Annotated in this window: 104 protein-coding genes (1 of these 104 running past the window's edge); 53 read left to right on the plus strand and 51 right to left on the minus strand. The window is 61.3% G+C overall.

Going from position 1 to position 114704, the window contains the following annotated elements; all coding sequences use genetic code 11:
* Positions 1–223: 223 nt before the first annotated feature.
* Positions 224–640, plus strand: coding sequence for a GNAT family N-acetyltransferase (locus HX898_RS14805; protein ID WP_138330373.1), 417 nt, complete (start codon positions 224–226; stop codon positions 638–640).
* Between the two features lie 105 nt (positions 641–745).
* Here HX898_RS14805 and HX898_RS14810 read toward each other — a convergent pair whose 3' ends face one another.
* A complete protein-coding gene (locus HX898_RS14810; protein WP_138330372.1) occupies positions 746–1309 on the minus strand; it encodes an N-acetyltransferase in 564 nt (187 codons plus the stop codon).
* A 265-nt stretch (positions 1310–1574) separates the two neighbouring features.
* On the opposite strand from HX898_RS14810, the gene HX898_RS14815 reads away from it, so the two are divergent.
* Complete coding sequence (locus HX898_RS14815; RefSeq protein WP_171598457.1) at positions 1575–2585, plus strand: glutathione S-transferase family protein; 1011 nt, start codon at positions 1575–1577, stop codon at positions 2583–2585.
* 23 nt (positions 2586–2608) lie between these two features.
* On the opposite strand, the gene HX898_RS14820 is transcribed toward HX898_RS14815, so the two are convergent.
* A complete protein-coding gene (locus HX898_RS14820; RefSeq protein ID WP_138330370.1) occupies positions 2609–3088 on the minus strand; it encodes an NUDIX domain-containing protein in 480 nt (159 codons plus the stop codon).
* A 70-nt stretch (positions 3089–3158) separates the two neighbouring features.
* Between HX898_RS14820 and HX898_RS14825 the strand changes: the two genes are divergently transcribed.
* The 4 genes from HX898_RS14825 to HX898_RS14840 all read left to right on the plus strand — a co-directional run bounded on the left by HX898_RS14825 (position 3159) and on the right by HX898_RS14840 (position 6331).
* Complete coding sequence (locus HX898_RS14825; RefSeq protein ID WP_064651966.1) at positions 3159–4067, plus strand: metallophosphoesterase; 909 nt, start codon at positions 3159–3161, stop codon at positions 4065–4067.
* Positions 4068–4226: 159 nt separating this feature from the next.
* Positions 4227–4787 (plus strand): hypothetical protein, encoded by a 561-nt coding sequence (locus tag HX898_RS14830; RefSeq protein ID WP_011652984.1) that lies wholly within the window; start codon positions 4227–4229, stop codon positions 4785–4787.
* A gap of 186 nt (positions 4788–4973) precedes the next feature.
* Complete coding sequence (locus tag HX898_RS14835; protein ID WP_180194977.1) at positions 4974–5483, plus strand: RNA polymerase sigma factor; 510 nt, start codon at positions 4974–4976, stop codon at positions 5481–5483.
* 2 nt (positions 5484–5485) lie between these two features.
* Entirely contained in the window at positions 5486–6331 is an 846-nt protein-coding gene (locus HX898_RS14840; RefSeq protein WP_180194978.1) for an anti-sigma factor, read from the plus strand.
* Positions 6332–6385: 54 nt separating this feature from the next.
* Here the strand turns inward: HX898_RS14840 and HX898_RS14845 are convergent, their stop codons facing one another.
* Positions 6386–7363, minus strand: a complete 978-nt coding sequence (locus tag HX898_RS14845) for an NADPH:quinone oxidoreductase family protein (protein ID WP_180194979.1) — start codon at positions 7361–7363, stop codon at positions 6386–6388.
* 5 nt (positions 7364–7368) lie between these two features.
* On the opposite strand from HX898_RS14845, the gene HX898_RS14850 reads away from it, so the two are divergent.
* Positions 7369–7878 (plus strand): helix-turn-helix domain-containing protein, encoded by a 510-nt coding sequence (locus tag HX898_RS14850; protein ID WP_180194980.1) that lies wholly within the window; start codon positions 7369–7371, stop codon positions 7876–7878.
* A gap of 91 nt (positions 7879–7969) precedes the next feature.
* Here HX898_RS14850 and leuA read toward each other — a convergent pair whose 3' ends face one another.
* The 3 genes from leuA to HX898_RS14865 form a co-directional block, all read right to left on the minus strand.
* Positions 7970–9721, minus strand: a complete 1752-nt coding sequence (gene leuA, locus HX898_RS14855; RefSeq protein WP_138330366.1) for a 2-isopropylmalate synthase — start codon at positions 9719–9721, stop codon at positions 7970–7972.
* 429 nt (positions 9722–10150) lie between these two features.
* On the minus strand, positions 10151–11380 hold the full coding sequence (locus HX898_RS14860) for a benzoate/H(+) symporter BenE family transporter (protein ID WP_180194981.1): 1230 nt from the start codon (positions 11378–11380) through the stop codon (positions 10151–10153).
* Positions 11381–11589: 209 nt separating this feature from the next.
* Positions 11590–12174: an ATP-dependent Clp protease proteolytic subunit gene (locus tag HX898_RS14865; protein ID WP_003561390.1), complete on the minus strand. Its 585-nt coding sequence runs from the start codon at positions 12172–12174 to the stop codon at positions 11590–11592.
* 331 nt (positions 12175–12505) lie between these two features.
* On the opposite strand from HX898_RS14865, the gene HX898_RS14870 reads away from it, so the two are divergent.
* Positions 12506–13267 (plus strand): DUF2076 domain-containing protein, encoded by a 762-nt coding sequence (locus tag HX898_RS14870; RefSeq protein ID WP_180194982.1) that lies wholly within the window; start codon positions 12506–12508, stop codon positions 13265–13267.
* A gap of 124 nt (positions 13268–13391) precedes the next feature.
* Here HX898_RS14870 and queF read toward each other — a convergent pair whose 3' ends face one another.
* The 6 genes from queF to HX898_RS14900 all read right to left on the minus strand — a co-directional run bounded on the left by queF (position 13392) and on the right by HX898_RS14900 (position 20693).
* The gene (gene queF / locus HX898_RS14875) at positions 13392–13856 is read right to left on the minus strand and encodes a preQ(1) synthase (RefSeq protein WP_180194983.1); all 465 of its coding nucleotides are present in this window, start codon (positions 13854–13856) and stop codon (positions 13392–13394) included.
* Positions 13856–14770, minus strand: coding sequence for a CDF family cation efflux transporter EmfA (emfA, locus tag HX898_RS14880; RefSeq protein WP_180194984.1), 915 nt, complete (start codon positions 14768–14770; stop codon positions 13856–13858). The genes queF and emfA overlap by 1 nt, the downstream gene beginning before the upstream one ends.
* 154 nt (positions 14771–14924) lie before the next feature.
* Positions 14925–15596, minus strand: a complete 672-nt coding sequence (locus tag HX898_RS14885; protein WP_025395495.1) for a DUF2161 family putative PD-(D/E)XK-type phosphodiesterase — start codon at positions 15594–15596, stop codon at positions 14925–14927.
* A 15-nt stretch (positions 15597–15611) separates the two neighbouring features.
* The gene (locus tag HX898_RS14890; RefSeq protein ID WP_003541831.1) at positions 15612–15851 is read right to left on the minus strand and encodes a hypothetical protein; all 240 of its coding nucleotides are present in this window, start codon (positions 15849–15851) and stop codon (positions 15612–15614) included.
* Positions 15852–15978: 127 nt separating this feature from the next.
* Positions 15979–18168, minus strand: coding sequence for an anthranilate synthase (locus HX898_RS14895; protein ID WP_180194985.1), 2190 nt, complete (start codon positions 18166–18168; stop codon positions 15979–15981).
* Positions 18169–18434: 266 nt separating this feature from the next.
* The gene (locus tag HX898_RS14900) at positions 18435–20693 is read right to left on the minus strand and encodes a TonB-dependent hemoglobin/transferrin/lactoferrin family receptor (RefSeq protein WP_180194986.1); all 2259 of its coding nucleotides are present in this window, start codon (positions 20691–20693) and stop codon (positions 18435–18437) included.
* Positions 20694–20772: 79 nt separating this feature from the next.
* On the opposite strand from HX898_RS14900, the gene HX898_RS14905 reads away from it, so the two are divergent.
* Both HX898_RS14905 and HX898_RS14910 read left to right on the plus strand, forming a co-directional pair.
* Positions 20773–21915, plus strand: coding sequence for an extensin family protein (locus tag HX898_RS14905; RefSeq protein ID WP_246697919.1), 1143 nt, complete (start codon positions 20773–20775; stop codon positions 21913–21915).
* Between the two features lie 87 nt (positions 21916–22002).
* Positions 22003–22230: a hypothetical protein gene (locus HX898_RS14910; RefSeq protein ID WP_180194988.1), complete on the plus strand. Its 228-nt coding sequence runs from the start codon at positions 22003–22005 to the stop codon at positions 22228–22230.
* Here HX898_RS14910 and HX898_RS14915 read toward each other — a convergent pair.
* Positions 22209–23888 carry a formate--tetrahydrofolate ligase gene (locus HX898_RS14915; protein WP_138386904.1) on the minus strand — a complete coding sequence of 560 codons (1680 nt, stop codon included), beginning with the start codon at positions 23886–23888 and terminating at the stop codon, positions 22209–22211. The genes HX898_RS14910 and HX898_RS14915 overlap by 22 nt on opposite strands.
* A 258-nt stretch (positions 23889–24146) precedes the next feature.
* Here HX898_RS14915 and HX898_RS14920 point away from each other — a divergent pair, with 258 nt between their 5' ends.
* Positions 24147–24677, plus strand: a complete 531-nt coding sequence (locus tag HX898_RS14920) for a TIGR00645 family protein (protein WP_138386903.1) — start codon at positions 24147–24149, stop codon at positions 24675–24677.
* A gap of 83 nt (positions 24678–24760) precedes the next feature.
* On the opposite strand, the gene HX898_RS14925 is transcribed toward HX898_RS14920, so the two are convergent.
* The gene (locus tag HX898_RS14925) at positions 24761–26443 is read right to left on the minus strand and encodes a hypothetical protein (protein ID WP_180194989.1); all 1683 of its coding nucleotides are present in this window, start codon (positions 26441–26443) and stop codon (positions 24761–24763) included.
* Positions 26444–26931: 488 nt separating this feature from the next.
* Between HX898_RS14925 and HX898_RS14930 the strand changes: the two genes are divergently transcribed.
* Together HX898_RS14930 and HX898_RS14935 are read left to right on the plus strand one after the other, a co-directional pair.
* Entirely contained in the window at positions 26932–27657 is a 726-nt protein-coding gene (locus tag HX898_RS14930; RefSeq protein ID WP_138330685.1) for a helix-turn-helix transcriptional regulator, read from the plus strand.
* 46 nt (positions 27658–27703) lie between these two features.
* On the plus strand, positions 27704–28165 hold the full coding sequence (locus tag HX898_RS14935; protein ID WP_180194990.1) for a PAS domain-containing protein: 462 nt from the start codon (positions 27704–27706) through the stop codon (positions 28163–28165).
* Positions 28166–28176: 11 nt separating this feature from the next.
* Here HX898_RS14935 and HX898_RS14940 read toward each other — a convergent pair whose 3' ends face one another.
* The 3 genes from HX898_RS14940 to HX898_RS14950 all read right to left on the minus strand — a co-directional run bounded on the left by HX898_RS14940 (position 28177) and on the right by HX898_RS14950 (position 31210).
* Positions 28177–29307: a DUF2333 family protein gene (locus tag HX898_RS14940; protein ID WP_138330354.1), complete on the minus strand. Its 1131-nt coding sequence runs from the start codon at positions 29305–29307 to the stop codon at positions 28177–28179.
* 151 nt (positions 29308–29458) lie between these two features.
* Positions 29459–30532, minus strand: coding sequence for a hypothetical protein (locus tag HX898_RS14945; RefSeq protein WP_138386900.1), 1074 nt, complete (start codon positions 30530–30532; stop codon positions 29459–29461).
* 75 nt (positions 30533–30607) lie between these two features.
* The gene (locus HX898_RS14950; RefSeq protein WP_062944413.1) at positions 30608–31210 is read right to left on the minus strand and encodes a thymidine kinase; all 603 of its coding nucleotides are present in this window, start codon (positions 31208–31210) and stop codon (positions 30608–30610) included.
* A gap of 236 nt (positions 31211–31446) precedes the next feature.
* Between HX898_RS14950 and HX898_RS14955 the strand changes: the two genes are divergently transcribed.
* From HX898_RS14955 to HX898_RS14975, 5 genes are all read left to right on the plus strand, one after another.
* A complete protein-coding gene (locus HX898_RS14955) occupies positions 31447–32403 on the plus strand; it encodes a choline ABC transporter substrate-binding protein (RefSeq protein ID WP_129419670.1) in 957 nt (318 codons plus the stop codon).
* Between the two features lie 69 nt (positions 32404–32472).
* Positions 32473–33318 carry a choline ABC transporter permease subunit gene (gene choW, locus HX898_RS14960; RefSeq protein WP_025395508.1) on the plus strand — a complete coding sequence of 282 codons (846 nt, stop codon included), beginning with the start codon at positions 32473–32475 and terminating at the stop codon, positions 33316–33318.
* Complete coding sequence (choV, locus tag HX898_RS14965; RefSeq protein ID WP_020051154.1) at positions 33315–34367, plus strand: choline ABC transporter ATP-binding protein; 1053 nt, start codon at positions 33315–33317, stop codon at positions 34365–34367. Before choW ends, choV begins: the two co-directional genes overlap by 4 nt.
* A gap of 31 nt (positions 34368–34398) precedes the next feature.
* Positions 34399–35148: a pyridoxamine 5'-phosphate oxidase family protein gene (locus tag HX898_RS14970; RefSeq protein WP_180194991.1), complete on the plus strand. Its 750-nt coding sequence runs from the start codon at positions 34399–34401 to the stop codon at positions 35146–35148.
* A 115-nt stretch (positions 35149–35263) separates the two neighbouring features.
* Positions 35264–35581 (plus strand): metalloregulator ArsR/SmtB family transcription factor, encoded by a 318-nt coding sequence (locus HX898_RS14975; RefSeq protein WP_003561417.1) that lies wholly within the window; start codon positions 35264–35266, stop codon positions 35579–35581.
* Between the two features lie 335 nt (positions 35582–35916).
* Here HX898_RS14975 and HX898_RS14980 read toward each other — a convergent pair whose 3' ends face one another.
* On the minus strand, positions 35917–37890 hold the full coding sequence (locus HX898_RS14980) for a PhoX family phosphatase (RefSeq protein ID WP_180194992.1): 1974 nt from the start codon (positions 37888–37890) through the stop codon (positions 35917–35919).
* Between the two features lie 292 nt (positions 37891–38182).
* On the opposite strand from HX898_RS14980, the gene HX898_RS14985 reads away from it, so the two are divergent.
* Complete coding sequence (locus HX898_RS14985; RefSeq protein WP_018243099.1) at positions 38183–39508, plus strand: aspartate aminotransferase family protein; 1326 nt, start codon at positions 38183–38185, stop codon at positions 39506–39508.
* Positions 39509–39591: 83 nt separating this feature from the next.
* Here HX898_RS14985 and HX898_RS14990 read toward each other — a convergent pair whose 3' ends face one another.
* Positions 39592–40506: an HD-GYP domain-containing protein gene (locus HX898_RS14990; RefSeq protein ID WP_180194993.1), complete on the minus strand. Its 915-nt coding sequence runs from the start codon at positions 40504–40506 to the stop codon at positions 39592–39594.
* Between the two features lie 480 nt (positions 40507–40986).
* Here HX898_RS14990 and HX898_RS14995 point away from each other — a divergent pair, with 480 nt between their 5' ends.
* The 3 genes from HX898_RS14995 (at position 40987) to HX898_RS15005 (ending at position 44165) form a co-directional block, all read left to right on the plus strand.
* Positions 40987–42090, plus strand: coding sequence for a branched-chain amino acid ABC transporter substrate-binding protein (locus tag HX898_RS14995; RefSeq protein ID WP_180194994.1), 1104 nt, complete (start codon positions 40987–40989; stop codon positions 42088–42090).
* A gap of 118 nt (positions 42091–42208) precedes the next feature.
* Positions 42209–43906 (plus strand): adenine deaminase, encoded by a 1698-nt coding sequence (gene ade / locus HX898_RS15000; RefSeq protein ID WP_180194995.1) that lies wholly within the window; start codon positions 42209–42211, stop codon positions 43904–43906.
* A gap of 58 nt (positions 43907–43964) precedes the next feature.
* Positions 43965–44165, plus strand: a complete 201-nt coding sequence (locus HX898_RS15005; protein WP_180194996.1) for a hypothetical protein — start codon at positions 43965–43967, stop codon at positions 44163–44165.
* A 254-nt stretch (positions 44166–44419) separates the two neighbouring features.
* On the opposite strand, the gene HX898_RS15010 is transcribed toward HX898_RS15005, so the two are convergent.
* Positions 44420–46066 carry an alpha-glucosidase family protein gene (locus HX898_RS15010; RefSeq protein WP_138330343.1) on the minus strand — a complete coding sequence of 549 codons (1647 nt, stop codon included), beginning with the start codon at positions 46064–46066 and terminating at the stop codon, positions 44420–44422.
* A 286-nt stretch (positions 46067–46352) separates the two neighbouring features.
* Between HX898_RS15010 and HX898_RS15015 the strand changes: the two genes are divergently transcribed.
* The 6 genes from HX898_RS15015 (at position 46353) to HX898_RS15040 (ending at position 52859) form a co-directional block, all read left to right on the plus strand.
* Positions 46353–47933 carry a peptide ABC transporter substrate-binding protein gene (locus HX898_RS15015; protein WP_011653015.1) on the plus strand — a complete coding sequence of 527 codons (1581 nt, stop codon included), beginning with the start codon at positions 46353–46355 and terminating at the stop codon, positions 47931–47933.
* 48 nt (positions 47934–47981) lie between these two features.
* Entirely contained in the window at positions 47982–48905 is a 924-nt protein-coding gene (locus tag HX898_RS15020) for an ABC transporter permease subunit (protein WP_003541883.1), read from the plus strand.
* On the plus strand, positions 48902–49819 hold the full coding sequence (locus HX898_RS15025; protein WP_018495229.1) for an ABC transporter permease subunit: 918 nt from the start codon (positions 48902–48904) through the stop codon (positions 49817–49819). Before HX898_RS15020 ends, HX898_RS15025 begins: the two co-directional genes overlap by 4 nt.
* 2 nt (positions 49820–49821) lie before the next feature.
* Positions 49822–50829, plus strand: coding sequence for an ABC transporter ATP-binding protein (locus tag HX898_RS15030; RefSeq protein WP_138386889.1), 1008 nt, complete (start codon positions 49822–49824; stop codon positions 50827–50829).
* Positions 50822–51808 carry an oligopeptide/dipeptide ABC transporter ATP-binding protein gene (locus HX898_RS15035; RefSeq protein ID WP_077978952.1) on the plus strand — a complete coding sequence of 329 codons (987 nt, stop codon included), beginning with the start codon at positions 50822–50824 and terminating at the stop codon, positions 51806–51808. The genes HX898_RS15030 and HX898_RS15035 overlap by 8 nt, the downstream gene beginning before the upstream one ends.
* A gap of 130 nt (positions 51809–51938) precedes the next feature.
* The gene (locus HX898_RS15040; protein ID WP_138386888.1) at positions 51939–52859 is read left to right on the plus strand and encodes a sugar kinase; all 921 of its coding nucleotides are present in this window, start codon (positions 51939–51941) and stop codon (positions 52857–52859) included.
* A 116-nt stretch (positions 52860–52975) separates the two neighbouring features.
* Here HX898_RS15040 and gstI read toward each other — a convergent pair whose 3' ends face one another.
* Both gstI and HX898_RS15050 read right to left on the minus strand, forming a co-directional pair.
* Positions 52976–53167 (minus strand): glutamine synthetase translation inhibitor GstI, encoded by a 192-nt coding sequence (gene gstI, locus HX898_RS15045; RefSeq protein WP_180194997.1) that lies wholly within the window; start codon positions 53165–53167, stop codon positions 52976–52978.
* Between the two features lie 189 nt (positions 53168–53356).
* Positions 53357–53575 carry a hypothetical protein gene (locus HX898_RS15050; protein ID WP_180194998.1) on the minus strand — a complete coding sequence of 73 codons (219 nt, stop codon included), beginning with the start codon at positions 53573–53575 and terminating at the stop codon, positions 53357–53359.
* 24 nt (positions 53576–53599) lie between these two features.
* Between HX898_RS15050 and HX898_RS15055 the strand changes: the two genes are divergently transcribed.
* Both HX898_RS15055 and HX898_RS15060 read left to right on the plus strand, forming a co-directional pair.
* Positions 53600–54640, plus strand: a complete 1041-nt coding sequence (locus HX898_RS15055) for a glutamine synthetase beta-grasp domain-containing protein (protein WP_003541898.1) — start codon at positions 53600–53602, stop codon at positions 54638–54640.
* Positions 54641–54888: 248 nt separating this feature from the next.
* Positions 54889–56070 (plus strand): glycosyltransferase family 1 protein, encoded by a 1182-nt coding sequence (locus HX898_RS15060; RefSeq protein ID WP_180194999.1) that lies wholly within the window; start codon positions 54889–54891, stop codon positions 56068–56070.
* Between the two features lie 6 nt (positions 56071–56076).
* Here the strand turns inward: HX898_RS15060 and HX898_RS15065 are convergent, their stop codons facing one another.
* A complete protein-coding gene (locus tag HX898_RS15065) occupies positions 56077–57090 on the minus strand; it encodes an alpha/beta hydrolase (protein ID WP_180195000.1) in 1014 nt (337 codons plus the stop codon).
* A 162-nt stretch (positions 57091–57252) separates the two neighbouring features.
* Here HX898_RS15065 and HX898_RS15070 point away from each other — a divergent pair, with 162 nt between their 5' ends.
* Positions 57253–57690 carry a MarR family transcriptional regulator gene (locus tag HX898_RS15070; protein ID WP_180195001.1) on the plus strand — a complete coding sequence of 146 codons (438 nt, stop codon included), beginning with the start codon at positions 57253–57255 and terminating at the stop codon, positions 57688–57690.
* Positions 57691–57806: 116 nt separating this feature from the next.
* On the opposite strand, the gene der is transcribed toward HX898_RS15070, so the two are convergent.
* From der to HX898_RS15085, 3 genes are all read right to left on the minus strand, one after another.
* Positions 57807–59228: a ribosome biogenesis GTPase Der gene (gene der, locus HX898_RS15075; RefSeq protein ID WP_180195002.1), complete on the minus strand. Its 1422-nt coding sequence runs from the start codon at positions 59226–59228 to the stop codon at positions 57807–57809.
* A gap of 18 nt (positions 59229–59246) precedes the next feature.
* Positions 59247–59930, minus strand: a complete 684-nt coding sequence (locus tag HX898_RS15080) for a tetratricopeptide repeat protein (RefSeq protein ID WP_168314171.1) — start codon at positions 59928–59930, stop codon at positions 59247–59249.
* 206 nt (positions 59931–60136) lie between these two features.
* Complete coding sequence (locus HX898_RS15085; protein WP_180195003.1) at positions 60137–60721, minus strand: NnrU family protein; 585 nt, start codon at positions 60719–60721, stop codon at positions 60137–60139.
* A gap of 121 nt (positions 60722–60842) precedes the next feature.
* Here HX898_RS15085 and HX898_RS15090 point away from each other — a divergent pair, with 121 nt between their 5' ends.
* Entirely contained in the window at positions 60843–61829 is a 987-nt protein-coding gene (locus HX898_RS15090; RefSeq protein WP_180195004.1) for a polysaccharide deacetylase, read from the plus strand.
* A gap of 209 nt (positions 61830–62038) precedes the next feature.
* Here the strand turns inward: HX898_RS15090 and sbmA are convergent, their stop codons facing one another.
* On the minus strand, positions 62039–63304 hold the full coding sequence (gene sbmA, locus HX898_RS15095; protein WP_180195005.1) for a peptide antibiotic transporter SbmA: 1266 nt from the start codon (positions 63302–63304) through the stop codon (positions 62039–62041).
* A gap of 124 nt (positions 63305–63428) precedes the next feature.
* Positions 63429–64613 (minus strand): YbfB/YjiJ family MFS transporter, encoded by a 1185-nt coding sequence (locus HX898_RS15100; protein ID WP_180195006.1) that lies wholly within the window; start codon positions 64611–64613, stop codon positions 63429–63431.
* A 166-nt stretch (positions 64614–64779) separates the two neighbouring features.
* On the opposite strand from HX898_RS15100, the gene HX898_RS15105 reads away from it, so the two are divergent.
* The gene (locus tag HX898_RS15105; protein ID WP_180195007.1) at positions 64780–65355 is read left to right on the plus strand and encodes a PadR family transcriptional regulator; all 576 of its coding nucleotides are present in this window, start codon (positions 64780–64782) and stop codon (positions 65353–65355) included.
* 267 nt (positions 65356–65622) lie between these two features.
* Here the strand turns inward: HX898_RS15105 and map are convergent, their stop codons facing one another.
* The 6 genes from map to glpK all read right to left on the minus strand — a co-directional run bounded on the left by map (position 65623) and on the right by glpK (position 71817).
* Positions 65623–66381, minus strand: coding sequence for a type I methionyl aminopeptidase (gene map, locus HX898_RS15110; RefSeq protein WP_128402039.1), 759 nt, complete (start codon positions 66379–66381; stop codon positions 65623–65625).
* A gap of 259 nt (positions 66382–66640) precedes the next feature.
* Positions 66641–67702: an LLM class flavin-dependent oxidoreductase gene (locus HX898_RS15115; protein ID WP_064652287.1), complete on the minus strand. Its 1062-nt coding sequence runs from the start codon at positions 67700–67702 to the stop codon at positions 66641–66643.
* A gap of 248 nt (positions 67703–67950) precedes the next feature.
* Entirely contained in the window at positions 67951–68418 is a 468-nt protein-coding gene (locus HX898_RS15120) for an SRPBCC family protein (RefSeq protein WP_180195008.1), read from the minus strand.
* A 100-nt stretch (positions 68419–68518) separates the two neighbouring features.
* Entirely contained in the window at positions 68519–69778 is a 1260-nt protein-coding gene (locus HX898_RS15125) for an RNA polymerase sigma factor (protein ID WP_180195009.1), read from the minus strand.
* Positions 69775–70149, minus strand: a complete 375-nt coding sequence (locus tag HX898_RS15130) for a YciI family protein (RefSeq protein WP_003561490.1) — start codon at positions 70147–70149, stop codon at positions 69775–69777. The genes HX898_RS15125 and HX898_RS15130 overlap by 4 nt, the downstream gene beginning before the upstream one ends.
* A gap of 174 nt (positions 70150–70323) precedes the next feature.
* Entirely contained in the window at positions 70324–71817 is a 1494-nt protein-coding gene (glpK, locus tag HX898_RS15135; RefSeq protein WP_180195010.1) for a glycerol kinase GlpK, read from the minus strand.
* A gap of 156 nt (positions 71818–71973) precedes the next feature.
* On the opposite strand from glpK, the gene HX898_RS15140 reads away from it, so the two are divergent.
* The 4 genes from HX898_RS15140 to xdhC all read left to right on the plus strand — a co-directional run bounded on the left by HX898_RS15140 (position 71974) and on the right by xdhC (position 77874).
* Positions 71974–72750 (plus strand): 3-hydroxybutyrate dehydrogenase, encoded by a 777-nt coding sequence (locus tag HX898_RS15140; RefSeq protein WP_180195011.1) that lies wholly within the window; start codon positions 71974–71976, stop codon positions 72748–72750.
* 27 nt (positions 72751–72777) lie between these two features.
* Positions 72778–74244, plus strand: coding sequence for a xanthine dehydrogenase small subunit (gene xdhA, locus HX898_RS15145; RefSeq protein WP_180195012.1), 1467 nt, complete (start codon positions 72778–72780; stop codon positions 74242–74244).
* A 181-nt stretch (positions 74245–74425) separates the two neighbouring features.
* Positions 74426–76765: a xanthine dehydrogenase molybdopterin binding subunit gene (gene xdhB, locus HX898_RS15150; protein WP_180195013.1), complete on the plus strand. Its 2340-nt coding sequence runs from the start codon at positions 74426–74428 to the stop codon at positions 76763–76765.
* A gap of 293 nt (positions 76766–77058) precedes the next feature.
* A complete protein-coding gene (gene xdhC / locus HX898_RS15155; protein ID WP_180195014.1) occupies positions 77059–77874 on the plus strand; it encodes a xanthine dehydrogenase accessory protein XdhC in 816 nt (271 codons plus the stop codon).
* On the opposite strand, the gene HX898_RS15160 is transcribed toward xdhC, so the two are convergent.
* Complete coding sequence (locus tag HX898_RS15160; RefSeq protein ID WP_012758544.1) at positions 77850–78041, minus strand: hypothetical protein; 192 nt, start codon at positions 78039–78041, stop codon at positions 77850–77852. The two genes, xdhC and HX898_RS15160, sit on opposite strands and share 25 nt — an antisense overlap.
* 101 nt (positions 78042–78142) lie before the next feature.
* On the opposite strand from HX898_RS15160, the gene gcvA reads away from it, so the two are divergent.
* Positions 78143–79039, plus strand: coding sequence for a transcriptional regulator GcvA (gcvA, locus tag HX898_RS15165; RefSeq protein ID WP_011653043.1), 897 nt, complete (start codon positions 78143–78145; stop codon positions 79037–79039).
* Between the two features lie 88 nt (positions 79040–79127).
* Here the strand turns inward: gcvA and HX898_RS15170 are convergent, their stop codons facing one another.
* Positions 79128–79460 carry a hypothetical protein gene (locus HX898_RS15170; protein ID WP_138330318.1) on the minus strand — a complete coding sequence of 111 codons (333 nt, stop codon included), beginning with the start codon at positions 79458–79460 and terminating at the stop codon, positions 79128–79130.
* A 163-nt stretch (positions 79461–79623) separates the two neighbouring features.
* A complete protein-coding gene (locus tag HX898_RS15175; protein ID WP_180195015.1) occupies positions 79624–80310 on the minus strand; it encodes a Type 1 glutamine amidotransferase-like domain-containing protein in 687 nt (228 codons plus the stop codon).
* A gap of 113 nt (positions 80311–80423) precedes the next feature.
* Here HX898_RS15175 and puuD point away from each other — a divergent pair, with 113 nt between their 5' ends.
* The 6 genes from puuD to HX898_RS15205 all read left to right on the plus strand — a co-directional run bounded on the left by puuD (position 80424) and on the right by HX898_RS15205 (position 87926).
* Complete coding sequence (gene puuD, locus HX898_RS15180) at positions 80424–81662, plus strand: urate hydroxylase PuuD (protein ID WP_180195016.1); 1239 nt, start codon at positions 80424–80426, stop codon at positions 81660–81662.
* Positions 81659–82969: a guanine deaminase gene (guaD, locus tag HX898_RS15185; RefSeq protein WP_180195017.1), complete on the plus strand. Its 1311-nt coding sequence runs from the start codon at positions 81659–81661 to the stop codon at positions 82967–82969. Before puuD ends, guaD begins: the two co-directional genes overlap by 4 nt.
* 121 nt (positions 82970–83090) lie before the next feature.
* Entirely contained in the window at positions 83091–84233 is a 1143-nt protein-coding gene (locus HX898_RS15190; RefSeq protein ID WP_180195018.1) for an alpha-hydroxy acid oxidase, read from the plus strand.
* Positions 84234–84362: 129 nt separating this feature from the next.
* Positions 84363–85520, plus strand: a complete 1158-nt coding sequence (locus HX898_RS15195; protein WP_138386860.1) for a PspA/IM30 family protein — start codon at positions 84363–84365, stop codon at positions 85518–85520.
* A gap of 4 nt (positions 85521–85524) precedes the next feature.
* Entirely contained in the window at positions 85525–86172 is a 648-nt protein-coding gene (locus HX898_RS15200) for an OB-fold-containig protein (RefSeq protein ID WP_138330312.1), read from the plus strand.
* Positions 86169–87926, plus strand: a complete 1758-nt coding sequence (locus HX898_RS15205; RefSeq protein ID WP_138330311.1) for a flotillin domain-containing protein — start codon at positions 86169–86171, stop codon at positions 87924–87926. Before HX898_RS15200 ends, HX898_RS15205 begins: the two co-directional genes overlap by 4 nt.
* Before the next feature lie 76 nt (positions 87927–88002).
* Here the strand turns inward: HX898_RS15205 and HX898_RS15210 are convergent, their stop codons facing one another.
* The 8 genes from HX898_RS15210 to HX898_RS15245 all read right to left on the minus strand — a co-directional run bounded on the left by HX898_RS15210 (position 88003) and on the right by HX898_RS15245 (position 93502).
* Positions 88003–88743, minus strand: coding sequence for a metallophosphoesterase family protein (locus tag HX898_RS15210; protein WP_138330310.1), 741 nt, complete (start codon positions 88741–88743; stop codon positions 88003–88005).
* Positions 88744–88746: 3 nt separating this feature from the next.
* The gene (uraH, locus tag HX898_RS15215) at positions 88747–89103 is read right to left on the minus strand and encodes a hydroxyisourate hydrolase (protein ID WP_003541961.1); all 357 of its coding nucleotides are present in this window, start codon (positions 89101–89103) and stop codon (positions 88747–88749) included.
* Positions 89100–89621, minus strand: coding sequence for an ureidoglycolate lyase (locus HX898_RS15220; protein WP_171598473.1), 522 nt, complete (start codon positions 89619–89621; stop codon positions 89100–89102). Before HX898_RS15220 ends, uraH begins: the two co-directional genes overlap by 4 nt.
* Entirely contained in the window at positions 89605–89967 is a 363-nt protein-coding gene (locus HX898_RS15225; protein WP_003541963.1) for a HepT-like ribonuclease domain-containing protein, read from the minus strand. The genes HX898_RS15220 and HX898_RS15225 overlap by 17 nt, the downstream gene beginning before the upstream one ends.
* Positions 89964–90464 carry a 2-oxo-4-hydroxy-4-carboxy-5-ureidoimidazoline decarboxylase gene (gene uraD, locus HX898_RS15230; protein ID WP_180195019.1) on the minus strand — a complete coding sequence of 167 codons (501 nt, stop codon included), beginning with the start codon at positions 90462–90464 and terminating at the stop codon, positions 89964–89966. The genes HX898_RS15225 and uraD overlap by 4 nt, the downstream gene beginning before the upstream one ends.
* On the minus strand, positions 90464–91387 hold the full coding sequence (puuE, locus tag HX898_RS15235) for an allantoinase PuuE (protein ID WP_138330307.1): 924 nt from the start codon (positions 91385–91387) through the stop codon (positions 90464–90466). The genes uraD and puuE overlap by 1 nt, the downstream gene beginning before the upstream one ends.
* A gap of 114 nt (positions 91388–91501) precedes the next feature.
* On the minus strand, positions 91502–92209 hold the full coding sequence (locus HX898_RS15240; RefSeq protein ID WP_011653058.1) for a DUF1045 domain-containing protein: 708 nt from the start codon (positions 92207–92209) through the stop codon (positions 91502–91504).
* Between the two features lie 114 nt (positions 92210–92323).
* On the minus strand, positions 92324–93502 hold the full coding sequence (locus HX898_RS15245; protein ID WP_180195020.1) for an FAD-binding oxidoreductase: 1179 nt from the start codon (positions 93500–93502) through the stop codon (positions 92324–92326).
* On the opposite strand from HX898_RS15245, the gene mnmD reads away from it, so the two are divergent.
* A complete protein-coding gene (mnmD, locus tag HX898_RS15250) occupies positions 93501–94259 on the plus strand; it encodes a tRNA (5-methylaminomethyl-2-thiouridine)(34)-methyltransferase MnmD (protein WP_180195021.1) in 759 nt (252 codons plus the stop codon). The genes HX898_RS15245 and mnmD overlap by 2 nt on opposite strands.
* Before the next feature lie 14 nt (positions 94260–94273).
* Here the strand turns inward: mnmD and HX898_RS15255 are convergent, their stop codons facing one another.
* Positions 94274–97627: a response regulator gene (locus HX898_RS15255; protein ID WP_171598475.1), complete on the minus strand. Its 3354-nt coding sequence runs from the start codon at positions 97625–97627 to the stop codon at positions 94274–94276.
* Between the two features lie 319 nt (positions 97628–97946).
* Here HX898_RS15255 and HX898_RS15260 point away from each other — a divergent pair, with 319 nt between their 5' ends.
* Positions 97947–98255 carry a hypothetical protein gene (locus tag HX898_RS15260; RefSeq protein ID WP_138330303.1) on the plus strand — a complete coding sequence of 103 codons (309 nt, stop codon included), beginning with the start codon at positions 97947–97949 and terminating at the stop codon, positions 98253–98255.
* A gap of 125 nt (positions 98256–98380) precedes the next feature.
* Here HX898_RS15260 and HX898_RS15265 read toward each other — a convergent pair whose 3' ends face one another.
* Both HX898_RS15265 and HX898_RS15270 read right to left on the minus strand, forming a co-directional pair.
* Positions 98381–99766, minus strand: a complete 1386-nt coding sequence (locus tag HX898_RS15265; protein ID WP_138386855.1) for an MFS transporter — start codon at positions 99764–99766, stop codon at positions 98381–98383.
* Positions 99767–99962: 196 nt separating this feature from the next.
* Entirely contained in the window at positions 99963–100910 is a 948-nt protein-coding gene (locus tag HX898_RS15270) for a dihydrodipicolinate synthase family protein (protein WP_180195022.1), read from the minus strand.
* 161 nt (positions 100911–101071) lie between these two features.
* Here HX898_RS15270 and HX898_RS15275 point away from each other — a divergent pair, with 161 nt between their 5' ends.
* The 3 genes from HX898_RS15275 to HX898_RS15285 all read left to right on the plus strand — a co-directional run bounded on the left by HX898_RS15275 (position 101072) and on the right by HX898_RS15285 (position 105357).
* Positions 101072–102100: a LacI family DNA-binding transcriptional regulator gene (locus HX898_RS15275; protein WP_180195023.1), complete on the plus strand. Its 1029-nt coding sequence runs from the start codon at positions 101072–101074 to the stop codon at positions 102098–102100.
* Between the two features lie 155 nt (positions 102101–102255).
* A complete protein-coding gene (locus HX898_RS15280) occupies positions 102256–103371 on the plus strand; it encodes a DNA alkylation repair protein (RefSeq protein ID WP_138330300.1) in 1116 nt (371 codons plus the stop codon).
* 246 nt (positions 103372–103617) lie between these two features.
* A complete protein-coding gene (locus tag HX898_RS15285; protein WP_180195173.1) occupies positions 103618–105357 on the plus strand; it encodes a DEAD/DEAH box helicase in 1740 nt (579 codons plus the stop codon).
* A gap of 143 nt (positions 105358–105500) precedes the next feature.
* On the opposite strand, the gene HX898_RS15290 is transcribed toward HX898_RS15285, so the two are convergent.
* Positions 105501–106400, minus strand: a complete 900-nt coding sequence (locus tag HX898_RS15290) for a DMT family transporter (RefSeq protein ID WP_180195024.1) — start codon at positions 106398–106400, stop codon at positions 105501–105503.
* A gap of 469 nt (positions 106401–106869) precedes the next feature.
* On the opposite strand from HX898_RS15290, the gene HX898_RS15295 reads away from it, so the two are divergent.
* The 4 genes from HX898_RS15295 to HX898_RS15310 all read left to right on the plus strand — a co-directional run bounded on the left by HX898_RS15295 (position 106870) and on the right by HX898_RS15310 (position 111488).
* Positions 106870–108279: a circularly permuted type 2 ATP-grasp protein gene (locus HX898_RS15295; protein ID WP_138330298.1), complete on the plus strand. Its 1410-nt coding sequence runs from the start codon at positions 106870–106872 to the stop codon at positions 108277–108279.
* On the plus strand, positions 108279–109220 hold the full coding sequence (locus HX898_RS15300; protein ID WP_003561792.1) for an alpha-E domain-containing protein: 942 nt from the start codon (positions 108279–108281) through the stop codon (positions 109218–109220). The genes HX898_RS15295 and HX898_RS15300 overlap by 1 nt, the downstream gene beginning before the upstream one ends.
* A gap of 12 nt (positions 109221–109232) precedes the next feature.
* Positions 109233–110057, plus strand: a complete 825-nt coding sequence (locus tag HX898_RS15305) for a transglutaminase family protein (protein WP_138330297.1) — start codon at positions 109233–109235, stop codon at positions 110055–110057.
* 369 nt (positions 110058–110426) lie between these two features.
* Positions 110427–111488 carry an HD domain-containing phosphohydrolase gene (locus HX898_RS15310; RefSeq protein ID WP_180195025.1) on the plus strand — a complete coding sequence of 354 codons (1062 nt, stop codon included), beginning with the start codon at positions 110427–110429 and terminating at the stop codon, positions 111486–111488.
* A 79-nt stretch (positions 111489–111567) separates the two neighbouring features.
* Here the strand turns inward: HX898_RS15310 and araD are convergent, their stop codons facing one another.
* Together araD and HX898_RS15320 are read right to left on the minus strand one after the other, a co-directional pair.
* Complete coding sequence (araD, locus tag HX898_RS15315; protein WP_180195026.1) at positions 111568–113307, minus strand: L-arabinonate dehydratase; 1740 nt, start codon at positions 113305–113307, stop codon at positions 111568–111570.
* A 61-nt stretch (positions 113308–113368) separates the two neighbouring features.
* Positions 113369–114704 carry the 3' portion of an aldehyde dehydrogenase family protein gene (locus tag HX898_RS15320; protein ID WP_180195027.1) on the minus strand. It continues 98 nt past the right edge of the window, so 1336 of the gene's 1434 nt are visible here — the last part of the coding sequence; its start codon lies off the right edge, out of view; it ends in the stop codon at positions 113369–113371.

Below are 114704 nucleotides of genomic sequence, written 5' to 3' on the forward strand. Positions count from 1 at the left end.
GGTCGACCGGCCGGCGCGCGTCGTAGCCAAGCTCTACGGCCAAGCCGGCCGGTCGATCAGCCGGCCCGTTTCAGCCAACCCGAAGGGCCGGGCATCTTTCCGCCAGGATCAGAGGCGATCGGCTCGGACGTACCAAGAGGTATGCCCTTCGCCAATCGCCTTTGCCCTGACGAAAACCTGCTCCGGCAGAATGCTTCAATCTGACCAGGAAAGGCTCTCACTCATGCCGGAATTCGAGCTCACCGCCTCGCCCTCGCCGGAGGAACTGGCAGTGATCACCGATGCGCTCTCGGCTTTCAACAACGCCGATCTCGGCCCATCGGATCGCCGGCCGCTCGCGGTCCTCATCCGCGATACCGACGGCAAGGTGACGGGCGGTCTTTCAGGCTTCACCGCCTGGGGCTGGCTCTTCACCCAGATGCTCTATATTCCCGATACCCTGCGCGGCACCGGTATATCAGGCAATATCCTCGCAAAGGCGGAAGAAGAGGCGAGAGCTAGGGGGTGCCGCGGCGCCTGGATCGACACCTTCAGCCCGCAGGCTCTGCGCGCCTATCTGCGCCAGGGTTATGAGGTTTTCGGAGAGCTTAAGGATTTCCCGGAAGGCCGCACGCGCAGCTTCCTCCGGAAAAGTCTCTAGCGCATCGGCCCGAAAATCGGAACCGATTTTCGGAAAGCACGATGCGCGGATTGAAAGAGTTGGGAGCGTCCTTTCTGCGTCCGGAAGGACGCACAGCGCTATAAATCATTCGCGCCAGGCGATCGTGCCCTTCAGCCGCGCGTGCACGCCCTCGGCGATCGGAACGACGAGCACGCGGCCGGGATCGACCGGGCCTGGAAAAGACAGCGCGTTATAGGCGACCTTCTCGAAGCCGAGCGGGCCGTAATAGGGTGGATCGCCGACGAGGATGACGGCTTCCGAGCCCTTGCGTCTTGCCGCCTCCACCGCAATCCGCACCAGTTCCCGGCCGATGCCCTTGTTCTTGTGGGAGGGGCGGACGGCGAGCGGGCCGAGCAGATGGCCCTTCACCGTGCCGGCCAGCACCGGCGTCATGCGCACGGAGGCGATCGTCTCACCATTATCGGTGCAGATGAAGGAAAGCGACAGATCATGAGGCCCCTGCTCTCGGATGCGCGCGGCTGCGCGCGCGAAGCGGCCCGGACCGAAGGCTTCTTCGTTGATGTGTTCGATGGCGGCGTCATGAGACGCGTCTTCAGTGAGGTAGACGAGATCGTGCTTGTACATGATGACAGAAACCGAATGGACAGATTGATGGGTCTCGAACACGCCTTGGGCGTTCGGGAGCATCAGCGTCGTCGCGGGTTTCTGGAAATGAACATCAGGCAGGGGTCCGAAAATCGTGAAAAGGCCGATAGCAGGAAAAATTTCCGTCGTCCAACGCAAAATGCACGACCACAGCGCCGCGCATCTTTTCGAGAGCCACAAAGGACGCTGCAATACTGAATTATGCAGGTCCCGAACGATGTGACGCACTGTTCAATCTTTGCTGCCTGTAAAGCCCTACCATCTGCGATATCTTCCGTTCCAACACGCAATCAAGGGAATGAAGATCATGGGAATGCTGGTGGACGGCGTCTGGCGTGACACCTGGTACGACACGAAGGAGAGCAAGGGTCATTTCAAGCGGCAGCCCTCGCAGTTCCGCAACTGGGTGACATCGGACGGTGGGGCCGGTCCTTCCGGCAGCGGCGGCTTCAAGGCCGAGGCCGGGCGTTACCACCTCTATGTCTCGCTCGCCTGCCCCTGGGCGCATCGCACGCTGATCTTCCGCAAGCTGAAGAAGCTCGAAGAGCTGATCTCGGTTTCCATCGTCGATCCGCTGATGCTCGAGAACGGCTGGGAGTTCAAGGTCGGCGACGGCGCCACCGGCGACCACCTCTTCGGCGCGTCCGCGCTTTGGCAGGTCTATGTCAGGGCCGATCCGCACTATTCCGGCCGCGTCACCGTTCCGGTGCTCTGGGACAAGAAGACCGGCACTATCGTCAACAACGAATCCGCCGAGATCATCCGCATGTTCAACGGCGCCTTCGACGGGCTGACCGGCTCGACAGCCGATTTTTATCCCGAGGACCTTCGCTCCGAAATCGATGCGCTGAACGCCACCATCTACGACACCGTCAACAACGGCGTCTACAAGGCGGGCTTTGCCACCACCCAGGAGGCCTATGCGGAAAACGTCGGCACGCTGTTCGAAACACTCGACATACTCGACGAACGCCTCGGCAAGGGTCGCTACCTCTTCGGCAACCGTCAGACCGAGGCCGACTGGCGCCTGTTCACCACGCTGGTGCGCTTCGACGCCGTCTATGTCGGCCATTTCAAGTGCAACATCCGCCGCATCGCCGACTACCGCAACCTGCCTGACTATCTGCGCGACCTCTACCAGACGGCGGGCGTTGCCGAGACGGTGAACCTCAACCACATCAAGCAGCACTATTATCGCAGCCACAAGACGATCAATCCGACAGGCATCGTTCCCGTCGGCCCGGCGCTCGATCTCGACAGTCCGCACGGCCGCGCTACAGCGCCGCGGGTGTTTTCAGACGCGCAAAGTACGCTGTAGCAGTTTGAATGGCTGGCTGAAGCTCACCAGCGGTGGGCGGGCTCCTGCTCGCCGCGAAGCTCGGCGAGACGGCGATGCGTCGCCTTGGTCGTGCCCTCGGGCAGGCTGTCGAGGGAAAAGAAGCCGCTGTCGGATATCTCCCAGTCCGGCGGCCGCGGCGCCGTCTGCTCGACGGTCGCGCGATAGAAGACGACATGGTCGCGCCTTGTGGTCGTGGTATTGAAATAGACTTGGAACAGCTGCGGCTTGCCGATGATCCTGAGGTTGCCCTCCTCGCGCAATTCCTTGACGAGCGCTTCCTCGACCGTCTCGTTGCGCTCCAGCCCGCCGCCCGGCATGTGCCAGCCGCCGATATAGCTGTGGCGCACGAGAAAGATGCGCCCCTCTGCATCGAAACAGGCAGCCCGCACGCCCACGGTCATGCTGCGGACGAAACTGAAATAGACATGCAGCAGGCGCAACGCCAGCCTCATGATAAGGGGCCGGTTCTCTTTATCCACCATCGCTCCGTTTCAGCTCTTCATCGCGCCGGATGTGTTTGATTTGTCAATAAGCTGGTCTATGTCTCGTAGCATGTTCAAGCTCGCGCATATCTCCGACGTCCACCTCGGGCCGTTGCCCAGTCTTTCCATTCAAGAGCTGTTTTCAAAACGCATAACAGGCTTTGTGAACTGGCATCGAAATCGACGCAAGCACCTTTTCGGCAGCACGTTGGATCTGCTGCTCGACGATATTCGCGCCCATCAGGCCGATCACGTGGCCGTCACCGGCGACCTCGTCAATCTGGCGAGCGGCATTGAGATTCGCGCCGCCGCTGCATGGCTGCGCGCGCTCGGAGATCCCGCAGACACGTCGGTCGTTCCCGGCAATCATGACGCCTATGTGCCAGGCGCCTATGAGAAGACGATGCGCGCCTGGTACGATTATGTCCGCGGCGATCTCGCTCCGCCGCAATGGCAGGACGACCGCCATATCTTCCCCTATCTGCGCGTCCGCGGCAAAGTCGCGATTGTCGGCTGTTCGACGGCGGTCGCCACCCCGCCCTTCGCCGCCTCTGGCTTTTTCGGCGCGCGACAGGCCCGCGATACTGTCAACATACTGCGTGCGGCTGGCGAAGCTGGTCTTTTCCGCGTCGTCATGATCCATCACCCGCCGATCCGCGGCGCCACTGCCTTCTACAAACGGATGATCGGCATCCGCCGCTTCGCCGCCGTGATTTCGACGGGCGGCGCCGAACTCGTGCTGCACGGCCATACGCACCTGAACACGCTGCATTGGCTGCGCGGCCAGATGCAGCCGGTGCCGGTCGTCGGCATCGCCTCTGCCTCGCAGGGACCGGGCAGCATCAAGCCGCCCGCCGCCTACAACCTCTTCTCCATCGACGGCTCACCCGGCGCCTGGGAGCTCAGCGGCGAGCGCTTCAGCCTCAACAGGGCCGGTGACGCGGTGATGCCGGAAAGCGCCGATATTTTCGCGCCTTAGCGCTGGTTCCTAGCTCTTTTTGTGCGGCACTTGAATCGATCTGCGAGGACATCAGTCCACCGTCGCAACATTTGCCATAGAGGTTGCTTACCCTCTTGGTATTTTTAGTGGTAAGCGTACAATCCGAGCAACTGCATTGCCTGAGAACGGAGCGCGCCGATGACTTCTTCCTTCCGCCACCTGTCCAGACTTTCGCTCGCCGCCGGCTTTGCCTTCGGCATCGCCACGGCCGCTTTCGCGGCCGGCGACAGTAACGATGACACCAATCCGCCGCCGAAGACCCAGACGACCAAGACCTGCACCGGCGGCAAGGTCTGGGACAAAGCCAAGAAGGAATGTGTCAACCCGAAGAAGAGCAGCTTCAACGACGACGATCTCTATCAGTTCGCCCGCGAATTTGCCTATGCCGGCCAGTATGACAACGCCATCACCGTGCTCAATCTCGCTCGCAACCAGAACGACCCGCGCGTCCTGAACTATCTCGGCTACGCCAACCGCAAGGCCGGCCGCATGGAGCTCGGCATGTCCTACTACCGCAAGGCGCTGCAGGCGGATGAGAATTATATCCTCGCCCGCTCCTATATGGGCATGGCGCTGGTGGAACAGGGAGACATCCAGGGCGCCCGCGTCCAGCTTGTCGAAATCCGTGATCGCGGCGGCGAAGGCACTTGGGCCTATCGCTCCCTGCTGCAAAGCTTGAACGGCTACAAGACATATTGACGCAAGCTTTGCAGCCACAATACGAAAATCCCTTGGGAAAGAGGGATGAAGACGACCGGATGCTTGCGAAGTGCAGGAGACTTGTTTCATAAAGCACATGCATCGACGGCGTCGATAAAGTCGGTTTCGCGCCCGACGGCGAACCCTTCGTCCGCGAAACCATTGTGAATGCTTTTTGGATAGACAATGCGTCAGCCCGCAACGACCATCGATCTCCGGCGTGATCTCGTCGGCCTCCTGCCCCGCCTTCGCCGCTTCGCGATCACGCTCGCGGGTGAGGTTGCCGTGGCCGATGAACTCGTTCAGGCCGTCTGTCAGCGCGCCATCTCCAAAGGTCATCAATGGAGCGGCGAAGGCCGGCTGGAAAGCTGGATCTACACGCTTGCCCGCCAACAATGGACCGACGACAACCGCAAGCGCAAGCCGAAGGCTTCCGTCCGCGGCAACGTCACCGATATTCGCGAGGCCGCGCGCGATCGCTCGGCCGCAGTCGATCCCGACACCATCCATCACATGATTTCCGATATGCCGGATGGCGTTTCCAGCATGTTCCTACTGGTCGACGTCGAAGGCTACAGCTACCAGCAGGCGGCCGACATCATGGGCATTCCGGTGGCAAACGTCGTCTCGCAGCTCGCGACCGCGAGGCTGCATTTCGCCGCGCTTGCCGGCACCCACCCGATCCACAGGTTCTGAATTTGCTCGATCTTAGGAAATTGCCGCTCGAAGCCCAGCTCACCGCCCTCCTCGACGGCGAAGTCTCGCCCGAACAGCGGCACGAACTGGAGCAGCGTCTGGCAAGCGACGAGAATGCACGCCGGCTGCATGAGAAGCTGCGCCACGGGGCTGATTTCGGCCGCCGCCGCCTCGACGATATCCTGAAGGAGCCTGTGCCGCTCGCCCTCGTCCGCTCGATCAAGAGCACGCAGCCGCCGAAAACGCCGATCGCCCAGCGCGCCACGCGCCCGCAAGTGAAACTGGCGCCGAGCGGCCCGCAGGCGCTGGCCGCCGCCCTCATCCTCTTTGTCGTCGGTTGTGGTATCGGCTATTTCGTCGGCACCGCGCCGGATGCCGACGAGATTGCCAGCACGGCGACCACCAATGCGGCACCGGCCAATACCAGCGACTGGCTGGGCGACGTCACCGCCTATCAGCGCCTGCTGATCCGCCAACCCCGTCATCTCGTCGAAGTGCCCGCCTCGCAGGCCGAGGAAATCTCCAGCTGGCTGACGACGGCGATCGGCGTGCCCTTCCGCGTGCCGGATCTGAGCGCCGAAGCCTGGACCTTCCAGGGCGCGCGCGTCATCCTTGGCGATAGCCGCCCTGTCGGACAGCTCGTCTATTCTAATTCCGATGGCGACATCATCTCCATTTGCTTCCGCAAGGACGTGCAGCCGCCAGAGACCGACGACTTCAAGGAAACGATCAAGGACGAGATCGGCCTCGTGACCTGGCACAATGCCGGCACCTCCTATGTGCTTGCCGGCCCCTCCGCCGAAGCAACGCTCGGCCAGCTCGCCATGGAGATCGCCACCGCGATCTGATTGCCGGAGCATGATGTCGGAGCGGTATCGTACGACATCGTGCGTCGCTTTGATTTAAGGCACCAGCACCACCTTGCCGACCGCCCGCCGCCCTTCGATGGCGCGATGCGCTTCCGACGCTTGATGCAGTGGGAAACGACCGCCGTCGATAATCGTCACGGCGCCCGCCGCGGTAAGCACGAAGAGCGCGGCAAGATCCTCCCGCACCCCCTGAGGCGTCAGCAGCGGCAACAGCGAAAATCCCTTGATTGACTGATTGTCGTCAAGCATGTGCTCGACATCGGCCGCCTCAAGCCCGAACCGCCCCATCGCCGCCAGCACCAGCTCGCCGCAAGGCGCCAGCGCATCGAGCGCCGCCCTTGAAAACGCGCCGCCGACGGTTTCATAGATGATACCCGCGCCGAGCCCTCCGGTCAGCTTCTTGACGTCCTCCTGCCAGCCAGGCGCCGTATAATCGACCGCATGATCGGCGCCGAGAGACAGGGAAAGCGCCCTCTTCTCGTCACTGCTCGCCGCCGCGATCACCATCTTCGCCCCGTCACGTCTCGCGAGCTGCACCAGCAGCGACCCGACACCGCCCGCTGCCGCACTCACGAGAACATTCTTGCCTTTCGCGGGACTGCGGCGCAGCAGATGCAACGCCGTCAGCCCTTGCACCATCAGCCCGGCAGCCGCCTCGAAAGAAACCGCATCCGGCAGCTGCACCACCGCCCCACCGTCGACCGCGACGAATTCGGCATAGCCGCCCGAACGCTCGATGGCAAAGAGAGGAACGGCAACCCGCATGCCAATGAGCGAGCGGTCGTCACCAGGCCCTGCTCGCTCGATCGTACCCGCGACCTCGACACCGGGAAACATCGGCAGGTCGGGCGTTACGGCGTAACGGTCGGCCCGCATCAACACCTCGAAGAAGTTGACACCCGCCGCATGGACGCGGACGAGAACCTCACCCGGCCCCGGTTCGGGAATCGGCAGCTCAACGACCTCGAGGACATCGGGCGAACCGAAGCGAGTGAATTGGACGGATTTCATGGCAGATGCACCTCACGTCTGATTGGCGTGGGGCAGGTTTAGCAATAGACTATCAGATAAAAATACACACTCTTTCGTGCCATACCCACCAGGAGGTGACCATGGCTGAGCCGATGAAAAGACTCCCCGAGCTGCCGGTCGAGCGTGCGCTGAAGGTGATCTCAGGACGCTGGAAGCCCATCATCCTCTATTACGTCTTCTCCGGCCCGAAGCGTCTTTCGGAGCTGAAGCGGATGGTGCCCGCCATTAGCCAGAAGGTGCTGATCCAGCAACTGCGCGAGATGGAGGAGCACGGGCTCGTCGCCCGCCAAGTCTTCGCCGAGGTCCCCGCTCGCGTCGAATACAGCGCGACTGAACTCGGCCTCGGCCTCGAACCGGTGCTGCTGGCGCTCTGCCAATGGGGCCAGCGCCACGCAGAGGCGCGCAACGAAGCCGGCGAGATTACCGACTGCATTGTCAGGCCGCGCCGCGCCACAGCGCCGCGCGTCATTTCAGACGCGCATAGGACGCTGTAACACTTTGAATTGCTACATAATTTTATCCTTAAATCGATTCCGATTTAAGGAATTATGCAGTAGTTCGGTCGCGGCCCGAGGCCTTCCGAAATCAGGCCTTGCCGGCCTTCACGTCGAGCACGCGGTTGGCGGCCGAGACGATCGCTTCCAGCGATGCCGCGACGATGTTGGTATTGATGCCGGCGCCGAAGAGTTTGCCGCCGGGATAGGAGGTCTCGACATAGGAGATCGCCGCCGCGTTCGAGCCATGCTGGAGCGAATGCTCGGAATAGTCCTCGACCGACATCTCGATGCCGAGATAATGCGACAGCGCATTGATGAAGCCGTCGATCGGACCGTTACCGCGCCCTTCGATGCGCTTGATCTCCCCATTGTCGGTGATCTCGGCTGCGACGATCCGCTGGCCCTTGTGCTCGGTGTCGGGATAGGTGTGATGGTCGACGAAGCGCAGGCGCCCTTCCGGCTGTGTCACGTAGCGCTCGATGAAGCGGTCGTAGATGCGCCGGGACGGAAGCTCCTTGCCCTCTACGTCGGTGATACGCTGGATATCCTCGCGGAATTCCACCTGCAGGTTGCGCGGCAGGTTCAGCCCGTAATCCTGCTGCAAGATATAAGCGATGCCGCCCTTGCCGGACTGAGAGTTGATGCGGATGATCGCCTCGTAGGAACGACCGACATCGCGCGGATCGATCGGCAGGTACGGGACCTCCCACACGGGATGGTTGGCGACCTGTGCTGCCTTCATGCCCTTGTTGATCGCATCCTGATGCGAGCCGGAGAAGGCCGTATAGACCAGCTCGCCGACGTAGGGATGACGCTCGCCGATTGCCATCTGGTTCGAATATTCGAACACTTCCTTGATGCGTTCGATATTCGAGCAGTCGATCTCGGGATCGACGCCTTGCGTGAACATGTTCAGCGCCATCGTCACCATGTCGACATTGCCGGTGCGCTCGCCATTGCCGAACAGCGTGCCCTCGACACGGTCGGCCCCTGCCAGCAGTGCCAGTTCGGCAGCGGCAATGCCGGTGCCGCGATCGTTATGCGGATGCAGCGAAACGATCAGGTTCTCGCGATTGTCGAGGTTGCGACACATCCATTCGATCTGGTCGGCATAGACGTTCGGCGTCGCCATCTCGACGGTCGACGGCAGGTTGATGATCAGCTTGTTATCGGGCGTCGGCTTGACGACCTCGATGACGGCGTTGCAGATCTCCAGCGCCACATCGAGTTCCGTGCCGGTAAAGCTCTCCGGGGAATATTCGAAACGGTAACCGCCGCCAGCCTTCGTGGCCATATCGGTGATCATCTTGGCGGCATCGACGGCGATCTGCTTGATGCCCTGCACATCCTTGGCGAAGACGACGCGGCGCTGCAACTCACTGGTGGAGTTGTAGAAGTGCACGATCGGCCGGTTTGCGCCTTCCAGCGCTTCGAAGGTGCGGGTGATGAGTTCCGGGCGGCACTGCACCAATACCTGCAGGGAGACGTCGTTAGGAACGTTGCCCTCCTCCACGCACCAGCGGGCGAAGTCGAAATCGGTCTGCGAAGCCGAGGGGAAACCGATCTCGATTTCCTTGAAGCCCATCTCGATCAGCAGCTGGAACATGCGCGCCTTGCGATCGTGGCCCATCGGGTCGACGAGCGCCTGGTTGCCGTCGCGCAGGTCGACTGAGCACCAGACCGGTGCCTTGGTAATGGTCTTCGTCGGCCATGTGCGGTCGGGAATGTTCACCTGCGGATAGGCCCGGTATTTCACCGCGGCGTCGGGCATGCCTTTTGCGGGGCTCATCTCGCTCTTGGAGGCCATCTTATCTCGGGGGGATTGCGTCTTCGCGTCCATCGTATCGTCTCCTCGTCCCGGCATTTGCCCGCTCTTAGCCGATCACGTCGGGCTTGGCGATAAACAAATGCGGACCTTGTCGGTCGTTAGGTCAATTTTGAAAGTGAGTCGCGAGGAGCGATGGCCGGGCGGGCTTTCGGCCGCCGGGCGCTCCTCAAAGGACCCGGCAACCGCGCGTAAGGCCGAGGAGAAGAAGCGAGGTCAGGGCGCGCGTATTGTCACGCAGGGCGATGCGGCCGCGTGCAATCGTGTCAGAAATTCTGGCGCCAGTGGTCTTCATGACCGCGCTTATAGCCTCGGGCGGTGACGCTGGCAAGTCCTTGCCCGGCTTTTGGTCGCCGCCAACGGTCGACGAGCTACCCGTCTATAGCCGGCGGAACTGCCTGAAAGCGCCAGGATCCGGCATTTCGAGAGCAGAACGACCTTCCGTTACCTCGACTGAGCTCGGTCTTTCCAAATCTTCACCAGCCGCGACAGCGCCAGCATCAGCCCACCCGCGAGCAGGCCCCAGAAGGCGCCGGAAATACCGCCGAAGGAAACGCCGGAGGCGGTGACGAGGAAGGTGATTGCCGCCGCCTCACGTGTGTCCGGCGCCTGGAAGGCCGACATTGCCGAGGACGAGAAGGCGCCGACCAGCGCCAGGCCAGCCACCGCCTCGATCAGGATGGAAGGCGCAAGGGCGACGAAGGCCGTCACCGCGCCGGCGAGCAGCCCGAGAATGATATAGCCGACACCGGCGATGAGTGACGCCCAATAGCGCCGCTTCGGATCGGCATGGGCGTCCTGTCCGGCGCACATCGCCGCGGTGATGGCCGCCAGATTGACGGCGTGACCGCCGAACGGCGCCGACAGCAGCGAGAAGAAGCCGGTGACGGCAAAGAGCGGGCCGGGCTTCGGATCGTAGTGATTGACCTTCAGCACCGCGATACCCGGAATGTTCTGCGAGGCCATGGTGACGATGAAGAGCGGCAACGCGATCGAGATGAGGCCGGCAAGATTGAACACCGGCCGGACGATTTCCGCCGTTGGCACCAGTGATTGTTCCAGCGAGCCGAGCGCACCGTCTGGGATATCAACGCCGAAGGCGAGCACCAGCACGAAGGCCGCGAGTGCTGCCGGCACCGCCCAAAGCCGCTTGAAGGCGCCGACGACGATCCAAGCGACGACGATCGGCAGGCCGAACAGCGGATTGAAGCCGATCGCCTTCACCGGCGCGAAGCATAGGCCGATCAGCACGCCGGCGAGCATTGCATTGGCGAGTGGTGCCGGAATGGCGGCAACCGCTCGCCCGAGCGGCTTGAACAGTCCCGCAATGATGATCAGCGCAGCACAGATCAGGAATGCCCCGACCGCCGCATTGAAGCCGCCCTCGATCGCCCCGGTGCTTGCCAGCAGTGCGGCACCCGGTGTCGACCAAGCGATGCTAACCGGCAATCGGGTCACGGCACTCAGCACGATCGCGCAGACGCCCATGGAAATCGACAATGCCATCAGCCCGGAAGCCGCCTGTACATCCGTGGCGCCGACCGCCTGCAGCCCGTGCAGTACAACGGCGAAAGAGCTGGCGGAACCGACGAAGGCGGTCAGCAGCCCCATGAACAGGGCTTGGACGGAAAAATCTTTGAGCATGGCGGGACTCGAGCTGCGCGAATGCCGCATGGAGCATGATGGTTGCCGCAGGCGCAAGTCTGGATTCAGTGCTTTCCGTTGAGACCTTGCCGCTAGGAGATCATCTCCGTTCAAGCACTAAAGCCTTTCCTGGTCAGATTGCAGCATTCTGACCAGGAAAGGCTCTGGCCGAAAACAGAACGCCCTCACCTGCGATCGGCAGGCAAGGGCGGGTTCTTGGCAGCTTTCGCTGAGAAAACTTAGATATCGGCCTGCGACGTCACGATCCGTGAAACGAGGCCATACTCCTTCGCTTCTTCGGCCGAAAGCCAGTAGTCGCGATCCGTATCCTTGTCGATCTTGTCAAGCGGCTGGCCGGTGGCCGCTGCCATGATCCTGTTCAGGCGCTCGTTCATCTTGATGATCTCGCGCGCCTGGATTTCGATGTCGGATGCCATGCCGCGCGTGCCGCCGGAGGGCTGATGCAGCAGGAAGCGGGTGTTCGGCAGGCACAGGCGCCGCTCCTTCGGAGTGGCGACATAGATCAGCGCGCCGGCGGAGGCGACCCAACCGGTGCCGATCATCCAGACCTTCGGCTTGATGAACTTGATCATGTCATGAATGGAATCGCCGGATTCGACGTGGCCGCCGGGCGAATTGACATAGATACGGATGTCCTCGTCGCTGGCCGCTGCAAGCGCCACGAGCTGCGAGCAGACCTTCTGCGCCAATTCCTGATTGATCGGTCCGTAGATGAAGATCGAACGCGACTTGAAAAGATTCGCCTCCGTTTCCTTGCCGAGCGGCAGTTCCTTCGTCTTGTCGTCCTGGTCTTCGTCGTTCATTCGAACCTCTTGGAGATGAATTCGGGTTCCTCGCACATAGTGCGACTCAATGCCTAAAACAATGCGGGAAAAACACAAGGCACCGAAGCGATGGAGATATCCTTAAGAAGCCGCGCGCCGTTCTGCAAGCCTTACCGAAATGTAACGGCGAAAGGCTTTGAAAAGCCTAAATCGGTTCCTACCTCAACCTCACGCGGCAAATACCGCCCAGCGCATAAACCCGACAATCGAATCGATTGTCGGAAAGGATTATGCGCAGTTTTATATTGATAGAGCGTCCTTAGCGCGTCCTGTCGGACGCGCGGCGCTCTAGATCATTAGGAGGCAGGACATGTCACCCGAAGAACGCCAATTGCTGACCGCCCTCTTCGACCGCGTGCGCACCGCCGCGGCCACACCGCGCAACCGCGAGGCCGAAGCCCTGATCGACCAGGCGACACGCGAACAGCCCTCCGCCACCTATTATCTCGCCCAGGCCGTCATCGTTCAGGAAAAGGGACTGGAGGCGGCGGCCAACCACATCAAGGAACTCGAAGAGCGTCTCCGCCAGTTGGAAGCCGGCGAGAGCGAACACCGCCAGGCCGAGCAGGGCGGCGGCTTTCTGAGCTCGATCTTCGGTACCAGCCAGACGCAGCAGTCGGCACCCGTCCCCGGTCCCTGGGGCAGCGCGCCGCGCCAGGCTTCTCAGTCGCAATATGACGATACCCGCGGCGGCGATGTCCGTCAGATGCCGCAGCAGCCGACCGGCCCCTGGACCCAGCAGGCTTATGCGCCGTCCGCCGGCGGTAGCTTCCTGCGCGGTGCGCTCGGCACGGCGGCGGGCGTTGCCGGTGGCATGCTGCTTGCCAATTCGTTGAGCGGTATCTTCGGCAACCACATGTCCTCGCTCGGCTGGGGCTCGCCCTTCGGCGCCAATCCCTTCGGCAATGCTAGCGCGCCGACCGAGGAAACCGTCATCAACAACTATTACGGCAACGACGACACCCGCCAGGCCTCCGACAACGCTGCCGATGACAACGATAACGCCAACGTGCAGCAGGCCGATTACGACGATGGCGACGACTCGTCCGGCGACGACGTTACGGATGTGTGAGATCTAGGGGCCGGCGACGGACGGCGTTTGCTGCACCGTTGCCCGGCCCTTCGCTTGGGTTCAGGGCGTTCGCCGCTGCAATCGATTCACTGGATCGATTGCTCGGGCTGCGCCCGACCGCGGCTCACCCACGCCCGCGATAGGTGGCAACGCCCTGTTCCGGCAGCCACACGCCTTCCGGCGGCTTGCCCGTCTGCCAGAAGACGTCGATCGGGATGCCGCCGCGCGGATACCAGTAGGCGCCGATTCTCAGCCATCTGGGATCGAGCAGCCCGACGATGCGCTTGGCGATGTAAATCGAGCAATCCTCGTGGAAAGCGCCGTGATTGCGGAAGGAATGCAGGAAGAGCTTCAGCGACTTCGATTCCACCAGCCATTCGCCCGGAATATAGTCGATGACGATATGGGCGAAATCTGGTTGCCCGGTCATCGGGCAGAGCGAGGTGAATTCCGGCGCGGTGAAGCGCACGACGTAATCGGTGCCGGCATAGTTGGACGGCACTTTTTCAAGCACCGCCTCCTCCGGCGACTGCGCGGTTTCGGTTTGCTGGCCCAGCATCGACAGGCTGGAAACATCGGTATTCGGCATTATGCCTCCTTGACGACTTTGACGCGGATGCCGTGAGCCTTTTCGCCCTCCGGTTCCACATGAATTGCAATGGTGGCGCCCTCGTGCACCGCCCTGATGGCATCCTCAAGGCGGTCGCATATATCATGCGCCTGCCGCACCGACATCGCGCCGGGCACCACCATGTGGAAATCGATGAAGGTGACGGTGCCCGCCCGCCTCGTTTTCAGGTCATGCACGCCGATCGAGCCCGCCGCGTGGGTGGCGATCGCCTGCTTGATCGCCTCCTCCTCCTGCGGCTCGACCGCCTGATCCATGAGCCCGCCGATCGATTGCGAGATCACCTTCCAGCCCTGATAGAGGATGTTGACGGCAACGAGAATGGCAAGCACCGGGTCGAAGATCGCATAGCCCGTTGCCAGCGCCAGCAGCAGGCCGACGAGCACGCCGACGGAGGTCACGACGTCGGACATGATATGCTGCCCATCCGCCGTCAGCGCCGCTGAGCGATGTCTGCGTCCAGTCCGGATCAGCAGCCGCGCCCAGATCGCATTGACGACACCGGCCGCGAAGTTGATCGCAAGGCCGAGCACAGGTGCATCCAGCATGCGTGGCTCGGCGAGATAACCAACCGCCTCGTTGACGATCAGCAGGGCAGCGACGACGATCAGCACGCCCTCGGTGACGGCAGATAGATATTCCGCCTTATGATGGCCGAAGGGATGGTCGTGATCGGCCGGCTTCTGCGCATAGCGGATGACGAAGAAGGCGATGAAAGCGGCAACGACGTTGACCGACGATTCGAGCCCGTCCGACAGCAGCGCCACCGACCCGGTGACCCACCAGGCCACCATCTTCAGCCCCATGACGCCGAGCGACAGCGGAATGCCCCACATCGCCAGCTTGCGAACCGTAAGATCGCCGTTGTCACTCATATCGTTCCCCTGCGGTTGCGAATGAATTGCAGCTTTCAAGCCGTTGAAACGCAAAACCGCCCACGCGAATGTCGCGCAGGCGGTTCAGTTCAGGGTGATATGGGGGAAGACGGCGGATTTGTCAAAGGGCAATGAGGTTCCCCTTCCGCATGGCTCAAGGAGCAGGCTCGGAGAGAATAGTCTGCGGCCAGCGTAAGAGCGCCGCCTGCCCTGCAGGCGTCAGGGCGTAGACGCCCTTCTCCTTGCGTTCGAACCATCCGTAGACGTTGTCGAGCAGGATTCGGCCGGCATTGGGCACCTGAGCCTTCATATCCCGCGGTCGCCCGACCCCACGCTCGATTGCGGCGGCGCAGAGCAGCACCTGTTGACGATAGGCGGTCATAATTGGCGCCCGCGTGCTGCCGCCGACGGCGGGATCGCCGTGGCGGCGCTGATGCTCCTTGACAAGGCGCGTGCGCCGCTTGGGATTGGTGCGCGGCATCGGCGAGACGGAACTGACGATGATGCTGACCTCGCCGGCATCGGAGACGCCGAGCATGCCGATGCCGAGCCTGCGGCAGAGATCGCGATAGCGTTTGTCGGTCTCTCGCCCCCGACCCTTGGCGGAGACGCGGGCCGCGATCCAGACCTCATCGCTCATCGCCGCGCGGTCGACCGCCTGGAGAAGCAGTTCGAGGTTGAAGGAGAGCTTGAGTTCGCAGACCACCACGACCGGCGGCTCGGCATCGCTGAGGCCCACGAGATCGCACCCGCCGACCTCGCCCTTCACGACATAACCCGCAGCCTCCAGGAAAGCTTTGACCGGCAGGTAGAGCGATGTCTCCATATTGAAAACCGCGTCTCAGGCGGCGTTGAGATCGGCAATCTCGCCATATCGTGCAAGCAAACGCGGCGACGACATATCCCCGGTTTCCTCATCGACAATCACGGCATAAGCCGCCACGCCGACGAAACGCTCCGACATCGCCGAGGCGATTTTCTCCGCGCTGACGGAGTTCGATGCCTGGCGCATTTCACCGGGGACGAGATTGCCGCGGTTCTTGCGATAGGGAAGAACGATGAACTTTTCAGCATTGGCCACGTCGAATATCCCGATTGATCGTTCCTGAAATGTTCTGATTTGTCTGAAGAAGTCAACCGGCCTTTCGAAAACGGCCTGCCCCTCCCCGCAGTCGGGGAAAGGGCAGGCCGAATAACCGTCGAAATCCTCAGGCAGCCTTCGTCTTCACCTTGCGCGCCAGATGCGCCACGACATTTTCGATCATCCGCATCCCGGCATCGCCACCGAGCGTCATGATCGACTCCGGATGGAACTGCACCGCGGCGATCGGTTCCTTGGCGTGTTCGATACCCATGATCGTGCCGTCGTCGCTTTCCGCCGTGATGATGAACTCACGCGGCAGCGTCGAGGGATCGGCGAAGATCGAGTGGTAGCGGCCGACCGTCACCTCCTTGGCAAGGCCGGAGAAGACGATGCCCGGTTCCAGCACGCGGATGCGCGAGGGCTTGCCGTGCATCGGCAGCGCCAAATGGCGCAGTTCCCCGCCATAGGCTTCGGCGAGCGCCTGCAGACCGAGGCAGACGCCGAAGATCGGCAGGTTGCGCGCCCGTGCCTTCTTGATCGTCGCCTTGCAGTCGAAATCCTTCGGTGTTCCGGGTCCGGGCGACAGCACGACGAGGTCCGGGTTCAGCCGGTCGAAGATTTCCTCCGGCACCGGCGTGCGCACGGTCGAAACCGTCGCCCCCGTCTGGCGGAAGTAATTGGCGAGCGTGTGGACGAAGCTGTCCTCGTGATCGACGAGCAGGATGCTGACGCCCTTGCCGACGCTTGCGACATCGCGCTGGACCCTGCCGGAATTGCCCGTCTTGGCGTCTCGGATGGCGGAAAGCATGGCAGAGGCCTTCAGTTCTGTTTCGGCTTCTTCTTCGTCAGGAATGGAATCGTTGAGCAGCGTCGCGCCGGCGCGCACCTCGGCGATACCGTCCTTGATGCGCACGGTGCGCAGCGTCAGGCCGGTGTTCATGTCGCCGTTGAAGCCGACCATGCCGATCGCCCCACCATACCAGGCGCGTGGGCTTTTTTCATGGCTCTCGATGAAGCGCATCGCCCAGAGCTTCGGGGCGCCGGTGACGGTGACGGCCCAGGCGTGGCTGAGGAAACCGTCGAAAGCGTCCATGTCGTCGCGCAGCCGCCCCTCGATATGGTCGACCGTGTGGATGAGGCGCGAATACATCTCGATCTGCCGGCGGCCGATCACCTTGACCGAACCCGGCTCGCAGACACGGCTTTTGTCGTTGCGGTCGACATCCGAGCACATGGTGAGCTCGGACTCGTCCTTCTTGGAATTCAGGAGCTTCAGGATCTGCTCGCTGTCGGCGATCGGGTCGTCGCCGCGCTTGATCGTGCCCGAAATCGGGCAGGTCTCAATGCGACGGCCGGAAACGCGCACGAACATTTCGGGCGAGGCGCCGACCAGATATTCCTGATGGCCGAGATTGATGAAGAAGGAATAGGGCGACGGATTGATCGCCTTCAGCCGCTTGGAAATGTCGGACGGCTTGCTGTCGCAGCGCTCCATGAATTTCTGCCCGGGCACGACTTCGAAAAGGTCGCCCTTGCGGAAACTTTCCTTCGCCTTGGTGACGAGCTCGGCATATTCGCCCGGCCGGTGATCGCTCTTCGGCGGAATGGCATCCGTGTGTTTGAAGGGCTCCGCTGCGATATCTTGGGCCTTGCCCTCGGTCGTCACGCCGTCTTTTTCGAAGTCGTAGCGGTCGACCCAGGCCTTGGCGGCGTAGTTGTCGACGACGAGGATCTCGTCCGGCAGGTAGAGCACCATGTCGCGCTGGTCGGAGGGTCGCGTCAGCTTCAGATCGATCGCATCGAACTGGAAGGCGATGTCGTATCCGAAGGCGCCATAGAACCCGAGGCTTGCATCTGCCTGCGAATAAAACAGGTCGGTGACGGCGCGCAGCACCGTGAAGACCGTCGGCATCTTCGAGCGTTCTTCCTCGGTGAACACCCGGTCCGGCGTCTTGACGGTGAGGTCGAGACGGCGAGCCGAGGAAGCGCCGAGCACGATGTCGGACACGGTCTTCAGCCGCTCGGTCACGAAGCCGAGGATAACCTCGCCGCGTTCATTATAGGCCTCGATCCAGACGTCGCGCCCGAATGAGGAGATGCCGAGCGGCGGATCGACGACGGCCGTATCCCAGCGTGTATAGCGGCCCGGATATTCGTAGTTCGACGAAAACACCGCGCCGCGGCGCTCGTCGAGCTTGTCGATATAGGAAGAGACCGCATCGCCGTAGGGGATCGCCCGCCGCTGCCGCGTGACCGTAATGCCGCCCTTGGTCTCGTAGATTTCCGCACCATCATCCCGCAGGATCGTTACCATTGTTCCACTCCGTTATCGGGGCCCGGACGACAGGCGGCCATAAAACAAAAAAAGCCGCCTCGAAGTTTCGGGCGGCTCACTCGTCGTCTTTGGACACGATTGGTCGAGGCCGCCTTAGCGAACCCACCACCAAACAGCAATGTTCAATGACTTGATCATGAGAAAATTGTTAGCCTGAGATCAGCCATTGCGCAAGAGGCGATTGTGGGAATGAAAAAGGGCGGCCCGAAAGCCGCCCCTCCCCAGCCTTGAAGGCGTGATCGCGATCAGAAAGTCTTGGTGATTGAGACCTTGAACGTACGGCCCGGCTCCGAATACCACTCCCGCGGCTGGGACGCCGTCGCCGAGCTCAGATTGACCTCGCGCACGGCGAGCGCGTTGTAATGTTCCTGATCAAAGATGTTGTAGACGCCTGCCTGCACGCGCAGGCCCGGCACCTGTTCCGGCGTCCACCAGCCAGTCAGGTCGACGATTGCGTAGCCGGGCGCATCGAAGGTCGTGTCGTTGGTGTTGCTGACGGGCGTATCGAGATGGTCTGTGAGCATGCCGGCCGACAGTGTCGAGGAAAGGTCGAAGCCGAAATTCTCGTTGCTCCAGCCGCCGCCGACGATCGCCTTGAACGGTGCCACCGAGCGTAGGCGCTGAGTGGTTTCTTCATTTCTGCCATATGCATAGGCAAGTGACGCATGCAGATTTATGCCGTTATTGAATGTCTTGGCGGCGCTGGCTTCAATACCGGAGATCGTGGCCGCAGACACGTTCGTGTAGTTGAATTCCGTAAAGCCGGTCGCGTCGACGCTCGTCACCGTCTCGATAAAGTTCTGGTAGCGGGTGTGGAAGGCCGCGACCCGACCGGTAAAATCGCCCGTGTCAAAGTTAGCGCCGATTTCGACGCCGCGGCCGATTTCGGGTTCCAGATCGGGATTGCCGAGTTGGGCGTAGCGGCCCGTCGGATTGTAGAAGCGGCTGTAGAGTTCGTCCACGGTGGGTGCCCGGAACCCCACTGCCAGCTGCATGTAGAGCTGCACGTCAGGCGTCAGCTCGTATGTCGCAAGAATCTTTGGTGACAGGCCAGCTTCCGTTCGGTCGTTCAGGTCCCCGAAACGGGCAAGCCCGGTATTGCTTGCGAAACTCCCGCCGGTCGAAGGATTGTAGTTGAACAAGTCAAAGCGGAAGCCGGGTGTCAGCGCGAAGCCGGTATTGCCGATTTCGATCTTGTCTTCGACAACAAGCCCAAGATTCTGGCTGTCGACATTGGGCACTTCCGCCTGGTTATTTAGCGCCGGGCACGTTGTGGGCGTCGGGCAAAGTGCCCAGCTATACTGGCTCCAGCTCGAAACGCCGACGTCGAGGCCCACCCGAACGGAGTGGCTAAGACCGGAATATTCGAAATCCTTCGTTGCCGTGCCACTGAAGCCCCAGGTTTCGTTTTCAATCTCGTTGTTACGTCCATAGGCGACATTGGCGGTCGTACGGCCCCTGCTGCCGGCTTCCTTCTTCAAATCCAGCCAATAGAGCGTGGCACGTGCACTGCTGAAGAACGCGTCGGAGGACTGCGCTTCATAATCATAGTCGAGCGATACACGATCGCGGTCACGCAGTTCGCGACCGTCATAATTGTCGATCATGAAGTTGCGAGGACTGGTGCCTCCCTGGAGTTGGCGCAGGTCGGTCTTTAGATCGCGGCGGAATCGTTCCGCTGTCAAGCCGATGCGATGGCCGCCTTCCAGCTCCTGGCGCAGTTTGAAGAGCAGGTTGTTCTGATCGAAATCAGCCGGATTCGCCTCGGTGCGAAGAGCACCGTAGCTGTCGTTGTCGCCCATGTTGTCGCGTTCATGGCCCTTGCGGTAGCCACCCTGAAACAAGATCGACGTACCGCCGATCTTCTTGGCGGCGGCGGCCGAGCCGGAAATGCTGCGGTCTTCGCTGTCATAGGTCGACTTGACGATCGCACCCCAATCGCGGCCTTCAGGAATGAGATCCTCCGGCTCCAGCGTATTGAGAACGATGGCGCCGCCGAGCATGCCGGAACCGCCCTTGCTCGAATCCGCGCCTCGCACGATATCGAGCGAGGACAGTGAATCGAAATCGAAGGTGTCGCCGCCGCCGTTGGCGTTGGCCGGCGCAAAGGCACCCTGGCGCGAGCTGTTCGAAATATAGGGGATCGGAATGCCGTCGATCGTGGTCAGGATGCGAGCGCCGGAAAGGCCGCGCAGATTGAAGCCTGCGTCACCACGCGAATAATTCACACCTGCATCGACGCTGCGGCCAATATCGTCAAAATTGGTGACCTGCTTTTCTTCGAGCTGCTTGGCAGTGATCTCGGTCGCCAGCGGCGTGTCGGCGACGCTGCCCGGCGCCACGCGTTTGCCCTTGACGACGATCTTCTGCAGGACAGTGCTGTCCTCAGCCGTGGTTTGCGGCTCGGTTGCCGTAGCGCTTTGCGCGAAAGACTGCGAAACAGGAAGAACAACTGTGGCTGCCGTGCAGACCAATAGAACCGAGCGCCAATGCCGGACGATCATAACCTACCCTCTAATGATGATTACCGGGCTGGCTGGTCGTGGCGTTCGCACGCTCGAGGGGCTGGCTGGGCTTTTATGGATGAAGACGAAGAAGAATTCCGCCTTCTTTTCGCCGCATAAAAAACATGAGGAGTATTGTCAACATAAGTCCTCGTTTTATGTTGAATATATCTATCAAGTTTTAGCGATCTTCAATCACGTTGCACAATTGCAACGAAAAACGCCCTCATGCGTTGTCTTTAGCCACGGATACGAGGAATCGGACGCGTTGAGAAAACTTTCGACATTGGCGATCCTTTTCGCCGCAACCGCTATTCTTGCCGGCGCCCGCCTGCCCCCGCGAGGCCCAATGCCCGAACCTCGGCCAGATGCCGGACAGGCGACCAGCCCCGCCTCCCCTTCTTCGGAAAAGGCAGAACCGCCCAAGCCTGAAGAGGTCCCGGCCCCGCAGCCGAAGCCCGATGTAAAGGATCCGCAGGCACCGGCATCGAGCCCGCCGCCAACGCCGCAGGCCGCACCCTCAAAGCCCGGGTCGGCAGAGCCGATGCAAGGTCCGCCGCGGCCGCCAGGTAGCCCCGATAGCTCGCAGCCGCCGACGGAAGAAGGTAAGCCGCCCGGCGAGCAGACACTTGAAGAGCAACACCTGACGATCGAACCCGAAAGCGATGCCGAGCATGCCGAATGCACGGCCGCACTCCAGTCCCTGGGCGTCGTCTTCAAGGACACGCAGCGCATCGACGATGGTAATGGCTGCGGCATCGACAAGCCGATCATCGTCTCCGAAGCCCTGCCCGGCATCAAGCTGAAGCCGGAAGCAACGATGCGCTGCCCGGCGGCACTCGCCCTTGCCCGCTGGATGAAGGACAGCGTCATCCCGGCGGCTTCCGCCGCCCTGCCGGAGCAGGGCCGCATCACCACCGTCAACCAGGCAACGTCCTATATGTGCCGTCTGCGCAACGGCGCCGGAACCGGCAAGATCTCCGAGCATGCCCGCGGCAACGCCATCGATATTGCGAGCTTCCATTTCGAAAAGGGCGAGGATGTCGCCGTCCGCTCCCGCCGCGAGGATCCGACGCTGACCGGCGCCTTCCAGCGCACCGTCAGCGCCGCTGGCTGCCTCTACTTCACCACCGTCCTCGACCCCGAAAGCGACGCCGCCCATGAGACGCATTTCCATCTCGACGTGATCGAGAGGAAGGGCGGCTATCGCTACTGTCACTAGTCATTTCAGTAGCTTGCGATTCCCGCTTGAATCGAGCCGCGAAATACCCAAATCGAAGCTGCAATTTGTAGAAGAGGCCAGCAGCATATGAAGATCATTGGGAACGTGATCCTGGTTCTCCTGGTTGCCGCTATCGGATTCATTTTTACCGGTGAGTTACATTGGCTCTTTGCCATAGGAATGTTGTTCATCGGCACGCTGCAAAGCCTTTTCATCTGGCTGTTCATCGATCCGGACTTTGAAAAGCGTCGGCAGCGACATCTGGTCGAGCGCTTTGGTAAGCCGTCACCGGCTCAGAACAACCCCTCGATATAACCCTGGTCGTTCAGGAAAATCCGTTCCGCCGAGGGTGATTTCGGCAAGCCCGGCATTGTCATGATCTCGCCGGTGATGGCGACGACGAAGCCCGCTCCCGCCGAAAGCCGCACCTCTCGCACAGTGACGATGTGGCCTTCCGGCGCGCCGCGAAGGTTCGGATCGGTGGAGAAGGAATATTGCGTCTTCGCCATGCAGATCGGCAGCTTGCCGTAACCCTGCTCCTCCCATGTCTGCAACTGGTCGCGCACCGCCTTATCGGCCGTCACCTCGCCGGCGTGATAGATCTTCGAGGCGACGATCTCGATCTTCTCGAACAGCGAAAGATCGTCGCCGTAAAGCGGCTGGAATTTCGCTTGCCCGGATTCGGCCAGTTCCACCACCTTGTGCGCCAGTTCCTCGATGCCGGCCGAACCCAGCGCCCAGTGGCGGCAGAGGATCGCCTCGGCGCCAAGCCTCGAGACGAATTCCTTGACCGCCGCGATCTCGGCGTCGGTATCCGAGACGAAATGGTTGATCGCCACGACGACGGGCACCCCGAAACGGCGCACATTGGCGACGTGCCGGCCAAGATTGGCGCAGCCCTTCTTCAGCGCCGTGACATCCTCCGTGCCGAGATCGTCCTTCTTCACCCCGCCATTCATCTTCAGCGCCCGGACGGTCGCGACGATGACTGCCGCATCCGGCTTCAGCCCCGCCTTGCGGCACTTGATGTCGAAGAATTTTTCCGCTCCGAGATCGGCGCCGAACCCTGCTTCCGTCACCACATAGTCGCCGAGCTTCAGCGCCGTCTTCGTCGCCGTCACCGAATTGCAGCCATGGGCGATATTGGCGAAGGGCCCGCCATGCACGAAGGCCGGATTGTTCTCCAGCGTCTGCACCAGGTTCGGCTGCATAGCATCTTTCAACAGCACCGCCATGGCGCCGTCGGCCTTCAGGTCGCGCGCATGGACCGGTGTCCTGTCGAAACGATAGCCGATGATGATGTCGCCGAGCCGCCGCTCCAGATCCTTGAGGTCGGTGGCGAGGCAGAGGATCGCCATGACCTCGGAGGCGACGGTGATGTCGAACCCGCCCTGGCGCGGGAAACCGTTGGCGACGCCTCCGAGCGATGAGACCATGCTTCTGAGTGCCCGGTCGTTCATGTCCATGACCCGCCGCCAGGTGATGCGGCGGATGTCGATATTCTCTTCGTTGCCCCAATAGATGTGGTTGTCGACCATCGCCGCCAGCAGATTGTGCGCCGATGTGATCGCATGGAAATCGCCTGTGAAATGCAGGTTGATGTCTTCCATCGGCACGACCTGCGCATAACCGCCGCCGGCCGCCCCGCCCTTGACGCCGAAGCACGGACCGAGCGAGGCCTCGCGGATGCAGACTATGGCTTTCTTGCCGATCCGGTTCAGCCCGTCGCCGAGCCCGACGGTGGTGGTCGTCTTGCCCTCGCCCGCCGGTGTCGGATTGATCGCGGTGACGAGGATCAGCTTGCCGTCCTTCTTGCCCGCTTGCGCGGCGATGAACTCGGCGCTGACCTTCGCCTTGTCGTGACCATAGGGAACGAGTTGCTCGACCGGAATACCAAGTTTCGCCCCGATTTCGAAGATCGGCTTTTTGGCCGCGGCGCGCGCGATTTCGATATCGGATTTGATTGATGGCATGGATGTTCCCCCGTCCGGCCCCGCGGGAGCGGAGTCGTTGTTTTTCTCTTCATCGAGATAGCGAAATATCGGCGGGGTGTGAATAGCGCTGCGCCTTGCGGCCGCCACGCTTACAGCGCCGCGCGTCTTTTCAGACGCGCAAAGGACGCTGTAACACTTTGAATCTACGCATCGACCCGAAAATCGGTTTCGATTTTCGGGTCGATGCGCTAGGCGTTTATGTGGCGGTCAACGATTGCGGCTTCTTAGAGTGAAGACATGAAAGCATTGGAAATCTTCGTCGAGCGGATCATCCTGTCGAGCCGCTGGATCCTCGTGGCCTTCTATATCGGCCTGGTGCTGGCGCTCGCTGTTTATGCCGTTTCCTTCGGCTACAAGCTTCTGAAGATTGCCGCCAGCGTCTTCGTACTGGACGAAGCTGGGATGATCCTTGCCATGCTCAGCCTGATCGATGCGGCCCTCGTCGCAAGCCTGATCGTCATGGTGATGATCTCCGGCTACGAGAATTTCGTCAGCCGCTTCGACGAGGTCGACGAGACCGACAGCGAAGTCTCCTTCCTCGGCAAACTCGATTCAGGCAGCCTCAAGATCAAGGTCGCCTCCTCGATCGTCGCCATCTCCTCGATCCATCTGCTGCAGGTCTTCCTCAACGCCGACCAATATGCGGACGGCAAGATCATGTGGCTGACCTTCATGCACCTCGCCTTCGTCGCCTCCGCCGTCATGCTCGGCTTCCTGGAGAAGCTGATGAGCGTCACGTCGAAAAATGATCTGAAGGATAAGGACTGACAGGCGGCACGAGGCGCCTTCGGCGCTTGAACAAACAGAAGCCCCACGCAAAACGCCGAGCTCTGCTCTTTCGCGCCCTGAGATCAATTGACCGAAGCAGCGACAGGAGCGATCTCTGCCTCAGCTTTTCGCGGGCATCGAAGGCTTTCCTTCGCCTCCGGCCCACAGACATGCAAGCCGGGCTCTTCATCATAAGGGATGATACCATTAATGATGCCAAGCTTGAGCGCCTCAGTAGGAAGTATGATCCTTCCTCGCTCGGTTGATGTGGCGGGCATCATCGTCCCGTATGTCTCGGCATTGACGCCCATCTCGTCGAAATAAGCGAAAAATGTCGTATATTCAGTCGTTGTGGGCCTAACGACGCCGATCGCAGAATATCCGACAAGCCGCGGCGTTCCGCTCATCAGGACAAGAGTACAGGTCGAAAGGCAGTACGCCCGCCCGGCAAAGACTTCGCCCTCGGTCCATCCGTTTTTGGCGATGCTGGCTTTGCAACGCGGATCCAACTTTGGACAATTGGGCAACAGCGTTCTGCCAATCGAGGTCTCCAGACCTGCAGCACGGATCATACGCCCCATCGCGAAAGCCGCATCCATGTCCCCGCCATTAGATTGAAGGACGATCGGCAGCTTTCTTTCGCCGAGCGTCGTCAACATCGCCTTCAGCCGAGCCGGCGTATCCGGCGTGATGTCTCCGTCCGCAGAAATCCACTGCGTGCACTCTTCCCGGCAGTTGCCATTGGACATCAGGAGGAAGTCCATCGGCTGGGTTTTTGGCAGTTTCTCGCTTGTCTCTGCGGCCGCATCCTGCACGGGGGCTTGAGGGACAGGCGCCTTAGCCACCACAGGGGCTTCGGCTACCGGATGGCTATGACAGACAGTCTCTGCCACTGCATCCGGGGCGCAGAGCGGCATACCGGGCCACTCATTGTAGGACAACATGTCCGTGATGAGACCTGTTCGAAGTGCCTCTGTAGCCGGTACGATATTGATGTTGTCAGGCGTGGCGCTCATCATCAGACCGATCACATCTTCGCTGACGCCCATTTCCTTCAAATAGGCCGTCAAAGCAGCGGTAGCCTTCTTTCCAAGTTTGGTGGAACTGCCCTGCCCCGCCACCTTGCGTCCAACCTCCTTGCGGGAGATCTCCTTCTTCTTGCCGTTCACGATCTTGTATTCGATGCGATAGGAAACACGCACCTTGTTGTAGACGGTCGTGATCTGGTGGAGGCCGATAAAGGCCCATTGCGACGAGACACGCGACACACCGCCCGCCAACGCCAGCGGACAAGCAGAAAAGCAGTATGCACCGGACGAATAGGTGTAACCGACCGCGCTACCGTCCTTGGCAATAGCGGCTTGGCAGCGCGTATCCCCAACCGGGCAATCTTTGAGCCGCGTGCCGCCGACCGCCGTTTCCAGCCCGGCCTTGCGGATCATCCGGCCCATCGCATAGGCGGCATCGACGTCGCCGCCTTCCGAACGGAAAACGACAGGCAATTTACGGCCGCCGATCTTCTTGAGTATTTTTCTCAGCCGCGCGGGCGTATCGGACGTTATGCGCCCCTCCGCCGATATCCATTCCGGACAGTTTTCCTGGCAGAGGAGACTACGCACGAGGATGAAATTCATCGGGGGATGCGCTGCCTTCTTCTCCCCGGCGGCCTGCGAGGTTGCCGCTCCGATCGACAAGGTCAAAAGGAGAAAAACAAGTAACAATCTGGAAAATAGCCACTTCACCAAAAAGGAAATTGCAAAGCGCACGATTAAATTGCCTCAGTTGTACTGAGCATACGCTTAGCAATTGGCTTGACTGGCAGCAAGTCGGATTTCGCCGCCTGCTACCATCCCTTCTTATCTCTGTTCTCTCACCCCAATCAGGCTGACATGGCGACCCGCTGCGGCGGCCTTCACGCAGTTCACTTGCTCCCGCGCAAAGTGCTGCAGGTAGGCCGGTCTACCGCCTTTGCGCCCGTGCCGGAGAGACCCGAGCTCTCCCCCCCCCCCCCGAAACTCTCCCAAGTGATTCTCTCCTTGCCCGGTTGCGCAAGACCATTGCTGTGCCGCCATGAAAGAACTCTAAGGTACCGCTACGCTATTTTCGCAAGTCGAAACTCAACCGAAGCGCGAATTGCCGTGGCTAATTTTTCACAATTCGAATGAATCAGCTTGCGTTAGGTCAATTGGGGCTAGCATCCCGCCGATTTTCTGTATTTGATAGCGGTAACATTGGGGCTGCCGGGGGCGTACAAATGTCTTACATGACTACCTCTGAAAGACAGTCATTGCTTTCGGCAGAACTTTCGACCGCACGAACGCGCAACCTGTTTGCACAGGCGCTTGGCAGGGTCTCTACAGCCTTCGGATTGTCGCATGCGACGCTGATGCACGCCCCCTCCCCGGAAGATCTTCTCTTGAAACCCCTGCTGATCGAGAGCTCGCTTCCGGCCGCCTATGTCAGGGATTTCGACCGCGCCCACATGATGCGCGGCTGCCCTTTCGGCGTAAGGTTAAGAGCGTCTGCCGTGCCGCCGGCCTGGCACCTCAACGACGCCTCCAATGGTCAGGCTTTCCCCGCCGAACTTCGTGCCCTGATGCTGCGCCATGCCATACCAGCAGGCGTTGCCATGCCGACCATTGCAGCCGACGGCCAGCGTCTGGTCTTTTGGTTCTGCGGCGAGCGCGCCGCACTCGGCCAGAGCGAAATCAACGAGCTGGCAATGATCATTCTCCATGCACTCGATGCATACAATGCAGTCAAACGCAACGAGGAATGCGCGCATAACGCGCTATCAACTCGAGAACTAGAGGTTGTGCGCTGGACTGCCCAGGGCAAGACCTCGATCGAAATCGGTCAGATCCTCACGCTCTCGGATCATACGGTGAACGCCTATATGACGAACGCGATCAAAAAACTCGATTGCGTCAACCGAACCCAGTTGGTAGCTAAGGCAATTCGATTGAAGCTGATCAACTGAGGAATCAGAAGAGAGTCGGCACGTCGTCCCGTGATCTGGGGGAATCGTGCCTCTTCACTTCGAACAGCCCGTTATTGACAAGACAGAACAATCCCGCGCCCACATCGGCATCACCGATGCGGAAGTCGTCCAGATGCTTGCTGCCTATCGTCTTTTCGGCTTCTGGCGCATCGACATCGAGACCGGACATTTCTTTGCAAGCGAGGATGTCCACGCGATCTTCGGACTCTCCTACAGCGACGGCCCTCTCAACCTGACAGAGCTGATGTCGCGCATCCACGAGGAGGACCGCAGCCTGATCGCCCAAACCTTCGAAGAGGCGAGCCTTCACGGCGTCGGCTTCCATTTCGTTTATCGCGTCGACAACCGGCTTGGCGGCTACAAGCTGGTGCGTAGCGTCGGCCGCTTCCGAAACGATGGAAGCGGCCGCGGCATCGTCGGCATCACCTATGAATTCGTCGAGAAACTGCGCGTCGTCGGCTTCGAGGACAACACGAAACCCCGCTGACTCCAGACGTTTTAGCGGTCAAGCACCGAGCGGACCTCGACGAGGTTCGAGCGCACCCTCAGAATATAGAAGCCCATGGTGGCGAGATGGCTCGGCATGATCCAGCCATCCTCGCGCCCGTTCGAGATGATCGCCGGCTGGATGCGCAGCGCCGCCTGAAACTGCCGCATGGTCCCGCCCCAGATCGCTCCGAGATTGCGTTCCGCCAGCACCTGCGAGAAATCCGCCTGGGCGGCGGCCATGATCGCGTAATAGCCGTAGAGCTGGCCGTAAGCGAACCAGAACCGGTCGTCGGCGCGTGTATCGAACCAGCCGCGATTGTGGTTTTCCGAGCGCTCGGCGAGCATGTCGGAGGTGCCGCCGAGATCGTTGGCAATACGGTCGATGAACTGCATCAGATTGTCGGCGCGGCCGTCGAAAACGACGTTGCAGAGGGCGAGATCGGTGTTGAATTTGCGCAGGCTGCCGATCGCCGAGCGGTAATAGGAGGGCGTCGGTGTCTTCGGCCCGAAGGGGTTGAGGCCGAAATACCAGCTGTTTTCGTCGAACTGCAGATTGCCGCGCGCGCTCTGCAGGTCGTTGTTGATGCCCGAGGTGCCGCGCACACGCCCGAGCGTATCGACAAGCTCCGCCGAAGTCCGCCGGACCGCCTGGTTGATGCCGCGCTGGAAAGAGGCCTTGTTGTCGAGGAAGGGGGTGTGATCCCAGTCGATGCCGAAGAAGCCCATCTTGTAAAGCAGCATGGAGGAGATCCATGCGTTCTGGTTGACATTGAAATCGGTCAGATCGGCCGCGACGTCGACGATCGCCGAGCGTTGGCAGGTCTTCGGCGCCGTCGCATTGGCGCTCTCGGCGGCCGGCACTTCCTGCCCGGCGGCAACCTTGCGTTCGGAAAGCCGGTACTGATCGACGAAGGCGGGGTTGAAATTCGTCCAGACCTGCGTCTGCAAGAAGAAATAACCGTAGAGTACGACCAGCAGCGCCACGAAAGCGATGACCGGCAGCCGGATCATCCAGCTCCGGCGCTGATACCAGCCGTGCGCGGCAAGAAAGGGCCAGAAGGCCCAGGCGGAAAAAAGGCGGGCCCAGCGGCCGATCGTCTGGCCGATCAGCCTGAAAAAACCGGCTATCCGGTCAAGCATCGTCGTCTCCTGTCAGGCGAGGCGAACATCGGGACATTGCCGCCCCGCTGCATCCCACATATGCGCTCGATGGGCAGAGCACAACACGAGCCCTTCGATTTTTCGGAATGAAAGCATTGCGGAAGAGCGATACTGCCCGCGCCCTTGCTGGTCAGGAGCGCAGGAAAGGCAGGCTGAAACGAAAAGACCTGCGCGCCGTGTCGATCAGAGGCGCTCCCGATGTTTCCGGCGGCGGTTCGGCATAGGTCGGAAACCTTCTGGCGAATTCGAGATCGGCGCGGCTCTTGCGCCGCTCCAGATCCTGGGCGACCAGCATGCCCTTCTCGAACAACCTGATCGGTGCCGCGATATCGGGAAAGAGCTCCGGCTTGATCCTCACCTTCATGCCCGGCCGGTCGGTATCGACCTGCGCCTGATAGATGATCAGCCGCTCTTCCACGTCGATCAGCAGCTTGCGCAGCAGCACGTTGCAGGCGGCGATCCGGCCGTTCAGCGAATCGACAAAGGCCTGGAACAGGCCGATGAAGCGCTCGCGCCGCTGGCTGTCGTCGCGCATCTCGCGCTCGCCGGCGGAAATCCGCTCGGCCTCCGCCTTCAGCGCCCGCCGCTCCGCCTCCATCTGCTCCCAATGCGCCCTGTTGCCATAGACACCGATACGGCCTTGCGTCGTCAGCGCCTTGGCATTGAGCTCCTTCATCTTGAGGCGGGCGATGTCGATGGAAACGACCAGCCGTCGCCGCTGCTCGACGATATCGACAAGGCTGAGTTCGGCGGCCTTGTGCCGTTCGGTGAGCGCGGCGCGCTGGCCGGCGATCAGCCCCGCGAGCGCGTCCGATTTCGTCAAAAGGTCAAGCAGCCGCTCGATGACGGGCGCCTCGCGCACGCGTTCGGTATACATGCGCCACATCCGTTGGCGCGACACCCAGCCGGCCATCTTCTCGCGCAGCGTCAGCCCCCGGAAACTGTCGAGATCGGCTGAAACCTCGGCCGTCAGCCGATCAAGGCAAAAGACCAGCTCGGCCAGTTGAGCGTCGAGCGCCGCAGCATCGGCGATATGGGCCTGGAAGCGGGCATTCTGTTCAAGGAAGACCTCGTCGGCCGACTGTGTTTCGTCGCCGCTGAAGGCGCCGATCGCAGCCACACAATAGACTCCCTCGCCTGCAATCCTTTCGGCAAGGCTGCCAGCAGCTTCATACTGGCTGTCGAATGACGGGGGTTTGCGCACCAAGCCTCTCCAGGGAATCTCCTGGCCCAAACTAGCCGCTTGCGGCGCCAAAGAAAACAGGCGGAGTCGCCGGCTTCAGACCGGCTCGGCGATCCAGGCACCGTTCATGGCGTCGTCCCAATGCCTGCGGCAGAGCGAGACATATTTCTCGTTGCCGCCGACATCGATCTGCGCGCCTTCGTGCAAGACTTTTCCTTCCGCGTCGAGCCGCACGACCATCGTCGCCTTGCGCCCGCAATGGCAGATCGTGCGCACCTCGCGCATCTCATCGGCGATCGCCAGCAGTTCCTGCGAGGCCGGAAACAGCTTGCCCTGGAAATCGGTTCTCAGCCCGTAGACCATCACAGGGATGTTGAGCCTGTCGACGACGCGGGCAAGCTGCCAGACATGGACAGGCGTCATGAAATGCGCCTCGTCGACGAAGATGCAGGAAATCGGCGCGCCCTCGCCACTCAGTCCCTTGATCAACCGGAACAGGTCCTCATGCGACTCGAAAGGAATGGCGCTCGCCTCCAGCCCGATCCGCGAGCCGATGACGCCCCGACCAGTGCGCTCGTCGAAGGCTGCGATCAGCTGCACCGTGCGCATGCCGCGCTCCTGGTAATTATAGGAGGCCTGCAGCAGCATCGTCGACTTGCCGGCGTTCATCGTCGAGTAGTTGAAATAGAGTTTTGCCATCCGATTTCTCCTTGATCGGCTTATTGAAAGCTCGGAATGGCAAAGAAAAGCCCTGAGTGAGCGATAATCACAGGAATCCGGCTCGAAAACCGCTGAAAGCCCCGAAAACAAGGCATTGCCAAAAAATCCGCGGACGTCGCAATCGCATGGGTCGATACGGCGCAAACGCACTGAGGTCGCTTGTCAAACTCGGTTATTGATGGTTGGCTTGGGAACTTAAAGACTGGGAGTCTAAAATGAAAACAACAAGCACGTTCAAACTCGTTACCGCAACTGCCGTCGCCGCCCTCTCCGTTGCGACCGCCGCCTTCGCCGCAGACCCTGACAGCTGCGCCACCGTCCGCTTCGCGGACGTCGGCTGGACGGATATCACCGCCACCACCGCCACCGCATCCGTGATCCTCAAGAGCATCGGCTATGAGACCGACGTCAAGGTTCTCTCGGTCCCGGTCACCTACACGTCGCTGAAGAACAAGGACATCGACATCTTCCTCGGCAACTGGATGCCGACGCAGGAAAAGGACGTCCGTCCCTATATCGACGATAAGTCGGTCGAATCCTTCGGCCCCAACCTCGTCGGCGCCAAGTACACGCTCGCCACCAATGCTAAAGGCGCTGAGCTCGGCATCAAGGACTTCAAGGACATTGCCGCCCACAAGGACGATCTCGACGGCAAGATCTACGGCATCGAGCCTGGCAATGATGGCAACCGCCTCGTCATGGACATGATCGAGAAGAACGAGTTCGGCCTCAAGGACCTGGAAGTCGTCGAGTCCTCCGAACAGGGCATGCTCGCCCAGGTCGCCCGTGCCGACAAAGCGGGCAAGCCCGTCGTCTTCCTCGGCTGGGAACCCCATCCGATGAACACCAACTTCAAGCTGACCTACCTCACAGGCGGCGACAACGTCTTCGGCCCTGACTTCGGCGGCGCCAAGGTCTTCACCAATGTCCGTGCCGGTTATCTCGACGAATGCCCGAATGTCGGCATGATGTTGAAGAACCTGACGTTCTCCCTCGACATGGAGAACCAGATCATGGGCAAGATCCTCAACGACGGCAAGGAACCGGAAGCTGCAGCTTCCGAATGGCTGAAGGCCAACCCCGCAGCACTTGAGCCCTGGCTCGCGGGCGTCAAGACCCGCGACGGCAAGGGCGATGCTCTCGCGGCCGCCAAGACCGGCCTCGGCCTCTGATGATACGAACGGGGCGGCTCGCCGCCCCGTTTCATTTTTGTCCGATTGTTTTTCTGGATAGGCGCGCCCTTGAATTGGATCACCGAATTTAAAATTCCCGTTGGCCCCTGGGCCAAATCCTTCGTGGATTGGCTGACCTCGAATGGCGAATGGTTCTTCAACCAGATCGCCTTCCTGCTGTCGAGCGCCATAGACGGCCTGCTCTTCGTGCTGCAGAAGCCTCATCCGCTGATCGTCATCGCGGCCATCACTGCCATCGCCTTTTGGCTGCGCCGGTCGATCGCGGTCGCCGTCTTCACCTGTCTCGGGCTGCTGCTGATCGTCAACCAGGACTATTGGAAGGAAACGACGGAGACGCTCGCCCTCGTGCTCGCCGCCACCTTCGTCTGTATGGTGATCGGTATTCCGCTCGGCATTGCCGCCGCCCGCCGCCCTTGGGTCTATGCTGCCATGCGCCCGGTGCTCGATCTCATGCAGACCATACCGACATTCGTCTATCTGATCCCGGCGCTCATCCTGTTCGGCCTCGGCATGGTGCCGGGCCTGATCGCGACCGTCATCTTCGCAATCCCCGCTCCGATCCGGCTGACGCGCCTCGGCATCATCTCGACGCCGCCGTCCCTCGTCGAAGCCGCCGTCGCTTTCGGCGCGACGCCCTTACAGGTGCTGCGCAAGATCGAGCTTCCCTTCGCCACGCCGCAGATCATGGCGGGTCTTACCCAGACCATCATGCTGTCGCTGTCGATGGTCGTCATCGCCGCCCTTGTCGGCGCTCCCGGGCTTGGCGTGCCCGTCGTCCGTGCGCTGAACACCGTCAATATCGCCAAGGGCTTCGAGGCGGGCTTCTGCATCGTCATCTTGGCAATCATTCTCGACCGGATGTTCCGCACCACGGGCGAAGGAGGCGCTGCATGACCGCGGTAAGCTTTAACAATGTCAGCATCGTCTTCGGCGATCGGCCGGAAACCGCGCTTGCCATGGTCGACCAGGGCAAAACGCGCGACGAGATCGGTGCCGCCACCGGTCTGGTGCTCGGTGTGGCCAACGCCTCGCTGACGATCGAGGAAGGCGAGATCCTGGTGCTGATGGGGCTTTCCGGCTCCGGCAAGTCGACGCTGCTGCGCGCCGTCAACGGGCTCGCTCCCGTGGTGCGTGGCGATGTTGCGGTCTCGGCGGCCACTGGCCCCGTCAACCCCTACAGATGCAATGCCAAGGCGCTACGCGAGCTGCGCACCCACACCGTCTCCATGGTGTTCCAGCAATTCGCCCTCCTGCCCTGGCGCACCGTCGCCGACAATGTCGGCTTCGGTCTGGAGCTCGCCGGCATGCCGGAAGCCGAACGCAAGCTCCGGGTCGGCGAGCAGCTCGAACTCGTCAACCTGACGAAATGGGCCGATCGCAAGGTCAACGAGCTTTCCGGCGGCATGCAGCAGCGTGTCGGGCTCGCCCGCGCCTTTGCCACCGGCGCCCCGATCCTGCTCATGGACGAGCCTTTCTCGGCGCTCGACCCCTTGATCCGCACCCGCCTGCAGGATGAACTCCTGGAATTCCAGCGGCGGCTGAAGAAGACCATTCTCTTCGTCAGCCACGATCTCGACGAGGCCTTCCGCATCGGCAATCGCATCGCCATCATGGAGAGCGGCCGCATCATCCAGTGCGGGACGCCGCACGATATCGTCAAGAACCCCGCCGACCAGTATGTCGCCGATTTCGTGCAGAACCTCAATCCGATCAACATGCTGACGGCGGCCGACGTGATGCAGCCAGGCCTCGGCCAGACTGCCGCCGGCATGAGCGTCAGCGCCACTGCCCGCGCTGCGACTCCGCTCATCGATATCCTCGATGCCCTTGCCCGCCAACCGGGCAGTATCGGCATCGTCGAGAACGGCGCGATCGTCGGCACCATCTCGGCTCAGGATATCGTTGCCGGCCTCACCCGCCATCGCCGGAAGGAGGAAGCTTGATGTTTTCCATCCGCTTTGCCACAAAGCGGATATGAAAGATCAGCCTTCCCCCTTACGCGAAACAGACGACGATGCCCGCAAGCTCGCCCGCGTGCTGCTGCGCTCCGCACGGCACGCGGCGATTGCCGTTCTCGATCCCGAGACCGGCTTTCCCTCCGCCAGCCGCGTGCTGATCGCCACCGATATCGACGGCACGCCGGTCATCCTGGTTTCCCAGCTGTCGGCCCATACCAGGGGGCTCGCCAGAGACCCGCGCGCCTCGCTCCTGACCGGCGAGCCCGGCAAGGGCGATCCCCTTGCCTATCCTCGTCTGACGACCCAGTGCGTTGCAGAACCCATCGAGCGCGGCAATGCATTCTACGAGCGCATCCACACGCGTTTTCTCGCTCGCCACACCAAGGCGAAGCTTTATATCGACTTTCCTGATTTCCTGTTCTTCCGACTCAGGCCGGAACAGGCCAGCCTCAATGGCGGCTTCGGCCGCGCCTACCAACTCGATGGGAACGATCTCGTAATCCAGTCGGCCGCGAATGAGGAGATTGCCGCCGGGGCAACAGAAGCAGTGCGAGATTTAGTAGAACGTCACCCCGATGTGGAGGAAAGCCTCGCTATCAGGCTAAAGGCGCCGGAATCGGGTTCTTGGCGCATTTGTGGTATCGATCCCTCAGGTTTCGACATGATTTCCGCCGATTTTCTGTTGCGATACGAGTTCGAAACCCTCGCTGTGGATGTCGATCACATTTGTTCAAACATATCTAAAATAGCATACTCGATACCTTAAATTTAGGTATATACAATCTTCGAGCCCAGTTGCTAGTTTTTGATGTCAGTCAAAATCCCGGCTGGCGGCCTGCGCCAACACGCTTGATGTACGTTTCGCATTAGGAAGATAACATATGGAAACCTCTGATTTGGCCGATCACACGAACGTGGCGGCAGCTTTATTGTCGGCCATGGCAAACCCGAAGAGATTGCTGATCCTGTGTAGCCTCGTGAAGGGCGAAGTGGCCGTCGGCGTGCTTGCGACGCAGGTCGGGCTCAGCCAGTCGGCTCTCTCTCAGCACCTGTCGAAACTGCGCGCCCAAAAGCTGGTCAAGACCCGCCGGGACGCACAAACCATCTATTATTCGAGCACCTCCGAGCCGGTGATGAAGATCCTGGCAACGCTCGAAGACATTTACCTCGTGCAGAACCGGAACAGATCCGCCGCTTAATGATAGCGCTGACATGAATGTCGGCCGATGCCATGCTGCAAGGGAATGTTCCCAGAGGCTTGGCAACGATATTTCAGCACGTGAACCTTATGGCACGACCGGCAAATTTGCGATTTGCCGGTCGTGCTTTTGGAATGGTAACCCGGTCGCGCCGGAGCGCCCGTCCCGCAATCGATCTTTTGTTCTAGAGCAATTCCAGGAAAAGTGCGAAGCGGTTTTCCGTCCGGAATTGCGTAAAAACAAAAGGCTAGAGCGGTCCTGCGTTTCCGTTAAAAGCTGAACCGCTCTAGCGCAATTCCAGACGTAAAACTGCCGCGCACTTTTGCCGGAATTGTTTAACTGCCGACCACGTCGTTGTTGATGCGGCTCAGCACCACCAGCGACGGACGGGCAGGCATGCCGGACTTGAAGTCCGGCCAGTTGGTGCCTGCATCCTCCATCGAAGTCGCATCCTCGTTGTCGGCCATCCGCAATTCTCCCGGATGCTGGACCGAGAGGAAGACGCTGCTGCCGTCCGGGGTGAAGGTCGGCGAACAGGCTTCCGAACCGACGGGCGCAATATAGAACAGTTTCGGCAACGCACGGCCCGGGCCTTCGGTATCCATCACATAGACGGAATCGGCAATGCCTTCTGGCGGCGGGCCGTCGGTGGTGACCCAGAGGCGCCCGACCGGATCAACCGCGAGATTATCGGGGTCGGTGAACCAGCCGGCGGAGGTCGTGGCCGGATGGAACATCGCCTGATCCTCGGCCTTGGCAGGATCGCCACAGAGAATGAAGACATCCCATTTGAAGCTGTCGGCTGCATAATCCGGCTTTTCGGGGCCGCCGGGTGCCGCGAGTTCCAGCAGGTGGCCATGCGGGTTGGGGCCGCGCGGATTGGCGATGTTGACCATCTCCTTCTCGTCGTCGCCCTCACCCTTTGGCAGCCGGTCCTCGTTCTCCGTCATGGCGACGTAAAGCTTGCCGGTGCCGAGATGCGGGATGAAGCCTTCTGGCGCGTCCATCGGCGTGGCACCGACGAGATCGGCGGCAGCGCGCGTCGCCAGCACGATGTCGACCTGGCTCTTGAAGCCGGCTTCCGCGGTCAGTGGCCCCTCGCCGGCAATGAGCGGGATCCAGCGCATCGTGCCGTCGCTTTCGAACTTGGCGACCGAGAGGGTGCCGTGGTCGAGCAGGTCCCTGTTGGCGGCGCGGTCGTTCGGGTTCCAGGGATCGCGGGTGACGAAGCGGTAGATGTATTCGAAGTCGTCGTCGTCGCCCATGAAGACCACCACGCGGCCGTCAGGGGCGACGCAACACTGGGCGCCCTCATGAGTCATGCGGCCGAGCGAGGTGCGCTTGATCGGTTTTGCGGAGGGATCGAACGGGTCGATCTCGACCACCCAGTCGAAACGCATCCATTCGTTCGGCTCTTCCTCGAACTTGAAGCGCGGCTCGACGCGGCTGATGGAATAGATGTCGTTTTCGTCCTCGTCCCAGCCCTGGCGCTCGACCAGCTCCTGGTTCGGCAATTTCTTGTAGTCGCCGGAAAAGACGTCCATCGCGCCTTCCTCGCCTGAAAGCATCGTGCCCCAGGGGGTGATGCCGCCGTTGCAGTTCGAGATCGTGCCGAACACGACCGTGCCGGTCGGATCGGCCTTGGTCTTCAGACGGTCGTCGCCGGCAGCGGGACCGGAGATGCCGATTTCCGTGCTCATGTGGACGCGGCGATTGTATTTGCCGTCCTTGACGATCGCCCACTTGCCGTCCGTCTTCCTCACTTCGAAGATCGAGACGCCGAGGGCGGCCATGATCGCGCGGATCTGGTTATCCGTCAGCTTCTCGCGGTAGTTTTCGTCGGTCAGGCCGGGAAACATCAGGAAAGGCGTTGCATATTCATGGCTGACGACCATCAACCCATGGTCGGAGCTCTTCTCGCCCCAGGGCAGCGGCACAAACTGCGTGAAATCGTTATTGTAGCCGAACTGTCGCTCGGCCGCCTTACCATCAAGCGTCGCGATATCGAATTCCGGGCTGTCGGCAAACAGTGCATCACCCCAACGCGCCAGGATCTGGCGCTCATAACCCTCCGGCCAGTGGTCGGCGGTATCGCGCATGCGCTTGAGTTCCGGAAACGTCAGGCTGGAGCCGGCAGCCTTGGCATGCGCGGTTCCGAGCGCCGGCGAAAGTGCCGCAGCGCCCATCGCTGCGAGAAAGCCCTTGAGCACGCTGCGGCGGCGAACGCCCTCTTCGAGAATGGCGCCGTAACTTGGCGCGAATGCATGGCGCCGCGTGGGGCGCGCCCTTGTCTTCTGGCGGTCAGACATCAGTATCTCCGATCGAAATATCGTTTGATTTCAGTGAATTGATGAAATGCAATTGCGCCCTGCGAACCATCGGTTTTTTGTAACAAGCCGAGGCAAAGGATTGATGACGGGCCGCCTGCGGCTGTCGATCGTGAAAATACTGCCGGATCGATCGAGGCGGCTTCAGCCTCCACATGAAGGGCTTCAGGGACTTTTCCCGTTGACGCCTTGGGAAGCCCTGATAATTTGACCGGGCAGTAAAAATATGGGCGTGAAGCCCCGGGAAAGGGCCGTCGGCGGCCAGGAGAACAGCATGTCCAATCGCCTCAATGCACCGAACGATCTTCGCGCCTTCTGGATGCCGTTTACGGCAAATCGCCAGTTCAAGAAGGAGCCGCGCTTGTTCGTCGGCGCCAAGGACATGTACTATACGACCCATGACGGCCGTCAGGTGCTGGACGGCACGGCTGGCCTCTGGTGCGTCAATGCCGGCCACTGCCGCCCGAAGATAACTGAGGCGATCCGCGAGCAGGCCGGCGAACTCGACTACGCGCCGGCCTTCCAGCTCGGCCATCCCAAGGCCTTCGAACTGGCGAACCGCCTGGTCGACATCGCCCCGGAAGGCCTGAACCACGTTCTCTACACCAACTCCGGTTCCGAATCCGTCGAGACCGCGCTCAAAGTGGCGCTCGCCTATCACCGCGTGAAGGGCAATGGATCACGCTTCCGCCTGATCGGCCGCGAGCGCGGCTATCACGGCGTCAACTTCGGCGGCATCTCCGTCGGCGGCATCGTCACCAACCGCAAGATGTTCGGCACGCTTCTGACCGGCGTTGATCACATGCCGCACACCCACCAGCCCGGCAAGAACAACTTCACCCGCGGCGAGCCCGAGCATGGCGGCGACATCGCCACCGAGCTCGAGCGCATCGTCACCCTGCATGACGCCTCCACCGTCGCCGCCGTCATCGTCGAGCCGGTGGCGGGCTCGACCGGCGTCTTGATCCCGCCGAAGGGCTACCTGCAGAAGCTGCGCGAGATCTGCACCAAACACGGCATCCTTCTGATCTTCGACGAGGTCATCACCGGCTTTGGCCGCCTCGGCGCCCCCTTCGCCGCGCAATATTACGACGTCAAGCCCGACATGATCACCGCTGCCAAGGGACTGACCAACGGCGTCATCCCGATGGGCGCCGTCTTTGTCACCTCCGAGATTCATGATGCCTTCATGAACGGCCCGGAACACATGATCGAGTTCTTCCACGGCTACACCTATTCCGGCAACCCGATCGCCTCCGCTGCGGCACTCGCCACGCTTGACACCTACAAGGAAGAGGGGCTGCTGACACGCGCCGCCGAGCTTTCCGACTATTGGGCCGACGCGCTGCATTCGCTGAAGGACTGCCCCAATGTCATCGACATCAGGAACACCGGCCTGATTGGCGCCATCGAACTCGACCCGATCGCCGGCGAGCCCACCAAGCGCGCCTTCACCGCTTTCCTGAAAGCCTATGAAAGCGGCCTGCTGATCCGCACCACCGGCGATATCATCGCACTCTCCCCGCCGCTGATCATCGAGAAGCACCACATCGACGAACTCTTCGGCAAGCTGCGGACCATCCTCCAGAACAACATCTGAGAAAGCGCTGAAGGCCTCCGGCATCACGGCCTGCGCGGCGCTGTAAGTCCACGCAGGCCTTTTGTTGGGAAGACCGACAGCCCTCAGGTCACGGCGGCGACGGAAAGGCAGAGGGCGAATTTCTTCAGCAGCCGGCGATCGAATTGCCCTTCGTTGCCAAACATCCATTTCAGTGCTTGGCTCGCGCTCCATGGCGCCTTGTACGGCCGCACGGAGGTCATGGCGTCATAGACGTCGCAAATCGCAGCAAGACGCGCATGGAAGCTGACCTGCGCTTCGGAAAGCCTGCGGGGATAGCCCTTGCCGTCGATACGCTCATGATGGTTGAGGCAGACGTCGAGAACGATCTCCGGCAAGCCTTCCTGTCGTGACAGGATTGCGTGCCCCTTTTCCGGATGATCGCGGATCATCTTGATCTCGTCCTCGTCCAGGCGCCCTTCCTTGTTGAGGATCTCGAGCGGAATTTCGAGCTTGCCGACGTCGTGTAGCAATCCTGCCGTGCCGAGCGTCTGCACGGTAGCCTCATCAAGTCCGAGGTGACGGCCGAAAAGGATCATCAGCGCACTCACCGAAAGGGAATGCAGAAACGTCACTTCGTCCTTGGATTTCAGACGCGTAACGCTGAGAAAGACAGTGGGATTATCATCCATCGACTTGGAGACCGAGGAAATCACCGGCGCCACCTGATCGAAGCTGATCCCATCGCCATGCTGGAGCCGGCCGAAAACGCTTTCTAGGACCTGCACGGATTTCTGGATGGTTTCGCGTGCCGCCTTGGTGTCGATCTCGATATTGCCGCCTGCCAGACCGTCGATGTCGAGGCCTCTGCTGGTGTTGATGATAACACCTTCAATGCCGCTCTTGCGAAGCCTCAGGGCATCGACTTCACGGCGCAGCAGAAATCTTCGCTTGGAGAGAAGAGGGTCCTGCCATGCACCCTCGATCGCTTCCACAAACATTCCGTTGCGCACCTGTCTGGCTTCGATACGCTTGAGCATCCAGATCTCTGTTCCTGAAATATCTCTCTGTTTATTATCGACCGTTCTTTTGCATCGCAGCAATATATGCACGAACAATGATTCTACTCTAATTGGTAGAATCAAGTGTTAATCTCGAAACCGAATTCGACTATTCGGAAAGACGAAGAGTTTCGCGAAATTCGGCAGGTTCATCGGCACCGCGCAGATGCGGATACAGCACTTCTGGAGATCCGCAGACGGCGCCCGATCGACGATTTTGGATTATTTCGCGCCGAATCGGCTCGATTTTCGTTTCATTTTGTTATCAACTTGCGGAATTCCACCAAAATTCCTAGAAATCTTGCCGTTGCGCCCATTCGAGCCAAATATGGCCGGAGGGCGCATCGATCGCGCCGATATCGATCGTCCTTGGCACGGCCTGAGGGCCGTTGAACGATCCGGAAAATCCGGCGCGGCACCTCATCGCGGGTCGAATGACCCCATCCAAGGAGACAGACAATGACCCTCAAGACATTGACGGCGACCCTCGTCGCGTCGCTCGCCTTTGCGCCGCTTGCCCATGCCGATATCACCATCGGCCTGATCGCGCCGCTGACCGGCCCCGTCGCCGCCTATGGCGACCAGGTGAAGAACGGTGCGCAGACCGCCGTTGACGAGATCAACAAGAAGGGCGGAATTCTCGGCGAGAAGGTCGTCCTCGAACTGGCCGATGATGCCGGCGAACCGAAACAGGGCGTTTCCGCCGCCAACAAGGTCGTCGGCGACGGCATCCGCTTCGTCGTCGGTCCGGTGACATCGGGTGTCGCCATTCCGGTTTCGGACGTGCTTGCTGAAAATGGCGTGCTGATGGTCACCCCGACTGCGACGGCCCCCGACCTGACCAAGCGCGGTCTGACCAACGTGCTGCGCACCTGCGGCCGCGACGACCAGCAGGCCGAAGTCGCCGCCAAATATGTGCTGAAGAATTTCAAGGACAAGCGCGTCGCCATCGTCAACGACAAGGGCGCCTATGGCAAGGGCCTCGCGGACGCCTTCAAGGCGACGCTGAACGCCGGCGGCATCACCGAAGTCGTCAATGACGCGATCACGCCTGGTGACAAGGATTTCAGCGCGCTCACCACCCGCATCAAGTCCGAGAAGGTCGACGTGGTCTATTTCGGCGGCTACCACCCGGAAGGCGGCCTGCTCGCCCGCCAGCTGCATGACCTCGCCGCCAACACGACGATCATCGGCGGCGACGGACTCTCCAACACCGAATTCTGGGCAATCGGCACGGATGCGGCAGGAGGCACGATCTTCACCAACGCTTCGGACGCCACCAAGAGCCTGGATTCCAAAGCCGCAGCCGATGCGCTCGCCGCCAAGAACATCCCGGCCGAGGCCTTCACGCTGAACGCCTATGCCGCCGTCGAAGTGCTGAAAGCCGGCATCGAGAAGGCCGGCAGCGCCGAGGATGCGGAAGCCGTCGCGACCGCGTTGAAGGACGGCAAGGAGATCCCGACCGCCATCGGCAAGGTTACCTACGGCGAGACCGGCGACCTGACCTCGCAGAGCTTCTCGCTCTACAAGTGGGAAGCCGGCAAGATCGTCGCCGCCGAGTAAACCATCGCTGACCGTCACCGACCGGGCGCCCTGTGGCGCCCGGTTTCGTTTTGCGGCACTCGCTTGTCGCGGCAGATCGGCTATAAGTTTCGGAATCGGTTGTAATGTGAGCAATACCATGACCAGCAGACTCGAGCGCTTCATCGACCAGGGCGTTGGCCGTGTGCCGGCCGATATCGTGCTGAAGGGCGGCTGCTTCTTCGATCTCGTCACCGGCGAACTCGTCCAGTCGGACATTGCGATCGGCGCCGATCGCATCGTCGGCACCTCAGGCAATTATGAGGGCGAAACCGAGATCGACATCTCAGGCAGGATCGTCGTTCCCGGCTTCATCGACACGCATCTGCACATCGAATCTTCACTCGTCACACCGCATGAATTCGATCGCTGCGTTCTGCCCTATGGTGTCACTACCGCCATCTGCGATCCGCACGAAATCGCCAATGTGCTCGGAACCGCCGGCATCGAATTCTTTCTCGAATCCGCGCTGGAGACGATCATGGACATCCGCGTCCAGCTCTCCTCCTGTGTGCCGGCGACGCATCTTGAAACCTCCGGTGCCGATCTGCCGATCGAGCGCCTCCTGCCCTTCCGTCACCATCCGAAGGTGATCGGACTTGCCGAATTCATGAATTTCCCCGGCGTGATCCACAAGGATCCCGTCTGCATGGCCAAGCTCGACGCCTTCCAGGGCGGCCATATCGACGGTCATGCGCCGCTGCTCTCAGGCAACGACCTCAACGGTTACCTCTCGGCCGGCATCCGCACCGAGCACGAATGCACGACCGCCGGCGAAGCCTTGGAGAAGATCCGCAAGGGCATGCATATCCTCGTGCGCGAGGGTTCGGTCTCCAAGGACCTCGCGGCGCTGATACCCATTCTCACCGAGCGGCTTTCACCCTTCCTCGCGCTTTGCACCGACGACCGCAATCCGCTCGATATCGCCGAACAGGGTCATCTCGATCACATGATCCGCACGGCGATCGCAAGCGGCGTCGAGCCCCTGGCGATCTACCGCGCCGCCTCGATTTCGGCCGCCCGCGCCTTCGGCCTCAAAGACCGTGGCCTGGTCGCGCCGGGCTGGCGCGCCGATCTGGTGGTGCTCGACAGTCTGAAAAACTGCCGCGCCGACATGGTTTTCTCGGCCGGCCGCCGCGTCACCGATGCGCTCTTTTCCTCGCGCAGACCGGTTGCCCCGATCGGCCTCGACAGCGTCAAGGCCCGGCCCGTCAACGCCGCCCATTTCGGCGTCCCGGTCGCCGAGGGCGAAACGCCTGTCATCGGCGTCATACCGGGCAAGATCATCACCGAGCATCGCCGCTACCGCCTGCCCGTCAGGGGCAACGAGACGACGGTCGATCTTGCCAACGATATCATCAAGGTCGCCGTCATCGAACGCCACGGCAAGAACGGCAACCATGCCAATGGCTTCGTCCAGGGTTTTGGCCTGAAGAAGGGTGCGATCGCCTCGACCGTCGGCCATGACAGCCACAATATCTGCGTCGTCGGCGTCAGCGAGGACGACATGGCGCGCGCCGCAAACCGCCTCAGCGAGATCAAGGGCGGCTTCGTTGTCGTCGAAGACGGCAAAGTCACCGGCGAAATCGCCCTGCCCATCGCCGGATTGATGAGCCTCGAGCCCTACGAGACGGTCCGCGATACGCTCCACCAGCTGCGTAAAGCTGCCTTCGCGCTCGGCGCCACGCTGGAGGAACCCTTCCTCCAGCTCGCTTTCTTGCCACTGCCGGTTATTCCACACCTGAAGATCTCAGACCGCGGCATGGTTGACGTGGACAAGTTCGCGCTGATCGGGTGATGGAATCCTTGGCAAACTCAGCAGCAGCGCTTATTTTGCAATATCCTTGGAGCCGATCATGACGAAGCTGGAACAGATTGAAAAAATCGTTGCCGAACTCGATAAGTTCGAGTTCGAAGCTTTTTCGGCGTGGTTTGAAGCCCTTCAGGCCGAACGCTGGGACAGGCAAATGGAAGCAGATGCTGCTGGTGGCAAACTCGATCATCTCGCCGAGAAAGCCTTTGCCGATTTTCGTGCCGGAAAGACCAGACGGCTTTGAAGCACTACGCAACTCCCGCCTTCTGGGAGGCGTATGACCGCTTGCCTGAACAGATACAGAAGCTGGCTGACGAAAACTTCGATCTGCTTAAACAAGATCCCAGACATCCCTCCTTGCATTTCAAGCGCGTCGGTCGCTTTTGGTCGGCGCGCGTCGGCACATCCTGGAGAGCTTTAGCTGTCTGGGATGGAGATGACGTCATCTCGTTTTAGATCGGCGCGCACGCGGATTACGATAAGCTTTTGAAATAGCCATCAAACCCGCGCACAAAACCCGTCCAGCGCCGCAAGCTTCACGAGCCCCGCGCCAGCCACCGCCTCGAAGCCCGGCATCTCGAGAGGTTCCCCGAGCACCATGCCATCGGGCAGGCGGAATTCCGCCGGTTTGCGCGTCAGGTTGAAAACGAAGAGCAGTTTTTCTCCGTTCTTTTCGCGGGTGAAGGCGAGCAGATCCTGGTTGGTGCCGATGAAGGTCATGTCGCCGTCGATCAGCGCCAGGTGGCTCTTCCGAAATGCGAGCGTCCTGCGATAGTGATGCAGCACAGAGCTTTCGCTCTCCTCCTGCGTATCGACGGAAAGCGCTGCCTGCTCGTAAGGCACCGGCAGCCAGCTCTTTTCCGCCGAGGTGAAGCCCGCATGCGCCTTGCCGGCTTCCCAGGGCATCGGTGTGCGACATCCATCGCGGCCCTTGAAGGCCGGCCAGAAGCGGATGCCGTAGGGGTCGCGCAGATCCTCGAAGGCGAGCTCAGCCTCCGGCAAGCCGAGTTCCTCGCCTTGATAGAGGCAGATCGAGCCACGCAGCGCCGCAAGCACCGAGATCGCCAGCTTGGCGATGACAGGCCGCTCTTCCTCCGTCCGCGCGAAACGGCTGACATGGCGCATGACGTCGTGGTTGGAAAAAGCCCAGCAGACCCAGCCGTCCGTGACTGCTTTCTGGAAGGCCTCGACGCAGCCCCGAATATGCTCGGCGGTGAAATCCGGCCCGAGCAGGTCGAATGTGTAGCACATGTGCAGCTTATCGCCGCCACTCGTATAGGCGCCAACCGTCTTCAGCGAACGCGCCCCGTCGCCGACTTCGCCGACGGTCGTGCGATCCTCGTACTGATCGAGCAACGCCCGGAAGCGCTTGAGGAAATCGACATTTTCCGGCTGCGTCTTGTCGTAGAGGTGGTTCTGCATGCCGTAGGGATTGCTGTCGGGCGCATCGAGGCCTGCGTCATCTTCATCAGGCTCGTGCGGCGGATTGCTCCTCAGCAGCTTGTCGCAGAAATAATAGTTGACCGTATCCAGGCGGAAGCCGTCGACGCCGCGGTCGAGCCAGAACTTCACCGTCTCGAGGACCGCATCCTGCACGGCCTTGCTGTGGAAGTTGAGGTCCGGCTGCGAGGTCAGGAAATTGTGCTGGTAATATTGCCGGCGCACGCCATCCCATTCCCAGCCCGGCCCGCCGAAGATCGACAACCAGTTGTTCGGCGCCGTACCGTCAGGCTTCGGATCGGCCCAGACATACCAGTCCGCCTTGGGATTGGTCCGGCTCGATCGGCTCTCGACGAACCAGGGATGCCGGTCGGAAGTGTGCGAGATCACCTGGTCGATGACGACCTTGATGCCGAGCTTGTGCGCTTCGCCCATCATTTCGTCGAAATCGGCGAGCGTGCCGAAGATCGGATCGACGTCGCAATAATCGGAAACGTCGTAGCCCATGTCGGCCATCGGCGACTTGAAGAAGGGCGAGAGCCAGATCGCGTCGACGCCGAGGCTGGCTATATGCGGCAGCCGGCGGGTGATTCCCCTGAGATCGCCGAGACCGTCGCTGTTGGTGTCCTGAAACGAGCGCGGATAGACCTGATAGATCACCGCGCCACGCCACCAGTCCGCACTCCCGCCTGCCTGCAATGCCATCGGCTACATCTCCTGCCTCGTTTGCGCTCGTCACACTAAAGCGGACGAAACAAAAGACAACCATGTGAAGCGGTTATGAAGGTGTTGCGAAACGCCGCGACACGTCGTCGCGATCCGACAAGGGGGAGACGTATATAGGCTTGTCCACAACCCGTTTCCACCCTCCGGATTTGGGGTTGCAACGCAAAGCCTTTGCGATAATGTGCGCGCTGACCTGCACGTAAGAGGTCAAACACCGGGAACAAATGTCTAATAAAGGCGAAAAGCCTAGAAAGGTGGACCCACCATGAACCATTTCGCGAAAAAATTTCTCGCCTCTGCAATGCTTGGCACATTGCTGGCGTTTTCGGCCCATGCGGCCACGCTCAACATTCACAATGGTGGCGACCCGCAGTCGCTCGATCCGCAGAAGCTTTCCGGCGACTGGGAGAACCGTATCGCCGGCGACATTTTCGAAGGCCTCGTCACTGAGGACGCCAAGGATAATCCGATCCCCGGCCAGGCTGAAAGCTGGACGATTTCGCCTGATGGCAAGGTCTACACCTTCAAGCTTCGCGACGGCATCAAGTGGTCCGATGGCCAGCCGGTAACGGCAGGAGACTTTGTCTTCGCCTTCCAGCGCCTCGTCGACCCGAAGAATGCGGCCGACTATGCCTATCTGCAATTCACCATCAAGAACGCCGAAAAGATCAACAAGGGCGAGATCACCGATCTCAACCAGCTCGGCGTCAAGGCGATCGACGACAAGACGCTCGAAATCACCCTCGAAAACTCCACCCCTTATTTCCTTAATGCCCTGATGCATTACACCGCCTATCCGCTGCCGAAGCATGTCGTCGAGGCGAAGGGGCAGGATTGGGTCAAGATCGGCAACATCGTCACCAACGGCCCTTACAAGCCGGTCGAATGGGTTCCGGGCTCGCATGTCACGACGGTCAAGAACGACCAGTGGTACGACACCAAGGACCTGAAGATCGATGGCGCGAAGTTCTTCGTGCTTGAAGATCAGGAAGCCGCGCTGAAGCGCTACCGCGCCGGCGAGTTCGACATCCTCACCGACTTCCCGACCGACCAGTACGAGTGGATGAAGAAGAACCTGCCTGGCCAGGCGCATGTCGCTCCCTTCTCCGGCCTCTATTATTACGTCGTCAACTCGCAGAAGCCGCCCTTCAGCGACAAGCGCGTCCGCCAGGCTCTCTCCATGGCGATCAACCGTGAAGTGATCGGCCCGCAGATCCTCGGCACCGGCGAACTGCCGGCCTATTCATGGGTTCCGCCGGGCACGGCGAATTACGGCGAGCCGGCCTATGTCAGCTGGAAGGACCTGCCCTATAGCGAGAAGGTCGCCGAAGCCAAGAAGCTTCTGACCGAAGCCGGTTTCGGTCCGGACAAGCCGCTTCACGCTGTCCTCAGCTACAACACCAACGACAACCACAAGCGCATCGCCGTCGCCATCGCTTCCATGTGGAAGCCGCTCGGCGTCGATGTCGAGCTCGTTAATGCCGAAACCAAGGTGCATTACGACCAGATGCAGCGTGGCCAGGTCGAAATCGGCCGCGCCGGCTGGCTCGCCGACTACAACGACCCGGACAACTTCCTGAACCTCCTGGTGACAGGCGTCCAGATGAACTACGGCCGCTGGTCGAATCCCGAGTACGACAAGATGATCAAGGAAGGTAACGCCGAGACCGATCTCACCAAGCGTGCCGCGATCTTCAAGAAGGCCGAACAGCTGGCGCTCGATGAATCCGCCGCCCTGCCGATCTACTACTACGTCTCGAAGAATGTCGTTTCGCCGAAGATCGAAGGCTTCGTCGACAACATCCAAGACATCCACCGCACCCGCTGGCTGTCGATGAAAGAGTAAGGGAAAACGGTCCTTTCCGCGCATTGCGGAAAGGACCGGCCCACGATCATGATCAAATACGCCCTCCGTCGCCTGCTATCGACGATCCCCGTTCTGTGGATCGCCGTCACAGCCTGCTTTTTTGTTTTGCGCCTTGCCCCCGGCGGCCCTTTCGATGGCGAAAGGCCATTGCCGCCGGTGATCTTGAAAAACCTTGCTATCCACTACAATCTCGACAAGCCGCTCATCCAGCAGTACCTGATCTATGTCGGTGACCTGCTCCGAGGCGATCTCGGCCCGTCCTTCGCCAGCGAAGACTTCACCGTCGCCCAGCAGATCATGATCGGTCTGCCCTACACCTTCACCATCGGTACGGCTGCCTTCCTGATTGCCATCATTGTCGGCGTGGCGGTCGGCTGTCTTGGGGCGCTTTATCAGAACAAGGCGCCGGATTATATTCTGGGCGCGCTCATCCTGATCGGCGTCGTACTGCCGAACTTCCTGATTGCGCCCATCCTGCAGCTCGTCTTCGGCATCCATCTTGCGTGGTTTCCGGTCGGCGGCTGGGGTGACGGCTCGATCAAATACCTCATCCTGCCGATCGTCGTTCTAGCCCTGCCGCATGCCGGCCGTATCTCGCGCATCACCCGCGGCTCGATGATCGAGGTAATGAACCAGAACTTCATCCGCACCGCCAAGGCCAAAGGCATCGGCCCCCGGCTGACGGTCATGCGCCATGCGCTGAAGCCCGCGCTGATGCCTGTGGTCTCCTATCTCGGACCGGCGGCAAGCTACCTTCTCACCGGCTCGCTGGTTGTCGAAAGCATCTTCGGATTGCCCGGCATCGGCCGCTATTTCGTCAACGCAGCGCTGAACCGCGATTACGGCATGGTTCTCGGCACGGTCATTTTCTACATGGTGCTCATCGTGTTCCTGAATCTTCTCGTCGATATCGCCTATGCGTGGCTCGATCCGAAAGTGAGAAACCGATGATCCTCAACCCCGCAAAACGCGAGCTGCTTGCCCAGGAGCTTCTGGAGGCGGAGGGCCTTGCGCCCGAAAGCCGCTCGCTCACCAAGGATGCCTTGCGCCGACTCGGGCGCAACAAGGCGGCCGTCCTCTCGATCGTTGTCCTGACGGTTCTGATCCTCGCCGCCTTCCTCGGCCCCTGGTTCATTCCCTTCAACTATGAGGACCCGGATTGGGCGGCCTTCCGCATACCGCCCTCGATCGAGACCGGCCACTATTTCGGCACCGACCCGAACGGCCGCGACCTTCTCGCTCGCGTCCTTTACGGCACCCGCGTCTCGCTTGCCGTGGCGTTGACGGCGACCGTCGTCTCCGTCTTCATCGGCGTTCTCTACGGTGCGGTCTCAGGCTATATCGGCGGCAGGCTGGATGCGATCATGATGCGCTTCGTCGACATTATGTACGCGCTTCCCTATATCCTCTTCGTCATCCTGCTGATGGTGATCTTCGGCCGCAACGTCTATCTGCTGTTTGCCGCGATCGGCGCGCTGGAATGGCTGACCATGGCCCGCATCGTCCGCGGCCAGACGCTGTCGATCAAGCATCGCGAATTCATCGAAGCGGCCCGCGCATCCGGGCAGCGGCCGTTCAAGATCATCATCAAGCACATCATCCCGAACCTCGTCGGACCCGTGGTCATCTTCGCAGCGTTGACGGTGCCTGAAATCATCGCCACCGAAAGCTTCCTTTCCTATCTCGGCTTCGGCGTGCAGGAACCGCTGACCTCGCTCGGCACGCTGATCGCCGAGGGAACCGATGCCATGGAAAGCATGCCGTGGCTGCTGGTCTTCCCGGCGAGCTTCCTCGTGGCCCTGCTGCTCAGCCTGCTCTTCATCGGCGACGGCCTGCGCGACGCGTTCGACCCGAAGGATCGATAAGAATGTCCCAAGAAACACAAAAAGACACCCTTCTCGAACTCAAAGACTATTCGATCACCTTCAAAACGCCGGATGGAGAGGTCAAGGCGGTCTCCAACATGAACCTGACGGTCAAACGCGGCGAACGCATCGCCATCGTCGGCGAGTCCGGTTCGGGCAAGAGCCAGACCTTCCTCGGCATCATGGGCCTGCTTGCCAAGAACGGCAAAACCACGGGACAGGCGCTGCTCGAAGGCAAGGACGTGCTGGCGCTGAAACCGCGCGAGCTCGACCAGATCCGCGGCAAGGACATGGCCATGGTCTTCCAGGATCCGATGACCGCCCTCAATCCATCGCTGAAGATCTCCCGGCAGTTGACGGAACAGCTCGAGGTGCACGGCGGCCTGACGGCGCGCGCCGCATCCGCCGCAGCGCTCGACATGCTGAAACGTGTCGGCATCCCCGACCCGACACGGCGCTTTCACCTCTACCCGCATGAGCTCTCCGGCGGCATGCGCCAGCGCATCGTCATCGCCATGGCGCTGCTCACGAGGCCGAAGCTTCTGATCGCCGACGAGCCGACGACCGCACTCGACGTCACCATCCAGGCGCAGATCCTCGATCTCTTCAACGATCTGACGGCGGAGATGAACACGGCGCTGATCATGATCACCCACGATCTCGGCGTCGTTGCCGGCCTCGCCGACCGCGTCGCCGTCATGTATGCCGGCCGCATCGTCGAGGAAGCGCCGGTCGATGAGCTCTTCGACAATCCGGCCCATCCCTATACCGCAGCACTGCATGCCTCGATCCCGCGGCCGGACCAGGATGTCGACGACCTCGTCGTCATCCCCGGACGTCCGCCGAACCTGCAGCACCTGCCGAAGGGCTGCAATTTCTCGCCACGCTGTTCGCAGGTCCAGGACGATTGCATCGACCGCCCGCCACCGCTCGAAGTGCTGGCGCCGCATCACTGCGCCGCATGCTACCACCCCTTCCCGCGTCGCGAGGAGCTGCTGAACCATGGCTGAACGATCACTTCTGAGGGTCGAGAACCTGACGACCCAATTCGAACTGCCGGCGAAAGGCCTCTTCAAGCCGCCGATCTTCCTCACCGCCGTCAACAATGTCAGCTTCGACCTCAGCGAAGGCCGCACGCTCGGTATCGTCGGCGAATCCGGCTGCGGCAAGTCGACGCTCGGCCGGTCCATCCTGCGGCTGTTGAAATCGCAGAAGGGCCGTATCCTCTGGCAGGGCCGCAACCTGCTCGACCTTTCGGACGAGGAAATGCGGGCCGCCCGCCGCGACATGCAGATCATCTTCCAGGATCCGATCGCCTCGCTCGACCCGCGCATGACTGTTGGAGACATCATCGCCGAGCCTCTCACAGTCTTCGAGCCGAAGCTATCAAGGGCCGAGCGCACCGAGCGGGTCCGCGAGATCATGACCGCCGTCGGCCTGGTGCCGGAGATGATCAACCGCTACCCGCACGAATTCTCCGGCGGCCAGGCGCAACGCATCGGCATCGCGCGCGCGGTCGTCACCAAGCCGAAGCTCATCATCTGCGACGAGCCGGTTTCGGCCCTCGACGTCTCGATCCAGGGCCAGGTCATCACGCTTCTGCGCAAGCTGCGCAAGGAATTCGGCCTGACGCTGATCTTTATCAGCCACGACCTCTCCGTCGTGCGCCTGATCTCAGACGATGTGCTGGTGCTCTATCTCGGCAGGGTGGTGGAAGCAGGCAGTTGTGCTACCGTCTTCGATCACCCCGCTCATCCCTATACGCAGGCGCTTTTCTCCGCCGCGCCGATCCCGGATCCGAAGCTGGCGCGCCTGCGCACCCGCATCCGCCTGCAGGGTGACCCGCCCTCGCCGCTCAATCCGCCGAAGGGTTGCGTCTTCTCACCGCGCTGCTGGAAGGCGACCGACATCTGTCGCACCGAAATGCCGCCGACCGAGGAGGTCCGCCCCGGCCAGAAGGCCGCCTGTTATCACATGGACAGGCCATGAGTGATACGAAGGCCGCGCAAGCGGCCTTTGCCTAGCCCGCGAAGGCGGGTTTCCATTCCCGAATATAGGCGCTTGCCACCTTCATACTCTCCGCGTATCAGCGGATGAAGACCAATGCCGGGAGGACAAGGTGAGCAGACGGTTTCTATCGATCGGTGAATGCATGGTGGAACTCTCGCAGGCAGGCGATGGTCTGCTGCGCAAGGGCTTTGCCGGCGATACCTTCAACACCGCCTGGTATGCCCGCGCCTGCCTTGCCGCCGACTGGTCGGTCGACTACTTCACCGCGCTCGGCGACGACGCCATGTCGGACGAGATGGCGGCCTTTATCGACAAGGCGGGCATCGGCACCAGCCTCATTCGCCGTATCAGGGGCAGGACGCCGGGCCTTTACATGATCAACCTGAAGGACGGCGAACGCTCCTTCAGCTACTGGCGCGACAGCTCGGCTGCCCGCAGCCTGGCCGCCGATCCGGACCGCCTGCGCGAGGCGGTGGAGAGCGCTGAAGTCGTCTATTTCTCCGGCATCACGCTTGCCATACTGCCGCATGAGGATGCCGAGACTTTGCTTGCCGAAGTCCGTCGCGCCAAGGCCGCAGGCAAGCTCGTCGTCTTCGATCCGAACATCCGCCCGCGGCTCTGGTCGAGCTACGACGTAATGCACACGACGATCAGTGAAGGTGCCCGCTCCTCCGTGCTCGTCATGCCGAGCTTCGACGACGAGGCGGCCCATTTCGGCGATGATTCCATCGAGGCGACGATCCACCGCTATCGCGCACTGGGTGCCGTCCATATCGTCGTCAAGAACGGCGCGGAGGGCGTTACGCTGAATTTTGCCGGCGAGCAGACCTTCGTTCCGGCCGAAAAGGTGGAGAAGGTGGTCGACACGACCAGCGCCGGCGACAGCTTCAACGGCGCTTTTCTCGCACGATATCTCGAAGCAGGCGATGCGTCTGCCGCCGCCCGCTTCGCAGCAAAGGTCGCTGCACGCGTCGTCAGCGAACATGGCGCATTGGTCGTAAGGGAAAAGCTTGGATTGGATGGCGGCTAAAGCGGCGCGATCTTTCAGATTCGCTTAGCGAAACATGCTTTTAGGCCGCACATGCTGACGCAGTATGAACGCCATGTGCGAGCGCTCCCCGCCTTGTCGGCATCTGCCAGGGGAAATCAGGACTTCGTCGGTCGATCGGCGTCGCGAACGGCCTCGTCATGGTACCAGCAGCTGTCGAGCGCAGCATCGCAGACGTCTGCGGCCTCGCGCTCCATCAGCCTGGCGCGTTCGAACCGGTTGGCGTTTCGCATCGCCTTAACGGGAAACTGGTAGATCGTTGCGGATTCACGATGGAAACCGGTGGGCATGAGATCGCCTCCATTCAGCTCGGCGCATCAACATTTCAGGACCATCTACATAGCACAATGCACATAGTTTATGCAAATTGCATAAAATAACGGCAATGTTGCAATTGTAATCGGTCGGCATGCTGTCTCGGCTAAAAGCTTCCGATAATTTGTTTAACACTTCATCATTTCAGCCTAACGCCACAATTTTCATCCGGTTCCAGATGAAAAAACTGCGTTTTGATGGGCGATACCGCCTGCGAGCGTTAAAAACAGCCCGATTTTCCAAAAGGGAAAAAATCGGCCGGCAAGCTGATTCGCGATTTTTCTTTCGCGTAGCACCAAAACTGGCACGCTACGTGCTTTTAAAGCGTCATCCCTGGCGGTCGGATGCGCTTGCGCGCCGAGATCACCTCCGGATTTGCTCACCTTCGTAGCATTGAGAGAGTCACGATGACAAAATATAAGCTCGAGTATATTTGGCTCGATGGGTACACTCCGGTACCGAACCTGCGTGGCAAGACGCAGATCAAGGAATTCGACGTATTCCCGACGCTGGAACAGCTTCCGCTCTGGGGCTTTGACGGCTCCTCGACGCAGCAGGCTGAAGGCCGCAGCTCCGATTGCGTGCTGAAGCCGGTCGCCATCTATCCCGACCCGGCCCGCACCAACGGCGCTCTCGTCATGTGCGAAGTCATGATGCCGGATGGCGTCACGCCGCACGCATCGAATGCCCGCGCCACCATCCTCGACGACGAAGACGCCTGGTTCGGCTTCGAGCAGGAATATTTCTTCTACCAGAACGGCCGTCCGCTCGGCTTCCCTGAGCAGGGCTACCCCGCTCCGCAGGGCCCTTATTACACCGGCGTCGGCTATTCGAACGTCGGCGACGTTGCCCGCGAAATCGTCGAAGAGCATCTCGACCTCTGCCTCGCTGCCGGCATCAATCACGAAGGCATCAATGCCGAAGTGGCCAAGGGCCAGTGGGAATTCCAGATTTTCGGCAAGGGCTCCAAGAAGGCCGCCGACCAGATCTGGATGGCACGCTACCTCCTGCAGCGCCTGACCGAAAAGTACGGCATCGACATCGAGTATCACTGCAAGCCGCTCGGCGACACCGACTGGAACGGCTCGGGCATGCATTGCAACTTCTCGACCAAGTACATGCGCGAAGTCGGCGGCAAGGCCTATTTCGAAGCGCTGATGGCGCAGTTCGACAAGAACCTGATGGACCACATCGACGTCTACGGTCCTGACAACGACAAGCGCCTGACCGGCAAGCACGAGACGGCTCCGTGGAATAAGTTCTCCTACGGCGTTGCCGACCGTGGTGCCTCGATCCGCGTGCCGCACTCCTTCGTCAAGAACGACTACAAGGGCTATCTGGAAGATCGCCGCCCGAACTCGCAGGGCTGCCCCTACCAGATCGCTTCGCAGGTTCTGAAGACGATCTCGGAAGTTCCGACCGCAAGCTCGGCTTCCGCTGCAGCTTGACCTCCCAAGCGGCGCCGGTCCACGACCGGCGCCGTGACTTTCTTCTTTCAAATGAAAAACAACCGCCGCCAGCCGCCGACATAATCGGGGCGATCAGACCGGCGAAAGCCCTGCAATCCTCGCAATATGGGCTGTAATATTTCCATCATGGTCATGCCTCAAAATAGAGAAGCGGGAATCGCCGTTCCGGAACCCCGCTTAGGGGTTGAGCGTTGGCATATCACTGCGACGCGGATGGAAATCGTGACATGCTGCAACGTCCGGCAAACACTTATAGCGGCGAGAGCTGGGCCAATGCCGCCGCCGGGAACCTGCCTGAGAGGCTGGTGATTGTCACCGATGCCTGGCACCCACAGGTCAACGGCGTCGTGCGCTCGATCGAGAACACCAACCGCGAACTGGCGAAGATGGGCGTCGAGGTTTCGATGGTGACGCCGGAGCGCTTCAACAGCATCCCCTGCCCGACCTATCCTGAGATCCGCCTGTCGATCGCCAATTACCGCCGCATCGCCCGCGAGATCGAAAAGCACAATCCGTCCTACGTGCATATTGCCACCGAAGGTCCGCTGGGGCTGACCGCCCGCCGCTGGTGCCTGAGAAACCGCATGCCGTTTTCGACGAGCTACCACACCCGCTTCCCGGAATACGTTTCCGCGCGCCTGCCGATACCGAAGAGCTGGCTCTACTCCTTCGTTCGCTGGTTCCACAATGGCGGCGCCGGCTGCATGGTGGCGACGCCGAGCCTTGCCCGCGAACTGTCGGAAAAGGGCATCCGCAACCTCATGCCCTGGAGCCGCGGCATTGACGCCACGCAGTTCCGTCCGATGGCGCTCGAGGAAAACCCGTTCGGCTTGGCGCGCCCGATCTTCATGACCGTCGGCCGCGTGGCGCTGGAAAAGAACCTGCCGGCTTTCCTCGATCTCGATCTGCCGGGCTCCAAGGTCGTCGTCGGCGACGGTCCTGCCCGCGCCGAGCTTGAAAAGCAATATCCCGACGTCTTCTTCGCGGGCGTGCAGTTCGGCGAGGATCTGGCGAAAACCTACGCCCAGGCCGATGTCTTCGTCTTTCCCTCGCTCACCGACACCTTCGGCAACACCATCCTCGAGGCGCTGGCATCGGGCGTGCCGGTCGCAGCCTATCCGGTCACCGGCCCGCTCGACATCATCGGCGAGGATAGCGAAGTCGGGGCGCTCGACCAGAACCTACAGGCCGCCTGCCTAGCCGCCCTCTCCGCCTCGCGAGAGAAGGCGCGTGAACTCGCCATGCAATATTCCTGGGAAGCGGCGACGCTGCAGTTCATCAACAATATCCGCGCCGCCAACGGCGTCATCACGCCGAAATGGAAGAAGGCCTGGCAGTTTGCCACCAAGTCGCTCCCAAGAAGCAGAAAGCCCGGCGAAACCGCCGGGCCTCTCCCGTCCGCAGACTGATTGGTTTTACTTGTGAAGCGCGCTGTGAAGCGTGTCGTTCGCGACCGCAATCGCACTGCGCGCCGCAGGCGTTTCGGCAATCGCGTTCAGCAGCACGAAGTCGTGGATCGTGCCGTTGTATCGCATCGACGTGACGCGGACACCGGCCTGGCTGAGCTTGCGGGCATAGGCCTCACCCTCATCGCGCAGCACGTCGTTTTCGTCAACGATGACCAGCGCCGGCGGCAGGCCGTTCAACTGCTCCAGCGACGCCTGCAGCGGTGAGGCCGTCGGCTCCTTGCGCTTGGTCTCGTCGGGCAGATAGGCGTTCCAGAACCACTTCATCGCTTCCTTGGTCAGCCACGGCCCATCGGCGAACTGGTTGTAGGACCCATTGTCGAAATTGGCGTCGGTGACGGGGTAGAACAGCACCTGCTGGTCGATGGCAGGACCGCCACGCTCCTTGGCAAGCAGCGTCACCACCGCCGCCATGTTGCCGCCGACGCTATCGCCTGCGACCGCGAGTCGGGAGGCATCGACCTTGAACTCCTTGGCATGCTCGGCGACATATTTGGTCGCAGCATAAGCCTGCTCGATGGCAACGGGATAGCGGGCTTCCGGAGAGCGTTCGTAGTCAACGAAGACGACGGCGGCATCGGCGCCGTTGGCGATCTCGCGCACCAGCCGATCATGTGTATCGGCATCGCCCAGCACCCAGCCGCCGCCATGGAAATAGAGAATGACCGGCAGCGTGCCCTTGGCATGTTCCGGGCGGACGATGCGCAGCTTGATGTTGCCTGTCGGACCGGCCCTGATGACCCTGTCCTCTTCCTGGGCGGCAAGCTTCTTCACGTCGCCCTTCTGCGCGCCCGCCAGAACATTGCGGGCATCGGCCGGCGACAGCGTGTAGATCGGCTTGCCGCCGGCAAGCCCGTCGATGAATTTCTGCGTTGTCGGTTCGAGTACCGGATCGGCAAGCGCGCCGACGGCGAAAGCTGTCAGGAGTGCTGCTGCGGAAACTGCGGTCTTGATGGTCGACATTGTCTTGTCCTCTCGGGTTCGATGTTCGTCCTGAACACCGTTTTTATATCGCGCACGATTGTTTATTGGACAATTTAAATTTGCGCATAGCAGCCATGCATAAATATCGCTTACGATTATTTATCGCGCGATATAACCTCCATCAGTTCTGGAGATAACCCCATGCAGGATCAGCTGAAGCTCGACAATTTCATCTGCTTCGCCGTCTATACGGCAAGCCACGCACTGAACCGCGTTTACAAGCCGCTGCTCGATACGTTGGGTCTCACCTATCCGCAATATCTGGCGATGGTTTCGCTCTGGGAACAGGACGGCCAGACCGTCGGCGGCTTGGGTGAAAAGCTCTTCCTGGAATCGAGCACGCTGACCCCGCTGCTCAAACGCCTCGAAACCGCAGGTTATGTCAGGCGCGAACGCAGCCGGGAGGACGAACGCGTCGTCGTCATCCGCTTGAGCGAAGAAGGCATTCGCCTAAAGGAAAAGGCGATCGGCATCCCCGGTTGCATCGCCGCTGCCAGTGGTCGCGATGCAATCGACCTCACCCGCCTCCAGGCCGAGATCGTGGCGCTGCGTGAAGCGCTGAACAAAAGCGTGGCTTAGATTGCCGGATAGCTATCACAGTGCCTGTGATACCCCTTCTGCCCTGCCGGGCAGGGCAGAAGGGGTGCTTCACGACATGCGGCCCAATGACCCACCAATCAGCGCCAGCTCCCAGCCTACGTCCGTCTCTTCTTGCCTTCGAACGGATTGTCAGGCGAGCGGAAATGGATGCGGATCGGCACGCTCGGCATGTCGAAATCGGCGCGCAACCCGTTGATCAGATAGCGCGTATAGGATTCCGGCAGCGCATCGGACCGGGTGCAGGAAATCATGAAGGCCGGCGGGCGGGCCTTCACCTGCGTCATATATTTCAGCTTGATGCGGCGGCCGGAAACGGCCGGTGGCGGATGCTGGATCTGCTGCGTCTCCAGCCAGCGGTTGAGCCTGGCCGTCGAAATGCGCTTGTTCCAGACCTTGTCCGTGTCGATGATCGACTGCATCAGCTTGTCGAGCCCCCAGCCGGTCTGGCCGGAGATCGGCACGGCGCGGATGCCGCGCGCCTGCGGCAGCAACCGGTCGGTCTTTTCGCGCAGATCAGCAAGCACCGCCTGCCGGTCCTCGATCATGTCCCACTTGTTGAAGGCGAGCACGGCGGCACGGCCTTCGCGCAGCACGAGGTCGACGATCTGCAGATCCTGCTTTTCGAAGGGGATCGTCGCATCGAAGACGATGACGACTGTTTCGGCGAAACGGATGGCGCGCAGCGCATCGGCCACCGAAAGCTTCTCCAGCTTCTCGATCACCCTTGCCTTGCGGCGCATGCCTGCCGTATCGAACATCTTGATGGTGCGGCCGCGCCAGTCCCATTCGACCGAGATGGAGTCGCGGGTGATGCCTGCCTCCGGCCCGGTCAAAAGCCGGTCCTCGCCGAGGAAGCGATTGATCAGTGTCGACTTGCCGGCATTCGGCCGGCCGACGATCGCCACTCTGAGCGGCTTGGTCTCGTCATAGGCCGGCTCTTCGTCCTCGTCGCCCTCGTTTGATGATTGCGGAATGTCGACGTCGGTAACCGCCACATCCTCTTTCTCGGGATAGGCACGGTCCTCGCCGATCGCCGCGACGATCGCATCGCGCAGGTCGAGCATGCCCTGCCCGTGTTCGGCCGAAATCGGCGTCGGCTCGCCGAGCCCTAGCGTATAGGCGTCGTAGAAACCGCTGTCGGAACCGCGCGCTTCGGATTTGTTGGCGACGAGCACGACCGGCTTGCCGCGCCGACGCAGCATCTCCGCAAGGTCGGTATCGACGGGCGTCAATCCGCTCTTGGCATCGACGACGAAAAGCGAAAGATCCGCCTCGTCGATCGCCGCTTCCGTCTGCGCCCGCATCCGGCCCTGCAGGCTTTCCGCGTCGGCCTCTTCCAAACCAGCCGTGTCGATGATCGTGAAGGTCAGGCCCATCAGCCGCGCATCGCCCGGCCGGCGGTCGCGGGTCACACCCGGCGTGTCATCGACAAGCGCCAGCTTCTTGCCTACCAGCCGGTTGAAAAGTGTCGACTTGCCGACATTCGGACGACCGACGATCGCGACCGTGAAACTCATATCTTGTCCTTAACGCGATCAGCCCTGAGCGGCGGGCGCCTTGCCGGATGCGGTAATCAGATCAAGCATCATATGGGCGCGATTGGCAACATTGCGTGGGCTGTCGGTATCGTCGACGATCGACTGGAACCACTGCCGCGCCTGCGCCATGTTGCCGGCTTTGTAAGCGGCAAGGCCGAGTGCCTCGCGCGCCGAATGACGGAAGGCGTTGCCCGGAACGGCCATTTCCTCGATCGCCGCCGAAACCTGTTCGTAAGTGCCGTTCTCGATGAGCAACCAGCCGGCGCGCATCTTGGCGGCATCGCGCACGGCAGCCGGAACGGCATTGTCCTTGCCGATCTCGTTGAAGGCGGCGATCGCCGCGGCGGCATCGCCCTTCTGCACCTGGACGGTCGCGGCCCGCATGCGTGCCAGCACCGGGTAGGCGCCATGGCCTTCCTTCTCGAGCTTGTCGAGCGCGGCCAGCGCCTCGTCGTTCTTGTTCTCGTCGGCTAGCTTCATCGCCGCCAGGAACTGGTCGCCGGTGCCGGAGGAGCGGTTGTCGTCCCAATAATCGTAGAGAACCTTGCCGGCGGTGCCGACGACGATCAGGATGGCGACGACGACGATATAGCGGCCGAACCGGCGCCAGACGCCCTTCATCTGGTCAGACCGCAATTCCTCATTGACTTCACGGATGAAGCTGTCGTCGTTGAATGCCATTCTCGTCTCCGGCCGCGGAAATACCCATACACCATGCAAAACGCATATTGTCGGGCCTTCTACTCCATTTTGCCGCCGTTGTAAGGGGGATGTGAAAGATTAGAGCGCCGCACGTCCGACAGGACGCGCTAAGGACGCTCTAAGACTTTGAATCCGCGCATAATCCTCTCCGAAAATCGGAATCGATTTTTGGGGTTATGCGCAGGTCAGATGACGAGCGGCGAAACGCCGATCAACCATTCGTGCAGCTTCCAGATGATCAGCGCCCAGACGACGATGCCGATGACGATCGCATAGAGGTCGTATTTGGCAGAGACGAACGGCCGGAGCGTGATCTCGCCCGCCCGCTGCCGCCGTTTCAAGGAAATGCGCAAGATGACGCCCCAGGCGAGAAAGGCGGCAAACAGCAGCACCGACGACGTCTCGCCATTGGCGAGCAAGTGCGCCAGCGCCCAGATCTTCACCGACAGCACCATCGGATGTTTGGTCTTGGTCGCGATGTGCCCCGCCGGCAGCAGCGAGGCGACGAGACAGATCATCGCGATCAGCATCAGCGTGATTGCTATATGCGCCATCCAGACCGGTGGATTGTAGAGCATTCCGGTCACCTGCCGCGCCTGCCCGAAGCCGTAGATCAACAGGATCAGCGTGGCGATGCTGGCAATGGAATAGGCCGCTCGCCAGCCCTTCTCGCCGAGGCTTGCGATCATCGAACGGCGAAAGTCCGGCACCAGCACCCGCACCAGATGCACCCCGAGGAAAAGTATGATGCCGACGATAAGCAATGTCATTGCGGATCCCTTCCGTGCCGTTTGTCATGGCTTACCGGCTGGCGCGAAGAAATGCCAGCGCGACCGCAGCTTCGCCGCAATTCTGTCGGAGGGAAACCCCGAACAAATTGTCGCGGTGCCCATGTCTCGTTCCCTCCTCTCCGCCTGCCTTTCTGTTTCGCTCCTCGCTCCGGCAATTGCCGAGGCGGCCGACCGGCCGAAACAGCTCGTCATCATTTCCTTCGACGGCGCCCACGACAACGCGCTCTGGCTGAAGAGCCGCGAGATGGCGGCGAAAAACGGCGCCCATTTCACCTATTTCCTTTCCTGCACTTTCCTGATGAACGAGGCGGCGAAGAAGGCCTACCAGGCGCCCCACCAGAAACGCGGAAAATCCAATGTCGGCTTCGCCCAGAGCGACGACGAGATCCGCGAACGCCTCGGCAATATCTGGCACGCCCATCTCGAAGGACACGACATATCGAGCCATGCCTGCGGCCATTTCGACGGCCGCCTCTGGAGCGAGGCCGACTGGTCGGCCGAGTACGCCACCTTCCACGCGACGCTTGAGAATGCCTGGAAGAGCGTCGGCCTGCAGGAGCCGGCCGGCTGGCAGGATCTGGTCGATCACGGCATCAAGGGCTTTCGGGCCCCCTATCTCTCGGCAACTGCGGGCACCGACATGATCGCCGCCGAAAAGAAGGCGGGCTTCACCTATGACGCGAGCCTCGTCACAAAGGGCCCGGCCATGCCTGTCGAGGAAGACGGTATCATTCGCTTCGGCCTGCCGCTGATCCCCGAAGGCCCGAACGACAAGCCGATCATCGGCATGGACTACAATCTCTTCGTCCGCCATTCCAAGGGTGAGGAGGATACGGCCGATTCCGCGGAATTCGAGGACCGCGCCTATGCCGCCTTCAAGGAGGCTTTCGACAAGCAATATGCCGGCGCCCGCGTGCCGCTACAGCTCGGCTTCCACTTCGTCGAAATGAACGGCGGCGCCTACTGGCGCGCCCTCGACAGGCTAGTCAGCGACGTCTGCCACCGAACGGATGTGGCCTGTGCCAGCTATTCGGAAGCGATCCCGATGATCGAGGCGCGCGGGAAATTGCAGACTTCAGGCCTCTGAAGAGCCAATTATCTGGACGAACCGACGTGCCGTGCGGCCCCCTCATCCGCCTGCCGGCACCTTCTCCCCGCTGGGAAGAAGAGATTCGTTGCGACGCTGCGAATCCCCCTTCTACCCGGCGGGGAAAAGGTGCCCGATAGGGCGGATGAGGGGGCGCCCCAAGCGCGAACTTTCCGATGGCTCGCAGAATCTCCCATACCCCTCAGCCATCAACCGTCGGCATGAACAACTCCCCCCTCACGCTCCAGGTAGCGCTGATCAATTTCCGGCAGTGGTTCGTCGTCGATTGCCGCCTCGAAGGCCTTGAGTCGTTTGTGGATCGAGAGCAGTTCAATGATCGTCGTCCAGGAGTTGACGAGGTACTGGAACGAATTGCTGACCTGTCCGAAGGCGGTCGAGATCTGCTGGAAGATACCGTAAGTGATCGTGCCCGCCACGATCGTCGGCACCAGCATGAAGACCACGAAGAGCGCGTCGGCCTGGACATAGAAATAACGGGCGACATTGAAATACATGTAGTGGAAATACATGCGGTAATAGTTCCGGCGCACGTTGCCGAAGAGCTCCCTGACTGTCAGCGGCTCAGCCCGTTCCGCATGGTCCTCGCCATAGACCAGTTCCTTGCGATATGCCGCTTCGACGCGCTGGTTGCGAAAATTCAGCCCCGGCAGCTTGACGCCGGCGATCGCCAGCAGGAGCGTCCCGAACGCCGACCAGAACAGCGCCAGCCAAAACAGCGAATTCGCCACCGGCCCGATGAACGGCAGTTCGGTCACGTAATGCGACAGCGCCAGCAGGATCGGAAGGAATACCACGAGCGTCATCACCGAGTTGATGAGGCTGATACCAAGGCCTTCGAGCGTGCTCGAAAAGCGCATCGTATCTTCCTGAACGCGCTGGGAGGCACCTTCGATGTGACGAAGCTTTTCCCACTTCGACATGTAGAAATTGTTCATCGCCGTTCGCCAGCGGAAGATGTAGTGGCTGGTGAAGAAGTCGGTCATGATCGATACGAACATGCTGAGAAACGCGATCTGGCAGAAGACCCACATCAGGCTGTAAAAATTGTCGACGGAAATTCCCGGCTGTTTCGACAATGCGTTCTGCAGAAGGTCACCAAACGGCCGACGCCAGTTGTTGATCACAACGCTGATCTGGACGCCGAAGTAGGTCACGAAGATGATCAACGCCGACCCCCAGATCGACCAAATCTTCCAAGGATGGCGCAGCGCCTTCAGGTGCCATGCACCGCAGAAGATCACCGCCGACAGAAGGAAATAGCTGTAGAACCAGAGGTTCTCCCGCAGCAGGAAGAAGGAGAGATCAATCGGCTGTTGCTCTTCAGAAACCGGCGCAAAACCGAGGGAAGCACCAAGACCAGCGGCGAAGAAATACCAGCCAAAAATTGCTGCCAGCGTCCAGATTGCGAGCGAAGTAAAGAACGCTTTTGGCTGGGGGAAGAAGGAATGAAACACGGGGAGCTTTGCTTTCCTGAACTGTGAGTCTCGGGAGTGTCGTCAACACTGATTGTGCCGGAAACTAAGGCAGTTCCAAGGAAGCAGCAATGGGTTCAGCCGATTGTTACGGAGTTGTAACCGGTTAAGCGATTTTCTTGATCACGGGCATCACCAGCGCTGCGCAGGCGACAAGTGCCACGGCGGCGATCATCGTGGGCACGGTGAAGCTGCCCGTGCGCTCGGCGATCCAGCCGGCGACAACAGGCCCGACGATCTGGCCGACACCGAAGGCGGCCGTCATCATCGCCAGGATCCGCCGCGGACTGTCAGGCGAAAGCTTGCGGCCGATCTGCAGCCCGTAGGCGGTGATTGCCAGGAACGTCGCCCCGAACAGCGCCCCGCCGATCAGCGGTGCAACGGAAGGCGGCAGCGCCACGGTCGCAAGCACGCCGGCGGCCTCGACCAGAAGGGCTGCGACATAGACGCCCCCAAGCCCGAGCGGCTTGACCAGCGGCTTCCAAGCAAACAGCGCCACCGCCGCCGTCAGGCCAGCGATGAACCAGCAGAGGAATTCGACGAAGGGCCCGGTTGCAGAAAGGCGCGCGATGGTGACGAGGAAGGTCGCGGTAATGACGTAGCCAAATCCGAACAGTCCGTAAGACAGCGTCAGCAGCACCATCGGCCTGTTCCAGACCAGCGCCGGCTCCTTGCCCGCCTGCGCCGATTGCGCCGGCGCCGACGGCAGCAGCAGGAAAACGACGACAAGGCTTGCCGCGCAATAGAGCGCCCCGCCGATCCAGTCGGCGCGCCAGCCGCCCGGCCCGTCGTGAAAGCCGAGGCCGATCAGAAACACCATGACCGAGGACAGCGCGATGCCCGCCCCCGGCCCGCCAAAATGCGCCGCCTGCACATGATCGTTGTCGGCAGCAGCCCCGTGGCTGAGCACGATCGACGAGGTGAAGACCATCGCGAAGGCGCTGGCGACGCCGGCTAGGAAGCGGATGACGGCAAAGATCGCGACGGAATCGGTGGCAGCCATGGCGGCAAGCAGGATGGCGGTTGCCAGCAACGACAACAGCGCCACCAGTCGCTCCCGCCCCGCCGCCCAGCCATAAGCGGCAAGCACGGCGCCCACCAGATAACCGACGAAATTCGCCGATGCGATAAAGCCTGCATCCGCTGCCGAAAGCGGCACGCCACTGATCATACCGGGCAGGATCGGCGTGTAGGAGAAGCGCCCGAAGCCCATGGCAGCGGCCATGGCAACGGCGCCGGCAGCGGCGGTGGAGACAAGATTCGGCGGGGAGTGACCGGTGCGCTCGAGCATGCAGCGCTTATCGCGCCGCCGTGCCGGCACCACAATCAAGTAATTCTGATCGATTGATCAATTTCCCAAAACATCAAAAGTTCTAGGCCGCACTTGAAAGGAGTTATCGTACGATATATGTTTTACGACATAGCTAACGATACATATAACGATGAAAGGAAAAATCATGAGAGGTTTTAAAGGCGGCATGTTCGGCGGAGATTTCCGCATGGGCCGCAAATTCGCGGCCGGCGATCTCCAGCTCGTCATCCTGGCTTTACTCGATGAGCAGCCGCGCCACGGTTATGAATTGATAAAGCTGCTGGAGGAGCGTTCCGGCGGCTTCTATGTACCGAGCCCCGGCGTCATCTATCCCGCACTCACCTATCTCGAGGAAACCGGCCTTGCCGAGGTGGAGGCCGAGGGCGCCAAGAAGCTCTACCGCATCACCGAGGCCGGCCGCGGCCGCGTCGAGGAAAACCGCGCCATGATCCTACAAACGTTCGCCAAGCTGGAACGCATCGGCGAGAAGATGGCCCATGTGAAGCGTGTCTTCGAAACCGACCGTCACGGCGCCGACGAAGGCGATGACGGCGACTTCATGCAGGACGGCGGCGATATCCGCGCCGCCCGCATGCTGCTGCGCTCGGCCCTGCGCATGCGCTATCCCTGGTCGAAACCCGAAGCCGCCCGCATCGCCAGCATCCTCGAACGCGCCGCCACCGAAATCCTGCAAGGCGGCAGGCCGGGAACGCGGGGCTGAGGATGAGAGCCGAATGGTGGGGCGAGCGTTCGTGCCAGGAGGCAGGCAAGAAGCGGTGTTGCGGCAGGACCCTTCGAGGCTATGCCCTGCGGGCTTCGCACCTCAGAGTGAGGTGCGTTTGAGGATGCCGCAAAGGTGTGGAGAATGCACGGCTTCTGCTGCAAACGCGTGAAGCCTCCAAGAGAGCCTCACCCTGAGGTGCCCCGCAGGGGCCCCGAAGGGCGAGGCGGGTGCTCCCACCCAGCCGGAATAACTCCGGTTCCAGCCTTACGCCCGCTCATCCGGCAGGGTCAGGACCACCGGCCCGTTACGCGTCGCGACCACCGTGTGTTCATATTGCACGGTCGGCGCCTTTGGATCGGCATAGAGCGTCCAGGCATCGTCGCCGCCTTCGGCCCATGTCGCGCCGAGCGAGAGAAACGGCTCGACCGTGAAGACGAGACCTTCCGTCATCATCCGTTTTTCCGAAGGGTCCGGCCAGGTCGAGAGCTCGGCCGGCTCCTCATGCAGCGAGCGGCCGACGCCATGGCTCGCCAGATTGGCGACCAGCGTATAGCGGTTCTTCTGCGCAAAGGCGCCGACGGCTGTGCCGATCTTTGCCAGCGGCTCGCCCGATTTGACCTGGTTGAGCCCGATCCAAAGCGCCCGCTTGCCGTCGCGGCAGAGCCGCTCGATCTTCGGCTTGACCGGCGGCATCGTGAAGGAGGCGCCGGTATCGGCGAAGAAGCCGTCCTTTTCCGCCGAGACGTCGATATTGATGAGATCGCCGGCGCGGATGACGCGCGGGCCGGGAATGCCGTGGGCGATTTCCTCGTTGATACTGATGCAGGTGGCACCGGGAAACTGGTAGCAGAACTCCGGCGCCGAACGCGCGCCCGAATCCTCGAGCACCTTCCGGCCGATCTGGTCGAGCTCCAGCGTCGTCATGCCGGGCTCCATCGCCGCCGCCATCACCTGAATGGCGTTTGCGCAGATGCGGCCGATCTCCTTGAGCTTTACCAGTTCGTCGTCGTTTGCGATAACCATTCGTCTGTTCCGGCCTTGCGCAGGGCGGCAGCGGCCGCCCTAGAGCATGATGCCGAAAAGTGTGAGCGGTTTTCGGACGACATCATGCTCTAACTATTCAATTTAGAACAGGATTCAAATTTTAGGCCGACCCGGTCTAAAATCATCCTGTTCTAGAGCGCCGCGCCTCCAACAGGAAGCCCTGAGGACACTCTGTCACTTCGAATCTGCGCATACTCCGTTTCGAAAATCGATTCCGATTTTCGGCATTATGCGCTCGTCAAGCCGTGGCTTTCGCCTCTTCGCTGCTATCAGTCAACGCCTTTCTGACGATCGGCGCGACTTTCGTTCCGTAAAGCTCGATGCCACGCATGATCTCGGCATGCGGCATCAGGCCGATCGCCATCTGCAGCAGGAAGCGGTCGTTCTTGAAGAGCGCATGATGGGCGATGATCTTTTCGGCGACCACTTCGGGATCACCGACGAAGAGCGCACCGTTCGGCCCGCGCGACATGTCGAAATGCGCTCGGTTCGTCGGTCCCCAGCCGCGCTCGCGGCCGATGCGGTTCATCACCTCGGCCTGCGGGCCGTAGAACTGGTCGGCCGCCGCCGCCGTCGTGTCGGCGATGAAGCCATGGACATTGATACTGGTCTTCAGCTTCGACTGATCCTGCCCTGCCCGGCGCGCGGCCTCGCGGTAGAGATCGAAGAGCGGCGCAAAACGGCGCGGCTCGCCGCCGATGATCGCCAGCGCCACCGGCAGGCCGAGGGCGCCGGCGCGCGCCACCGACTGCGGCGTACCGCCGACCGCGACCCAGAGCGGCAGCGGATCCTGCAGCGGCCTGGGATAGACGCCGCGCCCGTTGATCGGCGCGCGAAGTTCACCCTTCCACTCCACAACCTCGCTGTCGCGCAGCGCCAGCAGCAGATCGAGCTTCTCCTCGAAAAGCTGGTCGTAGTCTTCGAGATTATAGCCGAACAGCGGGAAGGACTCGATGAACGAGCCGCGCCCCGCCATGATTTCGGCCCGGCCGTTGGAGATCAGATCGAGCGTCGAAAACTGCTGGAAGACCCGCACCGGATCATCGGAAGAGAGCACGGTGACCGCACTGGTCAGCCGGATATTCCTGGTCTTGACGGCAGCCGCCGCCAGCACGACCGCCGGAGCAGACGCCGCATAATCCGGTCGGTGATGCTCGCCGAGGCCGAAGACGTCGAGCCCAACCTGATCGGCAAGCTCGATTTCCTCGATAAGATGCTTCAGCCGCTCGGCCCCTTCCGCGCCCTTGCTGCGGGAGGGGTTGGGATTGACGTCGGCGAATGTGTAAAGCCCCAGTTCCATCATCGGCATCCTGTTGAATTCTCGGCTGAGATAAGGATGCCGGAGATGCAGCGCAAATACAAATTCTGGAACGGAATGTTCGAGAATCGCGATAGCGGTCTTTGGCGATCTGAAAGACCGATCGACGGCCAATTCGAATCTGAATTCAACGACCTCAAAGCATCAGCGGAATCATCTTTCGAACCGCCTCAAACCTTGCTTGAAGTGTTAGGACGACGCAGTCTCGCCGCGCCGCCTCACCGCGCCGCTCATATCTTCGCCAGCAGCTCCGCCAGTTGGTCCGCAGCCTTGCCCCATCCTTCATGGAAACCCATCTTCTCGTGCGCTTCCTTGTCCTCGGCGCGCCAGTGCAGCGCCTTGGCCGTATATTTCGTGCGACCGTTGCCGAGATCTTCGAGCAGGATGATGCCCGTGAAGAAAGGTTTCTCGGAAGGCACCCAGGCGCTGGCATAGGCATCGGTGAAGACGATCTTCTCGTTCTCGACGACATCGAGATAGACGCCACGATTCGGGTATTGATTGCCCTCGGGATCCTGCATCACGACGACGCTGGAACCGCCGGGGCGGACGTCGAGCTTGGCTTCCGCGACACCCCAGGGGCGCGGCACAAACCACTGCTTCAGCAGATCGGGATCGGTCCATGCCTTGTAGATCTTCTCGCGCGGCGCGTCGAATTCGCGAACAAGGACGAGTTCATGTTGTGTGCTGGCGGTCATCTCGACATCTCTCCATTTGAATGAAACCTGTTTCCTGTCAGGTTGTTACAAGGACGTATCGAAGTTCGCCATTCCGACAACGCGCCGGCTTTTTCGCATTTTATTTTGCGATTGGCTGCGTGGCCTCTTCCTGCATCTTGTCGATCTGCCGGCGGATGTGGGCTGCCTCAGCCGCCGAATGGGCCAGTGCAATGGCGCGGTCGAAGGCTTCGCGCGCCTGGCTGGTCAAGCCAAGCTGCTTCAGCAGTCCGCCCCGTAAGCCGTGATAGTAAAAATAGCCGCCGAGTTTTTCGCCAAGCGGATCGATGAGGTCGAGCGCATCCTGCGCACCCTGGAGCTTGGAGACTACCACCGCCCGGTTGAGCGTTATCACCGGCGATGGCTGGAGACGCTCCAGCGCGCGATAGAGCAGATCGATCTCCACCCAGTCGGTATCCTCGGCGCGTTTTGCGCGGGAATGAACAGCGGCGATGGCTGCCTGAATCTGATAAGGAGCGGGCTTGCGGTGGCGCAGCGCCTTGTCGAGCAGCGCCAAAGCCTCGTTGATGAACGGCCGGTTCCAGAGCGACCGGTCCTGATCTTCGAGCAGCACGATCTCGTCTCCGGCATCGAAGCGCGCCGGCCGGCGCGAGATCTGCAGGAGCATGAGCGCAAGCAGCCCCATCAGCTCCGGTTCGGATGGGAAGATATGCAGCATCAAGCGCGCCAGCCGGATCGCTTCGTCGCTGAAGGCAGCCGCCTCATGCCTGGGATCGGCCTGGCTGTAGCCCTCATTGAAGATCAGGTAGATCATCGTGCTGACGATCGAGAGCCGTTCGGCTCTTTCCTGCGGACTCGGCGTTTCGAAAGGCACCCCAGCCTTGGCGACGCGCGCCTTGGCCCGGGTGATGCGCTGTTCCATGGCGCTTTCGGAAACCAGGAAGGCACGCGCGATCTGCGGCACCGAAAGGCCGGAGACGATGCGCAGCGCCAGCGCGATCTGCTGGGTTGCCGGCAGATCGGGATGGCAGCAGATGAACAGCAGCCGCAGAATATCGTCGCGATAATTGGAATCGTCCAGCCGCTCGGCGATATCGCTTTCGGCATCCTCGGTATCGGAGATGACGTCTTCATCAGGCAGAGCCTGGATCTTCGCCCGTTTGCGCACCGCATCGATGCCGCTGTTGCGGCCGACGAAGATGAGCCAGGCTGTGGGATCACGCGGTGGCCCTTTCTCCGGCCATGTCCGGATCGCCCTCAGACACGCTTCCTGAAACGCCTCTTCCGCGGTATCGAGATTGCGGAAATATCGCAGCAGCGCGCCGAGCGCCTTCGGACGGGCCGATGCAAGCGCGAGGTCGATCCAGGCAATGTCTGTCATGATGAAGCATCTCCGGGCCTGAAGACGTAGAAAGGCCGAATTTCGTAAGAAGTGGAACCTGGATTGACGGATGAAAGCTGCTTCGAGAAGGCGATCGCCTCGTCGAGCGTTTCAAAGTCGACGACGTAGAAGCCGAGAAGCGCCTCCTTCGTTTCCGCAAAAGGCCCGTCAATGACCAAGGGCTCGTCCTTGCCCTTGCGCACCGTGGTCGCAGCCGTCGTCGGCATCAGCCGGCCGACGGGGCCGAGTTTGCCGGATGCAGCAAGCGGCTCCTGCACGGCGTAGAGTTTCTCCATGACGGCAGCTTCTTCCTCCTTGGTCCAGGCGAAGACGGTTTCCTCATGGGCGTAACAAAGGATTGCATAAAGCATCGCTCACTCCTCTTCTTGAATGACGAAGGAGTAACCGCTTACCCGACAGGCCGCATCAAAAAATTATTGATGGGAAATTCGTGATCTTCTCGAGCACGGCAACGCCGTGGTTGCAGAAATAGCCGAGTACCTCGCAGAAACGAGCGGAGTTATATCGCGGCTCCATCCGTCCCCTTACCCCTCGCTCAGCGTCCGCTTAACCGCATTCTTCCAACCCTTGAGCTTTGCCGCCCGCACCTTCTCGTCCATCTCGGGCTCAAACCGCCGATCGCGTTTCCAGGTCGCCGAAAAACCGTCCCTGTCCGGCCAAACCCCTGCCCGGCTGCCGGCGAGCCAGGCGGCCCCCAGCGCCGTCGTCTCGAGAATGACCGGACGGTCGACCGGCGCATCGAGCAGATCGGCGAGACGCTGCATCGTCCAATTAGAGGCGACCATGCCGCCGTCGACACGCAGCACCGTGTCGTCGGCGCCGTTCTTCCAGTCCTTCTGCATGGCATCGAGCAGGTCGCGGGTCTGGTAGCAGACGGCCTCCAGCGCCGCCCGGGAGAGTTCGGCGGGACCGCTGTTACGCGTCAACCCGAAGATCGCGCCGCGCGCCTTGGCATCCCAGTGCGGCGCGCCGAGGCCGGTGAAGGCGGGCACGAGATAGACCTCCTGGGTCGGATCGGCGCTTTCGGCAAGGGCGTTGGTCTCCGCCGCGCTGCCGATGATCCCGAGCCCGTCCCGCAGCCATTGCACCGCGGCGCCGGCGATGAAGATCGAACCTTCCAGCGCATAGGTCGTCTCGCCGTTCAGTCGGTAGGCGATGGTGGTCAACAGCCGGTTTTTGGACCGCACCATATCGGCGCCGGTATTGAGCAGCGCGAAACAGCCGGTGCCGTAGGTTGATTTCATCATGCCCGGCGCAAAACACGCCTGACCAATGGTCGCTGCCTGCTGGTCGCCGGCAACGCCGAGGATGGGGATGGCAGCACCGAAGATATCTGAATCGACAGTGCCGAATTCGGCGGCGCAATCCTTGACCTCGGGCAGCATGGCTGCGGGCACGCGGAGAATATCGAGCAGGTCTTCGTCCCAAGCATTCTCGGCGATGTTGTACATCAGAGTGCGCGAGGCGTTGGTGGCGTCGGTGACAAAGCTTTTGCCACCCGTCAGCCGCCAGATCAGGAACGTATCGATCGTGCCGAAGCAGAGATCGCCCCTGGCGGCGCGCGCCCGCGCGCCCTTCACGTTAGCCAGCATCCAGGAGAGCTTGGTGCCGGAAAAATAAGGATCGAGGATGAGGCCGGTCTTCTTCGTGAACAGCCGCTCAAGATCCTGCCTTTTCAGATTGTCGCAATAGCTTGCCGTGCGCCGGTCCTGCCAGACGATGGCATTCTGGATCGGCCGGCCCGTCTCGCGCTCCCAGACGACAACGGTCTCACGCTGGTTGGTGATGCCTAGTGCGGCAAGATCCCTAGCCTCGATCCCGGCGTCGCGAAGCGCCATGTGGACGGTGGAGACGACCGAATCCCAGATTTCCTCGGGATCGTGCTCGACCCAGCCGGAGCGCGGATAGATCTGTGTGAATTCTTTCTGGCCCTTGCCGGCGACATGCATGTCGCCATCGAAGACGATCGCCCGCGTCGACGTCGTTCCCTGATCGATCGCCAGAACATATCCGCTCATGAAAACCTCCCTCAGCATGTCAATTGTCGAAGCAAATCAATAGGACACGGATGCGGGCGAGAAAAGCGAATAAAGCGGAATTGCCAGCCCGCCGGCTTTGGGCATAACTTCGCAGCCAACGCTGCAACGCAGCATCGCGATTTCAGGGAGAACAGCATGAGCAGAACAGTCGTCGTCACCGGTTCCACCAGCGGCATCGGCCTTGCGATCGCCACTGCCTTCGCCGAAACGGGCGACAACATCGTCATCAACGGTTTCGGAAAGGCCGATGAAATCAAGGTGATCGTCGAACGGCTTGAATCATTGTCCAAAGGCCGGGCGCTCTATCATCCGGCCGACATGACCAAGCCCGCCGAGGTCGCCGACCTGATCGAAACCGCAGCCAAGACCTTCGGCGGCGTCGATGTCCTGGTCAACAATGCCGGCATCCAGCACGTCGAGAAGATCGAGGATTTCCCGATCGAGAAATGGGACCAGATCATCGCGATCAATCTGTCGAGTTCCTTTCATACCATGCGCGCCGCGATCCCGCTGATGAAGGCGAAAAAGTACGGCCGCATCATCAACATCGCCTCCGCCCACGGGCTCGTCGCCTCCCCGTTCAAATCCGCCTATGTCGCGGCAAAACATGGTATATTAGGCCTGACGAAGACGGCAGGGCTGGAGCTTGCCGAATTCGGCGTGACCGTGAACGCCATCTGCCCCGGCTACGTGCTGACACCGCTCGTCGAGAAGCAGATACCGGATACCGCCAAGGCCCGCGGCATGACCGAGGAACAGGTAAAGAGCGAGGTCATCCTCAAGGCGCAGCCGACGCATGAATTCGTCAAGGCCGAGGAAATCGGCGCGCTATCGCTCTACCTTGCCAGCGATGCGGCCCGGCAGGTGACCGGAACGCATATCTCGATTGACGGTGGCTGGACGGCGGCTTAACCATTTGGAAAAACAACCGGGAATATCATGAACGACAGCATCCGCTTCATCCTGAATGGCGAGGACATCACGCTCACTGATGTCAGGCCAACCGAGACGCTTCTCGATTTTCTGCGGTTGAAGCGACGCCTGACGGGCACCAAGGAAGGATGCGCGGAGGGCGATTGCGGCGCCTGCACCGTGCTCGTCGGCCGGCTGGCGGACGGCAAGCTCGCCTATGAATCCGTCAATGCCTGCATCCGTTTCATGGGCTCGCTGCACGCCACCCATGTGGTGACCGTCGAGCATCTGGCCGGCAGGGACGGCGCGCTGCATCCGGTGCAGCAGGCATTGGTCGATTGTCATGGCTCGCAATGCGGCTTCTGTACCCCGGGCTTCGTCATGTCACTTTATGGTCTCTGGCTCGCCAAGGAAAAGCCGAGCCGCCAGGAAATCGAAAAGGCGCTGCAAGGCAATCTCTGTCGCTGCACGGGCTATGAGCCGATCGTCAAGGCCGCCGAGCAGGTGAGCCTGATGCGGCCGAGCACGCTCTTCGACCCGCTGGAACGGACGCGCTCTGAAATCGTTGCGCGGCTTTGGGCAATGCAGGCGAGCGGCACGATCAGGATTGCCAATGGCGAAGACCGGCTGATCGTGCCGGCTTCGATGCAGGCACTGGCCGAAGTCCTCTCGCAGGAACCCGACGCAATTATCGTCGCCGGCGCGACCGATGTCGGCCTCTGGGTGACGAAGCAGCTGCGCAGGCTAAGCCCGGTCGTCTTCATCAATCATTTGAGCGAATTGCAGTCGGTCACGGAAGGCGAGGACGGCGTCACCATCGGCGCCGGCGTCAGCTACACCAAGGCCTTCGAAGCAATCTCCGAGAAAATCCCGGCGCTCGGCCGGTTGATCGATCGCGTCGGCGGCGAGCAGGTGCGCAACATGGGCACGATCGGCGGCAACATCGCCAATGGCTCGCCGATCGGCGACAGCCCGCCGCCGCTGATCGCGCTCGGCGCGACGCTGACGCTGCGGTCTCTGCAAGGCCAGCGCAGAATGCCTCTCGAGGATTTCTTCATCGCCTATGGCAAGCAGGACCGGAAACCCGGCGAATTCGTCGAAAGCGTCTTCGTACCCTATCCGGCAGCAATGAGCCGCTTTGCCGCCTACAAGATCACCAAGCGCCGCGACGAGGACATCACTGCCGTGCTCGGCGCCTTCCTGCTGACGCTCGACGAGGCCGAGATGATCTCCGACATCCGCATCGCCTTCGGCGGCATGGCGGCAACGCCGAAACGCGCCCGCACGGTGGAGGCGGCGCTGATCGGCAAACCATGGACGGAAGCGACGATCGACGCAGCCCGCCCCGCATTCGACGCCGATTACCAACCGCTGACCGACTGGCGCGCTTCGGCGGAATACCGCCAGCTGACGGCGAAGAACCTGTTGACGCGGTTCTATCTGGAAACGGTGGGAGCGCCGGCGGAGCTGAAGCGGTTTGAGGAGGTGGCGTGATGAAGATGATACATGTCAGCGCAAAGCACCCCCCTCATCCGGCTGCCGCCACCTTCTCCCCGCTGGGGAGAAGGGACTGCCGCGCCGTCTCTTTTCCCCCTTCTCCCCTCGGGGAGAAGGTGCCCGAAGGGCGGATGAGGGGGCCGCACGGCACCACACGTTCTCGCGAAGGAGGTATCTAATGGACAAATCCACCTTCGAAGACCGCAAGGCCATCATCGCAGGCCCGATGCACGGCTCGCTGCGGCATGATTCAGCGCATAAGCATGTCACCGGAACCGCCGATTATATCGACGATATTCCCGAACCCGCAGGTCTGCTGCATGGCGCCCTCGGCCTCTCCGACCGGGCGCATGCCGAAATCCTCAGCATCGACCTTTCCGCGGTCGCCGCCTATCCCGGCGTCGTCTGGGTCTTCACCGGCAAGGACGTGCCCGGCGTCAACGACGTCAGCTCAAACGGGAGCCATGACGAGCCGCTGCTGGCTGAAACCTTGGTTCAGTTCCACGGCCAGCCGATCTTTGCCGTCATCGCCGAGACGCGTGATGCCGCCCGCTGCGCCGCGCTACTGGCAAAGATCGACTATCGCGACCTGCCGCATTGGAGCGATATCGACGGCGCCCTCGCCAATGGCAGCCCGCTCGTCATCACCCCGATGACGCTGCGGCGCGGCGAGCCGGACACGGAAATGACCAATGCTGCCATGCGTCTGAAAGGTCAGATGCGCATCGGCGGGCAGGAGCATTTCTACCTCGAAGGCCATATCGCCGTGGCGATCCCCGGCGAGGACGACGAGGTCACCGTCTGGTCCTCGACGCAGCATCCGAGCGAGATCCAGCACATCGTCGGCCACGTGCTCGATATCCCCTCGAACGCCGTGACCGTCAACGTGCGCCGCATGGGCGGCGGCTTCGGCGGCAAGGAGACGCAGGGCAATCAGTTCGCAGCCCTTGCGGCGATTGCCGCCAAGAAGCTCGGCCGCGCAATCAAATTCCGCCCTGATCGCGACGAGGATATGAGCGCCACCGGCAAGCGCCACGATTTCCTCGTCGATTACGAACTCGGCTTCGACGCCGAAGGCCGCATCCATGCGGTCGACGCCACCTATGCGGCGCGCTGCGGCTTCTCCTCCGACCTCTCAGGGCCGGTAACCGACCGTGCCCTCTTCCATGCCGATTCCAGCTATTTCTATCCGCATGTGCATCTGACTTCGAAGCCGCTGAAGACCCACACCGTCTCCAACACCGCCTTTCGCGGCTTCGGCGGACCGCAGGGCATGCTCGGCGCCGAACGCTTCATCGAGGAGATCGCCTATGCCGTCGGCAAGGATCCGCTCGATGTCCGCAAACTGAATTTCTACGGCCAGCCGGGTTCGGAGCGCACACTCACCCCCTACCATCAGGAGGTTGAGGACAATATCATCGCCCGCATCGTCGAGGAGCTGGAGGAAACGGCCGAATACCGGGCGCGGCGCAACGCCATCATCGCCTTCAACCGCGACAGCCGCTATATCAGAAAGGGCATCGCGCTGACGCCGGTGAAATTCGGCATCTCCTTCACCATGACCGCCTTCAACCAGGCCGGCGCCCTCGTCCACATCTACCAAGACGGCTCGATCCACCTGAACCATGGCGGCACCGAAATGGGCCAGGGCCTCTATACCAAGGTGGCGCAGGTGCTGGCCGACAGCTTCCAGGTCGATATCGATCGCGTCAAGATCACCGCGACGACGACGGCCAAGGTGCCGAACACCTCGGCCACCGCCGCCTCCTCCGGCTCGGACTTGAACGGCATGGCCGCCTATGACGCCGCCCGCCAGATCAAGGAACGGCTGGTCGCCTTTGCCGCCGAGAAATGGGATGTTGGGGCCGCCGACGTCGTCTTCCTGCCGAACCGCGTGCGGGTCGGCGAGATCGAGATCCCCTTCCCCGATTTCATCAAGCAGGCCTATTTCGCCCGCGTCCAGCTTTCTGCCGCCGGTTTCTACAAGACGCCGAAGATCCACTGGGACCGCAAGGCCGGCCGCGGCACGCCCTTCTATTATTTCGCCTACGGCGCCTCCTGCACCGAGGTTTCGATCGACACGCTGACGGGCGAATATCTGATCGACCGCACCGACATCCTCCACGATGTCGGCCGCTCGCTGAATCCGGCGATCGATATAGGCCAGGTCGAAGGCGCCTTCGTGCAGGGACTGGGCTGGCTGACGACGGAAGAACTCTGGTGGGACGACAAGGGCCGGCTGCGCACCCATGCCCCCTCGACCTACAAGATCCCGCTCGCTTCCGACCGTCCGAAGATCTTCAACGTGCGCCTCGCCGAATGGTCCGAGAACACTGAGGCCGCCATCGGCCGCTCCAAGGCCGTCGGCGAACCACCCTTGATGCTGGCGATCTCGGTACTGGAAGCCTTGTCGATGGCGGCAGCAAGTGTGGCCAACTACAAGGTCTGCCCGAGGCTCGACGCCCCGGCGACGCCGGAGCGGGTGCTGATGGCGGTCGAGCGGATGAAGCAGGTGTAAGAGATGGAAACGCGTCCGGCTCGTTTGTTGGTTGAGCAGGACGGGCAGAGAGCTTGGAGTGAGCGATACCCCCCTCTGTCCTGCCGGACATCTCCCCCACAAGGGGGGAGATCAGCAAGACGGTATGCTCTGCGCCTCGCTATCCTGCCGCTACATCACCAAAGTTCGGTTCTACGCTACGATTTCTCTGTTCCGGGAGGCCGCCGCCTCATACCGATCTCCCCCCTTGTGGGGGAGATGTCCGGCAGGACAGAGGGGGGTGACACACCTACCAACGCATCGACCATCCACCGATGACCGACATCCTCCCCTTCCTCACCGCCCACCCCGACGCGATCCTCATCGACATCACCGGCACGCAGGGCTCGACCCCACGCGAGGCCGGCACCTTCATGCTGGTATCGCAAACCGCATTGTGGGGCACAATCGGCGGCGGCCAGTTCGAATTCATGGCGATCGCGAATGCGCGGGGCATTTTGGCAGGAACCGGCGGGATGGCGGAGATGGATATCCCGCTCGGGCCCGACATCGGTCAGTGCTGCGGTGGGCGCACGCAATTGTGGTTTCGCCGGGTGACGCAGGCGGTTGCCGAAGAAATCGAGGCCAGGCTAACCAGTGAGATCGAGCGCCTGCCCGAGGTCTATCTCTTCGGCGCCGGCCATGTCGGCCGGGCGCTGGCAACAACCCTTGCGCCGCTGCCGCTTTCGGTGACGGTCGTCGAAACACGGCAGGAGGAACTCGCCAATTTGCCTCCCGAGACGAAGGCGCAGCTCGTGCCGATGCCCGAAGCGCTGGTGAAGGATATTCCGGCCGGCGGCGCGGTCGTCATCCTGACGCACGACCACGCGCTGGATTTCCTCATCGCCCGCGAAGCGCTGGAAAGAACGGATCTCGCCTATGCCGGCATGATCGGCTCGGCAACCAAGCGCGCCACCTTCGCCAGCTGGCTTTCCCGTGAAGGCGGCGGTGAGCGTGCCTGGCTCGAGCGGCTGACGCTGCCGATCGGCGGCGCGGCGGTCAGAGACAAGCGCCCTGAAGTGATCGCCGCCATGACCGCCGCCGAGATCCTGACGGCGCTTGGCGCCTACCGCATGCGCTCGTCTTCGTAATAGGGATCGCGCCCGTCGAGGAAACCGAGATCGCGCTTGACGCGATCGGGCGCCGTGTCGAGATCGAGGCTGGGCATGCGCCAGATCCGCGCCAGCCGGCCGCCGATGCGCCGGAAAATTCCGATGGTCGGCTGCGGCGGGCTCTGTTCGATAGCATAGCAATCCATGACATCACCTCGATAGTTTGATGGTATGAGTTGCAGTTTGCGGCCAAAAATGCTGCAATTCCAATCGAACAACCGTCTGCCTGCATCAAGAGAACTTATCCATGAAACTGTCCAAACAATTCCCGCTGAATGCGTTGCGCGTCTTCGAGGCCGCTGCCCGGCTCGGAAGTTTCACCAAGGCGGGCGATGAGCTCGGCATGACGCAGACCGCCGTCAGCTACCAGATCAAGCTGCTGGAGGAGAATGTCGGCGAGCCGCTCTTCCTGCGCCGTCCCCGCCAGATCGCACTGACAGACACCGGCGAGCGACTGGCGCCGAAGGTGACCGAAGCTTTCGCTATGCTGCACGACGCGATGGCAACGGCCCGCGACAGCGTCGAAGGCACGCTCGCCATCAGTTCGACCCATACCTTCGCCTCGAAGTGGCTGGCGCCGCGCCTCGGCTCCTTCCACTTGAAGCATCCGGCCATCGCGGTGCGCTTTCAGGCGAGTTCGGATATCATCGACTTCGCCCGCGAGCAGATCGATGTCGGCATCCGCTGGGGCGACGGCAACTGGCCGGGGCTGGCGCTGCACCGGCTGATGGGACTGGAGTTTACGCCGATGCTGAGCCCGAAGCTGGCGGAGGCGGCAGGCGGCATCAGGGAGCCACGCGATCTCCTGAACTTCGACCTCTTCGACGCCGGCGACATCTGGTGGAAACAATGGTTCGAGGCAGCCGGCGTTACGGAGACGGATCTCGATCGGCGTCCGCGCAACCAGCTCGGCTCTCAGGCGGTGGAAGCCGATGCGGCGATCGCCGGCCATGGCGTCGCCATCCTTCATCCTGCCTTCTATGCGGCCGAGATCGCGCTCGGCCGGCTCTATCAACCCTTCGAACTGACCCGCAGCGACGGCAAAGCCTACTGGCTCGTCTACCCGGAAAACCGTCGCAACGTGCCCAAGATCAAGGCCTTCCGCAACTGGATCCTCGAAGAGATGAAGGCAGCCGGAAATTGATACATGTCACCTAAAAATGTGCAGCCATTTTCAGACAACGACATGCCGGACCCGGTTCGTGAGCCGGGTCCGGTCCGCTGGCTCGGCTTCAAAATCCCATTTCCGGCGCATAGAAGCAGCGCGGCGTGTCCTCGTTCGGGAACAGACAGAGATGATAGTCGTTGTCGCCGGATTGCATCGCCTTCGTCATCGGCAGCAGGAAGACATGAGCATGGGTGACCAGCCGGTGGTCGCCCGGCATCAGCGTCACACGATATCCGCCTGGCGTCACCGCCACGCTTTTCGAAGGGATCATTTGGCAATCGCCATTATGACTGTTGCCGTTGCAACAATAGGGGTCATAACTCCACCCCGAAGGTGCGTCGTGAGCCGTCGCCAACGACGCATACGCAATCATCACACACGTCAGAATGCTGCGCATGGGCATCTTCTCCGTCGATGAATGCGCCGCCGATGATCTAACGGTTCTTATTTTATTCCGGCGGCCCGCAAAATAACTGTAATCGAGTCGTCGTAGTTCAAGGCCTGCTGAATTAGCAGATCAAGTATAAGGCAGAGATAATACACAGCCTTCTCGGCAGCTTTTAGGCACGCGACAGCAGATCGGCGATGCGGCTGCGATCGGCAGCTTCGGCAAAACCGCCGGAAATCGTCAGCGGAGCGCCGAAGATCTCGACGAACCCGTTGCCGAGGATGAGACCTTCGCCGTCCCGGCACGCGAGAATGGGTCTTGCCGTCGTCTCGCTGTAGCGCAGCAGCGCGGAGAGATAGCCGGGATCGTCGTTCAGATGCGGGAAGAATTCGAAGGGCAAGAGATCAAGAGCCGCGCCATCCTGCACCGCATCAGGCGGACCGCCGGAAAAGAGCGCGTCGACGGCGATGGTCGGCGTCATCAAAATCGCCCCGGCGCTGGTTCCGACGAGAATGCCGTCGTCCAATGCCCATGAGCGCAGCTTGTCCAGCATGCCGTTTCGGCGCAGCCGTCTCAGAAAATCGCCGGTATGCCCACCGGAAAGATGGATGGCGTCGCAGGAAAACAGCCGGCCGATCTCTTCGTCACCGGAAAGCACGTCGAGATCGAAGAAGAGATCGAGGGAAAGCCCGTAGCTGCGATAATACCGCCGTTTCTCGTTGAAAGACTCCCGCTGCGGGTCCGGACCGGATGCGATGTAGCCGATGCGGTTTCCGCGCGCGAGGACGAGCGCGGCAAGCCGGTGGTCCATCGGCGCGTTTTCGGCGATGACCTGATCGCTGTAGAGTGCGGTGATCATTCCATTGCTCCTTTGGCCGCGTCAGCGATTGAGCGTGTGGTCCTTCAATCTCCTCTTCCCTCCCCGCCAAAATTTCCGCAATGTCACGAGTCGGAGGAAGATAGGGGAACTCGATGTATGAATATGCCATAGCATGGGAATGGCTCGCCTTCGCGGCGCGCTGGTTCCATGTCATTACCGCGATCGCCTGGATCGGATCGTCCTTCTATTTCATCGCGCTCGATCTCGGACTGGTGAAACGCCCGCATCTGCCGCCCGGCGCCTATGGCGAGGAATGGCAGGTCCATGGCGGCGGCTTCTATCATATCCAGAAATATCTGGTGGCGCCCGCCCAGATGCCGGAGCACCTGACCTGGTTCAAATATGAGAGCTATTTCACCTGGATATCAGGCTTCCTGATGCTGTGCATCGTCTATTACGGCGGCGCCGACCTCTTCCTGATCGACCGGCATGTGCTGGATATCAGCCCGCCCGTCGCGATCCTGATCTCGCTGGCATCGCTTGCCCTCGGCTGGGTCGTCTACGATCTGCTCTGCAAGTCGCCGCTCGGGCGGAACACCTGGGGACTGATGGCGGTGCTCTATGTCGTGCTCGTCTTCATGGCCTGGGGCTATACGCAGCTTTTCACCGGCCGCGCCGCCTTCCTGCATCTCGGCGCCTTCACCGCGACGATCATGTCGGCCAACGTCTTCATGATCATCATTCCGAACCAGAAGATCGTCGTCGCCGACCTCATCGCCGGACGGGTTCCCGATCCCAAATATGGGCAGGTCGCCAAGCAGCGCTCGCTACACAATAACTACCTGACGCTGCCCGTCATCTTCTTCATGCTGTCGAACCATTACCCGCTGTCTTTCGGTACGCAGTTCAACTGGGTGATTGCGGCTCTGGTCTTCCTGATGGGCGTCACCATCCGCCACTGGTTCAACACCACGCATGCCAGGAAGGGCCGGCCGACCTGGACCTGGATCGTCACCGTCATCCTTTTCATCCTGATCATGTGGCTTTCGACCGTGCCGAAGCTGCTGACCGGCGAAACCGATGCGGCGACGGTCGCGCCCGCCTTCCAGCAATTCGCCGGCGATCCGCATTTCCCCGCCGTCAAGCAACTGGTCTCGACGCGCTGTTCCATGTGCCACGCGGCCGAGCCGGTCTATGAGGGGATCGTGCGGCCGCCCAACGGGGTGATGCTCGAAAACGACGCGGAAATCGCCGCCCATGCGCGCGATATCTATATACAGGCGGGCCGCAGCCATGCCATGCCGCCCGGCAACATCACCGACATCACGCCGGACGAACGCAAGCTGCTGGTCGCCTGGTTCGAGAGCGCAGTCGAAGGCAAGAAACAATGACGACGACACTCCTGCGCGGCCGCCTGCTTTCCTTTCACCGCGCGCCGTTGAGCCTCGCTGACAGCCAAAGCTATCTTTACGAAGAGGATGGCGGCCTGCTGGTCGGGGACGGGCTGATAACGGCAATCGGCCCCTATGCCGACGTCAAGGCAAAAGCAGCCGCGGACACGGCCGAGATTGACCACCGTCCGCATCTGATCATGCCGGGCTTCATCGACATGCACCTGCATTTTCCGCAGATGCAGGTGATTGCCTCCTACGCCGCCAACCTGCTCGAATGGCTGAATACCTATACCTTTCCCGAGGAATGCCGTTTCGTCGAAAGCGCGCATGCCGAAAGGATCGCCACGCATTTCTACGACGAGTTGATCCGCCACGGCACGACGACGGCGGTCGCCTATTGCTCCGTGCACAAGACCTCGGCCGATGCCTTCTTCGCCGAGGCAATGAGGCGCAATATGCGCATGGTCGGCGGCAAGGTGATGATGGACCGCAATGCCCCGCAGGGCCTGCTCGACACGCCCGAGATGGGCTATGACGAGACCCGCCAGGTGATATCGGACTGGCATGGCAAGGGCCGCAACCACGTCGCCATCACCCCGCGCTTCGCCATCACCTCGACACCGGCGCAGATGGAAGCGACATCAGCCCTTGCCCGCGAATTTCCCGACCTGCACATCCAGACGCATCTTTCGGAAAATCACGACGAAATCAGATTCACCTGCGAGCTCTATCCCGACGCGATCGACTATACCGACATCTACGCCCACTACGGCCTGCTTGGGCCGAAAAGCCTCTTCGGCCACGCCATCCACCTGTCCGAGCGCGAGGCTGATGTAATGAGCGAGGCAGGCGCCGTCGCCGTCCACTGCCCGACCTCGAACCTCTTCCTCGGCTCCGGCTTGTTTCCGCTGAAGGCGCTGGCGCGGCGGGAAAAGCCGGTCCGTATCGGCGTGGCGACCGATATCGGCGGCGGTTCCAGCTATTCGATGCTGCGGACGATGGACGAGGCCTACAAGATCCAGCAGTTGCTCGGCGAACGGCTGAACCCGCTGGAAAGCTATTACCTGGTGACGCGTGGCAATGCCGAGGCCCTGTCGCTGGCGGACCGGATCGGCACGCTGGAACCCGGCACTGAGGCCGATCTCGTCGTCCTCGATGCGACGGCGACATCGGCGATGGCGCTAAAGATGGAAGTAGTTAAGACGCTGCCCGAGGAGCTTTTCCTACTGCAGACGATGGGCGACGACCGAGCTGTTGCAGAGACCTATGTGGCCGGCGTTGCGTTGAAAGCGCAGCTACGATGACACATCTCGTTGCTCTTGAAATCAGGCCGTAACAGCTGTCCGACAAGGTCAATTTCCCATAACGCTTCTGCCAATTTCATGTTATGGCCGATGGCCGTATTCAGACGTGAAGGTTCAATTCATGGCCACCCCGCTCACCATCGCCGACCTGAAAAAGCTCGCACGGCGCCGTGTGCCGAAGATGTTTTTCGACTATGCGGATTCGGGCGCCTGGACGGAATCGACCTATGCGGCAAACGAGAGCGATTTTAGTCAGATCAAGCTGCGACAGCGGGTGATGGTCGATATGACCAACCGCACGATGGAAACGACGATGATCGGCCAGAAAGTGTCGATGCCGGTGGCGCTGGCGCCAACCGGCCTGACCGGCATGCAGCATGCCGATGGCGAGATGCTGGCGGCACGCGCCGCCGAGGAATTCGGCGTTCCCTTCACGCTTTCGACGATGAGCATCTGCTCGATCGAGGACGTGGCGTCAGCGACGACACGGCCCTTCTGGTTCCAACTCTACGTGATGAGGGACAAGGATTTCGTCCTCAACCTCATCAGCCGCGCCAAGGCGGCCGGATGCTCGGCGCTGGTGCTGACCGCCGATCTGCAGATCCTCGGCCAGCGGCACAAGGACCTACGCAACGGCCTGTCGGCGCCGCCGAAATTCACGCCGAAACATGTCTGGCAGATGGCGACCCGGCCCCTCTGGTGCCTGGACATGCTGCAGACCAAGCGCCGCAACTTCGGCAATATCGTTGGCCATGCGAAAAATGTAACCAATATCGCCTCGCTCGCCGCTTGGACACATGAGCAGTTCGATCCGCGGCTTTCCTGGGCGGATGTCGCCTGGATCAAGGAACAATGGGGCGGCCCGCTGATCATCAAGGGCATACTCGATCCGGAGGATGCGAAGGCCGCCGTCGACACCGGCGCCGATGCGATCGTCGTCTCCAATCATGGCGGGCGTCAGCTTGACGGCGCCCCCTCATCGATCAGCATGCTGCCGAAGATCGTCGACGCCGTCGGCGACCGTATCGAGGTCCATCTCGACGGCGGCATCCGCTCCGGCCAGGACGTGCTGAAGGCTGTGGCGCTCGGCGCCAAGGGCACCTATATTGGCCGCCCCTTCCTCTACGGCCTCGGCGCCATGGGCAAGGAAGGCGTATCGCTGGCGCTCGGCATCATCCGCAAGGAGATGGACATCACCATGGCGCTCTGCGGCAAACGCGACATCAACGACGTGAATTCATCGATCATCGACGGGCGGCAGTGACCTGCCGCCAGCGACGGACGCAGCAACGGCTCCCTAAATATCTCGATACTGGACGCTGCCTCAGTCCTTCTAACTGCGCGTTAAGGCTAGGTTGTATTTTTAGCGCGACCTCTTGAAAGCACAAAAGCGGTGCTTTATGTTTTGCCTATGGCTACCACAGGCAAGACACCGCATCCATCGCTGCTGCGCTACACGCTGGCGCCTGACGACAGTGCCCGGCACGCGCTGGACGACACCATTGCCGCCTACCTCAGGATGATTGAAATCCTGACCAGCCTCGTTGCCGATAAGGCGGGCGCCAATCTCGTCGTGCTGCATGACCTTGCCTATGAAACTGTCCGCGAGCAGACGGGCCTGCCGGCAAGGCTGGTCACGCTCGGCCTTCGCGATTTCGCCGCCAATCGCGGCGTGACCGCCGATCCGCCGCATCTGCCGCTCGATGACAAGCTCTTCGCCATCAAGGGCCCCTCGGACCTGACGATCGCCACAGTGCACGGACGCGTTGCCGTGCCCTTCGATGTCGCGGGTTATTCACGGGGATGGGAGAGTATTTTTCCAGCCTACCTCGTTGCGGGCCAGGACCGTTACGAGATTCACATCGGCGTCACGCCGAATTCCGCTCGGATGGAGGAAAACATGACGAACGAAGGCATTCTCTCACGCATGGGTCGCCTGATCGCGGGCATCGCGAATGCGGCGATCGACAAGGCGGAAGGCGTAAACAAGATCGCCGTCATCGAACAGGCGGTCCGCGAGATCGATGCGGCGGCTGATGAGGCCCGCACCGATCTCGGCAAGGCGCGCGCGGAGGAATACCGCATCCAGAGCCGCAGAGACGAAATCGTCGAAGACATGAACGCGCTCGACCAGAAGATCCGCCTCGCCGTCTCCTCCGGGAGGGATGACCTGGCAAAGGCCGGCGTCGCCCGTCAGATCGATCTCGAATCCCAGATCGCAGCGCTCGACAAGGCGCTGGCCGATGCCAGGGAACAGTTGGATGAAGGCCAGAAAGCCTTGCAGGCCGTGCTCGCCACACGCCGCGAGGCGGACGCCCGCCTTGCCGATTTCAAACGCAGTCTCGCCCGGCATCCCGAACAGGCAGCGGCCGGTCACAGCCAGCCCGCACCGGGTGCCGATGCTGCGCGCGCTGCTGCGGCGGTCTCGCGGCTGACCGGAGTTCCCGCTGGCGAGCATGGCCACAGTTCCGAATTGGACGAACTCGACCGACTGCACCGCGAACAGGCAATCGAAGCCCGGCTCGCACGCTTCAAGGCGGATAACCGATAACACGATGGCACTCCTTTTCGCCCCTGAATGTGCGCCCTTCGCCATCGCCGCAGCGATCCTTGTCGGCCTGACCGCGATCGAGATGCTCGCGATGGTCATGGGTTTTTCGATGACGGAATTCCTGGGAAAGCCGGAGGTTCATGGCCATGACGGCATCCTGGCTTATCTCTCCTGGCTCAATCTCGGCGGTGTTCCGCTGCTGATTCTCATGATGCTGACGCTCGGCTTCTTCGCGATGACGGGCTTTGCGTTGCAGGCCGTCGCCAACGCCTTCTGGGCGCCGCTGCCAAGCTTGATAGCCGTCATACCTGCCGCGCTCGCAACCATCCCCATGGTCAGGGCATCGAGCAGAACCGTGGCGCGGATCGTACCGCACGACGAAACCTATGCGGTCGATCTCGACGCCTTGCTCGGCCGGACAGCCGAGGTGTCGATCGGCCCGCTCGATCAGGGATTGCCGGGCCGCGTCCGCGTCAAGGATCAGCATGGAAACTGGCATGTGCTTCGAGCCCGAGCCGCCAAGGGCGAAGGTCCACTCTCGATCGGCGCTTCGGTTCTTCTCGTCGATCACAAGGCAAATGTATTTATCGCCATTCCCGCGCCGGTCGACCCCACCGATGCGGACAATCAATCTTTGAGGGAGCAGCAATGATGTACGACGTTATTCTACCAGCCGGCATTGGGATTGTTCTGATCTTCGGCATCGGTTTTGTCCTCGCCTCGCTTTACACGCGTTCCAGCAGAGACGAGGCCTATGTGCGCACCGGTCTCGGCGGCCAGAAGGTAGTGCTCGACGGCGGTTCGGTCGTCCTGCCGATCTTCCATTCGACTGCCCGGGTTAACCTGAAGACACTGCGGCTCGAGGTTCGCCGCGGTGAAGGCGATGCACTGATCACCAAGGACCGCATGCGCGTCGATATCGGCGCCGAGTTCTATGTGCGCGTGAAACCCGATGCCTCCTCGATTGCGCTTGCAGCTCAGACACTCGGCAACCGCACCAACGACGCCGAGGCTCTCCGCATCCTGATCGAGGCGAAATTCGTCGACGGCCTTCGCTCGGTGGCCGCGACGATGAATCTCGACGCGCTGCAGGAACAGCGCATGGATTTCGTCAAGGCCGTGCAGGAAGCTGTCGGCGCCGATCTCCAGTCGAACGGCCTCGAACTCGAATCCGTGTCGCTGACACGCCTCGACCAGACGGATATCAAGCATTTCAACGCTAACAACTTCTTCGACGCGCAGGGTCTTGCGGCATTGACCCGCATCACCGAGGGACGCAAGAAGGAGCGAAACGAGATCGTTCGCGACACCGAAGTCGCCATCGCCCAGAAGGATCTCGAGGCCCGCCAGCAATCGCTAACCATCGAGCGGACCAAGCGGGAAGCCGAACTCAGCCAGGAACGGGACATCGCCAACAAATCCGCGGCGACACGCGCTGAAACCGCGCAGCAGGAGCAGGCCGCAAAACGCGCCGAGGAGGAAGCCCGCATCGCTTCCGAACAGGCGATCGCCGAACGCGAGGCATCTGCCAAGCAGGCTCGCGAAAGCGCCAACATCGACGCCGCCCGCGCCGTCCAGCAACGCGAAACCGAGGCCAAGCGTGACCTCCAGATCGTGGCACAGGAAAGCGCCATCGCCGTTGCCAACAAGAGCCGTGAAGAATCCGAAGCGAAGGCGGCTGCGGAGACGGCGCGCGCGCTGGCGATAGCGGCGGAGGAAAAAGTCGGCACCGCCAAGGCGATCGAGATTGCCGAACGCGAAAAGCAGATTGCCGTCATCGACGCACGCAAGAAAGCCGAGACGGAAGCGACCGCCGTCACCGTCGGCGCCGAAGCTGAAAAACAAGCGGCAAGCGACCAGGCCGAGGCCATCAAGACGCTGGCGACCGCCGAGGCGGATGCGGCGATCATCAAGGCCAAGGGCATTCTCGAAACCGGCAAGGCCGCGGCTGAGAGCGAGGCATTGCTCAACGACGCTCGCAACAAGTTGAGCTCTGCCATCATCGAGTTCGAGATCACCCGCGAACGGATCCGCATCATTCCGCAGGCGCTCGCCGAGGCGGTCAAGCCGATCGAGAAGATCTCCGATATCAGGATATTCGATACCGGCGGCATGCTCGGCCGCGGAAACGGAGCGACCGGCGGAAACGGTATCGGGCTCGGCGAAGGACTGGCTAGCCAGCTCCTCTCCTATCAGGCGAATAAACCGATCCTCGACAAATTGCTGAAGGAAGCCGGCTTCGACGGCGACGATGCCATCTCATCCCTTCTTGGAAATCTCGATGGCGCAAAACCGGTAAGACCGGCAACGCCCGCGGCAGCCCCGGCAAAGCCGGCAACACCGACCGTAGCCCCGACACAAACGATCATCCCTCCGGCGCCGAAGCCGGTACCAAAGAAGGACTGATCGCCGCGCAAGCGGGTCTGGACTAGAATAGGATGATGTCGCCCGAAAACTGCTCACACTTTTCGGGCATCATGCTCTATCTCACCCAACCCGCTGCCAGCGCGCCTGCCCAGTCGGCACGGCCCCTTTCGGCGGCCAGTGCCGACATCGCCATATGGTCATAGGCGACGGTTCGGAACTGCCATGTCCATCCGCCCGCTGCCTTTTCCAGAATGGCATAACTCGCCAGCGGATGGCCGGCTTCCACCTTGTGGTAATAGGGCAGTTCGTCGTCATAGGCCGGGCAGCCGACGCTGCCTGGATTGACGATCAGGCGGCCATCGGAGAGGCGCACAGCGCGGGGAATGTGGCTGTGGCCACAGAGGATCAGCGGCAGGTCGATGCCTTCGGCCAGCGCCTCGATCGCTTCGATCGGTTTCAGGAAGACGACGCCCTCCGGCGAGACCGATTCCAGCCAGTAGAGATTGTCATCCTTCGGCGTCGCGTGGCAGAGATAGACTTCGCCGCGATAGATGGTATCGAACGGCAGGTTTCGAATCCAATTAAGATGAGACGACGACAATTGACCGTACGCGGCCGCATCCGAAGCATGCATTGCCGCCGGATCCTGCTCGATCAGATAGCGGTCGTGATTGCCGCGGATCGACGTCAACCCGAGCGGCATCAGCAAGTCTGCCGTCTTGCCGGCCTCGAGCGGGCCGCTGAAGAAATCGCCGAGATTGACGATCTCATCGATCTCCTGCGCACGAATATCCGCAAGCACGGCCTCGAGCGCCAGATGGTTGCCGTGGATATCGGCAATTGCCGCAAACCGCATTTTTTAACTCCCTCGGTAGGTGGAATAGCCATAGGGCGAAATCAGCAGCGGCACATGGTAATGCGCCGTGACGTCGGCAATACCGAAGCGGATCGGTACGAGATCGAGGAAGGCGGGATGCGGCAACGGCGTGCCGCTGGCCCTCAGATAATCGCCGGCGTGGAAGACCAGTTCATAGGTGCCGGCCCGAAAATTTTCGCCAATGAGGATGGGGCCGCCATCAACCCGGCCGTCGGCATTGGTCTCCACCGTCTTCAGATGCCTGCGGATCTCGCCGTCGAGCTGGAAAAGATCGATCCTCAAGCCTTCGGCCGGCTTACCGAGAGCGGTGTCGAGAACATGTGTGGTCAGTCCGGTCATGGGGCTGGCTCTTTAATGATATAAGGGGTTTCGAAGAAGTATTCTTCCAGATTATTGCCTGGCCCGTCACGATCGACGACCAGGAAATCTGAGGCTTCACCGAGCGCCATCAGCGGATGATGCCAGACGTTGCGGCGATAGTTCACGCCCTGGTCGCCGCGCGCCAGAAACACCTGCGGCCTGCCCGGGCGGCCGCTTTCGTCCTCGGAGACGACGACGAGAAAAGGACGGCCCGAGACCGGCGAGAAACTCTGGCTGCCGAAAGGATGGCGCTCCATCATGGTGACTTCATAGGGGAAGCTGCGCGGCTGGCCGCGAAAGAGGTTAATGATGACGCGCGCACCCTCGCCCGTCGCCTCGGTGGCGGCGAGCGCATGGAAACGCTCCGTCGTGCCGCCATTGATGAGCCGCATCGAGGCGGGATCGGCTTCGATCACCTCGCCGAAGGGAGCAAAGGCGGATCTCGTAAGCGGACGGATGTCGAGACGTGGGGGCAATCGCTCACTCACCTTCGGCATGCCAGTGACGGATGGCATCGATCGCGGAAAGAAGCTCCGGCAGCGTGCGATACGTCGCCTCCCAGATGTCGGAAGGATCGAGATCGAAGACGCCGTCGAGGATACGGTTGCCCGTGCCGCAGATTTTCGTCCACGGCAGATCGGGATGCTCGGTCGCAAATTCCGGATGAGTCACCAGCAAGCGGGATGCCGCGGCACCGATGGTGAAGTGGCAAAAGGTGACCGCCTTGAAAGTGAGCTTGTCCCCGGCGAACGCCGCCCCATCCATTCCGCCGACGAAAGACAGCGCTTCGGATGCCGCCTCATACATCTCATTGAGATAGTCGATCGCGCGCCGCTCGTTCATTCAGCCTCCGGCAGCATCGTCGTCAGGCGCAGCAGCGCGATCCGCTCGACTTGCGCCGTCGCGGTCGCAAATTCTTCGTCCCTGCCATTGCCGATCCGTGTTTCGAAGGCCGACAGGATATCGTCCTTGCCGAGCCCCTTGACCGCAATGATGAAGGGAAAGCCGAATTTTTCGACATAGGCCGAATTGAGTTCGGTGAAGCGGGCATGTTCGGCCGGGGTCAGGCGGTCGAGACCGGCGCCGGATTGCTCCTTCCGGCTGTCTTCGGTGAGTTCGCCCGCTATCGCGAGGCGCCCGGCAAGGTCAGGATGGGCGCTGAGCACGCCGAGGCGCTCCTGCGGGCTTGCCGCCTGGAAGACAGCGGTTAGCGACGCATGCACGCCGGCCGCCGACAGCGGCTCCGGCACCCGGCCGGCGTCATAGGCGCGCTCGGCGATGAAAGGCGAATGTTCAAAGACGCCGCCGAAGCGGGAGACGAAATCCTCGCGCGACATCATCAGAGCGCTTCCGGCTGATGATGCTTGTGCCAATGCTCGGCGATCTCGATGCGGCGCGGAATCCAGACCTTGTCATGCTTCAGCACATATTCGATGAAGCGCTTCAGCGCTGCCGCCCGGCCGGGACGTCCGACGAGGCGGCAATGCAATCCGACCGACATCATCTTCGGGCTGCCCGCCTTGCCTTCCTCATAAAGCGTGTCGAAAGCGTCCTTCAGATAGGTGAAGAACTGATCGCCGGCATTGAAGCCCTGCGGCGTCGCAAAACGCATGTCGTTGGTTTCGAGCGTATAGGGGATGATCAGGAAGGGTTTCCCGTCGACGCCCTTCACCCAATAGGGCAGGTCATCGGCATAGGAATCGGAGGAATAGAGGAAACCGCCCTCCTCCTGCACCAGCCGAAGCGTATTGTCGGAAGGCTTGCCCTGATACATGCCGTAGGGCCGCTCGCCGGTGAGTTCGGTGTGCAGGCGCACGGCTTCGAGGATATGCTTGCGCTCCAGATCTTCGGGAAAATCCTTATATTCCAGCCAGCGGTAGCCGTGGCTGGCGATCTCCCAGCCGGCCTCCTTCATCGCAGCGACGGCCTCGGGGTTGCGGGCCATCGCCAGCGTCACGCCGTAGACGGTCGCCTGCACCTTAAGATCGGTGAACATTCGCCAGAGCCGCCAGAAGCCGGCACGCGAACCATACTCATAGATCGATTCCATGTTGAGGTTGCGCTGCCCTGGCCAGGCGGCCGCTCCGACGATCTCCGACAGCAGGTTTTCGGAAGCCGGATCTCCGTCGAGGATCGAGCTTTCGCCGCCCTCCTCGTAGTTGACGACGAACTGCACGGCGACGCGTGCCTCGTCCGGCCATTTCGGATCGGGCGTCAGACGCCCGTAACCGACGAGATTGCGCGGATAAGTCTCGGATACCATCAAATCACCTTCTGAAAAGACGGGGAACGGTAGCATCCGCAGCCGGAATGTCGAGACGGAAACTGCTCGGCCGGATTTGCGTTTACGGCACAAGCCTTTAGCTCATCAGCAGATTCAAGCGATTTTGCGCGCGCTGACCTTGCCCATCGGATGCAGCGAGTGAACGCGGAAAGGACCGCCAGTGCCCTCTTCGATCATCAGGGCAACGTTGGAAACCATTACAGGTTCGCAGAGGACAGGCTCGAAGATCGTCCGCAACACCGGCTCGATGCGCGGCATGTCGATCGCGTTGACGGGGCCTGTCACAGGCATATGGAAGCGGAACTCCTCCATCACATAGGGATTGCCCCAGCGATGCAGATTGGAAAATTGCGTCGCCGACAGCCCGTCCGGATCGCTGCGTTCGATCTCGGCCTCGCTGAGCGGTGCGCGAAAACGATCGAATTCCTGCACGATCGCCGAGGCGAGATACTGGATCTGCTCGCAGGGAGTGCTCGGCAGCAGGCTGTAGAAATTGCCGAGCCGGGCGACTTCGATACGCGGAATCTGAAAGGGAACGAAGGTCCCGGAAAAACGCATCAGATCGCGCAGGAGTTGCGATTCGGGCATGTCGTGGGACAGATGAAAGGGCGCCTTCAAAACACCGTGAAAGCCGTAGCGCCGCGGCACGGCGGTATGGAAGGCGATCTCGTGAATACCGAGGCCACGAACTGCCGGAGGCTCCATCATATCGCCCGAAAACACGTTTCGGCCAAGCCAATTGGCGGCCACGAGCGACAACGGGTCGCTCGCCGGAGGCGTGAAGCAAATGGCATAGCGCATGCAATTTCCTCCATCAAGGAAGTGAGCACCGTTCAGATCCGGCGCTGTCGATGCGCAAGCAGATAGGTGATTTGCATGACAGAATAACGAAACGCAGCGGCGTCTAATTCACGTTTAACGTGAAGCCGCCGCGATGTGGCTTGAAATTGCGAAGCTTTCCGGCAGCAAAAATCCGCAGTCTGTATCGCCTGCGATACATATCGCCGCCTCCGCCAGCCGGTGGGCGAGGCCGAAGCTGACCTTGAAGCCGCCGGTCAGCGCGATCAGGCGCCGGTGGTCGGGATGGCGGCCGATCATCGGATCCCGATCGATCGCCTTCGGGCGAAGCCCGGCCCAGCGCTCGATAACAGGGGCGTCGCGAAGCGTCGGTACGATGCCCCGTGCCACCTCGATCAGCACGTCGAGCTGGACGTCGGTGGATGTAGGATCGTCAAAGCGGTTCTCGCTGGTGCTTCCGATTGCCGCGTGCCCGCCCTCATGCGCGACGACATAGAGCCCGTCGAGGAAGATCGTCGGCAGCGCCGGGTCGATATCGGCTTTCAATAATGCCGCCTGCCCCTTGACCGGCTGGCCGAGCGGTTGTTTCAGCCCCGGCGTCAGACCTTGCAACAACGGAAAGGACTGATGGCCGGCAGCCAGGATGCAGTGACTGAAAACAATGGTTTCGCCGTTGATTTCGGCCGTACCGCAATCGGGATCGAGGCCGGCAACCGTCGCATGCTCCAGGATGCGAACATGCTTTGCCCGCCGCAGGAAGGCGATGAGCGCTGCGACCAGCAAGCGGGGAGCAACGCGGGCGGCGAGCGTGTCATGCACGAAGCCGCTCTCGCCGGCAGACGCCTCGATCCAACCGTCTACATCAGGCCCGTCGACCACATGCCAGTGGAAGCGACGTTCGCCCGCCCGCCAATGGCGTTCGGCGTCCTCGAAATGGCCGCGCGCTATTGTGTTGAGATGGGGCTTCGGCAGCGGGATCAGCCGTCCGGAACGGCGGTAGCCGGCAGAAAGTCCGGTCTCGGCTTCGAGCGCGGCGATCTCGGTTTCGAGCGAGACCAGCGCATCGAACTGGAACTGCTTCTTCTCCGACCACCGGTCCGGCATATGCGGCATCAGCGCGCCCAGCAGGCCGCCGCTTGCACCTTCGCCCAATCTGCCTGCGTCACTGACAAGAGTCCGGATGCCCCGGCGCTCGGCATGGACGGCCGCCCAGAGACCCATGATGCCGCCGCCGACGATCAGCAATTCTGAGGACGATTGACCTGAGACCGGCTGAGGACTATCGGCTTTTTCCATGACAGACGTGAACCCCGATCAGATTGGCGCGGGCGCGCCGCAGCCGCTCGAATGGCGCGACGGCGATATGCCCTATTCCACCGCATTTGGCGATCATTTTTATTGCCAGACCGACGGGCGGCTGGAATGCGGCCATGTTTTTCTCGCCGGCAACGGCCTGCCGGAGCGCTGGAACGGGCGGCAGGCATTCCTGATCGGAGAACTCGGCTTCGGAACCGGCCTGAACTTCGCCGAGACCTGGCGGCAATGGAAACTCCACCGTGCAGACGGCCAGCACCTGCATTTCATCTCCTTCGAACTCCACCGGATGCGCGGCGAAGAAATCGGCCGGGCGCTGTCGCACTGGCCGGAGATCGATGCCGAACGCGAAGCGCTGACAGCGGCGTGGCCGCAAGCGCCTGATGGCATCGTTGAGCTCGATCTCGATGCCCAGACGAGGCTCAGCGTGGTCTGCGGTCATGCCTTGGACGGCGTCGCGGCAGCCGAAGAAGGCTTCGACGCCTGGTATCTCGACGGCTTCGCCCCGTCGCGCAACAGCGATATGTGGTCGGAGCAACTGATGCGGCTCGTCTGCGAGAAAAGCGCAGCCGGTGGCACCTTCGCCACCTATGCGGCGGCCGGCTTCGTGCGCCGTAACCTCATCGCCGCAGGTTTTGCCGTTGAGCGCCGCAAGGGCTTTGCCGGCAAGCGCGAAATGCTCTGCGGCGTAAAAATATTGGGCGCTGAAGCGCTACCCACTAACCATCGCCGTTCATAAAAATTATCCGGAGATCAGTAGCTGGTGCGCTCCGGCAGTTGCTCGCTCGTTCCGAGCCACTGGCGGATTTTTTCCTCGAGCAGTTCGGGGCTGATCGGCTTCGACATGTAGTCGTCCATGCCGGCATCGAGACAGAGTTCGCGGTCGCTTTCGAGCGCATGGGCGGTAACGCCGATGATCGGCACCCGGTGCCCCTGCCCCTTTTCGCGTTCGCGGATCGTCTGGGTGGCTTGATGGCCGTTCATGACGGGCATTGAGACGTCCATCATGATGATGCGCGGCGTATGCCGCTCCCAGGCGGCGACTGCTTCCTCGCCATTGTCCACGACGAGGAAGGAAAGACCCGTGCCTTGCAGGATCTGGGTGAAGACGATCTGGTTGACCTCGTTGTCCTCGGCAACGAGCACGTCGACGAATTCAGCGGCCCGTTTCTGCGGCGCAGGCGCCGGCACGGCCACTTCCGTCTGCAGCCGGGCAATCTCGGCCTCGGAAGCCTGCTTGACGCGGCTGGCGCGCACTACTTCAACGACGGTGTTGCGCAGCACGTTGGCGCGCGCCGGCTTCATCAGATGCGCGTGGCCGTTCAGCGCCGCGAATTCCTTTTCGGTGCCCGAAATATCCATCGACGTCAGGAAGATGATCGGCAGTTCGACGAAGCGAGGGTCGGCGCGCAGCCGGCGCGCGACATCGGCGCCGTTCATATCAGGCATGTGATAGTCGAGCACGACGGCATCGACGGTAACGCCGAGGCCGGCCGCCGCTTCCAGGATCGCAAGCCCGGTACCGCCGCCTTCTGCGGCCACGCCGTCGAAGCCCCAGAGCGACAGCTGCTCGGTCAGGATGCGCCGGTTCACTTCATTGTCGTCGACGACGAGGATACGCGCGCCCTGCACGTTGATCGGCAACGGCTTCGGCTCAAGGCGGGCAGCCGCGACCGCAAACGGCAGGTTGACGGTGAAGACCGAGCCCTTGCCCCATTCGCTCTCGACGTTGAGATAACCGCCGAAAAGGTCGACAAGCCCGGCCGTGATCGCAAGACCGAGGCCGGTTCCCTCATGCCGCCGGGTCGATGAGGCGTCCACCTGCGAGAATTTGTCGAAGACCGATTCAAGCTTCTCCGACGGGATGCCGATCCCGGTATCCTCGATGCGGATGCTCGCCGTGATCTCGCCGCCGGCGGCCGGCTGGAAGCCGACATCGACGAAGACATGGCCGCGCTCGGTGAACTTGACGGCGTTGCCGACGAGATTGGTGACGATCTGGCGGAAACGCCCGGCGTCGCCGATCACGGCGGCGGGCAGGTCGGGCGCGGCTCGCACCAGGAGCTCGATGTTCTTCTCGGCGGCGTGCGAGGACAAGAGTGTCGCCACGTCCTCCACCGCTTCGGTGATGTCGAAGGCGGCTTTGCGCAGTTTCATCTGCCCGGCGTCGATCTTCGAGAAGTCGAGGATATCGTTGATGATCGTCAGCAGCGCATTGCCCGATTTGACGATGATGTCGACGAAGGTCTTCTGGCGCGTATCGAGGTTGGTCTTAGCGAGCAGCTCCGCCATGCCGAGCACGCCGTTCATCGGCGTACGAATCTCGTGGCTCATATTGGCGAGGAATTCGGATTTGGCGCGATCGGCGGCTTCGGCGCGCGACAGCAGCAGGCGCAGCTCCTCTTCGCGGCTCTTGAGTTCGGTGACGTCAGTAAAAAGCGCCACCCAGTGCTGACCCTTGCTGACCGTCGCATCCATGTTCACCCAGCGCTCGCCGCCGACATGGAAGACGGTGGAAATCGGCAGCCTGGCAGCGATATTGTCGCGCCAGCCCTGCAGGATTTCGGCGGCCGCATCGTGGAAATCGCCACGCGCCGCGCAAAATTCGAACATGCCAATCCAGCCCTCGCCAGGCTCGAGATAGCTGGCCGGAATCTGCAGGATGTCAGAAAGCGCCTCGTTGGACATCCTGATGATGCCGTCCTGAACGATGGCCAGGCCCTGCGGCATGGCGTGTGTCGCGTCGCGCATCAACTCGCCGAGATGTTCCAGCGCGGCGCGGGCCTCGTGGACTTCATTTTCCCGCTCACGCACGGCCGTGATGTCGGCATAGGTGAGCAGAATCCGGTCGTTCGAGATACGGCGGCTATCGAAGATGACGGATTTGCCACCCGCCCAGCCAAGCTCGATCGGCTCGGGCTCCTCGGTTTCGAACAGGTGCTTGCGGAAAGCGTAGATCTCCTCGGGCGTCTGCGTGCCGTCGTAGCGACCGAGCTCATAATTGCGGCGGATGACGTCGATGAAGGGGCGGCCGTCGAAGGGATCGTCGAGCGGCAACTCCCAGATGCTGTAGAACTCGTCGTTGACGGAGAGGATCCGGTGATCGTTATCGAGGATCAGCACGCCGATCGGAAGCGAGCGCAGGATATTCTCTATATCCCGGTGCAGCACCTCTTCGTGCTTCTGCGCCTCGATCAGCGCCTTCTCTCGTTCCTTGAGTGGCGAGATGTCCGAAAAAGAGCCGACGACATAGGGCCGACCATCCGCTGTCACGACGCGGTTGACGCGCGAGAGGACGGAATAGATATGGCCCTCCTTGCTCGGCAGCAGGCTTTCGATCTCCTTCGACTTGCCTCCCTCCAACGCCAGCAGGTTTTCCTGGTAGATCGCCTCGCCCCCGTCCGGACCGAACATTTCGTGTTCGGTCATCCCAAGGACCCGGGAACGGCTATGGCCGCTGAAGGTCTCGTAATACTGGTTGGCGTAGACGAGGCGATGCTTCTCGTCGCGCACGAAGGCTGCGACCGGGAGGTCCTCTAGGATGGTCCGCAGCAGGTCGAGCTCATTGACGCTCTCGTGCCAGGCCGTGTCGCCGACAGCCGCAGGCTTTGCGCCGTTGCGATAGGCGGCGTTGACGACCAGCGGCCGGCCATCTTCGGCAAAGATGCCGATCGGCTGGTCGAGCTGTTCCAGCGCCTCGCGCACGCGGGCGAAATCGGCGGCGGCGGCGCTATCGTCCGCGGCCCGGCGCGGCGGCGCTCGCACTTCGAAAATGCCGAGCACATAAGCCCGGTCCGGTGACGGCGAAAAACTTTCGATCTGGATGCGTTCATGGCCGACACCCGCCGCATCGAAGCAGATGGCGTTTTCCTCGGTGCCGAACACCAGCGCGCGGCGTTCCTTGTCCTCGCGCTCCTCTTCCTCGGGACGGTCGAGAAGCTCGCGGCTGCGCCTGCCGATGAAATCGGAGATCTCGCGGCCTAGAAAGCGGGCATAAGCCTCGTTGACGGCGATATAACGCAGCTCGCTGTTCTTGACATAGGCCGGGGTATCCAGATCAGCGATCCGGCGGCAAGCCAACTCCAGAAGTTCCCCGGCTGATTTCAAAAAATATCGCTCCCGCAATAAATGAAATATCGACTACAAAAACTATAACGCCAAGGCTTTTAACAAGGTTTTAACCATAAATTTCGACAGCGGAATTTTAGGAGCCAGCTCACCAAGCTGAAGATAATTTGAGATTACCAGCCCCGGCTTGCACGAGACTGAAAGGACGCCCGCCATAAATCCTTTCGACGTCGGGATCCGTTGAAATCATGACGAAAATTTAATGCCGAAAGCGCTTGCGCGGCCATTGCGCCGCCGCGATCCGGGCCGAGTCTGCGGCATGGCTTTATGGAAGCCATGCCCATGAAAGGAAAATACCATGTCCGTTCTTCATAAAACCATGGCGACGGGCCTGATTGCGCTGACCTTTGCCGGCGCCTCGCTCGCCACCGCCACCACTGCCGATGCCCGTCCACGCGATGCCTTCTGGGGCGGCCTTGCCGCCGGCGTCGTCGGCGGCGCCCTGCTGTCGGAGGCCGCCCGTCCCGCTTACCCTGTTTACCCTGCCTATCCTGTTTATCGCCCCTATCCCGTCTATAGGACCTATTACCGGCCGTCCTATTGCCATATCGAATGGCGGCACGATCGCTGGGGCGAGCCTTATCGCGTCAAAGTCTGCCCGGAATAGGAAAACCGCATCCGGCGCCGCTTGACCTCCCGGCGGCGCCGACCCAGTGCCCTCAACGACGACCAAATGAAACTGGCGGATTTTCATCCGCCAGCTCAAAGTCGATCAGACCGTATTTTCAATCGTTACGGAGAAAGCTCCTCCAGTACGCGGTCCTTGGTTTCTATCGCAAACAACATCGTGATGATTGCACCGACGATCAGAATGGCTGCGAAGCTCGCAAAGACATACTGGATGCCCATGGAAGACATCACCGTACCGACGAGGATCGGGCCGGCCGATGATCCCAGGCGAAGCCAGGCGCTGCCGGTTCCGGTTCCCAATGCCCTGAGGCGCGTCGGATAGATCTCTGCCGAGTACAGGTAAAGGGAGAATGTGACGGTCTGGACGATCGCATAAGCGAGGCCGGCTAGAACCAAGACCTGGATGGGAGAGGTCGCGCCGAGCCATGCCAGAGCCAGCAACGGCACGGGAGCGAGAAGCAGCGCACCGGTGTACCAGCGCTTGCGTCCCACCTTGTCGATGAGCAGCGCGCAGATGACGGCGGCGATCACGCCTCCGACCGACGTCAGGAACCCATAAAAGATGCTGGTTTGAAGCGGGAGGTTGAAGACCTGTCGATACAGGGTCGGCAGCCAGGTGATCGTACCGTTGGCAACCGTATAGGCGGTAAACCACATGGCCCAGATGGAAAGCGTCCGCTTCAGGTAAATGCCCTGGAAGAGCTCGCGCCAGTCCGACTTGCGGCGGACCGGCGCCTGGATGAGCTTCGGTTCGGGCAATTCCTTGCCGGCTGCACGAGCACTTTCTTCCATGCGGGTGACGATAGCGTTTGCTTCGCCATAGCGGCCGTTGGCAGCTAGCCAACGCGGTGATTCCTTCAGGAACCAGCGCAGAGGAACCATGATGATTGCGGGAACGAGACCGACGACGAACATCGCCTTCCAGCCGTAAACCGGCACCAAGAAGTAGCCGATCAGCCCGGCGCCGACGAGGCCCAGCAGGAACATGACCTCATAGAGGAGGAAGAACTTGCCGCGCCCCTTCGATCCGATCAACTCGTTGATATAGGCGCTGGCGACCGGGACCTCGCCGCCGGTGCCGATCCCCTGGACGAAACGGAAGGCCATCATCATGCCGGCCCCGGCAGCAAACAGGCATGCGACATCCATACTGACGAAGAGCAGGATGGTGAACAGAAGAACTTTCAGCCGGCCGATCTTCTCGGCGAGCCAGCCAAACAGGATCGCACCGATCAACTGCCCCAGATAGCCCATCGACAGGATCATGCCTGTCTGTGAAGGGGTCAGGCCCCACTCGCGCACGAGGACGGGCATGGCATAAGCGATGGCGATGACCGTGTAGCCGTCGAAGAACGTTGCGGCGCCGACGATATTGCGCGCCCAGAATACCTCGCGGGTGATGGGAAGGCGCTCCAGACGAGCGCTGATTTCGGCCTGAGGATCAGCGACAGTCGCCGTCTCAGCCGGCATTGGCTGCATGACATTCATTGGTTCCTCCTTCTCGCCCCGTGGCCTACCACTCTCCCGGCCAGGGGCGCTCCTGCTTGATGGTTGCTACTGCGCGTCAGTTCGTCCTGTCAGAGCAATGGCCTTCAAAGACGTTCAAGTCTGCCTCGGCGGGTTTCCATGGTTTCCTCCTCCCTTCGGAATGCGCCCCTGCGACCTGCGCAGGGGCGTCAAGAGGTCACTCGGCAGCCAGCAACTGGTCAACGCGGCCAATACCGGCGGCGTCGAAGGCAGCAAAGATCTCTGCTTCGGCCTTTTCGCCAAGGTTCTTCAGCGGCTCGCGGATCGTGGCGTGATCAAGGATACCACGGTGGACAAGGCCGAGTTTCAGGGCCACGGTGCCTTCCATGTGAGAGCCGCGGTGATAGACGGCACGCGTCACCGGAAGAAGGCGTTCGAAGATCTTGCGCGCTTCCGGATAGTCCTGCGCCTTGCCAGCTTTGATCAGGTCGATCAGCAGTTCCGGCGCGATATTGCCATAACCGACGAGCAGACCGTCGACATCGAACATGGTTGGCAGCAGCCATTCATCATGGCAGCTCAGAACCTGCAGCTTTGGATTGGCCTTCTTCAGCTCCGGAATTTCGACATACCAGCGCTTCATATTGCGCACGCCGTTCTTGGTGGCGACGACGCCTTCCTGTATGGCAATCGCAAGCTGTGTATCGAGATCGTATGATGCCTTGGTGGCGTCGGGATATTGGAACAGGATGCACTGGAGGCCAGACTCCTGCCAGATTGCCTTGTAGCGATCCTGAGGCGCTCCCTTCTGAAAGCCGAAACGCAGCCAGCCGTGGTTCGGATAGACGAGTGCGCCGGTGGCACCAGCCGCCTTGCATTTCCTGGCCTCTTCAGCGGCGACCCTCGTGCCTTCACCGGTAATCCCGGCAATGATCGGAACGGCACCGTCGACCGCTTCGACATAGGTGCGGATGAGAGCAAGGCGCTCCTCTTCCGTGAGGAAGGTGCCCTCGCCGGCATGGCCGAGGATGACGAGGCTTTTGACGCCTTCCATCGAGACCAGCCATTTGGCGATTTTGGCATTGGCTTTGTGATCAATTTCACCGTCGCGGGTGAAAGCGGTAACGGGGGCCGGGCTCAGCCCGCGCATATCCATCGGTTGCATATTGGTCTCCTCCTTCGTGCAATCGCGGTTCGCTCGCGATCGGTATAGGATCGTTTACGGGAACGTTCCCACTATCGTTCTCGAATTCTCTGGAGTCAATATCTTTTTTGAGGCATGCTGGAGAGCGGCGGCTCAATGCCGACTCGAATGGAAAAGGCTCAATGAATTCAAAGACGGATGAAGTTCAGGGGCAGACCCGTGTCACTATTCACGGCGTCGCTGCCGCAGCCGGTGTCTCCAAGTCTACCGTGTCCCGCATTCTCGACGAAAGGCTTCCCCGCTCCGACAGCGAGACCGCGCGTCGCGTGCGCAAGGTTGCCGAAGAGCTGGGATACGTTCGGGACGTTTCCGCAGCGAGCCTTAGGCGTGGCAACACAATGACAATCGGGGTGATCGTGCCCAGGCTGACGGATACGGTCATGGCCATGCTTTACGAAGCACTGGCCAAGGCCTGCAACCGTAGTGGCCGCTTCGCGATTGTCGCAACGACCGACGACAAGCCAAAGGCAGACCGGCTTGCGGCCGAGTCTCTGCTGAAGCGCGGTGTCGATGGATTGATTCTTTCGACGGCGCGGGAAGACGATGACTTTCCGGACGAGCTGGCAAAACGCGGTATTCCCTATGTCCTGGCCCTCCGGACGGATGGCCACAGCCTCTCGTCGGTCGGCGATGACAGGCTCGGTGGTTACCTCGCGGCCCGCCATCTCCTCGATCTCGGCCATCGCAAAATTGGCGTCATTGCCGGTCCATCCTATGCCTCCAGTTCGCGAGGCCGCGTGGAGGGTTTCCGCCACGCCCTGGAAGAGGCTGGACTGAATGCAGATCCCTCATACATCATTCCCTCGACATTCGGCATTGAGTCCGGTGCGGTAGCCGTCGAAACCCTGATGCGTCTTAGTCCGCGCCCAACCGCTGTTTTCGCCGTAAACGACAATACTGCCATCGGCGCCTTGTCGGGACTGACGAAACTTGGCCTTTCCGTGCCGCAGGACATCTCGATCGTAGGCTATAACGACATTCCGATTGTCAGCCACCTCCCCACGCCGCTGACGACGTTGCGGGTGCCGTTCGAGCAAATTGCGTCAAACGCCCTTGATCTTCTTGCCGGTGACAACAGTCCTGCCGACGAGCGTATTCGGATCTCGGCCCCAACCCTTATTCCAAGGAAATCGACGGCACCGATACGCTAAAGCTCGCGCCACACGCATACCCCCACTATCTGCACACGATTGCTCGAGTGGGTGCGATCACTCTATTCTCCGATAGCAAATCGCCAGATGTTTCGCAGACCATGCTGCCCTCATTCGGCCGGCATGCGGTGGTCGCATAAAGAGGAAGGACCAGCATGCCGGAACCGCTCAAGAACTTGCTGCATGAAACATTGGTCGGCGATATGGCCGATCGTATTGCCGGCAACGCGCAGATCTTCGATAAAAACCGCTTCGTGACGCTGGCGACCGAGGGCCTCTCCGCGCTGGAGCTGATGGAGCGGTCGGCGCTGATCCGCGACGCGCTGTTTGCCACGCTTCCCGGTGATTTCCGGGAGGCCGCAGCCATTCTCAAGGCCAGCCTGCCCGCCGCCGGCAGGCCGGGGCTCTCAGGCTGGATGCTGCTGCCAGTCAATCAGTTCATCGCCGCACGCGGCCTTGATCACTTCGATCTCGGTCTCGATCTCCTGAAGGCGCTGACGCCGCATTTCACCGCCGAATTCGGCATCCGCCCCTTTATCCACCGCGACCAGCAGCGCGCGCTGGCCATCGTTTCAGGCTGGGTCGACGATCCCGACCAGCATGTGCGCCGGCTGGCGAGCGAGGGAACGCGGCCGCGCCTGCCCTGGGCGATGCGCCTGCCGCAGCTCGTGAAGGATCCGGCGCCGATCCTGCCCATCCTGACCGCGCTGATGGATGATCCGGAGGATTATGTGCGCCGATCCGTGGCCAACAGCCTGAACGATGTCGCCAAGGATCACCCCGATCTGGTCGCCGCCTTCATCGCCGGCCATATCGACGGCGCTTCCTCCGAACGCCGCTGGCTGCTGAAACATGCCTCGCGCACGCTGCTGAAGAACGGCCACGCGCAGGCGCTCGCCAATTTCGGCTTCGCCGCCAGCGATTCGCTCGAGTGCGAACTGCGGCTCGTAAACGGCGAGGTGATGTTCGGCGAAGGGCTGGATTTCGAAATCCGGGTGACGAATGCAGGCGAGCGAGCGCAGTCGCTGATGATCGACTACGCCGTTCACCATGTGAAGAGCGACGGTTCGCTCTCACCCAAGGTGTTCAAGTGCAAGGCGATAATGCTCGCTCCGGGGCAAAGCCATACAATTGAGCGTCGCCACGCCATGCGGCCGATCACGACGCGGCGTTATTATCCAGGCGAACATCGCATCGCCATCCTCGTCAACGGCGCGGAGACCGCATCGCAAAGCTTCGTCCTCGTCATGCCCTCACCTGACCAAGGCTGAGGCTTTCTTGTGCACCGCACTTGACTTTCCACGCGAACTAGCCCAAATGCGGGTCAGCTTTCACCCTTCCGGCCGCCGCGTGAGCGTGCCCCTGCTGAAAAATACAGATGCAGGAAGAAGGGACAAAAGCGCATTTCGATAGAGCGCCGCACTCCCATGAGCGGCCAGAAGCGCTGGAAAGCTTTTTCCAACTCACAAGTTCCCACTTCACGCGGGGTTCTTGACGCCAGAATGAAACCGGATCGCATGGTGCGTTCCGGCGATAGTCATTGTGGCGCCCCGAAAGGTTATACCTTGACTAATTTTGAATCGCTTGGTGTCTCCAAGCCGATCGTCGCTACTTTGTTCCAGCTCGGCATCGAAACGCCGACGCCGATCCAGGAACATGCCATTCCTCTCCTCCTCGAAGGCCGCGACCTGATCGGCCTTGCCCAGACCGGCACCGGCAAGACCGCTGCTTTCGGACTGCCGCTTATCGAAAAGCTGCTCGCCGATGAACGGCGCCCCGACAACCGCACGACGCGCACGCTGATCCTTGCGCCGACCCGCGAACTGGTGAACCAGATCGCCGAGAGCCTGAAGAAATTCATCCGCAAGTCGTCGCTGCGCATCAATGTCGTCGTCGGCGGCGTCTCGATCAACAAGCAGCAGCTTCAGCTTGAAAAGGGCACAGATATTCTCGTCGCCACGCCCGGCCGGCTGCTCGACCTCATCAATCGCCGCGCGATCACGCTGACTGCCGTTCGCTATCTCGTGCTCGACGAAGCCGACCAGATGCTCGACCTCGGCTTCGTCCACGATCTGCGCAAGATCGCCAAGATGGTGCCGAAAAAGCGTCAGACCATGCTGTTCTCGGCGACCATGCCGAAGGCGATCGCCGATCTTGCCGGCGAATATCTCGTCGATCCCGTCAAGGTCGAAGTCACGCCTCCAGGTAAGGCTGCCGACAAGGTCGAGCAGTACGTTCATTTCGTCGCCGGCAAGAACGACAAGACGGAGCTGCTCCGCAAGTCGCTGACCGAAAACCCCGATGGCCGCGCCATGGTCTTCCTGCGCACCAAGCACGGTGCCGAGAAGCTGATGAAGCATCTCGAAAACATCGGCTATTCCGTCGCCTCGATCCACGGCAACAAGAGCCAGGGTCAGCGCGAGCGGGCGCTGAAGGCCTTCCGCGACGGCAGCATCAAGACGCTGATCGCCACCGACGTCGCCGCCCGCGGCATCGACATTCCGGCCGTCAGCCACGTCTACAACTACGACCTGCCTGAAGTGCCCGACGCCTATGTGCATCGCATCGGCCGCACGGCGCGTGCCGGCCGCGACGGCATCGCCATCGCTTTCTGCGCTCCCGACGAAGCCAAGCTGCTGCGTGATATCGAGCGCCTGATGGGCATCGACATCACTGTCGCCAGCGGCGAAGCGCCGGCAAACATCGGCGGCGGCCCCCGTCGCGCCAACGGCAACGGCAACGGCAACAACCGCAATCGCAATGGCGGCCAGGGTCGCGAAGGTCAGGGTCGTGGCGAAGGCCGTGGCGACCAGAATCGCTCCGAGCATCGCGGCAGCCGTCAGGAACGCCGCCCGCGCCGCGAAGGTGAAGGCAGCGAAGTCCGCGCCGGCGGCGAGGAGCGTCGTCCGCGTCCGGAGCGCCCGACCAGCCGCAACGAGGACTTCCGCGGTCAGCGCCGCGGTGAAGCGACCCCGGATCTCGGCCCCGACAACGATCTGGCCTCGACCTCCGATTTCCGCGCCTCTGCAAAGCCGCAGCGTCCGGCCCATCACGGCGCCCATGCCAATGGTGAGCCGAGCGGTCATCACCGCGGCAACAGCCGCCATGCCCACGGCCGCCCGGCCCGCAAGCATGGCGAGGACCGCGGCCCGCAGCAGGCCCAGGCCGGCGAACCGCGCCGCGACGGCAACGGCGGCAATCGTCGCGGTGGCTCCGGCTCCCGCAACGGTGGCGGCCAGCGCCGCGAACGCGCCTGATCGTTGAACGACTGAAAAGCAAAAAGGCCGGAGATCTCCGGCCTTTTTGTTATCTAGGGCACCGTGCTTTCTTTCGGAAAGCACGGTGCGAGGATTGAAAGAGTTAGAGCGTCCTTTGGGCGTCCGAAAGGCCGCACGGCGCTCTAAACCTCCGCAGGCCTATGCTCGCTGAACGCCTTGCGGTTCGTGAGATAGACGCCTGTTACGACCACCACGGTGCCGACGATCAGCGGCAGGGTCAGCGGTTCCCCGAAGGCGATGAAGGCTTCGAGAGCAACCGCCGGCGGCATCAGGTAGATCAGCGAGGCGGCGCGTGACACCTGACCCCGGCGGATCAGATAGAGCAGCAGCCCGACGCCGCCCATCGATAGACCGAAGACCGACCAGGCCAGCGCGCCATAGGCCTGCGCGGCGCCATCGAAATGCTGATGCTCGAAGACCAGCGACAGCGGCAGCGTGAGGATCAGCGCGCCGACATATTGCAGGGTCGCGATGGTTCGGAGGTCGCCGGCTTGCAGGTGTTTCTTCTGATAGAGCGTGCCGTAGGTGACCGACGCCATGGCGACGAGATTGATCGCCAGCGGCAGGGCGGCATGCGTGAGATCGGCGGTCGCCGGATCGAGCAGCTTCGGCGAAATGGCGATGGCAATGCCGACGAAGCCAAGGGCAAGGCCGAGTTTCTGTGCCTGCTGCAGCCGCTCGCCGATGAGGAAGGGAGCGGCCATCGCCGTCAACAGCGGCTGCAGCGCCGCGATGATGCCGGATATGCCGGCCGGCACGCCGTTGGCGATCGCCCACCAGAGGCCGGCGAGATAGAAGCCATGCAGGAAGAAGCCGGAATAGACGGCGCGCAGCGCCGCCGCCCGGCTCGGCCATTGCGCCCGCACCACCAGGCAGAGCGCCAGGAATGCCGCCGCCGACAGCGCGTAGCGTATCGAAAGAAAGGTGAAGGGCTCGGAATGCAGCGAGGCGTATTTCGCCACCACCCAGCCCGTGGACCAGAGCAGGACGAAGACGGCGGGGGCAAGGCGATCGAGGGACATGGAGCGGCTCGGGAGAGAAGAGGTGCCGTGCTGATAGCCCTACCCGGCCGCCGCCGTCAAAGGCGAAGCGTTGATGCTAATCTGAAATTTCGCTGATGGCAGGGATCCAGTGGCGGTCGCGCCAGCCGGCGGTTGCCCGCGCATGACCATATTCGACCGCCTACAGCGCCGCGCGTCTTTTCGAGAGGCGCAAAGGACGTTGTAGCACTTTCATTGCGGCATAATTTCACCCTTAAAGCGGAGTCGATTTAAGGGTGAAATTATGCAGTAGACCGAACGAAAAACAATCACATGCTCAGATTTTGCGCAAGCATCGAGATCCACTATCCGCCATGCCGCACCGCATCACTTTAAATGCCCAGATTTTCACCCGTTTCCCGCAGCGCAAAATCTTTTCCTCGAAATGCGCATGGTTCTTGCATTGCCATTTGCGTTGTATTCAAATGAACAAAAAAGGGGAGCCGAGCCTTTGGCATTTGATGAAATGATTACCGGGGACGAAAGTTCTCGCCCGCCTTATGAAAAATACTTCGAGTGGTACAACAGCCAAGACCGGGCGCATCTGATTGCCAAATCCCGCGATGCGGAAAACATCTTCCGGAAGACCGGCATCACCTTCGCGGTCTACGGCCATGCCGACAGTTCCGAAAAACTCATCCCCTTCGACATCATTCCCCGCATCATCTCCGCCCGCGAATGGCGCAAGCTCGCCCAAGGCATCGAGCAGCGGGTGATCGCGCTTAACGCCTTTCTCGACGATATCTACCATAAGCAGGAGATCATCCGCGCCGGCCGCGTTCCGCGCGAGCTGATCGAAAACAACGTCACCTTCATCCCCGAAATGATCGGCTTCCGGCCGCCCGGCGGCGTCTACACCCACATCGTCGGCACCGACATCGTGCGCACCGGCGAGGACCAGTTTTACGTGCTGGAGGATAATGCCCGCACGCCCTCCGGTGTCAGCTATATGCTGGAAAACCGGGAAACCATGATGCAGATGTTCCCTGAGCTCTTTCACGAGAACAAGGTGCAGCGTGTCGAGGATTATCCCTATCTGCTGCGTCAGAGCCTCGCCTCGCTCGCCCCTCCCGGCTGCAAGGGCAAGCCGCGCGTCGCCGTGCTGACGCCGGGCATCTACAATTCCGCCTATTACGAGCATTCGTTCCTCGCCGACATGATGGGCGTCGAACTGGTCGAGGGCGCGGATCTGCGCGTCATCGACGGCAAGGTGAAGATGAGGACAACACGCGGTTACGAAGCGATCGACGTGCTCTACCGCCGCGTCGACGACGACTTCCTCGATCCCCTGACCTTCCGGTCCGATTCCGCGCTCGGCATTCCCGGCATCATGGATGTCTACCGCTCCGGCAACATCACCATCGCCAATGCGCCGGGCACGGGCATTTGCGACGACAAGGCGATCTACTCCTATATGCCCGAGATCGTCGAATTCTATACCGGCCGCAAGGCGCTGCTCGAAAACGTGCCGACCTGGCGCTGTTCGGAAGCCGACAGCCTGAAATATGTGCTGGAACACCTGGAAGAGCTCGTGGTCAAGGAGGTGCACGGCTCCGGCGGCTACGGCATGCTGGTCGGCCCGACGGCGTCGAAGAAGGAGCGCGCCGATTTCGCCGAGAAGCTGAAAGCCAAGCCGAACAATTACATCGCCCAGCCGACGCTGTCGCTCTCCACCGTGCCGATCCTCGTCAACAAGGGCATCGCGCCGCGCCATGTCGACCTTCGCCCCTATGTGCTTGTATCCGACAAGGTACAGATCATTCCGGGCGGGCTCACCCGCGTGGCGCTGAAGCAAGGCTCGCTGGTGGTCAATTCCAGCCAGGGCGGCGGCACCAAAGACACTTGGGTATTGGAGGACTGATGCTCGGAAGAACAGCAAACGGCCTCTACTGGATGTTTCGTTACATCGAGCGCGCCGAAAATATAGCCCGCCTGATCGATGCGGGGTTGCGCATGTCGCTGACCCGCAGCAGCACCGGCGATGACAATTGGGATGGCGTTCTACAAAGTGCGGGCGTGCGCGAGGCTTATGACGAAGGCCACAACAAACTGACCAACGCCGACGCGATCGACTATCTCCTGCGCGATCGCACCAATCCGTCGAGCGTCATGTCTTGCATCGATTCCGGCCGCAACAATGCCCGCATGGTGCGCACGGCGCTGACGCGTGAGACCTGGGAAGCCACCAACGAATGCTGGATCGACCTGAAGTCTCTGCTCGAAAAGCGCGTCAAGGCGGCCGAAATGCCAGAGGTGATCGATGTCATCAAGCGCCGCGCCGGCCTCATTCGCGGTGCCTTCCATGGCTCGACACTGCGCAACGAGCTCTATAATTTTGCCCGCATCGGCACCTTCATCGAGCGGGCCGACAATACCAGCCGCATCCTCGACGTAAAATATTACGTGCTGCTGCCCTCAGTCTCGGCCGTCGGCTCTTCCCTCGACAATGTGCAGTGGGAATCGATCCTGCGCTCGGTCTCGGCGCACCGTGCCTATAGCTGGGCCTATGACGGCGAATACCGGGCAATGAACATTGCCGACTTCCTGACCCTCAATGTCCAGATGCCGCGCTCGCTTGCCTATTGCTACGAGAAGATCGTCAGCAATCTCGGCTATCTGGCCCAGGATTACGAGGCGCGGCTCCCTGCCCACGATACCGCGGATTCAATCCGCACGACACTGCAGACGAGGGCGATCCGGGATATCATGGATCAGGGCCTGCACGAGTTCCTGGAGGATTTCGTCTCGCGCAATAACAAGCTCGGCGCGGAAATTTCCGACGGCTACCGGTTCTATGTATAAGCGGATAACAATATGAGACTGAAGATCAGCCACCTCACCGAATACCGCTACGACGAACCAGCGCAATTCTCGCTGCAACGGCTACGGCTGACGCCGCCGACAAACGCCACTCAAAAAGTACTCGGTTGGGCCCTGAAGGTCGAGGGCGCTACGCCGGAGGTCGAATATGACGACCAGTACGGCAATCACGTCAATCTGGTCTCGCTGGAAGGCGAGCAGGACGTAACGCGTATCCTCGCCGAAGGCGAGGTCGAGACAGGGGATAACAACGGCGTCACCGGCCCGCATACCGGCTTCTGCCCGCTTTGGCTCTTCCTGCGCGACACGCCGCTGACCAAGGGTGGCAAGCTGGTGAAGGAACTGATCAAGGGCGTTGGTGGCGATAACGAGCTTGCCCGCATGCATGCGCTGATGGCGGCGATCCACGAAACGGTCGATTACAGGCCCGGCACCAGCAATACCGAGACGACGGCCGAGCAGGCGCTGGAGAGGAAGAGCGGCGTCTGTCAGGACCATGCGCATATTTTCATTGCCGCCGCCCGCGCCCTGCAGGTGCCGGCGCGTTACATCTCCGGTTATTTGATGATGGAGGAAAAGATCGAACAGGCGGCGACCCATGCCTGGGCAGAGGCGCATATTCCCGGCCTCGGCTGGGTCGGCTTCGATCCCGCCAACGAGATCTGCCCGGATGCCCGTTACATCAGAGTCGCCTCCGGCCTCTGCTATCGTGATGCCGCGCCGATTTCAGGCATGCGCATCGGCACGCCGGGCGAAACGCTGTCGGTCACCGTGAAGGTCGAGGATGGCGGACAGATGCAAAGCCAGAGCCAAAGCTGAGCCGGGCATACAGACAGCTTTACCGCACCCTGCGATAGGGCCGATGGAATAGCTGCCGAACGCGCCGCGAAACAAACATGTTGGACTTGAATATAGAGCCCGGCGGTCCCGAAATTTCGCCTGCTTCCGGCACGTGGCGCACGTTATAATTGCCGTTCGTCAATTTTTTATTGCAGACTAAACTCTATTTTAAGGCCGCAGGCACAAGCTTGTCTGCGGCGACGCCTGGTGTATTTCGGCAGGCGCCGTTTAAGAAGCGGCATGATGCAGGCTTTCATGGTGATGTTCAGCTGCCGGCACGGATGAGGCGACGAACGCGCCCTCCGATGAGGGCAGCCTGTTTGTTTCTGGGATTTAACGGGATCGTCCATGCCACTTCTTATCGTCGACGACAGCGAATCCAGCCTTCTCGCCCTTGAGACCGCCGTCCGTGGTTTCGCCGGCTGTGCGGTCGAAAGCTTCACCAATCCGCTCGAAGCCCTCGCTCGCTGCCAGGCCGTCGATTTCGACGTCGTGCTGGTCGATTATATGATGCCTGACATGAACGGTATCGAGATGATCCGCAGGCTGCGCCGTCAGCCGGGCTATGAGGATGTGCCCGTCGTGATGATCACCTCGCAGGCGAAGCGGGCGGTTCGGCTGGAAGCGCTGGAGGCCGGCGCCACGGATTTTCTCGCCAAGCCCTTCGACCCGTTGGAACTGCAGGCGCGCGTCCTCAATCTGATGGCCCTGCATAAGGCCCAGCTGGCGCTTGCCGATCGGGCGAAATCGCTCGACATGGCCTTCCGTCACGCCACCGAACAGGCCGACATGCGCGAACAGGAGATCATCTGGTGCCTTGCCCAGGCGATGGCCTCACGCGATGGCAACACGGGCGACCATATCGAGCGTGTCGCCAATGTCGCCGAGTTGATCGCCGAAGGCCTCGGCCTCGACCGCATCCAGCGGCGCAATATCTATCTCGCCGCGCCCCTGCACGATATCGGCAAGATCGCCATTCCCGACGCCATCCTGCAGAAGCCGGGCAAGCTCGAGCGGCACGAGATCGAACGCATGCGCGAGCATGTCCCGATCGGTGTCGCCATTCTTGCCAACAGTTCCGCCGAGCTTTCGCGCGTCGCAACCGCCATCATCGCCGGCCATCATGAGAAATGGGACGGAAGCGGCTATCCCAAGGGCCTGTCCGGCGACGCAATCCCGATCGAAGCCCGCATCGTCGCTGTCGCCGACGTCTTCGAAGCGCTCTGCTCCGACCGGCCCTACAAGCAGGCATGGCCGATCGAGCAGGCCTACGAGGAAATCATCGCCTGCAGCGGATCGCATTTCGACCCCGCCTGCGTCGCCGCGTTCCGCCGCAAATGGCCGGCGATCCGCACACTCTTTGAACACGGCGCCGACGAAGACCACTGCATGGCGGTGTTGAACGGCTGATTGCCATCGGCCGGGAAGAACAAGAAAAAGGCGGGGCAATGCCCCGCCTTTTCATCTATTTCAGTCTCTTTCCACCCTGTCAGTGGCTGTCCTTGCCGACAGCGTTTCCGCGACATCCCTTGAGGAAGTCGAGGTCGGCGCCGGTATCGGCCCCTTCGACATGCTGCTGATGCAGGAAGGCATAGCCTGATTTGGGCAGATCGTGGTTCGGCTGCCATTCGGCAAGCCGCCGCGCCAGTTCCTCCTCGGAAATGTCAAGATGCAGACGACGGTTCGGCACGTCGAGCTCGATCATGTCGCCGTTTTTCACGACCGCCAGCGGCCCGCCGACAGCCGCTTCCGGCGAGGTGTGCAGGACGACGGTACCGTAGGCCGTTCCGGACATGCGGGCGTCGGAAATGCGCACCATATCGAGAATGCCCTTCTTCAGCACCTTGGGCGGCAGTCCCATGTTGCCGACTTCGGCCATGCCCGGATAGCCCTTCGGCCCACAGTTCTTCATGACCATGATGCAGGTTTCGTCGATGTCGAGGTTATCGTCGTTGATCTTGGCCTTGTAGTCGTCGATGTCCTCGAACACGACCGCCCTGCCCTTGTGCACCAGCAGATGCGGCGAAGCCGCCGAAGGCTTCAGCACCGCGCCCTTCGGCGCGAGGTTGCCGCGCAGCACGACGATGCCACCCGAAGCTGTCAGCGCCTTTTCGGCCGGCAGGATAACGTCTTCGTTCCAGTTGACGACGTCCTTGACCTCGTCCCAGACGGTTTCGCCGGATACCGTCAGCGCTTCCTTGTGCAGGAGGCCCGCCTCGCCGAGGCGCTTCAGCACGACAGGCAGGCCGCCGGCATAGAAGAACTCCTCCATCAGGTACTTGCCCGACGGCATCAGGTTGACGATGGTCGGGACGTCACGGCCGCAGCGATCCCAGTCATCAAGCGAAAGATCGATGCCGACACGGCCGGCGATGGCGAGCAGGTGGATGACGGCGTTGGTCGATCCGCCGATGGCCGCGTTGGTGCGGATGGCATTCTCGAAGGCTTGCTTCGTCATGATCTCGGAGGGCTTCAGGTCGTCCTTGACCATCTGCACGATACGCCGGCCGGTCAGCTGCGCCATGACCTTGCGGCGGGAATCGACGCCCGGGATCGCGGCGTTGCCGGAGAGCGCCATGCCGAGCGCCTCGGCCATGGAAGCCATGGTGGAGGCCGTGCCCATGGTGTTGCAGGTGCCCGACGAACGGCTCATCGAGGCCTCAGCCTCGAGGAATTCGGCCTGCGTCATCTCGCCGGCCTTCACCATTTCGGAAAACTTCCACAGATGCGTGCCCGAGCCGACGCGCTCACCGCGGAAATAGCCGTTCAGCATCGGTCCGCCTGTGACGACGATCGAGGGCAGGTCGCAGGAAGCCGCCCCCATGATAAGCGACGGCGTGGTCTTGTCGCAGCCCACCAGCAGTACGCAGCCATCCATCGGCTGCCCGCGGATCGCCTCTTCCACCGCCAGCGCGGCAAGATTGCGATACATCATCGCCGTCGGGCGGAAGGTGTTTTCGGATGCCGAGAACACCGGCACCTCAAGCGGGAAGCCGCCGGCCTCCCATACGCCCGCCTTCACCTTCTCGGCGAGCTCTCTGAGATGACCGTTGCACGGGGTCATATCCGACCAGGTGTTGAGGATGCCGATCACCGGCCGGCCGTCGAACAGGTCGTGCGGATAACCCTGGTTCTTAAGCCAGCCGCGGTGATAAATCACGTCGCGGCTCGTGCCGCCGTACCATTCCTGCGACCTCAGCCTGCGCGGCCATTCCGCTTTCTTTTTCATCGTCTCTATCCTTCAGGATATCGCCGGACCGCCTCGTACGGCCCGGGTTATCGCACTTGTCTCAAGCCAGGGTGTAGGCGGTCTTGACGGTTGTGTAGAATTCGGCGGCGTACTTGCCCTGCTCGCGCGGGCCGTAGGACGAACCCTTGCGGCCGCCGAACGGCACGTGGAAATCGACGCCTGCCGTCGGCAGGTTGACCATCACCATGCCGGCCTCGGAATTGCGCTTGAAGTGCGTCGCATGTTTCAGGCTGGTCGTGGCGATGCCGGCGGAGAGCCCGAACGGCGTGTCGTTGGCGATGGCAAGCGCCTCGTCGTAATCCTTCGCCCGGATTACCGAGACCACAGGGCCGAAGATCTCCTCGCGCGAAATGCGCATCTGGTTGGTCGCTTCGGTAAACAGCGTCGGCTGCAGGTAGAAGCCGGGCGTGTCGCGCGAGATCACCTCTCCGCCGAAGGCGAGTTTGGCGCCTTCCGACTTGCCGATCTCGATATAGTCGGTATCGGTCTTCAACTGCCGCTCATCGACGACGGGGCCGATATGAGTGCCAGCCTTCAGCGCGTTGTCGACGACGAGCGTCTTCAGCTTGTCGGTGAGTGCTGCGACGAACTTGTCGTGAATGCCCTCGGTGACGATCAGGCGCGAGGAAGCGGTGCAGCGCTGGCCGGTCGAGAAGAAGCCGGAATTGGCGGCGGCCTCGACGGCGACGTTGAGATCGGCATCGTCAAGCACGACCATCGGGTTCTTGCCGCCCATTTCCAGCTGGAACTTGCGGTTATGCTCGATGGAGGCGGCGGCGACGCGCCTGCCGGTGCCGGTGGAACCGGTGAAGGTGATGCCGTGAACGTCGGGGCTTTCGAGCATGGCCTGGCCGACGACCGAGCCTTTGCCCATGACGAGGTTCAGCACGCCCTTCGGCAGGCCGGCGCGGTTGAGGATATCGACGATTGCCCAAGAACAGGCGGGCACCAGTTCGGCCGGCTTGAAGACGATGGTGTTGCCGTAGCAGAGCGCCGGCGCGATCTTCCAGGCGGGAATGGCGATCGGGAAGTTCCACGGGGTGATGATACCGATGACGCCGAGCGCCTCACGGGTGATCTCGACGCCGATATTCGGGCGAACCGACGGAATGACTTCGCCGGCCAGCCGCAGTGCCTCGCCGGCGAAGAATTCGAAAATCTGCGACGCGCGGATCACCTCACCGGTGGCTTCCGGCAGCGTCTTGCCTTCTTCGCGGGCAAGCAGCGCACCGAGCTCATCCTTGCGCGCCATGATCTCGTCGCCTGTCTTCTTCAGGATGACGTGGCGCTCCCAGATGCCGGAGCGCGACCAGGCTGGGAAGGCGGCCTTGGCGGCGGCAATGGCGTTTTGCGTGTCATCAGCGCTGCCGTCGGCA

Source organism: Rhizobium sp. WYCCWR 11128, assembly GCF_013416305.1.
Taxonomy (GTDB): domain Bacteria; phylum Pseudomonadota; class Alphaproteobacteria; order Rhizobiales; family Rhizobiaceae; genus Rhizobium; species Rhizobium indicum.

Bases quoted from the DNA above. Each gene is read 5' to 3' on its own strand.
- HX898_RS14805 (WP_138330373.1), top strand. From the start codon at position 224: ATGCCGGAATTCGAGCTCACCGCCTCGCCCTCGCCGGAGGAACTGGCA.
- HX898_RS14810 (WP_138330372.1), bottom strand. From the start codon at position 1,309: ATGCTCCCGAACGCCCAAGGCGTGTTCGAGACCCATCAATCTGTCCAT.
- HX898_RS14815 (WP_171598457.1), top strand. From the start codon at position 1,575: ATGGGAATGCTGGTGGACGGCGTCTGGCGTGACACCTGGTACGACACG.
- HX898_RS14820 (WP_138330370.1), bottom strand. From the start codon at position 3,088: ATGGTGGATAAAGAGAACCGGCCCCTTATCATGAGGCTGGCGTTGCGC.
- HX898_RS14825 (WP_064651966.1), top strand. From the start codon at position 3,159: ATGTTCAAGCTCGCGCATATCTCCGACGTCCACCTCGGGCCGTTGCCC.
- HX898_RS14830 (WP_011652984.1), top strand. From the start codon at position 4,227: ATGACTTCTTCCTTCCGCCACCTGTCCAGACTTTCGCTCGCCGCCGGC.
- HX898_RS14835 (WP_180194977.1), top strand. From the start codon at position 4,974: ATGCGTCAGCCCGCAACGACCATCGATCTCCGGCGTGATCTCGTCGGC.
- HX898_RS14845 (WP_180194979.1), bottom strand. From the start codon at position 7,363: ATGAAATCCGTCCAATTCACTCGCTTCGGTTCGCCCGATGTCCTCGAG.
- HX898_RS14850 (WP_180194980.1), top strand. From the start codon at position 7,369: ATGCACCTCACGTCTGATTGGCGTGGGGCAGGTTTAGCAATAGACTAT.
- leuA (WP_138330366.1), bottom strand. From the start codon at position 9,721: ATGGACGCGAAGACGCAATCCCCCCGAGATAAGATGGCCTCCAAGAGC.
- HX898_RS14860 (WP_180194981.1), bottom strand. From the start codon at position 11,380: ATGCGGCATTCGCGCAGCTCGAGTCCCGCCATGCTCAAAGATTTTTCC.
- HX898_RS14865 (WP_003561390.1), bottom strand. From the start codon at position 12,174: ATGAACGACGAAGACCAGGACGACAAGACGAAGGAACTGCCGCTCGGC.
- HX898_RS14870 (WP_180194982.1), top strand. From the start codon at position 12,506: ATGTCACCCGAAGAACGCCAATTGCTGACCGCCCTCTTCGACCGCGTG.
- queF (WP_180194983.1), bottom strand. From the start codon at position 13,856: ATGCCGAATACCGATGTTTCCAGCCTGTCGATGCTGGGCCAGCAAACC.
- emfA (WP_180194984.1), bottom strand. From the start codon at position 14,770: ATGAGTGACAACGGCGATCTTACGGTTCGCAAGCTGGCGATGTGGGGC.
- HX898_RS14885 (WP_025395495.1), bottom strand. From the start codon at position 15,596: ATGGAGACATCGCTCTACCTGCCGGTCAAAGCTTTCCTGGAGGCTGCG.
- HX898_RS14895 (WP_180194985.1), bottom strand. From the start codon at position 18,168: ATGGTAACGATCCTGCGGGATGATGGTGCGGAAATCTACGAGACCAAG.
- HX898_RS14900 (WP_180194986.1), bottom strand. From the start codon at position 20,693: ATGATCGTCCGGCATTGGCGCTCGGTTCTATTGGTCTGCACGGCAGCC.
- HX898_RS14905 (WP_246697919.1), top strand. From the start codon at position 20,773: ATGAAGACGAAGAAGAATTCCGCCTTCTTTTCGCCGCATAAAAAACAT.
- HX898_RS14910 (WP_180194988.1), top strand. From the start codon at position 22,003: ATGAAGATCATTGGGAACGTGATCCTGGTTCTCCTGGTTGCCGCTATC.
- HX898_RS14915 (WP_138386904.1), bottom strand. From the start codon at position 23,888: ATGCCATCAATCAAATCCGATATCGAAATCGCGCGCGCCGCGGCCAAA.
- HX898_RS14920 (WP_138386903.1), top strand. From the start codon at position 24,147: ATGAAAGCATTGGAAATCTTCGTCGAGCGGATCATCCTGTCGAGCCGC.
- HX898_RS14930 (WP_138330685.1), top strand. From the start codon at position 26,932: ATGTCTTACATGACTACCTCTGAAAGACAGTCATTGCTTTCGGCAGAA.
- HX898_RS14940 (WP_138330354.1), bottom strand. From the start codon at position 29,307: ATGCTTGACCGGATAGCCGGTTTTTTCAGGCTGATCGGCCAGACGATC.
- HX898_RS14950 (WP_062944413.1), bottom strand. From the start codon at position 31,210: ATGGCAAAACTCTATTTCAACTACTCGACGATGAACGCCGGCAAGTCG.
- HX898_RS14955 (WP_129419670.1), top strand. From the start codon at position 31,447: ATGAAAACAACAAGCACGTTCAAACTCGTTACCGCAACTGCCGTCGCC.
- choV (WP_020051154.1), top strand. From the start codon at position 33,315: ATGACCGCGGTAAGCTTTAACAATGTCAGCATCGTCTTCGGCGATCGG.
- HX898_RS14970 (WP_180194991.1), top strand. From the start codon at position 34,399: ATGAAAGATCAGCCTTCCCCCTTACGCGAAACAGACGACGATGCCCGC.
- HX898_RS14975 (WP_003561417.1), top strand. From the start codon at position 35,264: ATGGAAACCTCTGATTTGGCCGATCACACGAACGTGGCGGCAGCTTTA.
- HX898_RS14980 (WP_180194992.1), bottom strand. From the start codon at position 37,890: ATGTCTGACCGCCAGAAGACAAGGGCGCGCCCCACGCGGCGCCATGCA.
- HX898_RS14985 (WP_018243099.1), top strand. From the start codon at position 38,183: ATGTCCAATCGCCTCAATGCACCGAACGATCTTCGCGCCTTCTGGATG.
- HX898_RS14990 (WP_180194993.1), bottom strand. From the start codon at position 40,506: ATGCTCAAGCGTATCGAAGCCAGACAGGTGCGCAACGGAATGTTTGTG.
- HX898_RS14995 (WP_180194994.1), top strand. From the start codon at position 40,987: ATGACCCTCAAGACATTGACGGCGACCCTCGTCGCGTCGCTCGCCTTT.
- ade (WP_180194995.1), top strand. From the start codon at position 42,209: ATGACCAGCAGACTCGAGCGCTTCATCGACCAGGGCGTTGGCCGTGTG.
- HX898_RS15005 (WP_180194996.1), top strand. From the start codon at position 43,965: ATGACGAAGCTGGAACAGATTGAAAAAATCGTTGCCGAACTCGATAAG.
- HX898_RS15010 (WP_138330343.1), bottom strand. From the start codon at position 46,066: ATGGCATTGCAGGCAGGCGGGAGTGCGGACTGGTGGCGTGGCGCGGTG.
- HX898_RS15015 (WP_011653015.1), top strand. From the start codon at position 46,353: ATGAACCATTTCGCGAAAAAATTTCTCGCCTCTGCAATGCTTGGCACA.
- HX898_RS15020 (WP_003541883.1), top strand. From the start codon at position 47,982: ATGATCAAATACGCCCTCCGTCGCCTGCTATCGACGATCCCCGTTCTG.
- HX898_RS15025 (WP_018495229.1), top strand. From the start codon at position 48,902: ATGATCCTCAACCCCGCAAAACGCGAGCTGCTTGCCCAGGAGCTTCTG.
- HX898_RS15030 (WP_138386889.1), top strand. From the start codon at position 49,822: ATGTCCCAAGAAACACAAAAAGACACCCTTCTCGAACTCAAAGACTAT.
- HX898_RS15035 (WP_077978952.1), top strand. From the start codon at position 50,822: ATGGCTGAACGATCACTTCTGAGGGTCGAGAACCTGACGACCCAATTC.
- gstI (WP_180194997.1), bottom strand. From the start codon at position 53,167: ATGCCCACCGGTTTCCATCGTGAATCCGCAACGATCTACCAGTTTCCC.
- HX898_RS15055 (WP_003541898.1), top strand. From the start codon at position 53,600: ATGACAAAATATAAGCTCGAGTATATTTGGCTCGATGGGTACACTCCG.
- HX898_RS15060 (WP_180194999.1), top strand. From the start codon at position 54,889: ATGCTGCAACGTCCGGCAAACACTTATAGCGGCGAGAGCTGGGCCAAT.
- HX898_RS15065 (WP_180195000.1), bottom strand. From the start codon at position 57,090: ATGTCGACCATCAAGACCGCAGTTTCCGCAGCAGCACTCCTGACAGCT.
- HX898_RS15070 (WP_180195001.1), top strand. From the start codon at position 57,253: ATGCAGGATCAGCTGAAGCTCGACAATTTCATCTGCTTCGCCGTCTAT.
- der (WP_180195002.1), bottom strand. From the start codon at position 59,228: ATGAGTTTCACGGTCGCGATCGTCGGTCGTCCGAATGTCGGCAAGTCG.
- HX898_RS15080 (WP_168314171.1), bottom strand. From the start codon at position 59,930: ATGGCATTCAACGACGACAGCTTCATCCGTGAAGTCAATGAGGAATTG.
- HX898_RS15085 (WP_180195003.1), bottom strand. From the start codon at position 60,721: ATGACATTGCTTATCGTCGGCATCATACTTTTCCTCGGGGTGCATCTG.
- HX898_RS15090 (WP_180195004.1), top strand. From the start codon at position 60,843: ATGTCTCGTTCCCTCCTCTCCGCCTGCCTTTCTGTTTCGCTCCTCGCT.
- HX898_RS15100 (WP_180195006.1), bottom strand. From the start codon at position 64,613: ATGCTCGAGCGCACCGGTCACTCCCCGCCGAATCTTGTCTCCACCGCC.
- HX898_RS15105 (WP_180195007.1), top strand. From the start codon at position 64,780: ATGAGAGGTTTTAAAGGCGGCATGTTCGGCGGAGATTTCCGCATGGGC.
- map (WP_128402039.1), bottom strand. From the start codon at position 66,381: ATGGTTATCGCAAACGACGACGAACTGGTAAAGCTCAAGGAGATCGGC.
- HX898_RS15115 (WP_064652287.1), bottom strand. From the start codon at position 67,702: ATGGAACTGGGGCTTTACACATTCGCCGACGTCAATCCCAACCCCTCC.
- HX898_RS15120 (WP_180195008.1), bottom strand. From the start codon at position 68,418: ATGACCGCCAGCACACAACATGAACTCGTCCTTGTTCGCGAATTCGAC.
- HX898_RS15125 (WP_180195009.1), bottom strand. From the start codon at position 69,778: ATGACAGACATTGCCTGGATCGACCTCGCGCTTGCATCGGCCCGTCCG.
- HX898_RS15130 (WP_003561490.1), bottom strand. From the start codon at position 70,149: ATGCTTTATGCAATCCTTTGTTACGCCCATGAGGAAACCGTCTTCGCC.
- glpK (WP_180195010.1), bottom strand. From the start codon at position 71,817: ATGAGCGGATATGTTCTGGCGATCGATCAGGGAACGACGTCGACGCGG.
- HX898_RS15140 (WP_180195011.1), top strand. From the start codon at position 71,974: ATGAGCAGAACAGTCGTCGTCACCGGTTCCACCAGCGGCATCGGCCTT.
- xdhA (WP_180195012.1), top strand. From the start codon at position 72,778: ATGAACGACAGCATCCGCTTCATCCTGAATGGCGAGGACATCACGCTC.
- xdhB (WP_180195013.1), top strand. From the start codon at position 74,426: ATGGACAAATCCACCTTCGAAGACCGCAAGGCCATCATCGCAGGCCCG.
- xdhC (WP_180195014.1), top strand. From the start codon at position 77,059: ATGACCGACATCCTCCCCTTCCTCACCGCCCACCCCGACGCGATCCTC.
- HX898_RS15160 (WP_012758544.1), bottom strand. From the start codon at position 78,041: ATGGATTGCTATGCTATCGAACAGAGCCCGCCGCAGCCGACCATCGGA.
- gcvA (WP_011653043.1), top strand. From the start codon at position 78,143: ATGAAACTGTCCAAACAATTCCCGCTGAATGCGTTGCGCGTCTTCGAG.
- HX898_RS15170 (WP_138330318.1), bottom strand. From the start codon at position 79,460: ATGCGCAGCATTCTGACGTGTGTGATGATTGCGTATGCGTCGTTGGCG.
- HX898_RS15175 (WP_180195015.1), bottom strand. From the start codon at position 80,310: ATGATCACCGCACTCTACAGCGATCAGGTCATCGCCGAAAACGCGCCG.
- puuD (WP_180195016.1), top strand. From the start codon at position 80,424: ATGTATGAATATGCCATAGCATGGGAATGGCTCGCCTTCGCGGCGCGC.
- guaD (WP_180195017.1), top strand. From the start codon at position 81,659: ATGACGACGACACTCCTGCGCGGCCGCCTGCTTTCCTTTCACCGCGCG.
- HX898_RS15190 (WP_180195018.1), top strand. From the start codon at position 83,091: ATGGCCACCCCGCTCACCATCGCCGACCTGAAAAAGCTCGCACGGCGC.
- HX898_RS15200 (WP_138330312.1), top strand. From the start codon at position 85,525: ATGGCACTCCTTTTCGCCCCTGAATGTGCGCCCTTCGCCATCGCCGCA.
- HX898_RS15205 (WP_138330311.1), top strand. From the start codon at position 86,169: ATGATGTACGACGTTATTCTACCAGCCGGCATTGGGATTGTTCTGATC.
- HX898_RS15210 (WP_138330310.1), bottom strand. From the start codon at position 88,743: ATGCGGTTTGCGGCAATTGCCGATATCCACGGCAACCATCTGGCGCTC.
- uraH (WP_003541961.1), bottom strand. From the start codon at position 89,103: ATGACCGGACTGACCACACATGTTCTCGACACCGCTCTCGGTAAGCCG.
- HX898_RS15220 (WP_171598473.1), bottom strand. From the start codon at position 89,621: ATGCCGAAGGTGAGTGAGCGATTGCCCCCACGTCTCGACATCCGTCCG.
- HX898_RS15225 (WP_003541963.1), bottom strand. From the start codon at position 89,967: ATGAACGAGCGGCGCGCGATCGACTATCTCAATGAGATGTATGAGGCG.
- uraD (WP_180195019.1), bottom strand. From the start codon at position 90,464: ATGATGTCGCGCGAGGATTTCGTCTCCCGCTTCGGCGGCGTCTTTGAA.
- puuE (WP_138330307.1), bottom strand. From the start codon at position 91,387: ATGGTATCCGAGACTTATCCGCGCAATCTCGTCGGTTACGGGCGTCTG.
- HX898_RS15240 (WP_011653058.1), bottom strand. From the start codon at position 92,209: ATGCGCTATGCCATTTGCTTCACGCCTCCGGCGAGCGACCCGTTGTCG.
- mnmD (WP_180195021.1), top strand. From the start codon at position 93,501: ATGACAGACGTGAACCCCGATCAGATTGGCGCGGGCGCGCCGCAGCCG.
- HX898_RS15245 (WP_180195020.1), bottom strand. From the start codon at position 93,502: ATGGAAAAAGCCGATAGTCCTCAGCCGGTCTCAGGTCAATCGTCCTCA.
- HX898_RS15260 (WP_138330303.1), top strand. From the start codon at position 97,947: ATGTCCGTTCTTCATAAAACCATGGCGACGGGCCTGATTGCGCTGACC.
- HX898_RS15265 (WP_138386855.1), bottom strand. From the start codon at position 99,766: ATGAATGTCATGCAGCCAATGCCGGCTGAGACGGCGACTGTCGCTGAT.
- HX898_RS15270 (WP_180195022.1), bottom strand. From the start codon at position 100,910: ATGCAACCGATGGATATGCGCGGGCTGAGCCCGGCCCCCGTTACCGCT.
- HX898_RS15275 (WP_180195023.1), top strand. From the start codon at position 101,072: ATGAATTCAAAGACGGATGAAGTTCAGGGGCAGACCCGTGTCACTATT.
- HX898_RS15280 (WP_138330300.1), top strand. From the start codon at position 102,256: ATGCCGGAACCGCTCAAGAACTTGCTGCATGAAACATTGGTCGGCGAT.
- HX898_RS15285 (WP_180195173.1), top strand. From the start codon at position 103,618: ATGGTGCGTTCCGGCGATAGTCATTGTGGCGCCCCGAAAGGTTATACC.
- HX898_RS15290 (WP_180195024.1), bottom strand. From the start codon at position 106,400: ATGTCCCTCGATCGCCTTGCCCCCGCCGTCTTCGTCCTGCTCTGGTCC.
- HX898_RS15300 (WP_003561792.1), top strand. From the start codon at position 108,279: ATGCTCGGAAGAACAGCAAACGGCCTCTACTGGATGTTTCGTTACATC.
- HX898_RS15305 (WP_138330297.1), top strand. From the start codon at position 109,233: ATGAGACTGAAGATCAGCCACCTCACCGAATACCGCTACGACGAACCA.
- HX898_RS15310 (WP_180195025.1), top strand. From the start codon at position 110,427: ATGCCACTTCTTATCGTCGACGACAGCGAATCCAGCCTTCTCGCCCTT.
- araD (WP_180195026.1), bottom strand. From the start codon at position 113,307: ATGAAAAAGAAAGCGGAATGGCCGCGCAGGCTGAGGTCGCAGGAATGG.